The 115,343-nt window shown below is 64.9% G+C and carries 112 protein-coding genes and 2 pseudogenes (2 of these 114 cut by a window edge); 60 read left to right on the forward strand and 54 right to left on the reverse strand.

What is annotated here, in order from left to right:
• Both J1M81_RS05760 and J1M81_RS26620 read right to left on the reverse strand, forming a co-directional pair.
• A protein-coding gene (locus tag J1M81_RS05760; RefSeq protein WP_241257706.1) for a dynamin family protein crosses the window boundary here: on the reverse strand, positions 1–1,391 show its 5' portion. 418 nt of this gene lie to the left of the window's left edge; the window shows 1,391 of its 1,809 coding nt (coding positions 1–1,391); it begins with the start codon at positions 1,389–1,391; its stop codon lies off the left edge, out of view.
• 153 nt (positions 1,392–1,544) lie between these two features.
• Positions 1,545–4,133, reverse strand: coding sequence for an IniB N-terminal domain-containing protein (locus tag J1M81_RS26620; RefSeq protein WP_206497705.1), 2,589 nt, complete (start codon positions 4,131–4,133; stop codon positions 1,545–1,547).
• A 257-nt stretch (positions 4,134–4,390) separates the two neighbouring features.
• Between J1M81_RS26620 and J1M81_RS05770 the strand changes: the two genes are divergently transcribed.
• The 6 genes from J1M81_RS05770 (at position 4,391) to J1M81_RS05795 (ending at position 14,117) form a co-directional block, all read left to right on the forward strand.
• Positions 4,391–6,136 carry an Hsp70 family protein gene (locus J1M81_RS05770; RefSeq protein WP_206497706.1) on the forward strand — a complete coding sequence of 582 codons (1,746 nt, stop codon included), beginning with the start codon at positions 4,391–4,393 and terminating at the stop codon, positions 6,134–6,136.
• 7 nt (positions 6,137–6,143) lie between these two features.
• The gene (locus J1M81_RS05775; RefSeq protein WP_283348199.1) at positions 6,144–8,615 is read left to right on the forward strand and encodes a helix-turn-helix transcriptional regulator; all 2,472 of its coding nucleotides are present in this window, start codon (positions 6,144–6,146) and stop codon (positions 8,613–8,615) included.
• Between the two features lie 121 nt (positions 8,616–8,736).
• Positions 8,737–9,903: a hypothetical protein gene (locus J1M81_RS05780; RefSeq protein WP_206497707.1), complete on the forward strand. Its 1,167-nt coding sequence runs from the start codon at positions 8,737–8,739 to the stop codon at positions 9,901–9,903.
• Entirely contained in the window at positions 9,900–11,552 is a 1,653-nt protein-coding gene (locus tag J1M81_RS05785) for an Hsp70 family protein (RefSeq protein WP_206497708.1), read from the forward strand. Before J1M81_RS05780 ends, J1M81_RS05785 begins: the two co-directional genes overlap by 4 nt.
• Positions 11,553–11,627: 75 nt before the next feature.
• Entirely contained in the window at positions 11,628–12,926 is a 1,299-nt protein-coding gene (locus tag J1M81_RS05790) for a S1 family peptidase (RefSeq protein ID WP_032399218.1), read from the forward strand.
• Positions 12,927–13,073: 147 nt separating this feature from the next.
• Entirely contained in the window at positions 13,074–14,117 is a 1,044-nt protein-coding gene (locus J1M81_RS05795; RefSeq protein ID WP_206497709.1) for a S1 family peptidase, read from the forward strand.
• 12 nt (positions 14,118–14,129) lie between these two features.
• On the opposite strand, the gene J1M81_RS05800 is transcribed toward J1M81_RS05795, so the two are convergent.
• The 5 genes from J1M81_RS05800 to J1M81_RS05820 form a co-directional block, all read right to left on the reverse strand.
• On the reverse strand, positions 14,130–15,023 hold the full coding sequence (locus tag J1M81_RS05800) for a family 16 glycosylhydrolase (protein ID WP_206497710.1): 894 nt from the start codon (positions 15,021–15,023) through the stop codon (positions 14,130–14,132).
• Complete coding sequence (locus J1M81_RS05805) at positions 15,020–15,247, reverse strand: hypothetical protein (protein ID WP_027495644.1); 228 nt, start codon at positions 15,245–15,247, stop codon at positions 15,020–15,022. Before J1M81_RS05805 ends, J1M81_RS05800 begins: the two co-directional genes overlap by 4 nt.
• Positions 15,244–17,469 (reverse strand): serine/threonine protein kinase, encoded by a 2,226-nt coding sequence (locus tag J1M81_RS05810; protein WP_206497711.1) that lies wholly within the window; start codon positions 17,467–17,469, stop codon positions 15,244–15,246. Before J1M81_RS05810 ends, J1M81_RS05805 begins: the two co-directional genes overlap by 4 nt.
• The gene (locus tag J1M81_RS05815; RefSeq protein ID WP_206497712.1) at positions 17,466–18,608 is read right to left on the reverse strand and encodes a glycosyltransferase family 2 protein; all 1,143 of its coding nucleotides are present in this window, start codon (positions 18,606–18,608) and stop codon (positions 17,466–17,468) included. The genes J1M81_RS05810 and J1M81_RS05815 overlap by 4 nt, the downstream gene beginning before the upstream one ends.
• A 111-nt stretch (positions 18,609–18,719) precedes the next feature.
• Positions 18,720–19,904, reverse strand: coding sequence for a glycosyltransferase family 4 protein (locus J1M81_RS05820; protein WP_052061256.1), 1,185 nt, complete (start codon positions 19,902–19,904; stop codon positions 18,720–18,722).
• Between the two features lie 141 nt (positions 19,905–20,045).
• On the opposite strand from J1M81_RS05820, the gene J1M81_RS05825 reads away from it, so the two are divergent.
• Positions 20,046–21,389, forward strand: coding sequence for a hypothetical protein (locus tag J1M81_RS05825; protein WP_206497713.1), 1,344 nt, complete (start codon positions 20,046–20,048; stop codon positions 21,387–21,389).
• A gap of 61 nt (positions 21,390–21,450) precedes the next feature.
• Here the strand turns inward: J1M81_RS05825 and J1M81_RS05830 are convergent, their stop codons facing one another.
• Positions 21,451–22,104 (reverse strand): hypothetical protein, encoded by a 654-nt coding sequence (locus tag J1M81_RS05830; RefSeq protein ID WP_057473924.1) that lies wholly within the window; start codon positions 22,102–22,104, stop codon positions 21,451–21,453.
• 539 nt (positions 22,105–22,643) lie between these two features.
• Here J1M81_RS05830 and J1M81_RS05835 point away from each other — a divergent pair.
• Together J1M81_RS05835 and J1M81_RS05840 are read left to right on the forward strand one after the other, a co-directional pair.
• Entirely contained in the window at positions 22,644–26,033 is a 3,390-nt protein-coding gene (locus J1M81_RS05835; protein ID WP_206497714.1) for a heterodisulfide reductase-related iron-sulfur binding cluster, read from the forward strand.
• Between the two features lie 167 nt (positions 26,034–26,200).
• Entirely contained in the window at positions 26,201–26,470 is a 270-nt protein-coding gene (locus J1M81_RS05840; protein WP_032386491.1) for a hypothetical protein, read from the forward strand.
• Here J1M81_RS05840 and J1M81_RS05845 read toward each other — a convergent pair.
• Positions 26,463–28,376 (reverse strand): prolyl oligopeptidase family serine peptidase, encoded by a 1,914-nt coding sequence (locus J1M81_RS05845; protein ID WP_206497715.1) that lies wholly within the window; start codon positions 28,374–28,376, stop codon positions 26,463–26,465. The genes J1M81_RS05840 and J1M81_RS05845 overlap by 8 nt on opposite strands.
• 100 nt (positions 28,377–28,476) lie before the next feature.
• Here J1M81_RS05845 and J1M81_RS05850 point away from each other — a divergent pair, with 100 nt between their 5' ends.
• Positions 28,477–28,713, forward strand: coding sequence for a DUF3263 domain-containing protein (locus J1M81_RS05850; protein WP_027495637.1), 237 nt, complete (start codon positions 28,477–28,479; stop codon positions 28,711–28,713).
• Here J1M81_RS05850 and J1M81_RS05855 read toward each other — a convergent pair.
• Positions 28,710–29,414 carry an SOS response-associated peptidase gene (locus J1M81_RS05855; protein WP_206497716.1) on the reverse strand — a complete coding sequence of 235 codons (705 nt, stop codon included), beginning with the start codon at positions 29,412–29,414 and terminating at the stop codon, positions 28,710–28,712. The two genes, J1M81_RS05850 and J1M81_RS05855, sit on opposite strands and share 4 nt — an antisense overlap.
• A 105-nt stretch (positions 29,415–29,519) precedes the next feature.
• Here J1M81_RS05855 and J1M81_RS05860 point away from each other — a divergent pair, with 105 nt between their 5' ends.
• Positions 29,520–30,770, forward strand: a complete 1,251-nt coding sequence (locus J1M81_RS05860; RefSeq protein WP_206497717.1) for a pyridoxal phosphate-dependent aminotransferase — start codon at positions 29,520–29,522, stop codon at positions 30,768–30,770.
• Positions 30,771–31,015: 245 nt separating this feature from the next.
• The gene (locus J1M81_RS05865) at positions 31,016–32,368 is read left to right on the forward strand and encodes a YibE/F family protein (RefSeq protein ID WP_283348196.1); all 1,353 of its coding nucleotides are present in this window, start codon (positions 31,016–31,018) and stop codon (positions 32,366–32,368) included.
• 75 nt (positions 32,369–32,443) lie between these two features.
• Here J1M81_RS05865 and ald read toward each other — a convergent pair whose 3' ends face one another.
• Positions 32,444–33,526: an alanine dehydrogenase gene (gene ald, locus J1M81_RS05870; protein WP_032400372.1), complete on the reverse strand. Its 1,083-nt coding sequence runs from the start codon at positions 33,524–33,526 to the stop codon at positions 32,444–32,446.
• Positions 33,527–33,638: 112 nt separating this feature from the next.
• Between ald and J1M81_RS05875 the strand changes: the two genes are divergently transcribed.
• Entirely contained in the window at positions 33,639–34,163 is a 525-nt protein-coding gene (locus J1M81_RS05875) for an Lrp/AsnC family transcriptional regulator (RefSeq protein WP_027495632.1), read from the forward strand.
• 6 nt (positions 34,164–34,169) lie between these two features.
• Here the strand turns inward: J1M81_RS05875 and J1M81_RS05880 are convergent, their stop codons facing one another.
• Complete coding sequence (locus J1M81_RS05880; RefSeq protein WP_206497718.1) at positions 34,170–36,047, reverse strand: Hsp70 family protein; 1,878 nt, start codon at positions 36,045–36,047, stop codon at positions 34,170–34,172.
• 99 nt (positions 36,048–36,146) lie between these two features.
• Positions 36,147–37,493 carry a hypothetical protein gene (locus J1M81_RS05885; RefSeq protein WP_206497719.1) on the reverse strand — a complete coding sequence of 449 codons (1,347 nt, stop codon included), beginning with the start codon at positions 37,491–37,493 and terminating at the stop codon, positions 36,147–36,149.
• Between the two features lie 276 nt (positions 37,494–37,769).
• On the opposite strand from J1M81_RS05885, the gene J1M81_RS05890 reads away from it, so the two are divergent.
• The 7 genes from J1M81_RS05890 (at position 37,770) to J1M81_RS05920 (ending at position 45,600) form a co-directional block, all read left to right on the forward strand.
• On the forward strand, positions 37,770–38,027 hold the full coding sequence (locus J1M81_RS05890; protein WP_027495629.1) for an acyl carrier protein: 258 nt from the start codon (positions 37,770–37,772) through the stop codon (positions 38,025–38,027).
• 5 nt (positions 38,028–38,032) lie between these two features.
• A complete protein-coding gene (locus tag J1M81_RS05895) occupies positions 38,033–39,190 on the forward strand; it encodes an acyl-CoA dehydrogenase family protein (RefSeq protein ID WP_027495628.1) in 1,158 nt (385 codons plus the stop codon).
• Positions 39,187–40,125 (forward strand): amino acid--[acyl-carrier-protein] ligase, encoded by a 939-nt coding sequence (locus J1M81_RS05900; protein WP_057473569.1) that lies wholly within the window; start codon positions 39,187–39,189, stop codon positions 40,123–40,125. The genes J1M81_RS05895 and J1M81_RS05900 overlap by 4 nt, the downstream gene beginning before the upstream one ends.
• A gap of 46 nt (positions 40,126–40,171) precedes the next feature.
• Positions 40,172–41,980, forward strand: a complete 1,809-nt coding sequence (locus J1M81_RS05905; RefSeq protein ID WP_206497720.1) for an alpha/beta hydrolase — start codon at positions 40,172–40,174, stop codon at positions 41,978–41,980.
• Positions 41,977–43,551: a lipopolysaccharide biosynthesis protein gene (locus J1M81_RS05910; protein ID WP_052057068.1), complete on the forward strand. Its 1,575-nt coding sequence runs from the start codon at positions 41,977–41,979 to the stop codon at positions 43,549–43,551. The genes J1M81_RS05905 and J1M81_RS05910 overlap by 4 nt, the downstream gene beginning before the upstream one ends.
• 238 nt (positions 43,552–43,789) lie before the next feature.
• Complete coding sequence (locus J1M81_RS05915; protein ID WP_032372043.1) at positions 43,790–44,641, forward strand: glycosyltransferase family 2 protein; 852 nt, start codon at positions 43,790–43,792, stop codon at positions 44,639–44,641.
• Entirely contained in the window at positions 44,638–45,600 is a 963-nt protein-coding gene (locus J1M81_RS05920) for a glycosyltransferase family 2 protein (protein WP_206497721.1), read from the forward strand. The genes J1M81_RS05915 and J1M81_RS05920 overlap by 4 nt, the downstream gene beginning before the upstream one ends.
• Before the next feature lie 28 nt (positions 45,601–45,628).
• Here the strand turns inward: J1M81_RS05920 and J1M81_RS05925 are convergent, their stop codons facing one another.
• Together J1M81_RS05925 and J1M81_RS05930 are read right to left on the reverse strand one after the other, a co-directional pair.
• On the reverse strand, positions 45,629–48,046 hold the full coding sequence (locus J1M81_RS05925; RefSeq protein ID WP_206497722.1) for a glycoside hydrolase family 2 protein: 2,418 nt from the start codon (positions 48,044–48,046) through the stop codon (positions 45,629–45,631).
• Positions 48,043–49,047, reverse strand: coding sequence for a DUF1839 family protein (locus tag J1M81_RS05930; protein ID WP_206497723.1), 1,005 nt, complete (start codon positions 49,045–49,047; stop codon positions 48,043–48,045). The genes J1M81_RS05925 and J1M81_RS05930 overlap by 4 nt, the downstream gene beginning before the upstream one ends.
• 358 nt (positions 49,048–49,405) lie before the next feature.
• Between J1M81_RS05930 and J1M81_RS05935 the strand changes: the two genes are divergently transcribed.
• Entirely contained in the window at positions 49,406–50,344 is a 939-nt protein-coding gene (locus J1M81_RS05935; RefSeq protein WP_206497724.1) for an endonuclease/exonuclease/phosphatase family protein, read from the forward strand.
• A gap of 10 nt (positions 50,345–50,354) precedes the next feature.
• On the opposite strand, the gene J1M81_RS05940 is transcribed toward J1M81_RS05935, so the two are convergent.
• Positions 50,355–51,737, reverse strand: a complete 1,383-nt coding sequence (locus J1M81_RS05940) for an Hsp70 family protein (protein ID WP_206497725.1) — start codon at positions 51,735–51,737, stop codon at positions 50,355–50,357.
• Between the two features lie 164 nt (positions 51,738–51,901).
• Between J1M81_RS05940 and J1M81_RS05945 the strand changes: the two genes are divergently transcribed.
• Positions 51,902–52,411: a protein-tyrosine-phosphatase gene (locus tag J1M81_RS05945; protein WP_027495619.1), complete on the forward strand. Its 510-nt coding sequence runs from the start codon at positions 51,902–51,904 to the stop codon at positions 52,409–52,411.
• 90 nt (positions 52,412–52,501) lie between these two features.
• A complete protein-coding gene (locus J1M81_RS05950; protein ID WP_032400368.1) occupies positions 52,502–52,888 on the forward strand; it encodes a hypothetical protein in 387 nt (128 codons plus the stop codon).
• A 3-nt stretch (positions 52,889–52,891) separates the two neighbouring features.
• On the opposite strand, the gene J1M81_RS05955 is transcribed toward J1M81_RS05950, so the two are convergent.
• The 3 genes from J1M81_RS05955 to J1M81_RS05965 are packed head-to-tail and all read right to left on the reverse strand — an operon-like array spanning position 52,892 to position 55,531.
• Positions 52,892–54,688 carry an ABC transporter ATP-binding protein gene (locus J1M81_RS05955; RefSeq protein WP_206497726.1) on the reverse strand — a complete coding sequence of 599 codons (1,797 nt, stop codon included), beginning with the start codon at positions 54,686–54,688 and terminating at the stop codon, positions 52,892–52,894.
• 21 nt (positions 54,689–54,709) lie between these two features.
• Positions 54,710–55,174 carry an ATP-binding protein gene (locus J1M81_RS05960; protein ID WP_027495616.1) on the reverse strand — a complete coding sequence of 155 codons (465 nt, stop codon included), beginning with the start codon at positions 55,172–55,174 and terminating at the stop codon, positions 54,710–54,712.
• A gap of 21 nt (positions 55,175–55,195) precedes the next feature.
• A complete protein-coding gene (locus J1M81_RS05965; protein ID WP_027495615.1) occupies positions 55,196–55,531 on the reverse strand; it encodes an STAS domain-containing protein in 336 nt (111 codons plus the stop codon).
• A gap of 255 nt (positions 55,532–55,786) precedes the next feature.
• On the opposite strand from J1M81_RS05965, the gene J1M81_RS05970 reads away from it, so the two are divergent.
• Both J1M81_RS05970 and J1M81_RS05975 read left to right on the forward strand, forming a co-directional pair.
• Positions 55,787–56,206, forward strand: coding sequence for a CrcB family protein (locus J1M81_RS05970; protein ID WP_283549911.1), 420 nt, complete (start codon positions 55,787–55,789; stop codon positions 56,204–56,206).
• On the forward strand, positions 56,203–56,568 hold the full coding sequence (locus J1M81_RS05975; protein WP_032366900.1) for a CrcB family protein: 366 nt from the start codon (positions 56,203–56,205) through the stop codon (positions 56,566–56,568). Before J1M81_RS05970 ends, J1M81_RS05975 begins: the two co-directional genes overlap by 4 nt.
• 10 nt (positions 56,569–56,578) lie before the next feature.
• On the opposite strand, the gene J1M81_RS05980 is transcribed toward J1M81_RS05975, so the two are convergent.
• The 7 genes from J1M81_RS05980 to J1M81_RS06010 all read right to left on the reverse strand — a co-directional run bounded on the left by J1M81_RS05980 (position 56,579) and on the right by J1M81_RS06010 (position 62,659).
• Positions 56,579–57,154, reverse strand: coding sequence for a YdcF family protein (locus J1M81_RS05980; protein ID WP_206497727.1), 576 nt, complete (start codon positions 57,152–57,154; stop codon positions 56,579–56,581).
• Positions 57,155–57,204: 50 nt separating this feature from the next.
• Positions 57,205–57,411 (reverse strand): hypothetical protein, encoded by a 207-nt coding sequence (locus tag J1M81_RS05985; protein ID WP_027495611.1) that lies wholly within the window; start codon positions 57,409–57,411, stop codon positions 57,205–57,207.
• A gap of 79 nt (positions 57,412–57,490) precedes the next feature.
• The gene (locus tag J1M81_RS05990; protein WP_308051221.1) at positions 57,491–58,222 is read right to left on the reverse strand and encodes a MerR family transcriptional regulator; all 732 of its coding nucleotides are present in this window, start codon (positions 58,220–58,222) and stop codon (positions 57,491–57,493) included.
• A 112-nt stretch (positions 58,223–58,334) separates the two neighbouring features.
• Positions 58,335–59,858, reverse strand: coding sequence for an NAD(P)/FAD-dependent oxidoreductase (locus J1M81_RS05995; RefSeq protein WP_206497729.1), 1,524 nt, complete (start codon positions 59,856–59,858; stop codon positions 58,335–58,337).
• Positions 59,855–60,775: a hypothetical protein gene (locus tag J1M81_RS06000; protein WP_032366903.1), complete on the reverse strand. Its 921-nt coding sequence runs from the start codon at positions 60,773–60,775 to the stop codon at positions 59,855–59,857. The genes J1M81_RS05995 and J1M81_RS06000 overlap by 4 nt, the downstream gene beginning before the upstream one ends.
• A gap of 1 nt (position 60,776) precedes the next feature.
• Positions 60,777–61,655, reverse strand: a complete 879-nt coding sequence (locus tag J1M81_RS06005) for an SDR family NAD(P)-dependent oxidoreductase (protein ID WP_032400365.1) — start codon at positions 61,653–61,655, stop codon at positions 60,777–60,779.
• Positions 61,652–62,659 carry an alpha/beta hydrolase gene (locus J1M81_RS06010; protein WP_308051222.1) on the reverse strand — a complete coding sequence of 336 codons (1,008 nt, stop codon included), beginning with the start codon at positions 62,657–62,659 and terminating at the stop codon, positions 61,652–61,654. The genes J1M81_RS06005 and J1M81_RS06010 overlap by 4 nt, the downstream gene beginning before the upstream one ends.
• Positions 62,660–62,771: 112 nt before the next feature.
• Between J1M81_RS06010 and J1M81_RS06015 the strand changes: the two genes are divergently transcribed.
• The gene (locus J1M81_RS06015) at positions 62,772–63,860 is read left to right on the forward strand and encodes a ferredoxin--NADP reductase (protein WP_206497890.1); all 1,089 of its coding nucleotides are present in this window, start codon (positions 62,772–62,774) and stop codon (positions 63,858–63,860) included.
• Between the two features lie 16 nt (positions 63,861–63,876).
• On the opposite strand, the gene J1M81_RS06020 is transcribed toward J1M81_RS06015, so the two are convergent.
• Genes J1M81_RS06020 through J1M81_RS06030 form a run of 3 tightly spaced genes read right to left on the reverse strand, consistent with a single transcriptional unit; the run spans position 63,877 to position 66,925 of the window.
• Entirely contained in the window at positions 63,877–64,554 is a 678-nt protein-coding gene (locus J1M81_RS06020; protein WP_206497730.1) for a TetR/AcrR family transcriptional regulator, read from the reverse strand.
• Entirely contained in the window at positions 64,551–65,372 is an 822-nt protein-coding gene (locus J1M81_RS06025; protein ID WP_374223894.1) for an alpha/beta fold hydrolase, read from the reverse strand. Before J1M81_RS06025 ends, J1M81_RS06020 begins: the two co-directional genes overlap by 4 nt.
• A complete protein-coding gene (locus J1M81_RS06030) occupies positions 65,369–66,925 on the reverse strand; it encodes an NAD(P)/FAD-dependent oxidoreductase (RefSeq protein WP_206497731.1) in 1,557 nt (518 codons plus the stop codon). Before J1M81_RS06030 ends, J1M81_RS06025 begins: the two co-directional genes overlap by 4 nt.
• Positions 66,926–67,121: 196 nt before the next feature.
• On the opposite strand from J1M81_RS06030, the gene J1M81_RS06035 reads away from it, so the two are divergent.
• Positions 67,122–67,283 (forward strand): hypothetical protein, encoded by a 162-nt coding sequence (locus J1M81_RS06035; protein ID WP_155288534.1) that lies wholly within the window; start codon positions 67,122–67,124, stop codon positions 67,281–67,283.
• Positions 67,284–67,449: 166 nt separating this feature from the next.
• Positions 67,450–68,040, forward strand: a complete 591-nt coding sequence (locus J1M81_RS27000) for a CsbD family protein (protein WP_206497732.1) — start codon at positions 67,450–67,452, stop codon at positions 68,038–68,040.
• Between the two features lie 52 nt (positions 68,041–68,092).
• Here the strand turns inward: J1M81_RS27000 and J1M81_RS06045 are convergent, their stop codons facing one another.
• The 3 genes from J1M81_RS06045 to J1M81_RS06055 all read right to left on the reverse strand — a co-directional run bounded on the left by J1M81_RS06045 (position 68,093) and on the right by J1M81_RS06055 (position 70,916).
• Positions 68,093–68,389 (reverse strand): hypothetical protein, encoded by a 297-nt coding sequence (locus tag J1M81_RS06045; RefSeq protein WP_027495602.1) that lies wholly within the window; start codon positions 68,387–68,389, stop codon positions 68,093–68,095.
• A gap of 103 nt (positions 68,390–68,492) precedes the next feature.
• Positions 68,493–69,458: an alpha/beta hydrolase family protein gene (locus J1M81_RS06050; protein WP_205914390.1), complete on the reverse strand. Its 966-nt coding sequence runs from the start codon at positions 69,456–69,458 to the stop codon at positions 68,493–68,495.
• Between the two features lie 177 nt (positions 69,459–69,635).
• The gene (locus J1M81_RS06055; protein ID WP_206497733.1) at positions 69,636–70,916 is read right to left on the reverse strand and encodes a hypothetical protein; all 1,281 of its coding nucleotides are present in this window, start codon (positions 70,914–70,916) and stop codon (positions 69,636–69,638) included.
• 77 nt (positions 70,917–70,993) lie between these two features.
• Between J1M81_RS06055 and J1M81_RS06060 the strand changes: the two genes are divergently transcribed.
• Positions 70,994–71,392 carry a hypothetical protein gene (locus J1M81_RS06060; protein WP_032400384.1) on the forward strand — a complete coding sequence of 133 codons (399 nt, stop codon included), beginning with the start codon at positions 70,994–70,996 and terminating at the stop codon, positions 71,390–71,392.
• A gap of 93 nt (positions 71,393–71,485) precedes the next feature.
• Here the strand turns inward: J1M81_RS06060 and J1M81_RS06065 are convergent, their stop codons facing one another.
• The 3 genes from J1M81_RS06065 to J1M81_RS06075 form a co-directional block, all read right to left on the reverse strand.
• Entirely contained in the window at positions 71,486–72,793 is a 1,308-nt protein-coding gene (locus J1M81_RS06065) for an NAD(P)/FAD-dependent oxidoreductase (RefSeq protein WP_032400363.1), read from the reverse strand.
• A gap of 141 nt (positions 72,794–72,934) precedes the next feature.
• Complete coding sequence (locus J1M81_RS06070; RefSeq protein ID WP_206497734.1) at positions 72,935–73,552, reverse strand: DUF305 domain-containing protein; 618 nt, start codon at positions 73,550–73,552, stop codon at positions 72,935–72,937.
• Between the two features lie 82 nt (positions 73,553–73,634).
• Complete coding sequence (locus tag J1M81_RS06075) at positions 73,635–74,030, reverse strand: DUF6153 family protein (protein WP_027495587.1); 396 nt, start codon at positions 74,028–74,030, stop codon at positions 73,635–73,637.
• Between the two features lie 150 nt (positions 74,031–74,180).
• On the opposite strand from J1M81_RS06075, the gene J1M81_RS06080 reads away from it, so the two are divergent.
• Both J1M81_RS06080 and J1M81_RS06085 read left to right on the forward strand, forming a co-directional pair.
• Complete coding sequence (locus J1M81_RS06080) at positions 74,181–75,059, forward strand: universal stress protein (protein ID WP_206497735.1); 879 nt, start codon at positions 74,181–74,183, stop codon at positions 75,057–75,059.
• Positions 75,056–77,446 carry a phosphoketolase gene (locus J1M81_RS06085; RefSeq protein WP_206497736.1) on the forward strand — a complete coding sequence of 797 codons (2,391 nt, stop codon included), beginning with the start codon at positions 75,056–75,058 and terminating at the stop codon, positions 77,444–77,446. The genes J1M81_RS06080 and J1M81_RS06085 overlap by 4 nt, the downstream gene beginning before the upstream one ends.
• A gap of 11 nt (positions 77,447–77,457) precedes the next feature.
• On the opposite strand, the gene J1M81_RS06090 is transcribed toward J1M81_RS06085, so the two are convergent.
• From J1M81_RS06090 to J1M81_RS06105, 4 genes are all read right to left on the reverse strand, one after another.
• A complete protein-coding gene (locus J1M81_RS06090; protein ID WP_032374981.1) occupies positions 77,458–78,342 on the reverse strand; it encodes a universal stress protein in 885 nt (294 codons plus the stop codon).
• Complete coding sequence (locus J1M81_RS06095; RefSeq protein WP_139278416.1) at positions 78,339–79,181, reverse strand: universal stress protein; 843 nt, start codon at positions 79,179–79,181, stop codon at positions 78,339–78,341. Before J1M81_RS06095 ends, J1M81_RS06090 begins: the two co-directional genes overlap by 4 nt.
• A gap of 119 nt (positions 79,182–79,300) precedes the next feature.
• Complete coding sequence (locus tag J1M81_RS06100; protein WP_080733394.1) at positions 79,301–81,007, reverse strand: GAF domain-containing sensor histidine kinase; 1,707 nt, start codon at positions 81,005–81,007, stop codon at positions 79,301–79,303.
• Positions 81,000–81,671 (reverse strand): response regulator transcription factor, encoded by a 672-nt coding sequence (locus tag J1M81_RS06105; RefSeq protein ID WP_032374979.1) that lies wholly within the window; start codon positions 81,669–81,671, stop codon positions 81,000–81,002. The genes J1M81_RS06100 and J1M81_RS06105 overlap by 8 nt, the downstream gene beginning before the upstream one ends.
• 195 nt (positions 81,672–81,866) lie before the next feature.
• Here J1M81_RS06105 and J1M81_RS06110 point away from each other — a divergent pair, with 195 nt between their 5' ends.
• Entirely contained in the window at positions 81,867–82,778 is a 912-nt protein-coding gene (locus tag J1M81_RS06110) for a universal stress protein (RefSeq protein ID WP_032374978.1), read from the forward strand.
• 87 nt (positions 82,779–82,865) lie between these two features.
• The gene (locus tag J1M81_RS06115) at positions 82,866–83,312 is read left to right on the forward strand and encodes an ATP-binding cassette domain-containing protein (protein WP_080733408.1); all 447 of its coding nucleotides are present in this window, start codon (positions 82,866–82,868) and stop codon (positions 83,310–83,312) included.
• Between the two features lie 91 nt (positions 83,313–83,403).
• Here the strand turns inward: J1M81_RS06115 and adhP are convergent, their stop codons facing one another.
• Both adhP and J1M81_RS06125 read right to left on the reverse strand, forming a co-directional pair.
• The gene (gene adhP, locus J1M81_RS06120) at positions 83,404–84,414 is read right to left on the reverse strand and encodes an alcohol dehydrogenase AdhP (RefSeq protein ID WP_032374977.1); all 1,011 of its coding nucleotides are present in this window, start codon (positions 84,412–84,414) and stop codon (positions 83,404–83,406) included.
• 18 nt (positions 84,415–84,432) lie between these two features.
• Positions 84,433–84,579 (reverse strand): hypothetical protein, encoded by a 147-nt coding sequence (locus J1M81_RS06125; RefSeq protein WP_155289616.1) that lies wholly within the window; start codon positions 84,577–84,579, stop codon positions 84,433–84,435.
• Between the two features lie 90 nt (positions 84,580–84,669).
• On the opposite strand from J1M81_RS06125, the gene J1M81_RS06130 reads away from it, so the two are divergent.
• The gene (locus tag J1M81_RS06130) at positions 84,670–85,122 is read left to right on the forward strand and encodes a DUF1003 domain-containing protein (RefSeq protein ID WP_094663388.1); all 453 of its coding nucleotides are present in this window, start codon (positions 84,670–84,672) and stop codon (positions 85,120–85,122) included.
• Here J1M81_RS06130 and J1M81_RS06135 read toward each other — a convergent pair.
• Both J1M81_RS06135 and J1M81_RS06140 read right to left on the reverse strand, forming a co-directional pair.
• Positions 85,097–85,597, reverse strand: a complete 501-nt coding sequence (locus tag J1M81_RS06135) for a flavodoxin domain-containing protein (protein WP_176457124.1) — start codon at positions 85,595–85,597, stop codon at positions 85,097–85,099. The two genes, J1M81_RS06130 and J1M81_RS06135, sit on opposite strands and share 26 nt — an antisense overlap.
• Positions 85,594–86,025, reverse strand: coding sequence for a hypothetical protein (locus J1M81_RS06140; protein WP_176457125.1), 432 nt, complete (start codon positions 86,023–86,025; stop codon positions 85,594–85,596). Before J1M81_RS06140 ends, J1M81_RS06135 begins: the two co-directional genes overlap by 4 nt.
• Positions 86,026–86,266: 241 nt before the next feature.
• Here J1M81_RS06140 and J1M81_RS06145 point away from each other — a divergent pair, with 241 nt between their 5' ends.
• The 5 genes from J1M81_RS06145 (at position 86,267) to J1M81_RS26250 (ending at position 88,660) form a co-directional block, all read left to right on the forward strand.
• Entirely contained in the window at positions 86,267–86,863 is a 597-nt protein-coding gene (locus tag J1M81_RS06145) for a hypothetical protein (protein WP_206497737.1), read from the forward strand.
• A gap of 36 nt (positions 86,864–86,899) precedes the next feature.
• A complete protein-coding gene (locus tag J1M81_RS06150; RefSeq protein WP_057473546.1) occupies positions 86,900–87,100 on the forward strand; it encodes a hypothetical protein in 201 nt (66 codons plus the stop codon).
• 270 nt (positions 87,101–87,370) lie between these two features.
• Positions 87,371–87,880, forward strand: a complete 510-nt coding sequence (locus J1M81_RS26240) for a cation:proton antiporter (protein ID WP_308051223.1) — start codon at positions 87,371–87,373, stop codon at positions 87,878–87,880.
• Positions 87,881–88,010: 130 nt separating this feature from the next.
• The gene (locus J1M81_RS26245) at positions 88,011–88,319 is read left to right on the forward strand and encodes a WhiB family transcriptional regulator (protein ID WP_135043299.1); all 309 of its coding nucleotides are present in this window, start codon (positions 88,011–88,013) and stop codon (positions 88,317–88,319) included.
• Positions 88,320–88,438: 119 nt separating this feature from the next.
• Positions 88,439–88,660 carry an ANTAR domain-containing protein gene (locus J1M81_RS26250; RefSeq protein ID WP_241257707.1) on the forward strand — a complete coding sequence of 74 codons (222 nt, stop codon included), beginning with the start codon at positions 88,439–88,441 and terminating at the stop codon, positions 88,658–88,660.
• 144 nt (positions 88,661–88,804) lie between these two features.
• Here J1M81_RS26250 and J1M81_RS06165 read toward each other — a convergent pair whose 3' ends face one another.
• On the reverse strand, positions 88,805–90,034 hold the full coding sequence (locus J1M81_RS06165; protein ID WP_206497739.1) for an EAL domain-containing protein: 1,230 nt from the start codon (positions 90,032–90,034) through the stop codon (positions 88,805–88,807).
• 423 nt (positions 90,035–90,457) lie between these two features.
• Between J1M81_RS06165 and praA the strand changes: the two genes are divergently transcribed.
• Complete coding sequence (praA, locus tag J1M81_RS06170; RefSeq protein ID WP_032366927.1) at positions 90,458–90,967, forward strand: alkane oxidation protein activator PraA; 510 nt, start codon at positions 90,458–90,460, stop codon at positions 90,965–90,967.
• A 44-nt stretch (positions 90,968–91,011) separates the two neighbouring features.
• The gene (locus J1M81_RS06175; RefSeq protein ID WP_032374964.1) at positions 91,012–91,734 is read left to right on the forward strand and encodes a hypothetical protein; all 723 of its coding nucleotides are present in this window, start codon (positions 91,012–91,014) and stop codon (positions 91,732–91,734) included.
• 69 nt (positions 91,735–91,803) lie between these two features.
• Here the strand turns inward: J1M81_RS06175 and J1M81_RS06180 are convergent, their stop codons facing one another.
• Positions 91,804–92,913, reverse strand: a complete 1,110-nt coding sequence (locus J1M81_RS06180; RefSeq protein ID WP_206497740.1) for a GGDEF domain-containing protein — start codon at positions 92,911–92,913, stop codon at positions 91,804–91,806.
• Between the two features lie 98 nt (positions 92,914–93,011).
• Positions 93,012–93,230 carry a hypothetical protein gene (locus tag J1M81_RS06185; protein ID WP_027495561.1) on the reverse strand — a complete coding sequence of 73 codons (219 nt, stop codon included), beginning with the start codon at positions 93,228–93,230 and terminating at the stop codon, positions 93,012–93,014.
• Between the two features lie 772 nt (positions 93,231–94,002).
• Between J1M81_RS06185 and J1M81_RS06190 the strand changes: the two genes are divergently transcribed.
• The 12 genes from J1M81_RS06190 (at position 94,003) to J1M81_RS06245 (ending at position 102,297) form a co-directional block, all read left to right on the forward strand.
• Positions 94,003–95,226 (forward strand): alkane 1-monooxygenase, encoded by a 1,224-nt coding sequence (locus J1M81_RS06190; RefSeq protein ID WP_032381527.1) that lies wholly within the window; start codon positions 94,003–94,005, stop codon positions 95,224–95,226.
• The gene (locus tag J1M81_RS06195) at positions 95,226–95,390 is read left to right on the forward strand and encodes a rubredoxin (RefSeq protein ID WP_206497741.1); all 165 of its coding nucleotides are present in this window, start codon (positions 95,226–95,228) and stop codon (positions 95,388–95,390) included. Before J1M81_RS06190 ends, J1M81_RS06195 begins: the two co-directional genes overlap by 1 nt.
• Complete coding sequence (locus J1M81_RS06200) at positions 95,387–95,560, forward strand: rubredoxin (RefSeq protein WP_027495558.1); 174 nt, start codon at positions 95,387–95,389, stop codon at positions 95,558–95,560. The genes J1M81_RS06195 and J1M81_RS06200 overlap by 4 nt, the downstream gene beginning before the upstream one ends.
• Positions 95,557–96,771 (forward strand): NAD(P)/FAD-dependent oxidoreductase, encoded by a 1,215-nt coding sequence (locus J1M81_RS06205; RefSeq protein ID WP_206497742.1) that lies wholly within the window; start codon positions 95,557–95,559, stop codon positions 96,769–96,771. The genes J1M81_RS06200 and J1M81_RS06205 overlap by 4 nt, the downstream gene beginning before the upstream one ends.
• Before the next feature lie 10 nt (positions 96,772–96,781).
• Positions 96,782–97,402 carry a TetR/AcrR family transcriptional regulator gene (locus tag J1M81_RS06210; protein WP_032375138.1) on the forward strand — a complete coding sequence of 207 codons (621 nt, stop codon included), beginning with the start codon at positions 96,782–96,784 and terminating at the stop codon, positions 97,400–97,402.
• A gap of 165 nt (positions 97,403–97,567) precedes the next feature.
• Complete coding sequence (locus tag J1M81_RS06215) at positions 97,568–97,900, forward strand: hypothetical protein (protein WP_308051224.1); 333 nt, start codon at positions 97,568–97,570, stop codon at positions 97,898–97,900.
• An 8-nt stretch (positions 97,901–97,908) separates the two neighbouring features.
• Complete coding sequence (locus J1M81_RS06220; RefSeq protein ID WP_206497743.1) at positions 97,909–99,123, forward strand: hypothetical protein; 1,215 nt, start codon at positions 97,909–97,911, stop codon at positions 99,121–99,123.
• A 41-nt stretch (positions 99,124–99,164) separates the two neighbouring features.
• The gene (locus J1M81_RS06225) at positions 99,165–99,485 is read left to right on the forward strand and encodes a hypothetical protein (protein ID WP_228139338.1); all 321 of its coding nucleotides are present in this window, start codon (positions 99,165–99,167) and stop codon (positions 99,483–99,485) included.
• A gap of 162 nt (positions 99,486–99,647) precedes the next feature.
• Complete coding sequence (locus tag J1M81_RS06230; protein WP_206497908.1) at positions 99,648–99,836, forward strand: hypothetical protein; 189 nt, start codon at positions 99,648–99,650, stop codon at positions 99,834–99,836.
• Positions 99,837–100,013: 177 nt separating this feature from the next.
• Complete coding sequence (locus tag J1M81_RS06235) at positions 100,014–100,676, forward strand: TetR/AcrR family transcriptional regulator (RefSeq protein ID WP_206497744.1); 663 nt, start codon at positions 100,014–100,016, stop codon at positions 100,674–100,676.
• 91 nt (positions 100,677–100,767) lie between these two features.
• Positions 100,768–101,943 carry an NAD(P)/FAD-dependent oxidoreductase gene (locus J1M81_RS06240; RefSeq protein ID WP_206497745.1) on the forward strand — a complete coding sequence of 392 codons (1,176 nt, stop codon included), beginning with the start codon at positions 100,768–100,770 and terminating at the stop codon, positions 101,941–101,943.
• 45 nt (positions 101,944–101,988) lie between these two features.
• On the forward strand, positions 101,989–102,297 hold the full coding sequence (locus J1M81_RS06245) for a hypothetical protein (RefSeq protein ID WP_206497746.1): 309 nt from the start codon (positions 101,989–101,991) through the stop codon (positions 102,295–102,297).
• On the opposite strand, the gene J1M81_RS06250 is transcribed toward J1M81_RS06245, so the two are convergent.
• Genes J1M81_RS06250 through J1M81_RS06265 form a run of 4 tightly spaced genes read right to left on the reverse strand, consistent with a single transcriptional unit; the run spans position 102,258 to position 106,036 of the window.
• Positions 102,258–103,574 (reverse strand): hypothetical protein, encoded by a 1,317-nt coding sequence (locus J1M81_RS06250; RefSeq protein WP_206497747.1) that lies wholly within the window; start codon positions 103,572–103,574, stop codon positions 102,258–102,260. The two genes, J1M81_RS06245 and J1M81_RS06250, sit on opposite strands and share 40 nt — an antisense overlap.
• On the reverse strand, positions 103,571–103,990 hold the full coding sequence (locus J1M81_RS06255; protein ID WP_241257708.1) for a hypothetical protein: 420 nt from the start codon (positions 103,988–103,990) through the stop codon (positions 103,571–103,573). The genes J1M81_RS06250 and J1M81_RS06255 overlap by 4 nt, the downstream gene beginning before the upstream one ends.
• Before the next feature lies 1 nt (position 103,991).
• A complete protein-coding gene (locus J1M81_RS06260; protein WP_167326471.1) occupies positions 103,992–104,156 on the reverse strand; it encodes a hypothetical protein in 165 nt (54 codons plus the stop codon).
• On the reverse strand, positions 104,153–106,036 hold the full coding sequence (locus J1M81_RS06265; protein WP_206497748.1) for a hypothetical protein: 1,884 nt from the start codon (positions 106,034–106,036) through the stop codon (positions 104,153–104,155). The genes J1M81_RS06260 and J1M81_RS06265 overlap by 4 nt, the downstream gene beginning before the upstream one ends.
• Before the next feature lie 135 nt (positions 106,037–106,171).
• On the opposite strand from J1M81_RS06265, the gene J1M81_RS06270 reads away from it, so the two are divergent.
• Positions 106,172–106,972, forward strand: a complete 801-nt coding sequence (locus tag J1M81_RS06270) for a hypothetical protein (RefSeq protein ID WP_206497749.1) — start codon at positions 106,172–106,174, stop codon at positions 106,970–106,972.
• Here the strand turns inward: J1M81_RS06270 and J1M81_RS06275 are convergent, their stop codons facing one another.
• Positions 106,973–107,380 (reverse strand): hypothetical protein, encoded by a 408-nt coding sequence (locus J1M81_RS06275; protein ID WP_206497750.1) that lies wholly within the window; start codon positions 107,378–107,380, stop codon positions 106,973–106,975.
• A 184-nt stretch (positions 107,381–107,564) separates the two neighbouring features.
• On the opposite strand from J1M81_RS06275, the gene J1M81_RS06280 reads away from it, so the two are divergent.
• On the forward strand, positions 107,565–108,704 hold the full coding sequence (locus J1M81_RS06280) for an alpha/beta fold hydrolase (protein ID WP_206497751.1): 1,140 nt from the start codon (positions 107,565–107,567) through the stop codon (positions 108,702–108,704).
• Here the strand turns inward: J1M81_RS06280 and J1M81_RS06285 are convergent, their stop codons facing one another.
• Positions 108,705–110,519, reverse strand: a complete 1,815-nt coding sequence (locus J1M81_RS06285; RefSeq protein WP_241257709.1) for a 2-isopropylmalate synthase — start codon at positions 110,517–110,519, stop codon at positions 108,705–108,707.
• A 51-nt stretch (positions 110,520–110,570) separates the two neighbouring features.
• Here J1M81_RS06285 and J1M81_RS06290 point away from each other — a divergent pair, with 51 nt between their 5' ends.
• Both J1M81_RS06290 and J1M81_RS06295 read left to right on the forward strand, forming a co-directional pair.
• Positions 110,571–111,251, forward strand: a complete 681-nt coding sequence (locus J1M81_RS06290; protein WP_308051226.1) for a FadR/GntR family transcriptional regulator — start codon at positions 110,571–110,573, stop codon at positions 111,249–111,251.
• Positions 111,252–111,344: 93 nt separating this feature from the next.
• Positions 111,345–112,196: pseudogene (locus tag J1M81_RS06295) on the forward strand (bile acid:sodium symporter family protein); the annotation flags it as partial.
• A gap of 69 nt (positions 112,197–112,265) precedes the next feature.
• Here J1M81_RS06295 and J1M81_RS06300 read toward each other — a convergent pair.
• Together J1M81_RS06300 and J1M81_RS06305 are read right to left on the reverse strand one after the other, a co-directional pair.
• A pseudogene (locus J1M81_RS06300) lies at positions 112,266–112,544 on the reverse strand (VOC family protein); the annotation flags it as partial.
• A gap of 42 nt (positions 112,545–112,586) precedes the next feature.
• Positions 112,587–113,657 (reverse strand): NAD-dependent epimerase/dehydratase family protein, encoded by a 1,071-nt coding sequence (locus tag J1M81_RS06305; protein WP_206497755.1) that lies wholly within the window; start codon positions 113,655–113,657, stop codon positions 112,587–112,589.
• A gap of 107 nt (positions 113,658–113,764) precedes the next feature.
• Here J1M81_RS06305 and J1M81_RS06310 point away from each other — a divergent pair, with 107 nt between their 5' ends.
• The 3 genes from J1M81_RS06310 to J1M81_RS06320 all read left to right on the forward strand — a co-directional run.
• On the forward strand, positions 113,765–113,917 hold the full coding sequence (locus tag J1M81_RS06310; protein ID WP_206497756.1) for a hypothetical protein: 153 nt from the start codon (positions 113,765–113,767) through the stop codon (positions 113,915–113,917).
• A gap of 73 nt (positions 113,918–113,990) precedes the next feature.
• Positions 113,991–115,043 carry a YihY/virulence factor BrkB family protein gene (locus J1M81_RS06315; protein WP_206497757.1) on the forward strand — a complete coding sequence of 351 codons (1,053 nt, stop codon included), beginning with the start codon at positions 113,991–113,993 and terminating at the stop codon, positions 115,041–115,043.
• A gap of 215 nt (positions 115,044–115,258) precedes the next feature.
• Positions 115,259–115,343 carry the 5' end (the start) of a GAF and ANTAR domain-containing protein gene (locus tag J1M81_RS06320; protein ID WP_206497758.1) on the forward strand. The gene runs 560 nt beyond the window's last position, so the window shows 85 of its 645 coding nt (coding positions 1–85); its start codon is at positions 115,259–115,261; its stop codon lies off the right edge, out of view.

The raw sequence follows: 115,343 nt of genomic DNA on the forward strand, positions 1-115,343 counted from the left end.
AGTACGCCGCCGTAGGATCCACGCATTCCGACCAGAACCTTCTGCGTGATACCCACCCGTCCCGACTCCAGATCGGCCAGGGACGTCACGGGCTCGAGCACATTGTCGAGATCGCCGAGATCGAGATCGGGCAGGGCCGCCGCGCCGGACGACGCGAAGTGCTCGGCCACCAACTCCGACAACCACAGAGCCCGCTCGTGCGCCCACACGAAATTGTCGCCCACCGACGCAGCAATCTGCTCTTCGAGCCATTCGCCCAGTTGCGGCCAGTCCTTCCCCGGATCCCCCTCGTCGACGGTTTCCTCGGCCTCCCGGGTGACGCGTCGCAGTCGGTCGCGCAGGTCGTGATCGATGTCCGACGCGAGATCTGCGATTCCGTCACCGAGCGTCTGTTGCCACTGCGAGGACCTCTTGTGCAGTTCCTCGGCGGCGGACTTGGCGCGCTGGAGCCCGGCGACTGCGGCGGCCGCGCGCTCCGGATCCTTCAGCGCCGCAAGCTCACTGCCGAACGACAGTGTCAGGTGCTCGGTCACCGAGCGGACATCGAGGGATACCGATGCGCGAGCCAGCACGTCGGCTCGTGCCACCACGTCGTCGCGCAGAAACGCGTACAGCTGCTGGAAGCCGGATTCGGCATTGAGTTCCTCGTCGTTCAAACGCACTGCGTGCGAACGCAACAACGACGACACCGGCAGCATCTGCACGCTGATGCCCGCACGGTCCAGATGTCCACGGTTGGCCTCGACGATCTGCCGCCAATGGGGATACAGATCGATCTTGGTGATCAGCACCGCCACAGCCGGGCACAGACCCTGCACCTGCCGCAGGAACGCCAATTCCGGCTCGGTGAATTCACGAGAGGCATCGGACACGACGAGCACGGCATCGGCCGACGGAATCAGACCCAATGTCCCTGCCGCATGGGGGTTTCCGTGGCCACCGACTCCCGGCGTGTCGACCAGCACCAGGCCGTCGGCGAGCAGTGGGCTCGGTACCGCGATGTCCAGCCGCAGCACCTCCCGGCCCTGAGCCCGGGGACTCGCCGGAGTGACCGTGGTGATCTCTTCGAGCGGTACGTCGACCCGAATCGGTTCGTCACCGGGATTCGCGAGCACGAGCTGCGCGGAGAAGCTGTCCGCGTTGGACACCACCGTCGGAATCGCGGTGGTCTCGTCGTCGCCCACCGAGCACACCGTCAGATTCAGCAGCGAATTCACGAACTGGCTCTTGCCCTGTTTGAGGGGTCCGACCACGATGATGCGACGTCGAGGGTCGAGCACACGCGACTTCGCTGCCTCGACTCGATCGACCAGATCGGATCGTCCCGCCGATGTCGCTACCTCCGCGGTGCGATCGAGCAGCTCGGCCAGTTCCGTAGATTGCCCGTCCATACCTGTGTCTCCACAACCCATCTCGTCGACTCCCGCGAACCCAACCCGTTCCGCAGGCCGCATTCCCAAACTCTAGCGACGACTCGGGCCCCGAGTGTCGTTGAACACTCGGGGCCGACTCGTCACTTCGTCACCTGATCACAGGCAACGCGATCAGGGGTTCAGCGGGTCGAAGTCGTGGTCGACGGTCAGCGAGTGGCCCAGCGAATCTGCTGCCGAATCGACCGATCCGTGCAGGTTGCCGCCGGTCTCGCCGAACAGGTCCGTGCTGCTCTCGCTCTGTCCGAAGACGTCGGAGTCGACGCTCGACCAGCCCGTACCCGATGCGTTCGCGCTGGAATCGAAGGAGCTCCCGGACTCGAAAGATCCCTCGGCGCCCGACTGCACTGCACCGGTGACCTGGCCACCGAGCTGCGCGGCGGAGTCAAACCCGCCGGCCACGGAACCCGCAGCGTCCGCACCAGCATCCAAACCCCCGCTCACCGTGGAGGCCAGTCCGCCGCCGATCGAGCCGCCGGCATCCAGTCCGCCGCCGATGTTCGACGCGATCTCGCCGCCCACCGAGGTTCCCGCGTCGACGACGCCGCCCACGGTGCCCTCGAGTCCTCCGGTGACGTTTCCGGCCAGGTCACCCGCGGCGGAACCGGCGAGGTCACCTGCCGATTCGAGTCCTGCACCGACCTGCGTACCGGCGTCGATTCCGCCGTTCACAGCGCCGGTCAGAGTGCCTTCCAGTCCGGCGCCGGCCTGCGCGGCCGCGTCGATTCCGCCGTCGACGGCACCGGTGAGGGTGCCTTCCAGTCCTGCACCGGCCTGCGCGGCTGCGTCGATGCCGGTCGAGACACCGCCTTCGACTCCACCTGCAACACCGCCTGCGATTCCGCCGCCGAGGCTGCCGAGCCCGGCCAGTCCGCCGGTCAGGCTCGTGCCCGCGTCGACGAGCCCGTTCAGTCCACCGGCCACGTCGCCGCCGACGTTGCCGACCGCCGCCAGGCCGCCGGTCACATCTGCTCCTGCGCTGCCGACGGCCGCGAGGCCACCGGTGATACCTGCGCCGACGCTGCCGACTCCGGCGAGGCCACCCGTCAGGCCGCCGCCGAGGCCACCGAGTCCGGCCAGGCCGCCGGTGAGGTCTCCGCCGACGTTGCCGAGTCCGGCGAGGCCGCCGGTCAAGCCGCCGCCGAGGCCACCGAGTCCGGAGAGGGTGCCTTCCACGGTGCCGGTGAGATCGGCACCTGCGGACACGGCCGTGTCGACCGCACCGGCCAGCTGAGCACTGAGATCTGCACTCGCGCCGAGTGCTGCTCCGAGGTCGAGTGTGGCTCCGGCGTCGACGATTGCTTCGACGGCCGTGCCGAGCTGTGCGCCTGCAGCGCCGCCCACACCGAACGCGGTTCCGAGAATTACTTCGAGGCTGCCCGTGACTCCGCCGGTCAGCGCGCCGGTGATTCCGCCGGTCAGCTCACCCGTCAGCTCACCCGCCAGTTCGCCGGTGATGCTGCCACCGATGCCCAGCCCGGCACCGAGGGTTCCCTCGATCGCGGTGTCGATGGCCGTGGCCAGGTTTCCGACGACTCCGGCGTCGAGATCGAGGACGCCGCCCAGGGCGCCGCTGACGACCGTGCCGATGTTGCCGCCGGCTGCGAGGAGTGCGTCGACGTCGATGTCAGCGAGGGCACCGGCGTCGAGTACTGCACCGAGTGCGGTTCCGATGGATCCTGCGATGGCACCGTCGACGGCGAAGAGTCCGCCGAGGCTGCCACCGATGCCACCGGCGATGTCGCCGACCAGCGCGGCTCCGGCTTCAGCGGATCCGCTGAGGGCTGCTGCGATGTCTGCGGTGAGGTCCGCACCGACCGTTCCGAGTCCGGCGAGAGCGCCGCCGATGCCTGCGGTCAGCGCGGTGCCGAGGCCGCCGACGATGTCCAGGCCGGCTCCGGCGTCGAGCACGGATTCGAAGACGCCACCGACGGCAGCGCCCAGTTCGGCTCCGACGGTTCCGCCGACTGCGAAGAGGGCACCGAGTGCGCCGGACAGTCCGCCCTGGATGTCGGCCAGCGCGGCGAGGTCGACTGCGCCGGTGGCGCCGATCGCGGCGTCGAGGGCTGCCTGCAGCTGCGCTGCCAGGTCGGCGCTGATCTCGCCGCCGATGTCTGCGCCTGCTCCGATGAGTCCGGTGAGCGCAGCGCCGAGTCCGACCGTGCCGCCGAGAAGACCGTCGAGGTCCAGATCGATTCCGCCACCGAGTCCGCCGCCGATGCCCGCACCGGCACCGATGAGTGCGTCGAGAGCGCCACCGAATGCGGTGCCGAGTTCGAGGCCGATCTGGCCACCGACGGCCAGAGCTGCAGCGAGAGCTGCCTGGAGCGACGCTTCGATCTCGCCCGCCACGTCGATTCCACCGGTCAGCGCGCCACCTGCGGCGAGCCCGCCGCCGGCTACCGCTCCTGCGGCAATGCCGAGTCCGGCCGACAGTCCGCCGCCGAGGCTCGCGCCTCCGGCGAGTGCGCCGTCGAGGCCTGCGGATCCGCCTGCACCCAGAATCGCCGAGAGCTGGCTGCCTGCACCGGCGAACAGTCCCGACTCGGCGACCAACGGGGCCACCGCGACGATGTCCGCGTGGGTGACGCCGCCGAGGCCGGCAGCGGCCAACGTCGTCTCGGGGTTGGCGCAGTAGGCAGCAGCGGCGTTGTCGTCGCGCAGCAGGCCGAGAATGAAATCGAGTACGGCGTTGGTAGCCATGTGAGTCTCCTTGACGAGTGATGCTTCGTGGTTGATCACAAAGCTATGGTCCGCAGAGCCCCCGCCCAACGGGGACGATCCCCCTACTCCCCCGGGGGGTCGCCAGGGGACTTGCATTAGGGGATCTGAGCGCTTTAGGGGATTTACCTCGTTGCACGCTCTAACCTGCTGTGAGACGTAACGAATCGGGGCACCGAGCCGACAGTGCGGGTAACGGCGGTGGGAACCAGGGCAGTGCGACAAGAAGGTGGCGGCAGATGAACGCAGGGCTCGGCATACGGATCGGAACTGTGACGGCTGTTGCCGCCCTGGATACCGACCCGGTGACCTCGGTGGTCAAGCGTTCGGCCCTCGATCTTCGTCCCGGTGCGGCCCCCAGTCTCGCCGACCTGTGGGACCGCTCGACGCGCCATCTCATCAGTGGGTTCGCCGATCGCGTCGGTGACCCTGTCGAACTGATCGACGACGACGGCCGCAGTCACCGCGCCGAGGACCTGTACGCCACCGCCACTCGTGCCCTCGTCGCCGACGTCTCCGCCGGTGTCGACTCCTCCCCCTCCGTGGTGGTCACCCACCCCACACGCTGGACCGCCTACACCGTCGAGGTGCTCGGCGAAGCGCTCGATCGCGCAGGCCTGACCGACGTCACGCTCGTTCCCGAGTCGGTCGCCACGATGCGCTGGCTCGAAGTCACCCGTGGAACCCAGTCCGACGGTCTCGCGGTCGTCTACGACCTCGGCGCGACGGCTCTCGACGTCACGCTGATGCGGACCGGGTCCGACGCAGGCGTCGTCGGAACCGGCGTTCATTCGCAGGAGTTCGGCGGCGCACAGTTCGACCACGAGATCATGCAGTACGTACTCGACACCGTCTCGGGCAGTCAGTCGTTCGAGTTCGATCCCTTCGATCCCGACACCGTCGGTGCACTGGTCGAATTGCGCGCCCGCTGCGGCGAGGCCAAAGAACAGCTGTCCTACGACACCTCCACGTCGCTGACGGTGGACCTGCCGGGGCTGCACACCGAAGTACGACTGGTCCGCTCGGAAGTCGAAGACCTCGTTCGCGCATCGCTGCTGGCCTCCATCGGCGTCGTGCGTGACGCCGTCACGGCCGCAGGCCTCGAGGTCACCGACATCGATCAGGTGGTGCTGACCGGCGGCAGCTCGGCCATCCCGCTCGTCGCCGAGCTCGTCTCGACCGAACTGCGAGTACCGGTCGTGGCCGGGCCTCGCCCCGAACTGACCGTCGCGATCGGAGCCGCGATCCTCGGCAGCGACATCGCCGACGCCACCGCCGCGGACGATGCAGCAGCATTGGCTGCGGTTCCCGCCGCGACCGCCGTTGCCGCGCCGATGCCCCGTCCCACCCCGCGGCCCGCCCCGACCCCGACGGCAGTGGCGTCGGAATCGGGGATGTCCGGACGGAAAAAGGCAGGCCTGGTCGCCGGATCCGTCGTCGTGCTGGCCCTTCTCGCGGGCGGCGGACTGTCGGTCGGAACGGCCCTCACCTCGGACAACACCACTCCGGCCGAATCCAACGCCGAGATCTCGAGCAGCGAGACTCCCGGCAGCACGGCCGCGGTGGCAGAAGTCGGGTCCACGACCGGGCCGACCGGTTCTGCAGCAGTCGGCTCCACGGGTGCACCCACCACGGTGGTCAACGCCGACGGCAGTGTCACCCAGATCGATCCGGCCACCGGGGCTCCTGTTGCCGGGGCACCCGTCGCCGGAGCGCCCGCCGCGGTCCCCGGCCAGAACGGGGCCGCCACCGTGCCGACCATCCCGTCGATCGCCGCACCGACGGTGCCCAACTACCAGCCTCCGGCCGTGCAGGTCCCGCAAGCACCGCAGTTCACGCCACAACCGCTACCGACGTACCAGGGCCCGACCCTCGGCGACGTCGGTCAGGGCGTCGGGCAGGGCCTCGGCGGTGTTGTCGGAGGTGTGGGTCAGGGCCTGGGTGACGGACTCGGCGGGGTCGTCGGCGGCCTGACCGGTCGATAGACCGACCGTGGCCAACAGCCCATCCGCTCTCGTCGGCGTCGAGCGCGCCGATCGATTCGTTCGTGACGCGTCGTCGAGCACCGGTGTGCATGTTGTCGTCGGGGTGAACGGCTCCGGTCGATCCGCGGTGCTCGGTGCGGTCGCGGCCGCCGCGACGACGGTGCATGCAGGCAGTGTCACCGACGCGCCGTCGGGTGCGACGGTTCTGGTCGACGACGCCCATCTGTTGCCGGATCACCGCGTGGACGAGATCGCCGCTGCAGCAACCCGTTCGGACATCACGCTGGTTCTCGCCACGGCCCCGCGCCGATACGATTCCCGGATCGAGAAGCTCGTCGCATCCGCCGGTGCCGCTCGCCTGACGCTGTTGCCGTTGGACAAGACGTCGATCGCAACGCGGGCAGCCGCAGTCGCTCGGCCGATCTCGGCGTCGCTGGCGAGCGCGATCGCAAAGTCCACCGGAGGGCTTCTCGTCGCCGTCGACGCGGCACTGGCCGCGCTCGGGGGCGAACGGTCCGACCCCACTCCGCTGCGCGCGGTCACCGAATCGGTTGCCGAGCAGCATCGCCGGATACTTGTCGACACCACCGACGACACCCGCGCCGTGCTGCTCGCGGCTCGCTTCGGCGTCGTCCCGGACCCGGTCACGGCGGCGCAGCTCGTAACACGGGCGGCCGACGCGGAGACGGTCGTCGATATCGCCTGCAGCTCCGGTCTTCTCGACGCCACGGGCGCGTTGGTCCCGTCCGCCGAAGGTCCCCTGACCGAGATGATCGGGGAGCGTCGATGCCGGGTGCTGCTCGACCGCATCACCGAGGTTGCGGCGAAATCCGGTCTGCTCGACGCCTCGGCAGCGCGAGTGTTGGCGGCGCACGGGGTCGTACGCGCAGACCTCGCTGATTTCCTTGCTGGACAGGGTGATTCGACTTCCATAGAGTCCGCTGGCCAGCTGTACGACGCGGCAGCAGCGGCGGGATTCGACCCATCTGCGCTCGCGGCCCGGCGGGCAGAGGTGGCCGCCGCGACCGGACACCTCGACGAGGCAGGCCGTCGTGCCGACGAGATTCTCGATGCGGCCACCGATCACACGCAGGTCGATCTACGCACTGCGGTCAGGGTCTCGGCGTCGGTCGCCGCGCAGCGCGGAATGGTCTCGCGCAGTGCGCAATTGTTCGCCTGGCTCGGGACGGATCGACTCGGGACCGATGCGGTGTGGGCTGCCTTGTCGGCCGCTGCCGCAGGCGACCGCCCTGCTGCCGACCGCGCACTGAGTGTCGTGGCATCGCTGGCACCGACGTCGAGCACGGCGTCGGGCGCGTTGCTCGTCGACGGGGTCCTCGGTTCGATCGACTCACGCAGCGCTGCGGCGTCGAGTGCGGCGACGAACGCGCTGATGCGCGCGGTCACGTTGACGGCCGCGCCGTCCGATCGTTGGTGCGCTCCGGATTCGGCAGCCGCGGTGGCCGCCCTGCATGCCATGCACTGCGGTGATCTCGCCCGCGTCGACTCCGTCATCGCTCGTGCCCTACCCGAGCTGCGGCCGGGATCCGAGGCCCACACGCGGCTCGTTCTCATCGGCGGCTGGGCGGCCATGCTGCGAGGAGACGCCGCGCAGGCCTGCCACCTGGTCGACCCGCTCGAGATCCCCGACTCGCACGTGCGCAATCACCTGTTCCTGCACGGCATTCGAGTGGGGTTGGCCCGCAGGTCCGGGGACGCCGGGTCTCTCGTCACGGCGTGGACCCAGGCGCAGAACGTCGTCGCCGCGTACTCGATCGATCTGTTCTCTCTCTTGCCCCTCGGCGAATTGGTGCTGGCCGCAACACGAGTGGGCCAGTTCGATCGCGTCGAGCACCTCGTGTCGCAGGCCACGACGCTGCTCGCCGCGTTGGGGGATCCGCCGGTGTGGGCGTCGGCGCTGCATTGGTATCAGGTGCAGGCCGCCATCGTGGCGCAGACGCCCGAAGCCCTGGTGCCGCACGCGAAGGCCCTCGCGTCCGCCGCTTCGACGCACCCGTACAGTTCCGCACTCGCCGCGGCGGGGCGGGCGTGGCTCGGCGTTCTACAGGGCAGGCCCGACGCCGCCGAGGTCGAACTCTCGGCGCGCACCCTCACCGCGTTCGGCCTGCCGTGGGACGGTGCCCGGTTGGCGAGCGAGGCCGCGCTGACCGTCGCCGACACCGCCACGGCCACCTCGTTACTGCACATCGCCCGGTCGTTGCGTCAGCCCAGCTCGCATCAGCGGGAGACCGACGGGACGACGCCGCAGCCGTCGGGATCTCTGAGCGAACGCGAGGCCGAGGTGGCCGAGCTACTGGTTCTCGGCGTCACGTACCGCGAGGTGGGCAGCCGGCTCTACATCTCCCCGAAAACCGTCGAACATCATGTGGCTCGCATTCGCCGCAGGCTCGGAGCCGGGTCGCGCTCGGAACTGATCTCGATGCTGCGGGCGATGGGCTACGGAACATCGACCACCTGACTGCGGCACGCTGATGCCCCCTCCTGCGGGTGTAACTGTGTGAGGATCCGAAGCGACATAACGACCGAACATCGACTCCGAGCCCAGGACAGGTAGATATCCCCATGACCGAGCAGCCCGCATGACCGAGCAGCCCGGCGGGGCGAGTATCGGCGCACCGGACGTCGGCCTCTATCTGGACGACGAGCAGGCCGTCGCGGCCGTGTCGCACCCCATCGCGCCCGGCCCCTCCCTGCATCTGGCGTCCCTGCACTCGACCGTGCTCAACACTCACCCCGACGGCACCGTCTCACTCGGTGACGCCACCGACAACGACTCCGAGGCGTACACGCACTTCCTCGACGCGCTCGGCGACGGCGTCACCGGGAGCCGGGGCACCGTCTTTCCCGCCGAACAGCTGACGTCGATGGCGCTGCTGTGCCTGCTCACCGAGGTGGCGTCGTCGATCGATCTGCGCCCCGGCGATCTCGCTGCGGCCGCCACCTACCCGGCCCGCTGGACCGCCGAGCAGGTGTTCGCCCTGCGTGCGGCCATGAACGGGCACGGGTTGGCGCACGTTGCGCTCGTATCGGAAGAGGAGGCGCTGGCCGCCTGGAACTCGTCGATGCGAGCAACCATGGAGAAGAAGGACACTGCCGTCGCCGCGGCTCGTGGTGCAGCGCTTCTGGCTGCCCGGTACCCGGTCGACGCCGTCACCGAACGCCTCGCCGTCGTCGGCGCACCGACCCGCGCCGACCGTCGTCCCCTGTTCACCGCCCCACTGTTCGCCGCCGCGGCGTTCGCAGCGGCGCTGACGGTCGGTGCCGGTGTGATCGCATTGCAGCTCGGCACATCCGCCGACACCCCGGTGCCCACCATCGAGAACGCTCAGGTCGCGCCCCCGACGACGACGTCGGGAATCCGGCCGGGTGGGCCGATCGACTTCCCCACTGCCGTCGTCGAACCGGCAGCCGAACTCGTGCCCGCCGTCTCGCCTGCACCGATCATCACGCCGGATACCACCACCACGGCTACGGATCCGACCCGAGAGCGACGCTCCGAACGCGACGCGGCCGAGGTCGACACGCGACCCGCCGTCGACCTTCCGGAGGCCACCGAGACCGAGGACCCCACCACGACGCCGCCGACCGACGACGAACCAGTCGGACCCGAGCTGCCCGAAGACGACACCGCCGAGGACCCGCCGAAGCCCACCCCCGACGAGAACGCCGACGACAACACCCAGGCCGGACGTCTCGCTCCGCAGGACCGAGCTCCGGCCGGAGCCACGACGGGCGGCACTCCATGAGCGGTGCCGGGCATCTCGGAATCACAATCGGCAACACCAGGTCCGTTGCGGTGTATCGCGACTCGACCGCGTTCGAACCCACCGTCGTCGTACTGCCGACGACACTGAGGTTCGACGACGACGGCCGCGCCCATCTCGGAGAGTCCGTCGACACCGCGCCGTTCACTCGCTTCGTCGATCTGGTCGGCAAGCAAGAAGATCTCGAACCCGATGCCGACGCGTATCGCGCCGAGGATCTGATGGCCAACGCCGCCAACTGCCTCGTGAGCATGTTCTCCGAGACGTCCGAATCAGCGTCCACGCCCGTCACGACGATGACGTACCCGACGCGATGGCCACGCGAGAACATCGCTCTGCTGCGCGACGCCCTCGATCACACCGGTCTCACCGACGTCGCACTGGTTCCCGAGGCCAAGGCCGCGAGCGCGTTCGCTCAGCCGAGCCCGGGGGCTGCCGTCACGGTCATCGACATCGGGGCCACCGGCACCGACATCTCGACGTATCCGGGCGGCGGCACCGAGCGCACCACCGCGGTCAGCGGTGACGTGTTCACCGATGCCCTGTTCGATCACGTGGTGACCGATCGCGAACACCTCGACCTGTCCGACGCCGCAGTTCTGGCTTCTCTCACCGGTGTCGTCGCGTCCTGCGAGCAGGCGAAACACACGTTGAGCACCGCGGACGTGGCCACGATCGCGGTGGAGCTGCCCGGCGTCTCGGATACGACGACGGTCACCCGCGCCGAGTTCGCAGACCTGATCGCGCCGACGTTGGGCTTGCTCGACGTGCCGTCGACCGGCACGGTCGTGCTCACCGGCGGCAGTGCCGCCCTACCTTCGGTGGTCGCCGACATCGGCGAGCGCACCGCAGGCGCGCTGCTCGTCGAGCCGCTCGCTGCGGCTCGCGGCGCACTGAACATCGCCGAGATCGAGGACGTCGACGGCAACTCGATGGTGACCGGCGCAGCGCCGGTGGTCACGCGCAACGACGGCACGGACTCTCTCGATACCGACGCGATCCCGGTGGTCGCTCCGCCGCCGCCCCTCGCGTTCTCCGAGGCGATACCGGCGGTGGCACCGGTGTTCGGCCCGTCCCAGCTGCGCTCGGAGCCCATCGTTCCGGCCGGAGATCCCGACGGTTCCGGCCCGGCAACCCAGCAGTACGCCGCAACCGCATTCTCCGGTGCGACGACCGAGAACAAGAAGGAACGCAGCGAGCGCTCGCGTACCGTCACCACGATCATCGCCGGTGCCGGTGCGGGCGTGGTCATCGTTCTCGTCATCGCAGCCCTGAGCGGCGTGTTCAGCAGCGGACCCGCGACGACACCGCCCACCGTCACCGACGCCGGATCACCGGTCACCACCTCCGCGCGGGTGCCCTCGACCGCACCGACCACGACGACCGCACCCGCGGCTGCTCCCGAGGTGGTGCGGGAGCCGACGGCCGAGGAGTACACCCCGCCCCAACCGGCTCCCCTGCCTGCGCCGCCGCCCGCGCCGGAACCGACACCGGCACCACCTCCGGTGGTCACGACACCACCCGTCGCGGTGACCACCACTCCGCAAGCAACGACGCCGACGGAAACGACGACGACCACCACCACCACCACGACTACGACGACCACCTCAGCGACAGTCCCAGCGTCCTGACCAGGGCGAACACTGGTTCAGTTGTGCATGCCCTAGGGTGGGGCGCTGATGCCAAGCACCCGATGAAGGGATTTCATGCGTAACACCGGGGCTCTGCGTACTGCAGTGCTGTGCTCGACGGCTTTCGTACTTCTTGCTTCGTTCTCCGGAACAGCGGCAGCCGAACCTGTGGTTCAGTCGCCCGCCGATCAGCTTCCGCGGGAGCTCGTCGAAGCCGTGCAGCGAGATCTGAAGATCTCACCGCAGGAATACCTCGATCGTGCGGCACGCGCACAGGAGCTGTCGGCCTACGCCTCGGATTTCCGCGCGAGCCGACCCGCCGATTTCGCCGGTGCCTGGATCGGACCCGACGGCAATGCCGTCGTCGCCGTCACGTCTCCGGCTGCGGCGCAGGCCGTCGCCAAGGACGGCTATGCCACCGCGCAGTCGCCGGTGTCCGCGGACGGTCTGGAGAAGTCGCTGGCAGATCTGAACTCGTGGATCGCCGGCCTACCCCGTGAGATCTCGGAGCAGATCAACGGCACAGCCATCGACTTCATCGACAACCAGATCGTGCTGGACGTGGCGAACAGTCCGATCGGCCGGGCGTTGAACCTGCCGACACTGCTCGCCAACATCAAGGTGACGCTCGCGCCCGGTGGCGACAAGCCGGCCGACCCGGCGCCGATGGGCGGCGACACCTACGTCACCACTGCCGGGCCGATCGCCGACGCATCGCCGACCGAGATCAGCATCTGCTCGTTCGGCTTCAACGCCGTCGACGCCGACGGTAGTCCCGTCAATCTGACTGCAGGACACTGCAATCCGAACAAGGCGACCGGGTCCGGTGGAGCGCCGGTGTACCTGCCCGATCCGGCCGACATCGCGCGCAGCTCCCAGATCGGCTCGTTCGATCGCTCGAGCCTGGGAGCACCGGACGGTCTCGACTGGTCGGTCATCGGCCTCGACGCCGCCGGGCAGAAGGCCGGGCTGGACCGCCCCACCGTTCGCGGGGCCAACGGCAGCACCGTCACCGTCACCGGAACGGCATCCCCCGTCATCGGCGCACCCGTCTGCAAATCCGGGCAGTCGTCGTCGTTCACGTGCGGTGTAGTGGCTGCCGATCGCGTCGAGACCCAACTGTTCATGGAGGACGGCACGTCGCGCACCGTACGCGGCTTCGCCAGTACCGCATGCACTTTGGCCGGTGACAGCGGCGGGGCCATCGTCACCGGCACGCTGGCACTCGGCATCACCAGCGGATCCAACAGCGGTGGAGCACCCGACTGCACCGAGGCGAACCTCGCGCTGGCGCAGTTCGGCGGCACCGCCAGCTTGGGCATTCCCATCGATCAGGTCACGCGTGCGACCGGAGCTACCGTCCGAACCGGGTAAGCAGGTACGGCGGAGGCCGCCGACCCCCTATAGTCGTATGCGGAGTGAACGGCATCACATCGTTCGATGCCCGGGGGGAAGGTCGTTATGCGTCGCCGTGCGTGTGCACTATCGGTCACTGCTGTCTCGTTGCTCGTGGCGACGGTGGTGTCTGCACCCACTGCCGTTGCGGCGCCGCCCGAACCGGCGTCACTGGCCGACGCTGTGGCACGCGATCTCGGGCTCAGCCCTCAGCAGTTTCTCGACCGCGCCGACGCAGCGCGCCGCTTGGCCGAGTTCACCGCCGCCGTCGGCCCGGCGGTCCGTGGCAATCTCGACGCGGCCGGGCTGCCGGTCGTCGCGGTCGCCGACGGACCGTCCCACGCGGATATGGTCGAGGCGGCGACGGCGGCCGGATTCGTGATCGACCCGGCTGTATTCGACATCCCGGCCCCCGTCATCGATGCAATCGGTCCGCTCCTCGACCGGGTGCCGTTCGATCCCTCGCTCACCGCTGGGCCCATTCGCGCCAGTTCGTACCTCGGCGGCGACAGCTTTCTCGCCGGTACCCCGGCCGGGGCCGGTCTGCGTTGCTCGTTGGGCTTCAATGCCGTCGATCCGACGCGTGGTGCCGTCAACATCACTGCAGGACACTGTGATCCGGGCGAGTCGAGCACCGGTTCCGCCGTCACGACGGGCGCGTACCCCATGTACGGCAGCCTCGTCGGCTCCAAGTTCGGCTCGTTCTATCGAACCAGCCGGGCGCACAACGACTATGCGCTCATCGACATCGACGACGGCAACACCGGGGAATTCGAGAGCAACGCGATGCGAGTTCCCGGGTCCGGCCCATTGCTGATCACCGGCACGGTGGATCCGGTCGTCGGCGCGCCGGTCTGCAAATCCGGAGCTACCACCGGATTCAGTTGCGGCACAATCCTGTCGACGGGCCAGCACGTCACCATGGGCGGCAATGTCCTGGACCGCAGCTTCTCCACGTCGATCTGCGCGCTGCGCGGCGACAGCGGTGGCCCCATCGTCAGTGGCACGCTCGCCGTGGGCATCGCGAACGCGTCGAACGTGGGCGATCAACCCTCGTGCGAGATCGCGACCGTCGTCAGCATGCTGCAGGGTCAGCGTCCGGAACTGTTCGCGACGCCGATCAACGACATTCTCGCCGAGAACCCGGGCCTGACGGTTCGTACGTCATAGGTCGGCTTCGGGTCAGTTCTGTTGTTCCAGCAGAACCGATCCCGACGGCGTGTCCTCCACGACGGACGGTGTCCCGTCCGATTCGTACACCGCCACCCAGTCCACGTCCACGTTCGCGACGTCGGGTGTTCCCGCCCGGCCGCATTCTCCGACACCCCAGGATTCGAGCTTGGTGCAGGCGCCCGCCTGGGCCTGGATGCCCAACCACATCGGCTTGTCCGGGATGGATGCTCCCAGTGGTGTTCGCGCCCAGACCTTTCCGTTGACCAGATACCTGATCTGCTCGGGGTCCCATTCCACTCCGACGGTCTGCCAGTCGTTGGTGTCCAACTGCAGATTCGCCTGTGAGAAGTGACGGTCTCCTTCTGCACCGCTCCAGTGCAGGAACGACGACATCGTCTGTCTGGTCCCGTCGGCGCTCTCGGCGATGTCGATCTCCGGCGGCCACACCTCGTCGGCGGGCCACAGCAGAATGTGGTAGCTGATCTCGTCGGAGCGGTCCGCACGCAGCCGCACGTCCCACTTGCCGTACCTCTGCGACACAGGCGAATTCGAGACGCCGCCGGTCACCCAGCGGCCGTCCTTCTGCTCGGCGCGCAGCCGCAGTGCGCCACCGGTGACCGAGGCCTGTTCGTACTCCCACCAACTGGCCGGGTCGCCTCCGGGTTGGCCGTAGTACGCACCCCAGTCGTCACCGAGATCGCACCGGTCGAAATCGTCGACGAAGGTCTGCCGCCACCCCGGTAGGTCCTCCCGGGGCACGGCTTCACCCGACATGACGTCGTCGGCCATGGGGTCGCACCGTTCGCTGCTGACCAGCTCGGGTTGGGGTCCGGTCGTCTGCGCACAGGACACCGTCGTCGCCACGACCAGTAGGGCCACCGACAGGCCGCGTCCGATTCTCACTCCCAGATCGCGATCTGTTGGAACCGCACGATCACGACGACTGCGGCCAGGAGCAACAGCACGATCAGTGTCGCGGAGAGCACCACTGCGCGGTTGATGCGTCCGCTGCCGCCGCGCCCGATCGCACCGTCGGAGGGCACCTCGCGTTCGCGCAGTACCGACGAGACGATCAGTGCCGCGAACAGGGCACCGAATGCGAGGAAGCCGAGCCACAGATCTGTCATTTGAGCACCACCGGTGGGGTGGACGCATTCTGCAGAATGGTCAGGTCGGCGGTTTCGACAACCACGCGATACTCATCGGATCCGACCAGCATGCCCAGCTGTTGGTCGACGACCGATTGCGAATATCCGTACTGCAGGTAGATCTGCGCCGACGATTGTCGAGTGGTGAACACGAAGTCGGGGTTCTCCTTTCGGACGCACCCGCTGAGATCGTCGAGGCACTCGAACGATTCCATGGTCGCCACTCTGACGTCGTCGAAGTAGCGTGCGGACACGAGCCCGGCCGCCGTTCCGATGACCATGATTTCCGAGCCCTGCGGAACCGACCGCATCAATGCGTCTCCGTATCGGATCTGGTCCTCGTCGGTGTGCTCGAACGAGGTGTTCAACCCGCGAGTTGCCGTCAGTATCAAGGCAATTCCGAGGATTGCGGCGGTCGCGGCGACGGTGCGCGACCAGTGCCGCGGCTGGGCCGATCGACCCGTGAACCGTCGAATGATCGCGAAGGTGCGCACCAAGGCGTCCGCGGCGTAGGGCGCGATGAACGGCGACGCCAGCACGAAGCACCGGATCACCACCTCACCGCCGTAGCTCTGCACCAGCACCAAACCGAAAGGCACCATGCAGAGCAAGCCGCCGATGAGCCACGTCTTGCGTCGGCGGTAGGTCAGCCAACCGGCGAACGCGAACATCAGCAGCGCGCCCGACGCCGCCAACCGCAGATACTGCATCTTCTGATACAGCGGATCGGCACCGATCCGGTCGCTGACGCCGCCCTGTACCGCGCCCGACACCTGTCCCACATCGCCGAGCACGTACGCGAGGTGGCCCTTCCAGTAGTCGACGGCTCCGTAACTGAACCAGGCCACGAACAGCGCGACTGCGAACAGCCACAGCAGTCGGTATCGCGTGGTTCCGGTGAGTGAGAACAGGAACAGCGCCGCGATCAACACGATGGGCGTCAGCTGGTGAGTGATGACGATCGCCGCGATCAGGACGATCATCAGCGCCTCGATCGCGAGGGTGCGGCCGGCACCGACACCGGGGACCGTGCCCAGAGTTCGCCGCGGCACCGTGACGATCCACCGACGCCACGACCGCGGGGCCGACGGCAGGGGCGCACTGCGCAACTGCCACAGCAGCAAGGCGCAGATGGTCAGGTACAGCATGGTCGCCGTCGGCTGTGGCGCGAAGTAGTCCTGCTGGTACCAGTTGAACGACAGGTAGAGGATCACCGCGATCCACGCCACGCGCCTGCGCCCGGTCAGCGACAACGCGATCGAGTACAGCGGCAACATGGTCACGCCGCCGTAGAAGAGCGGAGCCCACAGCAGCATCGGGGACAGGTCCGACAGCGCGCCGGCACCCGACATATGAGCTCCGGCAGAGAAGAATCCGGCCCAACTGAATCGCGCGTCCGACGGCGGTGGCAGACCCTGCAATGACGCGATGATGTCGATCAGCCCGCGATGGGTGTACGCCGTCGGGATCGACGTGACGCCGTCGGCCAACGACACGTACATCGTGGTGAACATGATCAGAGCGAGACCGGCCGCGCCGAGTACCACCGGGTCGAGTCGGGCCCGCGACAGCGCCACGGCGATCACGGCCGCCACGATCACCAACGCGACGAGGTAGCTGAAGCCGATGTGGGTGATGACACCCAATGCCCCGGACGCCTGCGGCCTGAGCACCTTCGTGGCGTGAGCGAACAGCACGACGGCGACGGCCACCGCGCCGAGCAGTGCGTACCGGGTCACCACCGCAGTCCGGTCCGGGCGCGGTCGAGGCACCGCAGGCACCAACGTTCGCGACGCCCACAGTATGAGCGCGGCGGACACCGCACAGATGTAGAGCTGCACCGTCACCGGACGCAGATTCCCGGTGACGACCTCGGCCTGCGCGATGATCAGCATCGTCGCGAACGAAATCGAGACAGTCACCGAACCGACCAGTGCCGGCTGTCGGAGGCGCAGCAGCACCGCGATGGGTGCCCCGGGCAACAGCGTCACGGCGGCGACGACCACGGCTACCCGGAGCCCGTTGGGTACCGCACCCGCGTGATCGGATCCGGCGAGGATGGCCAGCACCGTCGACGCGATGGCGACCGCTGCGGCAGCGAACAGCAGCGCTTGCGCCCCGCGGTAGCTCGAGTCGGGTCGCGTCGGATCGGCTCGACCTACTGCGTCCTCGGGTGCGTCGGTGGTGTCGGTGATCGTCACGAATTGATCCCGGTGCCGCGAACCGTGATGGCCTTGACGTACAGGAACGGCCCGCACAGGTAGCCGTAGAGCTCGGTGAGCTTGAGGTCGCGAGGCATCGGCGGAGCCCCGTCCGCGAAGCGGTTCTCCTCGGGTGCGAGAAGCATGCGGAATGCGGTCGGGAGCCGGCCGAGCAGTGCGCGGGCCGGAGCTCCGCCGTCGAGGAAGAGTTTGGTGACGATGGCGGCCATTCCGCTTCCGTACCCGAACATCTGCTCGCGCAACGCTTCGTGATCGGCTCGATGATGATGGCCGACGACGGCCGTCGGGTCGTAGACGATCGTTCCCCCGCGCAGCACTGCACGTCGGAACAGCTCGAGGTCCTCACCGCCTTTGGTGGGCGTGCCCGGGCCGATCCTCTCGTCGAATCCCGCGAGCGAGTCGAAGGCAGTCTTTCGGAACGACATGTTGTTGCCGCTGCCCATCTCCCCGGCCGTGTAGGGGAACAGTGCTGCGGTGCCGCGTGCACCCAGTTCTTCGTCGATCGATCCGGTCGGCGCGAGGGTCCAGACCGTGCGCGTCGATCCCTTCTCGAACAACCCGGATTCCTCGAACCACTGCTGCTGATCGGTCTCGACCTCGAGTCCGACGACCCGTCCGGTCACCCCGGCCACGACACCGGCTCGATCTGCCGAGTACACCTGCGCCACGGAAGCGAGCCACTGCGAATCCGGTTCGGCGTCGTCGTCGGTGAAAGCGATCACGCGGCCCGACGCGTGCCGGGCACCTGTGTTTCTGGCTCGCGAGACCCCGCGGCGCGGCTCACGCACGACGATGCAGCGGGGATCGTCGATCGACCTCAACGCGTCGTCCACCCGTCCCGACGTGGGTGCGTTGTCCACCACCACGATCTCCACGGCCGGGTAGGACTGCGCGAGCACGGCCTCGACCGTGCCCGACAGCGACGGCCTGCCCACGGTTCCCACGACGACGGTGATGAGGTCGCCGTCGACGAACCGCTCTGCTGCGCGCAGCGGTTCCGGCGACCGCCTGGGTGCGAGGACCCAGCCGGCCCCGGCCAGGGTCGCGGTCGCAGTCGCGGCAAGAACGGCAACTCCGACCCGCTGCGGGGTGCGGCGGCGCGGGACGCCGGGGGCCATGTGGTCGAGCATCAAGAACTCCGATTCGGTACGAGCGTGTGCGTGCGGATGCCCCGACATCCGCACGGCTGGGTTGCGTCGTCGGCTCCGCTGCAGAGCCGATGCGTCACGTCATGTGATGCGCTTCTTCCCGATTGCTGAACTGTAGATGTCGGCGAAACGCTTCGCGCGATGTCGGGAATCGAACTGTCCGACGGCTTGCCCTCGCGCGGCCTCGGTGAGGGTGGCGGCCAGGCCGCGATCGGTCAGCATCCTGCACAACTGCGTGGCCAGCGAGTCGACGTCGCCGGTTCGGGCAACGAGGCCGGTGCGCTCGTGCGAGACGAAATCGACCAGGCCCCCGGTGTCGCTCACCACGACCGGCACCGCACAGGCCTGTGCCTCGAGGGCAATGAGCCCGAACGGCTCGTCCTGTGACGGGCAGGCCAACACGTCCACGGCACGCAGTGTCGACGCCACCGCGTCGGTGCGGCCGAGGAAACGATGCTTACCGGGCAGCAACCGTTCCGCGGCCTGCTGCAACTCGACGAGATAGCCACCGTCGTCCTCACTGGGCGCGCCGACGATCGCCAGATGCGCGTCGACTCCGGACCGACGCACCCGTGCCACGGCGTCGATCAGCACGTCGAGCTTCTTCTCGCGATCGATCCGGCCGACGGCTGCGATCAGTGGTGCATCGGGGTCGGCAGTCATGCCGGCCCGCAGAGCCGGGTCACCGGCACCCGGCGCGAAGGCCGTGGTGTCGATTCCTTGGTGCACCACGCTCACCCGTCCACGGGCACACGACGGGAGTTGCTGCGCTGCGGCCGTGCTGACGGCCACAGTGTGGGTTGCCGTCGCCGCGATCGCGGCGAGCAGTGCGCGCCCCGGTCCGGCGGGGACGATGTCGTGAAATTCGACGACGACCGGGGTGCGTGCGAGTCGGGACGCGAGCACCGCGTCGGGGTGCAGCAGCAGATGGTTGGAATGCACGACGTCGAAGTCGCGGGCAGCTCGCCGAAGTATCGACACCGTGCGTGCGCTCTTCGGCACCTGCGCCGCGAGCCCGCCGAGGGGATGCAGAGACTTCTCGCCCTGACGATGGATTCCGATGCGTTGCGGCAGGTCGAGTGGAAGGAACGACAGGCCGGCGGCACGCCACCACTGTTCGGTGTCGCTGCCACCGGGCGCACCCAGAGTGACGGTCACGCCCAGGGGCCGCAATGCCAGCGCCACGTTTCGCAGACTGTGATCGGTTCCGCCCACCGATGTCGACAGCGAGACCGCGAGTACCTGCACTTCGCTGACTCCGTCCACAACTCCGGTTTCCTGTCCAATAGTTTGTTTGACTCCACTACATCGTACTCAGAGTTGGCTGGAATACCCATTTGAGTTCATACTGCTTCTGAGGCTTTCATAAACAAGAAGTAAAGCCGTCTATCGGAAGGGACCTACGCGATGAACGTGGTCTTTCCCTCGCACGTCACGGTTCACGAGACCGATGTCGCGCTTGCGGGTAACTGGACCGTGGTGGCTTTCGGTCCTGTCGATCATGGTGGCGTCGACGGCATCCGCCGGGCGCTACGCACGACGATGAGCATCGGCCCGGCCGCGCGAGTGGGCCTACGTCCAGATTCCGGCACCCGTCGCTGGCGATACGATCCCGATGCTCCACTGCACGCCGTCCGGGAAGACTCCGCGATCACCGAGGGCGACTACGACACCGCGATGTCGCAGCTACTGGCCACGCACGACCCCGCCGAGCCACTGTCCATCACGGTGCGCGGCGACCACGTGGTGTTCTACATGGATCACGGGCTCGGCGACGGTCAGATGATCATCAACCTCTCCCACACACTCGCTGATGCCGACGCTCGCAACGGCATCGTGCCCGGCTGGGCAACGGCAGCGCAGACGCGTCACCCGCTCGCCGTAGCAGCGATGCGCTGTTTCGGAACCGATCCCGGGCGAGTTGCGCAGCTACTGCGCTCGCGCGTTCTCCCGGGTATCAGCGTGTGCGGGCGCAAGCATGCAGGCGGCGGGTCGGCCGGTCACGGGTCGGCACAGACGGCATCTACACAGGCGGCACCGACCGCAGCAGGCTCACCCGTCGAGGTAGTGGCCGCGGCCGCCACGATCGAGTGCACCCGAGAACTGGCGAGGTGGCGAGACGAACACCGACCCGGCCAGTCGATCTCGATCCTGTTCTTCGCCGCCCTCGATGCCGCACTGCGCGCCGAAGGACTGGCCGTCGACGATGTCGCCAAAGTGCTGTTCGACGTCCGCCGGTACCTACCACCCGAGCTGACCACCCTTGCGAACCTGTCGGCCGGTATCGACGTCTACCTTCCCGACACGACCGACACCGTTCTCCTGTCCCGCCAATGGCGACGAATCATCGACTGCGGGCACCCGATCGCAAACCTGATGCTGGTCGCACTTCGCTCGAAACTGGCCAGGTTGCGCTCCGCCCGCGCGACCGACACCCTGCCGCCCACCGCACCCGACACCATCCGTCTGGCCTTGTCCGACATGGGCCGGCATGCCCGATTGAACGACATCGCCTTCGTCGGCGAGACACAGGGTTCGTACCGAGTCATGGTGGCACCCGCGAGCCACGGACACATCACCCTGACGACCGCACGGCTACGCGACTCCATTCGCGTCGCCGCGTCGTTCCACTCGCACGTCGTCGATGCCGACACCATCCGACGGGCACTACGCGCCGCCTGCTCGACGCCCATCGCATTCCTCGAAGACGACGCATCGACCGCAGCCGTCGCCACGAATCCTGCTGCCTGACAACACAAAAGAACCCACGACCTCGACGGGATCGTGGGTTCTTTCGAAGAATGCGCTGTGACTACTTGGCCCAGACCGAAGTTCCGGGAGCAGCGTTCAACGTGTTGAGCAGATCGATTCCGGCAACGACCAAGCCGGGCCCGCCGACAGCGATGGTGCCGATGATTCCACCTGCTCCCGCACCGGTCACCAAGCCGGGGATGCAGCCTGCGGGGAGAGTCACAATGCAACCGATCACCGCACCGATTGCGGAACCGGTCAGGGTTCCAATCGCGGTAGCAATTCCGAGCTGCGACGAGAAGTTCTGCTGCGCCTTGAGGTTTTCCTCGGGCGAGGCGACCGTCGTCGCGCCGATGCTGCGCGAGTTGGCCGAGGCCTTGGAGAGGTCGAGCTGCGGCACCAGACGCAGGGTCTTACCGTTGTCGTCGACGTTCTGCTCGTACGGGAAGTTCAGTCCGCCGAGGTTGAACGACAGCGGGAGGGTGACGAGTGTGTTGTCGGCGGCGTCGAGCACGTCGACGGTCTTGCCGTCGTCGGCAACCTTGAAGACGCCCGCATCGATGGTGGTGACGATGGTGCGGTCTTCGAGCTCGACGGAGTAGTTCGTGTCGGGGGTCGTGGCGCTGGTGTCGGGCTGCGCGTAGGCGGTTCCGCTGGCCAGACCCGTAGCAACTGCTACGAGAGCCGAGGTGACGACCAGTTTGCTGAGTTTCATGTGGTGTTGTGTTCCGTTTCTGTGCATGTGCTGCAGTGCTTTTGGCGGCAAACCGTCGAACGCGACATCACCCCGAATGACGTCCTCGCACCTCTGGTCCACAGGCAGTGTAAACCATCAATCAGACCGGTCGTTGTGCTACCGACCCTTTACCGTGTCCGAAAAGTTATGAACAATCACAACGCCCAAATCGGACAGAAAGACCGCATTTTTGTTCGGTTTCGCGGGACTTGTCTTCCACGGCGCAGCCGGCGGCAAACCTCGGACATCGGGCCGATTCGGCCGGGTTAGGTCTGCCTTCTCGCAGGAGTCACAAGCCCGTACGCCTAACGTGATGCGGGCGACAACCTACTGACGAGTTCAGCCCACCCGTCGGACGGTCTCGTGCGCACAACCACCAGCGTCGCTCCATGCGATTCTGACCTAAGTTACCCGTCGGTAGATTTCGCAATCTACTGGTAGGTAACATCGCTGTATTCCTCTCGACGGGCTGGACCCGCGGTAGCTGCTCCAGCTGCCACTGAACGAAAGGCCGCGACATGAATGCCGTAACGCTCTCATTCGGCTTCGTAGGTGCCGTCATCAGCATCTACTGCTGGTACATCTTCATCCGCGGCGCGCTGAGGATGTTCGGAATCGTTCGGTTGGGCCAGCCCGCACCTGATCGCTGGCGACCGATAGTGCCTCGCTTCAAGCAGATGGTGATCGAGTTCGCTGCTCACACCAAGATGGTCAAGTTCCGCACCGTCGGCTGGGCGCACTGGTTGGTGATGTTCGGCTTCTTGGGCGGCGCAGTTGTGGCCATGGAAGCGAACATCCAGACGTTCAACCCCGAAGGTCACTGGCCGATCTTCGGCGACTGGGCCGTCTACCACCTCATGGACGAGGTTCTTGGCATCGGAACCGTTATCGGGATCGTTGCCCTGATCGCAATTCGGCAGCTGAACCACCCACGCAACCCCGATCGACAGTCTCGCTTCGCCGGATCCAACTTCAAGGCCGCGTACTTCGTCGAAGCCATCGTCCTTGTCGAGGGCCTGGGCATGATCCTGGTCAAGGCCGGCAAGATCGCCACGTACGGCCACGCGAACCAGTACACCGACTTCTTCACCATGCAGGTCGCCAAACTGCTGCCCGCAAGCCCGGAGATGGTGTCCGCATTCGCGTTCGTCAAGCTGATGTCGGCAATGGTGTGGCTTTACGTCGTTGGCAGCAAAATCAATTGGGGTGTCGCGTGGCACCGTTTCACGGCGTTCCCCAATATCTACTTCAAGCGCATGGACGACGGCACCGTCGCCCTCGGCCCGGCCAAGCCGATGATGTCCGGCGGCAAGGTCCTCGAGATGGAAGAGGCCGACCCCGACGTCGACGCCTTCGGCGCAGGCAAGATCGAGGACTTCAGCTGGAAGGGCTGGCTCGACTTCACCACCTGCACCGAATGCGGTCGCTGCCAGTCGCAGTGCCCCGCCTGGAACACCGGCAAGCCCCTCTCCCCCAAGCTGCTGATCATGTCGCTGCGCGATCACAGCCACGCCAAGGCCCCGTACCTGCTGGCCGGCGGCAAGAAGGACATGGCGGGCGACGAGGTCGGACTCATCGATGCCGAGGGCAACGTCGACCAGAAGGCCCTCGACGCCATTCCGCAGAATGCGCGTGACGAAGCCGATCGCAAGCTCGTCGCCGACGCCATCGAAGGCGGCATCATCGATCCCGAGGTGCTGTGGAGCTGCACCACCTGCGGTGCGTGCGTCGAGCAGTGCCCGGTGGACATCGAACACGTCGACCACATCATCGACATGCGTCGCTACCAGGTGCTGATCGAGTCCGAGTTCCCGTCCGAGCTCGCCGGCTTGTTCAAGAACCTGGAGAACAAGGGCAACCCGTGGGGCCAGAACTCCAAGGACCGCCTCAACTGGATCAACGAGATGGACTTCGACATCCCGGTCTTCGGCCAGGACACCGATTCGTTCCAGGACTACGAGTACCTCTTCTGGGTCGGCTGCGCCGGTGCCTACGAGGACCGCGCCAAGAAGACCACCAAGGCCGTCGCCGAACTGCTCGCCACCGCAGGCGTGAAGTTCATGGTGCTGGGCGCGGACGAGACCTGCACCGGCGACTCCGCCCGCCGCGCAGGCAACGAGTTCCTGTTCCAGCAGCTCGCGATGCAGAACATCGAAACACTGAACAACGTGTTCGACGGCGTCGAGCAGAGCAAGCGCAAGATCGTCGTCACCTGCGCCCACTGCTTCAACGCACTCGGCAACGAGTACCCGCAGGTCGGCGGTGACTACGAGGTGGTCCACCACACGCAGCTGCTCAACCGTCTCGTGCGGCAGAAGAAGCTGATCCCGGTGGCCTCGGTCAGCCAGGACATCACCTACCACGATCCGTGCTACCTCGGCCGGCACAACAAGGTGTACGACGCCCCGCGTGAGCTCATGGCCGCGTCGGGCTCCAACCTCAAGGAGATGCCCCGTCACGGTGAGCGGTCCATGTGCTGTGGCGCCGGTGGCGCTCGTATGTGGATGGAAGAGAACATCGGCAAGCGCATCAACATCGACCGGGTCGACGAGGCACTTGCCACCAACCCCAAGAAGATCGCCACGGGTTGCCCGTTCTGCCGCGTCATGCTCACCGACGGTGTCACCGCACGGCAGGAAGGCGGCGCACACGAGGGCGTCGAGGTTGTCGACGTCGCGCAGCTGATGCTCGAGTCGATCACCCGAGTCGAGTCCTCGGTGCTGGCCGAGAACATCAAGGTCATCCCCCGCGAGCAGACTCCCGAAGAGAAGCTGGCCACCGAAAAGGTCGCAGCCGTCGAGGAGAAGGGGCGCGTCGAGGAGATCGAGGTCGCAGCCGAAGGCGGCGATCCCGAAGCCGAGACGAAGAAGGCGCAGCCGGCCAAGGCTGCTGGTGGCCTGAAGATGAAGGGACTTGCGAAAGCTCCCGGAGCCAAGGCACCCGGTTCTGCGCCCGCCAACGCCGAAGCCGACAAGACGTCGGGGCACTCGGCCGATACTGCCGCGGACGCATCGAAGCCCAAGGGCCTCGGTTTGGCCGGCGGCAAGGCACCCGGTGGCAAGGGTCTGCAGATGAAGGGCAAGGCACCCGGCGCGAAGGCGGCTGCCCCGGCACCTGCCGACGCTCCCTCGGCAACCGAAGCACCTGCTCCCGCAGAGGCCACCGAGTCGACTCCAACCGTCAAGCCCAAGGGCCTGGCCGTGAAGTCCGGATTCAAGAAGCCCGGCGCGAAGGCACCCGGCAAGCCCGCCGATGCTGCTCCTGCGGCGTCGACACCCGCCCCGGAAGCGGCCGATGATGCAGCGGAATCACCTTCTGCTGCAACTGAATCCGTAGCCACAGAATCCAAGCCGACCGTCCAGCCCAAGGGTCTGGCCGTGAAGTCCGGATTCAAGAAGCCGGGAGCCAAGGCACCGGGCAAGCCTGCTACCGAAGCCCCTGCGTCCGAGGCTCCTACTGCTGAGGCACCTACTGCTGAAGCACCGGCTGCCGAGGCAACGGCGTCCGAGGCACCCGCCACCGAAGCTGCTGCAACCGAATCCGTAGCAGCAGAGTCCAAGCCGACCGTCCAGCCCAAGGGTCTGGCCGTGAAGTCCGGATTCAAGAAGCCGGGCGCGCGGACACCGGGTGCGACCGCCGCTGCACCTGCGGCGACACCAGCCGAGCCGGCTGCAGCAGAGCCCGAAAAGGCCGAGCCGACACCGGAAGCAGAGGCACCGGTCACCGAAGCACCTGTCACCGAAGCCCCAGAGGCCGAGGTACCGGAAACAGAGGCTCCGAAGGCAGAAGCGTCGGACACTGCGGCCGAGACCACATCCAACGGTTCGGATGATCGCACTCCGCCCAAGCCGAAGGCCGGTGGACTCGGATTCGCTCCGGGTGCAAAGGTTCCGGGTCGCCGGAAGTAACCTCACACCCTTTTTACCGACTGCGCGCCCCTGCTCACTTCAGAGCAGGGGCGCGCAGTCGTCGGTAGGGGTCTGAAGTCCCCGCTGGACCCCCGCGGCGGTGGACGAATCGGACATCGTGAGTATGGTCGGAACCGAACTGCATACCCGAAGAAGTAGGAGCAGGCATGACCGACGACGCGGACAAGCTCTTTCGCCGCTACGACGAGTGGTGGACGGCGCTCTCGCCCGACGATCGAGCGCATGTCGAAAAGTGCTGCGAGTCCGGCCGCACCGACGAGCGCCTCTGTGCACTCATTCTCGAGCACAACGGCCCGTCGAAGGCGGCGTTCGAGGCGGGCAGCAAACTGTCCGTCGGCAACAGCAAGTACTGCGCGATCCCCAGCGCGCTGCTCGAATTTCTCGAGGCGAAGCGCGCACACCCACCACTCAGCTAGACGGTCGCCACAGCTCCAGTTCGGGGATTCCGGGTGGGGTGAATCCCATGACCTGCCCGTAGAACGACAGCTCCGATTCTCGGGCGTTCACCTGTGTTTCGAGTTTGCGGAATCCGTGGGACTCACCGGCGTACGTGAGGTAGGCGTGCGGTATCCCCTTCTCCACCATGGCGTCTCGGAATCGTTCGGCCTGCGAGGGCGGCACGATGGGATCGTCGAGACCCTGCAGCAGCAGTACCGGGCACGAGAGTCCGTCGACGTTGTTCACCGGCGCGCGGGTGCGATACAGATCGAGGGCCTCGGGCAGCGGCCCGATGAGCCCGTCGATGTAGCGGGACTCGAAATCGTGCGTCTCGGCGACGAACATCTCCAGTTCGGCGACGCCGAAGTACGAGGCACCGCAGGCGAATACGTCGGACGACGTGAGCGCGGCCAACACAGTCCAGCCACCTGCCGAACCACCTTCGACGGCCAGCCGGTTCGGGTCGGCGAGGCCGGCGTCGGCCAATCCACGGACCGCGGCGATGGTGTCTTCGACGTCGACCACGCCCCACTGCCCACGCAACCGGTTACGGTATTCGCGCCCGTACCCACTGGATCCGCCGTAGTTCACATCGACGACGCCGATGCCGCGGCTGGTGAAGTATGCGAACACCGGGTTCAACGCCGGCGCCACGTGTGCCGTAGGACCGCCGTGCACGAACGCGACGTACGGCGGTAGTTCGCCGTCGAGCCCCTCGTAGGACGGGTTACGTGGCGCGTACGCGATGGCATGCACTTCGCGATCCGGCCCCTGGAAGGTGACCTGACGCCCCGCGGGCAGGTATTCGACATCCGGTATCGACTCGAAACTCGAACGCACACTGCGTAATTCGCGGGTGTTCAGGTCGACTGCGAAAAGTCCCGACGGCACCTGAGCGCCGCCGCCCCGGAGCAGAACCGTCGATCCGAGCCGTCCCCCGAGCCCCACCGATGTCACTCCGTCGAGTTCGATGTCGTCGAGGGTGCCGGTGGCGGGGTCGAGAACGGCGAGCATATCCGTCCCGACGGTGCGAACGGTCAGCAGCCTGCCGTCGTCGAGGACGTCGTACCAGCGGGCTCCGAGTTGCCAGAGCGGGGCGCCGAAGTCTGCATCGAGGGTCGACATCGGCGTCGCTTTGCCGTCCAGCGTGACCGAATACAGGTTCCACCAACCACTTCGGTCGCTGATGACGTACAGCGACTCGTCGTCGATCCATTCCGGCTGCAACACCGATTCCTCGGTCGAACCCGCCAACACCGTCCACGACGACGGATCCGCCAGCGATGCGACCCGCAGTTCTGTTCCGTCCCAGGGCATCTGCGGGTGGTTCCAGGCGATCCACGCGATGCGGCTGCCATCGGGCGAAAGCCTGGGATAGGCAAGGAAGTTCGATCCCGAGACCAGCGAGCGCACTCCGCCGCCGCCGAGGTCGATCGCGACGATGTCTCGGGTGACAGCTCCGGCGTCGTGCGTCTCACGGACGGCGATCACGTCGGTCCCGACCACCCACAGCTCCCCGTACCGAATGCTCGACGCCACAGCCGGGGCCGGGGTGAGCGGTAGTGGTGCGTCGCCGGGGGTGAGTCGGTAGATGCGTTGATCGGAGAATTCCGCGAACACCAGATCGCCGTTCGGCGTTGCCGTCCATGCGCCGCCGCCGTATTCGTGAACGCGGGTGCGGGCATTGAACGGTGCCGGCAGGATCGCCTCGACCTGTCCATCGACGTGGCGGCAGATCGCGGTTCGGCCCTGTTCGGTGGGCCGGACCTCGGACCACCAGATTTCATGTCCGACGAATCGTCCACCCTCGACGGGGTGGCCGGCCGACGACAGGTCGGCTGCGGTGATGGGCGAGGGCCAGGATCCGTACGCGAGAGCGGTCACCTGCTCCACCCTAGTGAACTCCACACGCACGTAACGCGCTGTTCATCGCACCTTCAACCGCGACACAGATGATGGTGGGACGCAGCACGACGGAGAGATCATGCGCCGGACCACCACCCACTCCGTCGACCACGAGATTCTGACGTTCGGTCGTACCTGGCATGGGTACGGCGGCGGCAGTGCCGAGGACATCTACGTGGCGTTCGGGGTCGATGCGTCCACCTACTTCCGGCGACTCGAGCGCATCCTCGAATCCCCGGTGGCCGACGACCTGACTGCGAGCGAGCGAGCCGCGATGCTCGATATCTGCCGGCACCGCACCGACGGTCAGGGCTAGACCGGAGTCAGCAGCTCGGGGCTGTTGTTCTTCACACTGTTCACCGCGGTACTCACCTCGTAGGGCTCGAGCCGTGGCTCCGGTATCGCGGCCAGCAGCTCGGACACCTCGCCCAGGTCCGTCAGCGTCGGATCGAGCCAGCTCGCCCGTAGCTCCGGGGGCAGCACAACCGGTGAGCGATCGTGGATGTGCCCGAGGGCGTCCGCAGCAGGCGAGGTGAGCACGGTGGCCGACCAGACCCAGCGGTCCTCGTCGTCGTCGGCCTTGGTGGGGTCTCGCCACAGTTCGTACAGACCCGCCATCGCCAGCACGCCCTGCTCGTGCAGGAAATACGGCACTTTGGCACCGTCGCGCTTCTCCCACTCGTAGTACCCGTCGGCCGGAATGATGCAGCGCCGACGGCTTGCGGCCTTCTTGAACGACGGCTTCTCGGTGATCGTCTCGGACCTGGCGTTGATGAGCCGGGACCCGATCTTCGCGTCCTTCGCCCACGACGGAATCAATCCCCATCGCACCGAACGCAATTGGCGCACGGCGTCGGACTCGGGTTCGTCCTTGGGCGCGCGTTCGAGCACCGTCCTGATCGTCTGGGTCGGGGCCACGTTGTACGACGGCGGCACCTCGTCGCCCACTGTCTCGGCGATCTCGAAGACCGCCTGCAGGTCGCTGTCACTCCGGGTACTGGCATACCGTCCGCACATGGAACGAGATTGTTCCACCTGCCACCGACACGGCCCAGTGAAACAGCGGTGCCCGAACGATAACCTCGTGGATTCCCACGGCACTCACCTGGCACGATGTGACGGGTGAGCACTCCGCAGATCCACCCACAGCCGCGTTATCGCACGTTGCAGCAGTCGACCAAGCTGCAGAACGTGCTGTACGAGATCCGCGGACCGGTACACGCGCATGCGGCCCGGCTCGAGGCCGAGGGCCATCGCATCCTGAAGCTCAACATCGGCAATCCGGCTCCGTTCGGCTTCGAGGCTCCGGACGTGATCGTGCGAGACATGATCGCGGCGCTCCCGGTGGCTCAGGGCTACTCGGAGTCGAAGGGAATCCTGTCGGCTCGACGTGCCATCGTGACGCGCTACGAGCTCGAACCGGGCTTCCCCGATCTCGACGTCGACGACATCTACCTCGGTAACGGCGTCTCCGAGCTCATCACGATGACGATGCAGGCGCTGCTGGACGACGGCGACGAGGTCCTGATTCCGGCCCCGGACTACCCGTTGTGGACGGCGATGACGACGCTGTCCGGCGGCAAGGCGGTGCACTACATGTGTGACGAGGAGAACGGGTGGAATCCCGATCTCGCCGACATCGAGTCGAAGATCACTCCGAAGACCGTCGCGCTGCTGGTGATCAATCCCAACAATCCGACGGGTGCGGTGTACTCCAACAAGGTCCTGCAGGGCATCGTCGATCTGGCGCGCAAGCATCAGCTGCTGTTGCTCGCCGACGAGATCTACGACCGGATTCTCTACGACGACGCCGAGCACACCTCACTGGCGAGCCTGGCTCCGGATCTGCTGTGCCTGACGTACAACGGTCTGTCCAAGGCGTATCGCGTGGCCGGCTACCGTGCCGGATGGCTCGCGATCACCGGCCCGAAGAAGCACGCCGCGGGGTTCATCGAGGGTATCGACCTGCTCGCGTCGACGCGCCTGTGTCCCAATGTGCCTGCCCAACACGCCATTCAGGTTGCTCTGGGTGGGTATCAGAGCATCGAAGATCTGATCCTGCCCGGCGGGCGGCTGCTCGAGCAGCGAGATGTCGCGTGGGAGAAGCTCAACGCCATTCACGGGGTCTCGTGCGTCAAGCCGCGCGGTGCGCTGTACGCATTCCCGCGACTCGATCCCGAGGTGCACGAGATCTACGACGACGAGAAGCTCGTACAGGACTTGCTGTTGCAGGAGAAGATCCTGGTTGTGCAGGGCACCGGATTCAACTGGCCCGGGCACGATCACGTGCGGATCGTGACGCTGCCGTGGGCCCGCGATCTGGCCGTCGCGATCGAGAGGTTCGGCAACTTCCTGTCCTCGTACAAACAGTGAGGCTCGAAGTTACCGACAAGTAGTTGAAAGTGATGGACAAAACACCGGGGTGATCCCGCCTCCGCCGCGAATCATCTGTACATTGGCGGACGGCACTTCGGTGCCCGCGAGCCCTGGTCGTACCCATCCCCCCCGGGTCGATCAGGTGGTGGCGGGGGACGCCCCCCCTGCTCCCCGCCACCGAGCTCCTCGCATCGGCCGAGTACCCGGCCGGTAACGATCCGGCCCCGTACTAGCCTTGCACCGTGGAACCACACGGCACGCAACCCTCAGACGGCATCTCGCCGGGCTCCACTTCTCATGTGGGTCACGGTCACGGTCACGGCCACAGCGACTCCCCCGTGCCGTTGGGACCGGTGGCAGCCAAGGTCGTCGTCGGATTGCTGATCGCTATTGCCATAGCCGTCATCGCCGGGGCCTTCGCGCTCTGGCCCAGCAAACAGAGCATCGACATCCCGCTGCCGTTCCAGACCTCGGGTGGCGGTGCGGTGTCCACCGAGGCGGGCACCATCACCTCGCAGAGCATCGGGCCCTGCGGGAGTCCCGACGCAGGTCGAGCATTCACCGGCAACCCGACCCCTGCGGTCAACGACTCGTACGAATGTCAGCGCAGCATCGTCGACATCACCACCGGTGAGGACGCAGGCAAAAGGACGGTACTCGAGATCGCGCCGGGTCCCGGCCAACCGACTCTGAGCGCCGGTGAGGACATCCGGCTGGTTCTGCAGACAGACCCCTCCGGTGGAGTCCGATACTCCTTCAACGACTATTCCCGCGGGCTTCCGCTCGGGTTGATCGTCGGTGTGTTCGCCGTGGTCATCTGTGTCGTGGCCCGCTGGCGAGGATTCCGCGCGCTGGTGGGCCTGCTCATCGCGTTCGCCGTCCTCGTGGTGTTCATGCTGCCCGCGCTGCTCGACGGCGCTCCGGCCATTCCGGTCGCGCTGGTCGCCGGCGCGATCATTCTCTACGCCGTGCTGTATCTGGCGCACGGCGTGAATCTGCGCACCAGCTCGGCACTACTGGGCACGCTGACCTCGATGGGCCTGGCCGCAGTGCTGTCCTACGTCGCGATTCGGATGACGCACCTCACCGGGTTGTCGGAGGAACAGAACACCGCGGTGCAGACGTACATCGGCAATGTCAGCGTCACCGGTCTGCTGTTGGCCGGCTTCATCATCGGCTCGCTCGGTGTGCTCAACGACGTGACGATCACCCAGGCCTCGGCGGCCTTCGAGTTGGCATCGGTGGACGAGACGGCGTCGCGGCGCGAGATCTTCACCGCCGCGATGCGGGTGGGGCGCGATCACATCGCCAGTACCGTCTACACCCTGGTACTCGCGTACGCCGGTGGTGCGCTGCCGCTGCTACTGCTCTTCAGCGTCGCCGACCGGTCGATCCAAGACGTGTTGACCGGCGACGCGGTGGCGATCGAAATCGTGCGGTCATCCGTCGGTGGCGTCGCGCTGGCCCTGTCGGTACCGCTCACCACTGCCATCGCCGTCCTGCTGGCCCGGCCGCTCACCTCGTCGCGGATGCCCTCTTCGCCGCGGCAGGCCAAGCCCACGCGATCGCGGGGCTCGGGCCGCCACAGCGCGTAGAGCGGCTTCGCCGCATGTGAGTGGAAACTCGTAGCAGGCACCGATCTTTCGTGCACGTGCGGCGAAGCCGCTCGGTCAGGCGAACGCAGCCGCAACGGTCGCGGACAGCAGCTCACCCTCATGGGTGCTCAGGCCCGCTTTCAGACCGGGGTCCGCGGCGCAGGCGGCTTCCCAACCCTTGTCGGCCAGGGCAACCACGTAGGGCAGGGTGGCGTTGGTTAGCGCGTACGTCGAGGTACGGGGCACGGCTCCGGGCATGTTGGCCACGCAGTAGAAAACGGATTCGTGCACCTTGTAGGTGGGATCGGCGTGGGTGGTGGCCAACGAGTCCTCGAAGCAGCCGCCCTGATCGATGGCGATGTCGACCAGAACCGATCCCGGCTTCATGCGCTGAACCAGGCTGTTCGACACCAGCTTCGGCGCTTTCGCTCCGGGGACGAGTACGGCTCCGATGACCAGATCGGCGGCCAGCACGGCCTGTTCGAGTTCGTAAGCGTTCGACACCACTGTCTTGACGGCACCGCGGTACTGATCGTCGATCGCGCGCAGCGCTCGGACATCGAGATCCAGTACGGTGACGTCGGCGTGCATACCGAAAGCGATTGCGGTGGCGTTCTTTCCGGAGACGCCGGCTCCGATCACGACGACGTTGGCGGGACGCACTCCCGGTACGCCACCCATCAGTACGCCGCGGCCACCTTCACTCGACATCAGGTGGTAGGCACCGGCCTGCGGTGCCAAACGGCCGGCAACTTCGCTCATCGGCGCGAGCAGGGGCAGCGATCCGTCTGCGGCCGTGACGGTTTCGTAGGCAATGGACGTGGTGCCCGACGCCAGCAACGCGTCGGTGCAGGCCTTTGACGCCGCAAGATGCAGGTAGGTGAACAGCACCTGACCCTTGCGCAGGCGTGAATACTCCTCGGCGATGGGTTCTTTGACCTTGAGCAAGAGATCGGCCGCGTCCCAGACGGCAACCGCGTCGGTGAAAATTTGCGCGCCTGCGGCTTTGTAATCGGTATCGGTGAACGACGAACCGGCGCCGGCTTCGGTTTCGATGATCACTTCGTGTCCTCGCGAGACAAGTTCGTGCACGCCTGCCGGGGTGATGGCCACCCGGTATTCGTGGTTCTTGATCTCGCGTGGAATTCCGATTTTCATGACGTCCTCCTGCAGTGGCGGTGACCGAAGCGACGCTCCGTGGGTACGCCAACTATGAATTATGTGCGGAATTGCTACAATGGATGTGAACAAAATTCTGTATCGTCGGGCCATGGATGCAGATAGTTCATTTCAGCCGGTCGATGAGGGGGCTCGATCGAATGATGTTCGGTCCGTCGCCCTGGACCGAATCGACCACATTCTGCTCGACGAACTGCGTCGAGACGCACGCACACCGAACAATGCGCTGGCGGCCGCAGCAGGGATCGCGCCGTCCACTGCCCTCACCCGAGTTCGGGCGCTCGTCGAACGCGGCGTCATCCGCGGCTTCCACGCCGACATCGACCCCGAGGCCCTCGGGCAGGGCATTCAGGCCATGATCTCGGTTCGACTGCAAGCGGATGCTCGACGGCGGATCAGCGAATTCGGTTCGAAGATCGCGTCCCGCAAGGAGACGCTGAACATCTACTTCATTGCCGGGGCCGACGACTTCCTGGTGCATGTGGCGACGGTCGACACGGCCACCCTGCGCGATTTCGTCGTCGAGAATCTCAGTGCCGACCCTGCCGTCGCAGCGACCGAGACCATCTTGATCTTCGAGCACATCAGGCCGCGAAACACGAACGCGGACAAATAGAACCGATCAGGGTGCCGGCGGCACGATCGGGGGGAAGCCCGGCAACGTGAAGTCCGGGAAGCCCGGAATCAGCGGCGGCGGCTGCTGCGTCGTAACGGGCGGAACGGACTCGACCGGTGCCGGTGGCGGCTCGACCGTCGTGGTCTCGGTGGTCGTGACCGGCTGTTCCCACGTGGTTTCCGGCTGCTCGGTCGTCGGCTCCACAGTGGTGGTCGGTTCCGGCGCAGGCGGTGGCGGCAACAGAACGGGAGCAGGCGTCGTCGTCGGCACCGTCGTGACCACCGGAGTATCGGTTTGGTCGCGACTGACCGAGGTGTCCACTACCTGCGGAGAGTTCTGGTGGGTGAACATGAAGCCGGACACGGCGACCACCGCTGCCGCGCAGAACGCGAGCACTCCGCCGGTCCGCAGCCTGCGCCGTGCGCGAGTGCGATCGTCTTCACCGTCGTCGTCGTCGTAATCGGCGTCGAGCCAGTAGATGTTCTTCAGCTGGAACGGAACGGGCTTACCGTCCTCGACGGTGTCGACGGCGGCATCAGTGGCAGCATCGGTGGCGGATGCATGCAACACCGGCTGTACTGCAGGCGCTTCCACCGCGAGAGCAGAGACGTCACCCACGCCGTTCTCGGAAAACTCGTGCACCGCTATCGATTCCGACGAAGGCTGAGCCTCCACGGTCGACGGCTCAGGAATATCGGCGGGCGCGTCGGCGAACTTCGAGGATTCGAAACTGGTTGCTGCAGAAGCAGATTCGGTAATCGATGCGGCAGCGATCCACGGACGTGCGGGCACGGGACGAGTCGAGCTCGGCGTCGCCACCGGCGGTGCGGCATGCTGCGACTCCGAACGCGCGGGCATCATCGGCTCGGGCGCAGGTGGCACCACAGGCACAGGCGGTGCCACCGGAGCCGGCGGGACAACAGCGGCGCTGTCCGTGTGTCGACGTCTCGGCACGCTTGCCTGCGCGTCGCGCGCAGTACGGTCCGGAGCGGTTCTGGTGCGCGAATTCGGCCGCGCGGCCAATGCTGCTCCGCGTGCGGCCACCGTCTCGGGCTCGGTCGGGACAATCGAGGGCAGTTCGAGCAGTGGGCCCACGCGCTGCTGGACGATGGGCATGCGGGCACCACCACCGATCAACACGACCGCGTCGATCGGCACGTTGGCACCGATCATGACCTCGCGGGCGAACTCGATCGCCTCGTCGAGCAGGTCTGTGATCAGCAGTTCGAAATTCTCCCGAGACAGCAGGATCATCCCGCTCGCGTCGGGCAGGCACACGGCGTCCTGGGTGGACAGGCGTTCCTTGGCGATGCGGCAGCGCTTCTCGAACAGCGCAATGTCGGGGTCGGTCGCCGGCTTACCGAGGCGCTGGAGCTGATTGTTGCGCACGTAGGCGTCGATCAGATCACCGCTGTAGGAGCCGGAGCGCTGGGATGCCGTCACCGTGCGCGCCGTCAGGTCGACGACGCTGACCGTCAATCCGGAACTACCGAGGTCGAACAGGGCGACAGAGCCGGCACCTCGCGCCTCACCGGTGACGGCGAGGTATTCGATGACGGCCTCGACCTCGGGGACCAGGTGGTAGTTGTTCAGGTGAGCACCGGCGAAGGCGGCGCGCAGCGCATCGGCCTGACGCGGATCCCGGTAGGCGATGCCGGTGGACAGTTCGGGTTCGACCTCGGCAGCGGCACCGATCGATTCGGCGGCCAGGTGCGGGAGGTCCCCGGTGGCACTGTCGATCAGTTCGTTGCGGAAGAACAGTGGCCGCTCGACGTCGGTGACCAGGGCGGACGAGGTGTCGCCGGAGGCTCCGAACTGGTCGGCTCTGGGCTGCGCCGTGCGCACGGCTCGGGTCCCCATGGACACCCCAAGCAGCACAGTCACGATCGTCGGCCTCACTTCGTTCGGCGGTTTCGGTGAACGCCCCATCGGGAGTCCACCCGCACACGGTACCGTCTCGCGGCGAGCTGCACTAAAGGGTGCCTACGGGCCTGCTTGTTCGGCTTCGGTGTCGGTGAAGCCGAAACCGATGTCGGACGCCTCGCCGGGAGGCTGGTACATCTCACCGGTGTACGAATATTGCTCGACGTAGAGCTGCTCGTACGTCAGAGTGGTCGGTCCCGCCGCAGCCGGTTGGTCCGGTGGAGGCGTGTCGGTGACCGGGGGTGCGATCTCGGCGAGAGTCGCCTCGAAACCGGGGTCGGTATTGATCACGGATCTGGGCGCATTGTCGAAATCGGCGAAGAGCGCGAACATCAGCGCGACAACCACGACTCCGACCGACACCGCCACGGCACCGATCTTGAGTACCGCCTGCCGAGTCCACTGGCGGTCCGACAGGTAAGACATAGGAATCGCAGCGACCCCGCGACGGCCGACACCACGGACTCTGTGTGGCGATGGGTCTTCCCGAGCGAGTTCCGGTTCCGCTTCGGGTTGCGTCGTCGACTCGACCTCGGACGGCGACTCCGATTCCACTGCCTCCGCTACAGGCGACGGTTCCACTACCGGATCGGGGGCCTGCTTCGAGCCGATTTCGGCCCTGATCAGCGCGCCCTCGGCAACCGCCGACACCGAGTCGTGGACGGTGAGCGGCACCGGCCAGGTGGCGCGAACTCGCCGCTGGACGAGGGGGCTGTTGGCAACTCCTCCCAGCAACACGATCGCGTCGGGGGTCTGGGGACCGACCCACTCGATCATGTCGTCGATCAGTGGGGTGGCGACCGCCTCGAACTCGTCGCGTTCGAGGATCATCGGGCCGTTGTTGGGTGCGCGCACACCGGCCGACGTGGTCAGTAGCTCCCGAAGCTCTCGGAAGAACGTGCGATAGGACGCGACACCCTCGGGCCCTTCCGGTTCCGGCAGGATCCCCTTGGTCATCACCAGGCCCTGCACCACGTCGTCGAGGCGTTCGCCGCCGAACGACTCCGTTCGGTCGTGCCATTCGACGGTTTCTTCGGCGGTGTTCAGAACCAAGGCCGACGTTCCGCGTCTCCCGAGGTCGAGCACCAGCACGGTCGTCGCGTCGGCGAGGGTGTCGAGCGAACGCACGAACGCGAGCAGCGCGTAGTGCTCGTCGACCGTCTCGACGGATGCAGCCAGGCCTGCTGACGTCGGGAAATCCGTGTAGCGCAGGGTGCGAGCCTCGCGCCCGGTGATGACGACGGAGTCGAAGGGGCCGCGCGCTCCGATTCGGTCGGACAGGTCGTGCATCGCGCGGTCCGGATCGGTGAGCTCGAGATCGACGGACTCGACGACGCGGCGGTCACCATCGGTGTAGGCGATGCGCAGGGCGTCCGACTCCACGGCCACGCCGCAGACTGGTCCCATCGAGTGTTGTCCTTCGATTGCTTGCCGTATGAACAGACGATCGGAACCTATCGTACGCACGCTCGGTGTGGCCGAAACGAGCAAACGGGCCGAAAACCGACGTGCGGGACGTAGGTCACGAAACTTGCACTCGGTATGCGGTATCGGCTTCAAACAATCTGAGATATTGTTTACCCGGGTCTGGGGAGACTGCGGGTCGAAATATTTTCCGTCGGCCCGTACGACTTGCGAGGCCGCCCGGTCTCGCACCCAAGCGATCGGTGGAGGTCCGTCACGATGGAAACACTCAGTACGCAGTTCGACGCACGCATTCGGGACGTGCTGGACAAGCTCGGCAAGATGCCGGTCGCCGCGTCGGACATCGACTCTGCTTCCGACCTCTACGACAGTGGCTTGACCTCGCACGCGAGTGTCAACGTCATGATCGGCCTCGAGGACGAATTCGACATCGAATTCCCGGACTCGATGCTGCAGAAGTCCACGTTCGCGAGCATCGACGCGATCGCAGCTGCTGTCGCACAACTCGCAGGCTGACGACCATGACGGTCTCGTCCGACAGTCGCCCCGCGCAACTGCCCCTCACCGACGTCCTCAAGACCCTCCGCACGTTCGCGGCCGAGGTCGACCGCGAGGGCAGGTTTCCCGCCGAGTCCGTCGACGCTCTGCGCTCGGCAAATCTGTTCGCCGCCGCGATACCGACGGCGCTCGGCGGCGGTGGCCTGTCCCTCACCGAGCTCGCCCGGGTCGCACGCGATCTCGGTGCCGAATGTGCATCGACGGCAATGATTTTCGTCATGCACCAGTCTCAGATCCTGAGCATCGTCAGGCACGGCGGCACCCCCACATCCGACGCGTTGCTGCGCCGCATCGCAGCCGACCAACCGCTCGTCGCGTCGGCGACGACGGAGATCAACATCGGCGGCGACGTGCGTTCGAGCAGCTGCGCGGTCGAGTACGACGGAGACCGCATCCACCTGGCCAAGACCGCACCGGTGATTTCGTACGGCGAATACGCCGAGATCGTTCTCGCGACGGCGCGGCGCACGGTGGACAGCCCGCCGAGCGATCAGGTTCTGGTGGTGTGCCAGAAGCCCGACGTCACCCTCGAACGCACCAGCAACTGGGACACTCTCGGGTTTCGTGGCACCTGCAGCCCGGGCTTCCAGCTCGACGCCGTTGCCGACCGCTCGAGCATTCTGCGCGACAACTACGGCGAGATTTCCTCGCAGACAATGCTTCCGGTGGCCCATGTGCTGTGGGCCTCGGCCTGGCTCGGCATCGCCGACGCAGCCGTGTCCAAGTCCCGCAAGTTCGTCCGCAAGGCGGCGAGCAAGAGCCCCGGTGTCACTCCTCCCTCCGCCCTGCGGCTGGCCGAATTGTTCGTGGCCCACGAACAACTCGTCGACACCGTGTTCGGCGCAGCGGCGAAGTTCGAGGCCATCGCAGATTCCCCCGAGGAGCTCGGTTCCATCGGTTTCGCCGTCAAGATCAACAACGTCAAGGTGACGGCGTCGACTCTCGTCATCGACATCGTCGGCAAGGCGATGCAGATCTGCGGCATCTCCGGGTATCGAGAAGACGGCGACTTCAGCATCGGACGGCACCTCCGCGACGCGCACGGCTCGGCGATCATGGTCAGCAACGAACGCATCCTCGCGCACAACTCTCAACTCGCGCTTCTCTACAAAGGCAAATGATGACCCAGACACAGGACAAGACCTCCGAACTGGATTCGGCACGAAGCGAATTCAGGCAAGAGCTCGTCGACGCCGGCCTGCTGATCCCGTCGTCGGTACTCGGTCTGTACGGCCGGTCCGGCGAGTTCGAGGACATCATCGAATCGATCGACCGTCGGGTCGTGGCCGCGAGCGCGTCGGAACACGGAACGACTGTGCCCAGGTTCCGATTCCCGCCGGTCTTCCCGCGGGAAGCATTCGAGAAGACCGACTACATCGCGTCGTTCCCCAATCTCACCGGTGCCATCAACACGTTCGACGGCGACAACAAGGCCCATGCCGCGCTGCTCGCCGATCGGTCCGAGGGCAAGGACTGGGATCACCACCTCGAGTCGGCCGGGACGATGCTGGTGTCCGCGGCATGTCACCCGTCGTACTCGATGTTGCCGTCCGTACTCCCGTCCGGTGGGACGACGTACGACATCTACGGGTACTGCTTTCGGCACGAGCCTGCCGTCGACCCTGCTCGCATGCAGGCCTTCCGCATGCACGAGATCGTGCGGGTGGGCACTCCGGACGACGCCGTCGCCCACCGGGAGAGGTGGGTGCAGCGCGGCCTGGAGGTACTGGCCGATCTGGGTCTCGAGGCGGAAGCGGTGATCGCCAACGATCCGTTCTTCGGTCGGGCAGGTCGCATGCTCGCGGCCAATCAACGCAACGAGAACCTCAAGACCGAGCTGGTCGTGCGGCTGTACGGAGACCTGGACGACGGCACGGCCGTGGTCTCGTGCAACTGCCATCGCGATCACTTCGGCCACACCTTCGACATCAGCACCGCCGACGGCGAACCTGCACACAGTGCGTGCGTCGGCTTCGGCATGGAGCGTATTGCGCTGGCGCTGTTGCGGACCCACGGTATCGACCGCGACAAGTGGCCGAGGTCGCTTCGTTCGTGACGTCGGTAGCCGACGTCGATATCCCTACCAGCGATCGGAGCGCGCTGTGAACACCACGAATACGGCGACATCCGAGTCCGCCGACAACCGTACCGACGAGCTCGAACAGCTACTGATCACCGAGGCAGGCGTACCGGGCAGACAGTCCACCTGGTTCGGGTCGGCAACATCGCCGCTTCTCGGTGCCGTGCACGTTCCCGAGGGATCGGTTGCCCGCGGTGCCGTCGTACTGGCACCGCCGCTGGGCAAGGAGCAGGTCGACTCGTACCGCGGTCTGGTCCTCCTGGCTCAGCGCCTCTGCGCTCGAGGCCTGCTCGTACTGCGCTTCGACTACCCGGGAACGGGCGACTCGTCCGGTGCACAGGACGACGACGGCATCGTCGAGCAGTGGCAACGCAGCGTCGTCACGGCGGTCGATTTCGTTCGGCAGTGCGGTGTTCGCGATGTTGCGGTCGTGGGTCTGCGAGCCGGCTCGCTGCTCGCCGCATCCGTGGCGGATCGGTGCGGCCCTCTGACGGGAATGGTGTTCTGGGATCCGGTCGTCAGTGGCCGCTCGTATCTTCGGGAACAGCGCGCCCTGTATTCGATGACCGTCGCGCGAGACGACGAGTCGGACCCGCGAGTGTCCATCGTCGGCGCAGTCCTGCATGCCGGAGTGGCGGCAGAATTCTCGACCCTGGATTCGTCGAAGCTGGAACGGCTCGACTGCCCGGTACTGGTTGCCACCCGCAGTGAACGTGCCGACGCCACGCCTGTTCGCAGACTCGTGTCCGCGCAGCAGGCGGACGAGCATACACTCCGCAATCACGACGCATTCCTCGAGCCACCCGCCTGGGACGTGGTCATTCCGCGTCCGGACATCGACGTGATCGCGCGCTGGGTACAGGCAACGTTCGCGTCGACGACCACGCCGGTCACCGTTCCGATTCGACGTTCAGCCGTGGTCTCGACTCCCCGGGGCGACGTCGTCGAAACCATCGAGCGGCTCGGTGACGACGAGCTGTTCTCCATCCGCACCACCGCGGTGGCCACGACGGCCGGCGGTCCTGCTGTGGTCATGTACGGCACCGCGTACGAGCACCGGGTCGGACCGGTACGGCTGTGGGTCGAGTTGGCCCGCACCCTCGCGACGGCGGGCATCACCTCGGTCCGTTTCGACCGTCGCGGTACCGGAGAGAGTGGAGACGTCGGTGCCGACGACGCACCCACGCTCTACAGCGAACTCGGCGACGACGACGCACTGTGCGCCGTCCGATCCGTGGGAACAGCGCCCGACAAGATCGTCTCGGCAGGTCTGTGCTCGGGTGCGTGGTACGCCGGTTACGCCGCCCACCGCGAGGGCCTGAACACCGCAATCCTGATCAATATGCGCGAATGGACAACGCGGCGTGTCGATTTCACCAAGAGATCCACGATCGCCCAGAAGCAGGGATTGACCGCGATCGCACTCGACCGCGCACACACGGCCGCCGTTCGCTTCAAGAACTGGTCGCAACCCCGGATGCCGTACCGACTGTGGCTCGCGCTCGGCCGTCGTGGCTGGATCCAGGTTCCCGAAATCTCGTTGGGAGAACTGCAGCGCAAGGGAGTCGACGCGTCCGTGCTGCTCGTCCCGGACGACAAGCAGTGGTTCCTCGACAACCGCGGCCCCGAGAGCCTGCATCGGTTGCGCCGCCGGGCCGAGCCCGCGCACCCACCCGTGGTGAAGGCGTTCACGGACGGAGATCACACCCTCTTCGGACGCGATGTTCGCGACACGGTCAGGGCCGAGATGCTGCAGACGATCGGTGCTGCGCTCGGAGTCCACATCGAACCGCAGGACCCACCTGTGAAGGTGAACTGGACGCCGTTGTGAAACATCGCGCTCGCCGGGTACCCCCGCCCGATCACGGCCGACTCGACAAGATCACCTACTACCCCGTCGAGCAGGTCCGATGGGACATGGGCTTCAACAGCCGCACCGTGCCTTTTCACGCGGTGCCGCCCGAGTTCGCGGTCGCGGCGTCGCAACCCCCCGGACAGCTGTCTGCGGCCGATTCGATCCCCGACGGGGACCCGATGTTCACCGCGGCCGAGGCGTCGGGCACGGCGGTTGCAGGCTCCAAGCCCGCCGGCCGCAATCTCGCACTGAACTCGTTCGCGATGATGTTCTCCACCATTGCCACCGGCGCGCTCGGTCTGGCCTTCTGGGCCGTGGCGGGCCGGCTGTTCCCCGTCGAAGAAGTCGGCAGTGCATCGGCGGTGATCGCGTCGGCGGTGATGATCGCGACGCTGTCCAACCTGAGCCTCGGCTCGATGTACGAGCGGTTCCTGCCGACCGCGGGTGTGAAGGCCAAGTCCTACGTGCTTCGCGGCTACGCCGCCGTGCTGTCGCTGGCACTGGTCCTGGGATGCGCGTTCTTGGTCGTGGCCCCGGTGGACGAGTTGTTCACCACCACGACCGAGATCGCGACGTTCCCGATTTTCGTCGGCGTACTGGCCGTGTTCGCGCTGCAGGATCAGACGTCGTCCGGGCTGGGCTTCGCGCGGTGGGCGGCGGCCAAGAATGTCTTCCACGCGGTCGTGAAGTTGGCGGTCCTGGCCGTCACGTACGAAACCGGCCGTAGTTTCACCATCATCGCGGCGTGGGCGGTACCGGCGGCCATCGCGGCGATAGTGCTGTTTCGCGCGTTCGGGAAGAAGCTCGGCACCGATCCGCGTTACCAGCTCACACCGAACCTGCCGCCCCGTAAAGAGCTGTGGTCGTACTTCGGGTCGGCGTACGGCATCACTGCCCTGGGAACCTTGGCACCCCTGATGATCCCGATCATCGTGGTGAGCACGCTCGGTGCCGAACAGAATGCCTACTTCTCGCTCACCTGGTCCATCGTGAGCGCCATCTACGTGTTGATCGGGGTACTGGTCGGCCCGTTCGTGGCGGAGGCGGCTGCACATCCCGAACAGTTCTCCAAGCTCGCCAAACGCTTCATCGGCCTGCTGTGCATCGTCGCCGTGGGCGGATCGTTCTTTCTGGCGGTCGTCGCACCGTTCGGACTCGGTATCGTCGGCCCCGACTACCGCGAGAACGGGACCATCATCGTCCATCTCGCTGCCGTCACCATCCCGCTGTCCGTCGTCGGGGCCCTGTACGACGGTCTGGCCAGGGTCCGTCGTCGTATGCGGCTTGCGGTGCTCGTCCAGATCGCGGCCACCATCATCATCGTCACCGGGTCGCTGACGTTGTCACCGAGCTTGGGCATCGCGGGCATCGGCTGGTCTTATCTGGCGGCTGAAGCCTTCGGTGCCGTGGTTCTGTTGGTGCCCCTCATCAGGTGGATCGGGGACCTGTCCGGCGGCGCTGGTGCCGAGCATGCCGCGCCGGCTCTCGATCCGCGCGACGAATCCACGTCGCAGGCGACGGGTCGTGAGCACAGCGTACGAGCGTAACCGACATCACTCTCGTTAGCTGGCACCGCAAACATTCTTCGAGTACGTTTATACGCAGCTTGACAATCTCATGGCTTCTTTTAAGCTTCTAGTCAGGAAAAGACAGTGGGTTCGACGGGTAGATCAATCCCGCCGAAACCTACGTGCGAACTCGGCGGGGGTCGTGTCGCATCGGTCAGATACAGCTGCAGTAGCTCGATCAGCTAGTGCCCACCGAACTCGAACATCTGGAATGGATATGTTGAATCGTCAGAATCCCCGCGTCAGTGTCGTCATCCCGACTCTCAACGAGGCCGCGAACCTTCGCCATGTCCTCCCCTTGCTGTCCCACGAATTCGAGCTCGTACTGGTCGACGGCGGATCCACCGACGGAACCATCGAAGCCGCACGCGAGATTCGCAGCGACATCCGCGTCATTCAACAGACCCGCAAGGGTAAGGGCAACGCGCTCGCTTGCGGCTTCGAAGCTGCCACCGGCGACATCATCGTCATGTTCGACGCGGACGGCTCTGCCGACGCGGCCGAGATCCCCCGGTTCGTCGATGCCCTGATCGCCGGTGCCGACTTCGCCAAGGGCAGCCGGTTCTGCGAGGGCGGCGGCAGCCACGACATCACGCCGCTGCGCCGCGCCGGCAACGGTGGTCTGCACCTGGTGGCCAACACGCTCTTCGGCACCCGTTTCTCGGATCTGTGCTACGGCTACAACGCCTTCTGGCGAGACCTGGTGCCGGTCCTGGATCTGCCCGTGGTCGATCAGCCGGGCAGCGAGGGAATGATGCTGTGGGGTGACGGATTCGAGATCGAGACCATCATCAACTGCCGCTTCGCCGAGGCGTCCGTACGGATCGAAGAAGTGCCGAGTGTCGAGCTGGCGCGCATCTACGGCCAGAGCAACCTACGCACCTTCTCCGACGGCTTCCGGGTGCTGCGCACCTTGATGACCGAGCGCATGCGTGCCCGCAGAATCTCCCGCAAGCACATCGCTCGCCCGTCGCGTGAGTCGATCGATGCCCGCACCGACATGGACCTCGAGTTCGAGGTCATGGAGTCGTTCGGCGAGGTCATCGAGCTCCGCGAGAGAACGGCGTGAGTCTGCCGACTTCCTCGGTCGTCATCTGCGCGTACACGTTGGCTCGATGGTCCGAACTGTGCACTGCCGTGCGTGCCGTTCTCGATCAGAGCGTCGCTGCCGACGAGCTGATTCTCGTCGTCGACAACAATCAGCAGTTGGCCGAGCGCGCTCGAGCGGAATTCCTGCCGCTGAGCGAGACCGTGAACGTGGTCGAGAACAGCCACCCACGAGGACTGTCGGGGGCACGGAACACCTCCCTCGACCTCGCCACGGGTGACATCGTCGTCTTCTTGGACGACGACGCGTCCCCACGCACGACCGAATGGCTCGACGCCATTCTGTCCCATTACTCGGATGATGCCGTGTACGCCGTTGGGGGCTCTGCATACCCGGTATGGCCGGACAAGCGTCCGGCCTTCTTACCGGCCGAGGTAGTGGGTGAACCCGGCGAACTCGATTGGGTCGTCGGGTGCACCTACCGCGGGCAGCCGACGGAAACCGCTCAGGTCCGTAATCTCATGGGCGCGAACATGTCTTTCCGCCGCGCGCCGGTCGTCGAACTCGGCGGCTTCGTCTCCGGAATCGGCCGGATCGGACGCGTTCCGCTCGGGTGCGAGGAGACGGAACTGTGTATTCGCCTGCGCCAGACGCATCCCGACGCGCAGATCGTGTTCGATCCCTCGATCGTCGTCGATCACACCGTCAGTGCCGATCGGACGCGACCCCGCTACCTCATCACCCGCAGCTACGCCGAGGGCGTGTCCAAGGCAGCGATCGCCCGACTGATCGGTGCGGGCGACGCACTCTCGTCCGAGCGTGCGTACACCGCCAAGGTTCTCCCGCGTGCCGTCGGCCGTGAGACGAGCGCGGCTGCTCGCGGCAACCCGGCGCGGGCGTGGGGCGCAATGGCTGTGGTGGCCAGCGTCGGTGCTGCGGGAGTCGGTTATGTCCGAGGCAAATTCAGCGTGAGCCGCTAGCGGCACGTGCACGAAACTTCGTAGCCCACTACGAACTTCCACTCACGACCCTCGGTGCCACCGACGCCCGTTCCACGGAATTCAAGGCCCGAACGTGTCCCCTGGGCTGCCCGGTGCCTCGGTTGACGAGTGTGATGGTGCGCGGTTCGTTCGGCGCGAGATGGAACCACGAATCGGACGCGTCGAAGCCGTCGACATCGACGCAGACGTACTGCGCTGCCCACTCCGAGGACACTGTGAGCTCGCACGTCCCGGCTCCGGTATCGACGACACTCGCGCTCAGGCCCACGGTGTTCTGCCGACTCTGCGCGCCGACGAGCGCGGTGTTCCGGGCTATCTCGACTCCGTCGTCGCCCGCGAACACCACTGTGATCGCCGAATACGTCCGACTCCCGAAACGGTAGGCGTGGTTGGCATCGGTGAACGACCCCACGATGGAGTCCACCGTCAGTTCGGTCGAGCCGTTCGAGTCGACCGATACCGCCCGCTCGAACTGTTGCACGCCGCGCGCGGTGTGCAGTGCCACGCGCAGTGTGCCCGATCTGGCCGGGCCGTCGTTGACGAGCTCCACCGAATAACCGTCGAGACCGTTGTCGCACAACAGCACTGAGGTCGGTGCGCCGGCCCTCGCGAGCGCGTAGAACGGTGCCTTCGGTGCACCGGTGGCGTCGGTGATACCCCACCCGGCACCGGGCACGGTGTCTCGTAACGTCAACACGAGCGCGCCCGCACATCCGGAAGACGCCCGACGCCACCGACCGAACGCTTCCTCGAAAGCCTCGACGAGCACCGCCCTGCCGTAGTCCAGGTAGAGCTCGGCGTCGTCCCGCCGAATAAGGTGCGGGTCGACACCGAAGACAGTGCGTACATAGTGATCGCGGACGTCCTCGAAATCCCACGACGAACCGCGATCGCGAGGGACCGCGAATTTCCACTCGGGGTGATGCCCGGCCACCGCGGCAGATCCGAAGAACCTGTCGACCTGCGCACGTTCGGGAGGAACGGAGAAGGCCAGGCATTCCGCTGCGAATCGCACACCCGCGGTACGAATATCGGACAGTGGCCGAAGGTAGCCACCCACCCCGAAGTAATGGGCGATACCGTCTCCTACGTGGGTGTGCAACTCGCCGGTCGAGCTGGACGGGGACGACGTCACGTACGCGACGTCCGGCAGACGATCGGCGAGAAAAGCAGGAACGACGGTGTCCAGCATGTCCATTCGCTGATCCTCGGCCGCGAGACCCAGCATCGTCGGTTGCTGCTGCGTTTCGCTTCCGCCGCTGACGACCATCAGTGCCGGATTGGCGCAGACGATGTCCGCGAACGCGTGCAGCTCTCGGGTGACCGCCGCCGTGTACACCTCGTCGGTGGGCGGGTCGACGGTTCCCAGCATGACGTCCTGCCACACCATGATGCCGAGTTCCGCGCACAGAGACCAGAATTCGGCCTGCTCGTACACCAGCGTGCCGACCACGCGCACCATGTTCACGCCCGCCGACTGCAGCTGCACCATCGCTGTACGCAGGTCCTGCTCCGACGACCACAGTCGCACCGGATCGAGTGGAGTCCACGTACCGCCGCGACAGAAGATCGGGCTACCGTTGACCACCAACTGCGCGCCGCCTCCGGAGCGATCGAGTACGACGGTGCGAAAGCCGATGTTGCCCAACGGGTATTCCACCCCGTTCACGTCCAACGCCACGCGGTAGGTCCTGGGCCGTCCGTGCGTGTGCGGCCACCACAGCTCGACGTCCGGCAGCGTCAGAGTCGTATCGATACGGTCGACCGTTCCGAGTTCGAACACTATGTCCCCGATCAGGATTCGCGTCGACGACGGGGAATCCAGCTCGGCGTGGACCATGACGATACCGTCGGTGCCGCGGACCGTCGTCGACAGACCGACGCCACGGGGGCTCGACATCGGCACCATCGACACCGGCCGCCACGGACCCACCGGAACAGGCACGGGCCCGTACACCGGTGCCCGGCCCAGCATCGTCGTACGCTCGTGCCGCAGACCCTGCGCAGCGATCATCGAGGATCGCCACCGACCACGTGGCCGTCGGGTCTTCAGATGTGCGGCAAGAGATTCGATATGAACTGCAATGGTGACGGTCGGCCCGCAACCGGTCAGATCGACAGTCTCGGGCACGAACATGGACGTGACCGTTCGCCGATGAACACCGTCCACCCAGATCTGGGCCCGAGTCGCGATTCCGCCGAAGGTCAGCCGCATCTCGGGGTGATCGCCGGTCTTGACTGTGGTCGCGTACCACCAATCGTGTTCGTCCGGAGCACAATCGGTGTCACCGAGCGCGCTCGCCACCGTGCCGGGCACGACGGCGTCGAGCCACTCGAGGTCGGCAGGCAGATCAGCGGGGTCGAGGATGGATCCGGCGTCGGTTCGGACCAGCCGCCACGGCACGCCGTCGAGCAGATCGATCACGCGCTCAATGCACCCACGACGATATCCATCGCTGCCGCCCAGTTCTTGCTCATGTCGTTCAGCGGTTCGTCGAGCACTACGGCGCGGCCACGCGCTGCTCGCGCCATCCGGAACTGCACGGCCTTCGCGCCGGACGCAGCGTCGAGGAAATGCTGCGCCGCGTCGCCGGCTCCACGTATCCCGCGGCTCTCGAGGTACTGCACGTAGTTGGCGGCAAGCTCCGCGGTGGCACCGAATTGCCGGAGCAATCCGAACGACCACAGATGAAAGGCGTCGGGCCCGGCCGTCTGGACGAGCGGGATGTCGGCCACAATGCGCCGCGCGAGGGCATCGACGGGATTGCCCGGTGCCCTTCTGGACAGATGTGCCCGGGCGACGTCGAGGTCGCGGTCACCGACCCCCGCGTCGAGCACTGCCGCGTCGACTCGAACCTGTTCGACGTACGGCAGCAACACCTCGGCGTGAGGCTCGGGCGCGAGATTGAACACCCCGTCGAAGTCCGCCCCGGTCAGCTCGAAGTAACCCCGGTTGTGGAAGTAGCCCATCACCTTGTCGTCTCGGTTGACGAGATTCGGCACGATGGTGGTCTTGGTGTGCTGATTCCGGTAGCTGGTGCCTGCGGTGTCGGGAAGCCAGAAGCCGTCGACCTCCACCGTGACGTGGGTGCCGTCGAGCAGCCCTTCGACGACGTGCTCGAGAACGGGTCGCCATACGTTCATCTCGGCCACGCCGATGCCGTAGAGCGCGCGCAGATCCTCGGGCAGAATTTTCACGAAGTCCCACTGCCGTCCGTCACAGCCGGCGCTGAGCACGAATGCGAGCGCCGGGGTGGGATCGGCACCGAGCGAGTGCAGTACCTCGATCCACAGATCGACGTAGCAGTTGGTCTCGGTCCAGATGCGGTCGTGGTTGTGGATGGGATGAGGCCGGTAGCTGATGGGGTCGAGTTCGAGAACCCGGAGGCCGGTACCGAGCCTCTCCAGCACTGCATCGTTCGACATGACGCGCCTCTCCTACCGGAACAATGTCGGACGGTCCCCGAGCCGCATTTGTCCATATTGCCTGCATCCAGGCCACTCATCGTAGCGAATCGGTTTGTTCTACGCTTCCGATCCGGCGGTAGGATTGTTTTCGACGCAATTGCTACTTACTGATCCACCGTTTGAGCGTCTGCACGACAGGAACCCGAAAACGCGGGCAATCACACACCGAACAGTTGGTTCCGCGGCGGTAATGCTGATGCGCAGCTTGTTCGTGTCGACACTTGCATATCCGCTCTGAGCTGGGCACATGCCGAGTGTAGACAACACCTGCAACATCCATGCCCATCTCGGGCGGACACGAGGAGGCACGAGCGCGATGCGCCGTTTCGTTCGCAGCGCAGCGCTGGTCGCGGGGTGGTGCCTCGTCGCCGTAGCTCTCGGAATGTTTGCCGTCCGACAGGTCGGCGTGACCGAGATCACTTTCGTTGCTTTGGTGGTCGGAACTCCGTACCTCGGAGTCGCCACCGTCGCGGCGCTTCTGCTCTTCGCCGCCGCCCGCTCACGTATCGGATCGGCGGTCGCAGCCGTCGTCACCGTCGCCGTCGTGGGCGTCCAGGTGCCGATGTTCATGGCCGACGGGCCGGACAACTCCGGACCGGACCTGTCCGTGTTGACGGTCAACGTGGCGCACGGGGACGCCGATGCCGGCGCAATCGTCGACGCGGTCCGTGATCACGACGTCGACGTGCTCGCCGTCCAGGAACTCACGCCCGAGGAAGTCACCGACCTGAGGGGTGCCGGTCTGGACGACCTGCTGCCGTTCTCCTTCACCGCCGCACTGCCCGTGGCCGACGGCACCGGATTGTGGAGCCGAACACCCTTGACCGACGGCACCCGCCTGAACGACTTCGGCTTCGTACCGGTGCAGGCGAACACCGTCGTCGACGGCACGACGCTGACCCTCGTCTCGTTCCATTCGATGTCTCCTGCGACGCCGCGCCACACCACCCAGTGGGACGCAGACCTGGCCAGGATGCGGGCCATCATGGATACCTACGGCAACACTGCCATCGTCGCCGGCGACTTCAATGCCACCAACGATCACCGGCAATTCCGCAGGTTGGCATCGGCTCCGTTCTCCGATGCGGCCGACGCTGCAGGGGCAGGACTGTTCCGCACCTTCCCGTCCGAACGTCCGTTGGCGCGATTGGACCATGTCGTGACCAGTGACAGCGTCCGCGCACAGTCGGTGCAGCCGCTACCGATCCCGGAGAGCGATCATCTGGCGGTACTCGCAACGGTGCAGTTGCCGTGACCGTCCCCGGCTAGAAGCGCGGAAGCTGAATGACCGGAGGCGGCGGCAGCTGAATCTGTGGGAGCTGGATCTGCGGCAGACCGGGGATCAGCGGTGCCGGGGCAGGCGCAGGAGCCGGTGCCGCGGGTGGCACGTACTCGGGCTCGGAATACGTCTGAGCCGGAGCCTGAACGGGCTCGGAGGTGGGCGGCGGCGTTGTGGTCGGCGGTGGCGTCGTCGGTGTCGGGGTGACCCGGGTCGTCGTGGGACCTGCGGTGATCGGCACCGGTGAATCTGCCGGTGCACTGGTCGGGGCCGGCGACCCACCCCCGTATCCGAGAGACAGGCCGAGGGCGGCGACCGCGACAAGACCACCCGCGACCAGCACGGCACCGCGCACCTTGCGCTTCGAATCCGCAGGCTTGTCGGAGTGGGGTTCCGGAGTCAACCAATCGGGTGCACCGGTCAGCGACGCCGGGTCGGCTGCGGGCTGTCGCCCGCCCGACTGCGGATTCGACTGCGCATTCGGTTGGGGAACCGGCTGACGCGGAGCCTCGGCGACCGGTGTGGCGAGCAGTGCCGCTCCACGGGCCGCAACCGATTCGGGGTCTACCGGAGTGACGACGGGTAACCCGACCCAGGCATCGAGTATCGCTCCGACCAGCGGTATTCGGGCGCCGCCGCCGATCAGGAACAGTGCGTCGACATGCTTGGGAGAACGCCCGATGACGTCTCGAACCAGGCGAGCGGAGTACTCGATCGGGACGGTCACCAGTGATTCGAATGCCTCGCGGGAGATCAGGATGACGCCGCCGTCGCCCGGAAGACATACTGCGCCGCTGGTCGACAATTGTTCCTTGGCGACCCGGCACCGCGCGGTGAACGCGCTCAGTTGTTGGTTGTCGGCAATGTCGACGCCCTGCTTGGCCAACTGGTTGTCGGCGATCAGGCGATCGAAGTCGTCGCCGCTGATGTCGATGGTGCGTTCTGCCAGCAGAACTTGGCCTGTACCGCGGTCGATCACGCTGATCGTCAGACCCGAACTGCCCAGGTCGTACAACGCGATGGTGCCGAAATGACCCAGCTCGCCCGACGCTTCGAGGTACTGCAGCGCAGCCCGAGCCTCGGGAACGAGTCGATAGTTGTACAGACGCTGACCGGCCATGGCCTGCTGGATCTCACCGAACTGCTGCTGGTCGCGATACGCCACGCCGGTTGCCTGCACTGGGCCGCCGTTGCCCGGTTGCGAGAGCACCACGCCGATGGACTCGGCGGCCAGTTCCTCGGCCCGGTCCCAGTAGGCGTCGACGGTGTCGTGGTGGAAGTCGAGGCGTCCCGAATCCTGAGGGCGCAGGTCGGGTCGAGCCACGCGCACCGCGCTGGCCCCCACCGACACACCGAGAACTTCGGTCATTACCTGCCTCTTGTCGATTTCCCCGTCAACACACGCCGAGACTTCATGTCACGAACCAGTCTCGATCCCCCCGATTGATCACTGTAGCGCGTCGGTGCGGCTGCGCCGCAGTGGTGCGTTCAGGTGCCCCCTGGGGCACCCGGCCACACCACTACAGTTGCGGCATGCGAGTTCTGTTCGTCTGCACCGGCAACATCTGCCGATCTCCGACTGCCGAGCGCCTTGCGGTCGCCTTCGCCCGTGAGGGCGGATTCGAGCTGACCGCCGGCAGCGCCGGGACACAGGGCCTGACCGGGCACGCGATGGACCCGACGGCAGCGTTGGTGTTGTCACAACTCGGCGGCGATCCCGAGGGCTTCGTGGCTCGACGCCTCACTCCGGCGATCACCGCCGACGCCGAACTCGTTCTGACGATGACCGCGTCGCATCGCGACGCCGTCCTCGCACTGTCGCCGAGGCACATGCGTCGCACCTTCACCTTGCTCGAGGCGTCGAGCCTGGCCGCGGCGTCGGGCGCACGATCGGTTGCTGCCCTCGCCGACGCGCGGGCCGTCCACAGCGTCGAGACGCTGGATATCGGCGACCCGTACCGCCGCGACCCGTCCGTGTACGAGGAAGCCGGCGAGCTGATCGCAGCATCGTTGCCGAATGTTCTCCGACTGGCGCAGCCGTAACCTTCGACCCACCACGAATTCGCACGCTGCGGTAACGTTCTCGCATCATTGCCGACCACCCGGGTGCGGCCACGGCGTTAGGGTCTGTTCATGCGCGACAAGGTCATCGCGTTGGCAGCAGTGGCGAGTGCCGGAGTAGCCGTCACCGTGGGTCTGGTCATCGGTGCCCTCGGCGGCGCGTTCGACGATTCGAGCCAGGATGTCAGGCCGCCTGCGCTGAAGTCGGATTCCCTCAGTTCGGTCCAGGCGTCTCCGACGTCCGCGATCGTCGTGGTTCCGCCGTCGCCCACCTGGCAGGTCGCGGTGCCCACCACCGCCAAGCCGCCGACGACGACGCCGGAGCGGCCTCAGACGACGACGCGGACGCCCCGAACAACCACCAAGCGGTCGGACCGAACTACCACGACCACCACCGACGAGGACTCGACCGACGAGCCGACGACCGACGAGCCCACGACCACCGAGTCGGGCCAGTAGATCTCAGGGACGGCCCGCTGTCAGATCGGGCGCGCTGTCTCCGATTCTCAACGCGGCCACCAGTTCTCGATACAGCGCGTCCGACGCCATGAGCTCCGCATGCGTTCCGCGTGCGCGCACCACCCCATCGTCCATCACCAGGATTGTGTCGGCGTCGAGCACGGTGGACAACCGATGCGCGATGGTGACGACGGCAGCGTCCTCGGCGATGGAACGGATCACCTCGTGGATCGCCGCCTCGGTGCGTCCGTCGACCTGAGCCGTCGCCTCGTCGAGCAGCAGGATCTGTGGGCGTCGAACGATGGCTCGCGCCAACGCGATTCGTTGCCGCTGCCCACCGGACACCGTCGAGCCGATCAGGTCGGTGTCCAATCCCTCGTCCAGAGCGCGGATGGTCGAGTCCAGGTGCACCGACTCGAGCGCCGCCCAGATGTCACCCTCACTGGCGTCCGGGTGACTGAACAACAGGTTGTCCCGCACAGAACCGGGGATCACCGGCGTCTCCTGCTCCACGTAGGACAGTCGAGAGCGCACCTCGTCGATCGTGAGCTCGCTGTACGGCGTTCCGCCGAGCCGTATCTCGCCGCTCTCGGGCGTCAGGAACCGCAGGATCAGAGAGAACACGCTGGTCTTGCCTGCACCGGAGGGACCGACGATCGCTGTGTGGCCACGCGCGGGGACGTCCAGGTCGATTCCTCGCACGGCCGGCTCTCGTCCCGGACCGTAACGTGCAGTCACACTTCGGAATTCGAGTGCGGGAGCAGCCTCGACAACGGAACGGGTCGGCGCGGGGGTACCTTCCTCTCCCACTTCGACGACGAGGTCGTCGATCTGACGTATCCGCGCCGCCGCGGCCATACCCGCCTGCAGCGCGGTGATGTTGGTGGCGAGGGTGGAGACCGGGCTCATGACCTGAAATGCGTAGAGCAGAAACGCGATCAAGCTGGATACCGCCAGATCCCCGGTGCTGACGCGGTAGCCACCGAGGCCGAGAATGCCGATGATGGCCAATTGCACGCCGCCGCCCGCGAAGGTCCACGCCAGTGCCGAGATCTTGACGGCGTGCACGCTGTGCCGAGCGGAGGTCCGCGCCTCCGCGATGACGCGTTCGGATTCGCGAGTCTCGGCTCTGCTGGACTTGACTGTTCGGATGGCCCGCAGGGTGCCGTCGAGAATGCCGCCGAGTCGTCCGATCGCTTCCTGTGATTGCCTCTGCGCGATGGCGATCGGAGGCATCAGCCGGGCGAACAACACTGCGACCGCCACGATGGCCACCGCGATCGCGCCCAGCAACACCAGATCCAGAACCGCCATCAGGATCAACGCGCCCACCAGACCCACGACGCTGTTGACTATGGCCACCAGCGCATTCGATGTCGCCTCACGCAGCAGCACGGTATCCGAGGTGACGCGGGTGACCAACTCACCGGTGGGCCGAGTGTTCAGGCTGCCGACCGTGGCACCGAAATACTTCCGCACGATCGACTTGCGTGCGTCGAGCACGATCCGCTCTGCCAACACCCCGAGCACGATCCATTGCAGATACAGAACGGCCGAGCCGACGACCAACAGGGCCACCAGAACGACGACGGGAACGATCAGCGACGCGTCGGTGCCGAGTCCGTCGAGCACACCCTTGGCGACCATCGGCGTAGCCAACGCCGTTCCGGTACCGATCAGGCCGAGCATCATGCCCAGAATCAGGGTGCGCCGATGAGGCCGCACGAACTGCCACAACACCCGTAGGTTGGGTACCGTTATTTTCTTCTTCTCGGCTGTCGCGATCTGCACACCGACCATGTAGTCAGTGTGCAGCAACGATCAGCTGGTACCGATCGCGTCCCAGATCATGTGGACCGTGGTGCCGTTCTGATCCGACGTCACCGCCGCGGTATCGGCCAGCGCCCGCATCAGTGGGACGCCTCGACCTCGGTTGGGATCGGAATTACGCGTCGCCCAATCGCCGCGGTCGGTCACCTTCACATCGATCCGGCCCTGCGCACCGCACAACACTCGAATATCGAGGGTTCCTCGGTCGGTGTGATCGCGATACGCATGTTCGACACTGTTCGCTATCGCCTCGTACGTCGCCAACACGACGTCGTACGCACGATCCGGGTCGACGCCCAACTCGTTCAACCAGTCACCGAGTTCACGCCGAAGCTCCGACGCTCGATCCGCATCGGCAGGCTCGTCGGTGAACAGCAGTTCTTCCATTCGCGCACCTGCCGTCGAGATCGAACTGTCGGTACGTGAGTCGTCACCTCCGAAGAGAGTCGCCATCATGAATCCCGTCTACCCAAAACTTCAGGATCTACCCGCATGAATCGCAACGAGCGCCTCGTCGACCGTCGCATAGATGCCGAAGACCTCGTCGAGCCCGACCAAAGTCAATGGACGCCCCGTCGCCGGACCGTCCGCCACCACGGCAAACCCGGCAGTACCGCCCAGTTGCTGATGCGTCGACGCCAGCAGCGACATGCCTGCCGATGCGAGGAAACCCACATCGCTGAGATCGATGACCACAGCCGACGGCGACTTCTCGAGCACCAGAGCCACGGACTCGGACAGATCGGGAGCCGTCACCAAATCCAACTCACCCGACACCGACAGAACAACATCCTGATCACGCCATTCAACAATCACATCGAAATGCTGGGGTCCGAGCCCCGATTCGTCCGCAGTCACACGAAGACTTTACCTCGCTCCCCCGCCCCGCCACCGCCGCCGAAGTCCACTCGACGTGACATCGACCCCCGAAAAGTCCACTCAACGTGACATTGACCCCCGAAAAGTCCACCGAACGTGACATTGAGTCCCCTCGGGGTGGCCTTCGGGTTGTTTTGCCGCCGTCGGCTCACTCAGCCGAGGGGTATCGATCGCATTAGGCTTGTCCAGGTGATCGAGGGCCTGCATTCCATGGACGGTCGCGGTCTGCGTCGTCGCTCGCTCGGGCAGTACGTCGCGGTCGTTGTGGGCGGCGCGGTCGGTGCGGCGTTTCGGTACGAGGTGTGGACGTGGCGGGCGACGCCGCGGTGGCAGTTGTTGTCCACGTTCGGCGTGAATGTGTTCGGCTGTCTGCTCGTCGGCGCTGCGTTGGGGTATCTGTCCGGTCGTCGGGCTCCGGTGACTCGGGCCGGGCTGTTCGGTCTTGCGTGCGGTCTGACGACGTTCGGTCTCTATGCGTTTCAGGCGGTCACCCATCGCGGGGCGTGGAATTCGGTGATCTATCTGGTGGCGACGCCGGTGTTCGCGTTGATCGCGATGGCCGTCGGGGCTGCGATCACGAGACCGGCACGAACGAGCCCGACGCTGTGACGACGTTGATCCTGGTGGCGGCCGGCGGCGGACTCGCGGCTCTGTGCCAGTTCGTGTTCTCGTTCGCCCTCCGGTCGAGGCGACGGGCGACGGCACTGAATCTGGTGGCGTGTGCCGCGCTGGGGTTGGTGTTCGCACTCGATCCGCCGAATGCTGTTCGCTCCGTGGTGGCGGTCGGGTTTCTGGCGTCGGTGGCTCCGCTGGCGGGGACAACGCTGGCGACGATCGGGCTTGCGCGAGATCGTCGGTACCGCTCGGCAGCACTGTTCTTCGGCGCGAACGTGGTGGGTGGAATTGCCGCGGTGATGTTCGGGTTCCTGGCGTGGAAGTCCGGTGTGACGCTCTATCACAAGATTCTGTGACCGAATCCGGTCAGTCGCTTTCCGAATCCTGGCAGGAGCCCTGCACTCCGGCCTTGACGAACCCTGTGATTTGGTACAGGTACGTGAACTCCCATTCGACGAGTGAGAAGTCGTACGCGCGAGGCGTCGGACGCATCGTGACGGTTCCGTCGAAGCACTGATCGAAGATGTAGCGAGCCCGCGGGAGGTGGTATCGCCACGTCACGACGATCACGTGGTTCCAGCCGCGTTCGCGGGCAAGGGTTTCGGTGAACATGGCTTCGCCACGGGTGGTCGAGGGCGACGGCGGAATGCACAACACCTCGAACTGCGACGTGGACGCCGCGCAGGCCTTCTTCATCGTCGGATCGCTGGATCCGTAGGGATCGGACAGCACCACTGTCGTGGCCAGGCCTTGTTGGGCGAGCGAAATGCCGTAGGCCTCACGTCCGTCGTGTTCGCCGCCGAGCACCACGATTGCGTCGGCGGCAACGAGCGAATCCACCCGAGCTTTCGTAAACGCGAGGTAGCCGCCGACACCTACCGACGACACCAGGACAACTGGGATCGCCAGGGCGAGAAACAGCAACCAGCGTCCGCGGAACACCTCACCAGGTTAGGGAAGGCGCTCCGCGAGCGCGCGGTCAGCGACTCATATCACTCGCTAGGCTGCGGCACGGTGACGTTGCAGTCCGTGACCTCGGGGTTGATTCCGAAGTAGTTGAGCGGACCGGCAACGACGGTGAGGGCGATTGTGCCCGCACCTGCACAGTTCTCGGGCGCATTCTCGAAGTCTCCGCGCTGGTACGACGCGAATGCGCCGATGATCAGCCAAACCAGAACGATCAACGTTACGAACCTCATTGGTGCCCCCTTAGGCGGTCAGCCGCCGTTCGGCTGTCGAAGGGCAGGTATGTCCGATTGTGGCAGGCTTCAAACCACGTCACGTGCGCTTCGACAGAGTCTCCGACAGATAATCGTCGAGGGCGCGTTCCTGTACCCGGTCCAGTGCGCGCGCCAGTTCTGCCTGTGCCGATTTAATGGCAAGGCTGCGCATCTTCTCGAACATCTCGGTGGTCTCGGCTACCTCTCCGGACTTGGGCAGCCAACCTGGACCGTGTTTCGCGGCCAGATGGTCGGTCACGCTCCCGACCATCGACTCGGCGATTTCGTTCATTTTCGACGCGGTCCGCTCGTGCTGGTCGAGCAGACGTTCCAACGTGAAGCCGTACTGACTCAGGTCGACGAACACCTCGAGGAGGGTCGGATCGAGAATCTCGCACTGGTCACCGTCGATTCTGATCAGTTTCGCTTCGATCAGTCGGGCAACGATGTCGTCGTTGTCCTCACCGAGAAATTGCGCAATCAGTTCGACGGGAATGACCGTGGTCTCGGCCGACGACCACTTGCGAGTCACGATTTCCTGCAGGCCCAGGATTTCTTCCAGGTCTTTGCCCTGCTCCCAGCCCGACAGGAAATCGGCTATGTGCGCCGAGGTGAACCCCCGCTGAAGCAGCGAGTCGATCACCTTCAATCGAGTCAGGTGATCGTCGTTGTAAATACCTACTCGTCCTCGGAGCGTGGGCGGCGGCAGCAGCCCGCGTTCCTGGTACGCCCGCACGTTGCGAGTGGTCGTCTTGGCCTCTCGGGCCAAGTCGTCGATTCGATACTCCACCGAGCTCCCTACCTCCGCCGCGCGTCGACCTTCAGGATATACGTCGACCACGCGGCGGAAGGAAGAGCCGAATCCGACCGTCATCGAAACGACAAGCGTGCTCTCGAGCGATTCAGGAGTGGGCGACGACCTGTGCCGGTTCCTGCGGCAGGTCGACGCGGCGCGGAACCATGGTGAAATCGCCCTGTTCGACACCTCTGAGTTGGTTGACGTACTGGGTGGCGAAACCCGGGAACATGGTCGCGTTCAAGCCGTCCTCGGTGAGATACCAACTGCTGCAACCGGAATTCCAGGTCGTCTTCGCCAGTTTGCGCTGCATGTCCTCGTTGTAGGCATCCTGGACGTCCTGGCGCACATCGGCGCTGTGCAGATCTCCTTCGAGTACCAGAGAGATCGCCTCGACGATGTAGTCGATCTGCGCCTCCATGTACACCAATGCCGAACTGTGTCCCGGGCCGGAATTCGGCCCGAAGGTGAAATACATGTTCGGATAGCCCGATACTGCAATGCTCTTGTACGCCTTGGCTCCCGCGCTCCATTCGTCGGCCAGCACGCGGCTGTCGCGTCCGGTGATCGGAATGGGTGTTCCGGTGTTGGACACGTCGAACCCGGTCGCGAAGACGATGGCGTCGAACTGATGCTCGACGCCTTCCACGGTTCGAATGCCCTTGGGTGAGAGCGTCGCGATCGGCCAGGTCACCAACGTGCAGTTCGGCTTCTGCAGGGCCGGGTAGTAGTCGCTGGTCATCAGCAATCGCTTGCAGCCGGCCCGGAATCGGGGTGTCAGCTGTCGCCGCAGCCACGGATCGCGAACCTGCTGACGCAGATGCGCGCGCCCGACCAGTTCGACGATGCGCGTCAACGGGGTCTTCCACACGACACCGAGGGCAACGGACTCGTGCCCCCAGAACCACAGCGACCGCGCCAGGGCCTGCGTCTGCGGGTACCGGGCGTATCGATGCTTGGTGCCTGCCTGCACCTTTCGATTGATCCTGGGCAGCGTCCAACCCGGGGTGCGTTGGAACACCTTGACCGTATCGGCGATCTTCACCAGTTCGGGCACGATCTGTACCGCGCTCGCCCCGGTTCCCACGACCGCGACCTTCTTACCCTCGAAGTCGTAGTCGTGATCCCACCGTGCACTGTGGATCTTGTGTCCCTCGTAGGTATCGATGCCTCGAATGTTCGGCAGGCTGGCATTGGCGAGCGGCCCCGACGCCATCACCACCGTGCGCGCCCGAACATCGGGGTGCCCGTCGATGCTCACGTGCCAATGCCCGGCCGCCTCGTTCCAGATGATGTCGACTACGTTGTGTCCGAATCGAATACGCGATCCGATGTCGAACTCACGCACCATTGTGTGGATGTAATCGAGAATATCACCACTACCGGAATAGGTGTGCGACCAGTTGGGATTGGGCGCGAAACTGTACGAATACAGCCTCGACGGTATGTCGCAGGCTGCGCCCGGGTAAGTGTTGTCGCGCCAGGTTCCACCGACGGCGCTGCCGCGTTCGAGGATCGCGACATTCTCGATTCCACTGTTGCGCAGTCGGATAGCGGTACCGATTCCGGCGAATCCCGCACCGACGATCACGGCGTCGAGTACACCTTCGCGCACATCGAAATCGCTCATGCGACGGGCTCGTAGGTCAGTTCCTTGGCCCAGGTGGGCTCGGAATTGAGAGTCTTGGTCGGGTACCGGCGAGTGAGCTTCACCAGGCCATCCGCAACGCGGTGGTATGGATGCTTGCGGTTGATGACAATGCTGCTGTGCCACTGCACGAATCGATACATCGGCACGCGGAGCGCCTCGGGGCTACGCTCCCCCACACTGCGGAATCGCTTCATCGCGGTGTAGAGCCGCTCCTCGTCGACACCCATCTCGACGATGTTGTCGCGCATCTTGTTCAGCAGTGGGATGTAGCGCAGCAATCCGACGATGAGGGCCGGGTTCATCCAAGCACCGATGGTCTCGACCACCAGCTTGCGCATCCGGGAATGCCCGAGCAATTCGATGACCGCGAAATCGACCGCCAGATGCCGAGATTCGTCGGAGTTGATCTTCTTGAACACGGCCTGACACACCGGATCGTCGATCTCGTCCATGATGAACTTCACCAGCGCGCCGTCCAGGGCCACCTCGAGCATCGGTATGACGGTGCCCAGCACGGTCAGAGACAGCCCGTCGGAATGCTTGTCGAGCCAGTCGATGACGAGCTTGACGTTGACGTTCGGCTCGGGCATCCGGTCACCGTCGAGCATGCCCCAACGACGCATGAGAGCGAGCTCGGCGTTGGCGTGCTTCTGCTCTTCCGCGTGGAAGTAGCGATAGATCTCCGCGAGAGTCTCGTTCGGTGCCTTGAGCGCCATCGCCGCGAAGCCGCGAGCGCCCACGTTCTCGATCCACATCAGATCGGACATGAAGGGCTTGAGTTTGGCGTGCAGTTCGGGGCTGATGGTCTCGGCTCCCGGGCCGTCCCAGTCGATGTCCGCCAATGCCCACTGACGGTCCTTGATCTTGGTCAACATGTCTTCGAAGTCCATTGCCATGTCAGGCTCCTGTGGTTGTCGAGGTGAGGGATTCGTTCTTCGCCGGCTGCTGCTCGGCGGGCAGCACACGATTGAGCAAGCCGAGAAAGCGCACGTACACGGCGGGCAGCAATCTCTTGAACCGCCAGACGGTTTTGGCGTCGAACTGGGGCACGACGTAGAGCCGGCCCCGGTCGAATGCATCGAGCGTTCTGGCAGCGATCTTGTCGGGAGACCGTCCGGTCCAGCGCATCGCGAACTCGGCCAGTCGGGACGAACTCGCGGTGATCCGGCCGTCGACGGCAACGTTGGTCTTGACGAAGGTGGGACACAGAACCGACACCCGCACACCGGTACCCGAGAATTCCGCCGCCATCGTTTCCGACAGGCTCATCACTGCGGCCTTGCCGACGTTGTACGGACCCATCAGCGGCGCAGCGGCGAAGCCGGCGGCGGACGCGACGTTGATGATCCCGCCCTCACCCGCGGCCCGAAGCCCGGGCGTGAACACCTCGCAGCCGTGGATCACGCCCCAGAGGTTGATTCCCAAGGCCCAGTTCCAGTCCTCGAAACCGATGTTGCCGACGGGCTTTCCGCCGATTCCGACGCCTGCGTTGTTGATGAGCACCGTGGTGGGTCCGTCGAACTCGATACTTGCACGCAGGGCCAGTTCCTCGACGTTCTCGCGGATCGACACATCGCACTCGACGGCGTATCCGGTGCCGCCGAGGGCGTTCACCATCGCGACGGCCTCCTGCGCTCGCGGCAACGAGATGTCGGCGCACATGACGGCTCCTCCACGTCGAGCCAGTTCCAATGCGAACGCCCGGCCGATGCCGCTGCCTGCGCCGGTCACTACCGCTCTCGACCCGTACGAGGGTCTTCCGGTCTTGCTTCTCATCGACATACCTGTTCCTTCGAATTATGTTGTAGGGCTTGATTATCGAGCGCATACGCGATGAATGCGGATGCATGCTCTAGTGCTCGGTCGGCCTCGGGGATCAACCTCGGGAGAGCTTGGAACACGTGCATCTGATCGGGCCAGATTTCGAGTTCGCTCTCTCCGCCGGCCGCGTCGATCATGGAGTGCAGGTGTCGCGCATCGCCCCTGAGCATCTCGGCTCCGCCCACCTGGATCAGCGTCGGTGGCAGCTCTCGCACACGTCCGAGATCGAGCCGGAGACGCGGGAGATCCGCATCGTGGCCGTCGGTGTACAGCGCCACGAGTCCTCGCGCTGCCTTCGCCGAAATCATCGGGTCCTTGCGCGTGCGTTCCATGCGCGCCGATAGCTCGAAGTCGAGATCGATCAACGGCGAGAACAACACCAATGCTCCCGGCTGCGGCGTCCCGGTTCGGTCGTTCTCGATGATCAGGTCAGCGGCCAGGTGTCCGCCGGCAGAGTCCCCGGCGATGACGATGTTCGATGCGTCGTACCCCTGGCCCAGCAGCCAGCGGTACGCGGCTTCGAGGTCGTCGGCTGCGGCGGGAAATGGGTGTTCCGGGGCGAGCCGGTAGTCGACCGTGAACACCGGCAGGCTCGTCGCCCTGGACAATCGTGCGGTGAGACCACGGTGCGTCCGCGCCGAGCAGATGACGTATGCACTGCCGTGGATGTAGAGGATCACGCGTGGCCCCGGCGACAGGCCGGGTGCTCGCACCCACTCACCGCGAACCGGGCCTTCGGCCACGAGGTCCACTGCCGTTCCTTTCGGGACCGGACCGCACAGGTTCATCGAGGTGGCGACGAGGCGTCGAGAGAACTCGATGCCGCCGCCTGAGGTCGGCAGCAGGTTCGTCATCGGACGCAGAATCAGCCGAGTCATCAAGGCAGCCAGACGGGTTCGCCGAGACCCGGCCCTGAACGCGCCGCGAGGCAGGTAGTCGTCGTCGGTGGTCGGAGTCACGTCATCACCCTCACCCGCTATTCGCCATTTGTCAATGGCCTATTATTTAGTGGCGAAGTGTGCGACAGTGGCGTCCAACACCGAAAGCGCAAGGGAGCGAGCACACGTGACGATGTTCAGGAGTAATCCACCGGCGGAACTGGATGCGTCTGCCATCGGTCCCGAGGACAGGATCTTCGAGTTGGAGATCGCCGAGGTGACCCTCGAGACCGAAGATGCGATCTCCCTCGGCTTTCTGGTTCCCGAGCATCGGGAAGCGCAGTTTCGGTACGAGCCGGGACAATTCCTCACCCTGGAGATTCCGTGCACGGACGGCGGATCGGTGGCCCGGTGCTACTCCTTCTCCAGCTCTCCGGTCCGGGACCCGTTCCCCACTGTGACCGTCAAGCGCATTCAGGACGGTCTGGCATCACACTGGTTGCACGACAACGCTGTTCGTGGGATGCGACTCAAGGCGCTGAAGCCGTCGGGCATGTTCGGACCCAAGAGCTGGGACGACCATTTCGTCCTGCTGGCCGCCGGCAGCGGCATCACCCCGATCATGTCGATACTCGAGACCGCCCTGGTGCAGCACGAGAATCGGATCACCCTCGTCTACGCCAACCAGAATCGCGACTCGGTGATCTTCGCAGAGCGACTGACCGAACTGCGGTCTCGCTTTCCCGAACGACTGAACGTTCACCATTGGTACACCTCGGAATCGGGGTTGCCCACCGCTGCGGGACTGGCTTCGCTGGGTGCGAACATTCCGGCCGAGTGCGAGGTCTTCCTCTGCGGCCCAGCGCAGTACATGAACGTCGCCGAGGAGTGGCTCGCCCGGACCGGCACGGTGGCGCACAGAACCCATCGCGAGGTGTTCTCCTCCTTCGACTCGAATCCGTTTCGGCCCGGCGACGCGACGATTTCCGACGAACCGGGCGCGAACTCCATCACCGCTCAGGTCGAGATCGACGGAATGGAGACCGAGTCCACCTGGAATACAGACACGAAGCTGCTCGACCGACTCCTCGAGTTGGGTCTCGACCCGCCGTACGTATGCCGCGAAGGAACCTGCGGCGGTTGTGCGTACACCCTCACCGAGGGCACGGTGAACATGCTCGCCAACGAGACGCTCGACGAACACGAACTGCAGCACGGCGTCCGACTGGCCTGCCAGTCCGTGCCCGATTCCACGAGCGTTCGTGCGGTGTTCGACCGCTGATCCCGGAGGAGGGCGCTCAGCCCTCGAGCGTCAACGAATGCGGCTTCGAGGCGAACGCCGCGGCGGAGCCGGAGGCTCGTGCAATCCCCGCGATACCGCCCCAGACCATCATGGTGAGGTAGTCGATGAGCTCGTCGACCGTCATGGTCCGGTCGAACATCCACCAGTGCGACGCCAACCGGACCGCACCGATCATGGCGAAAGCGAAGGGCGTCGAGCCGGCCGTCGAGAACTCCCGCTCTCGAAATCTGTCGGCGATGACGGTCGTCAGCAACTCTGCGATCAGTTCTTCCGATGCGGTGACGATGTCCTGGTTGCCACCGACCGCATTGTTCGCGTGCACGTAGATGTAGATCTCGGGATCGGTGGCGACCGTCGTGACATAGGCAGTGATCACGGCACGGGTGAGGTGATATTCGTCGAGATCCTCGGAGATCGCGTCCCGGATCCGAGGCACCAGTGCAGTCTCGACGTATCGCGCCATCGCGGCGTTCGCGAGCCCCTTCTTGTCGGCGAAGTGTTTGTACAGAACAGTTTTCGAGACGTGGTTCGCCGCGGCGATCTCGTCCATCCCGATGTCGTGCCCATGCCGACGAATGGCGGCCAGTGTGCAATCGAGTAGTTCACGGCGCCGAGTGATCCGGTGATCGTGCCACCGATGGCTTCGCCCGTCGACCTTCTCCGGCACGGTCACGCCGAGCGCGAGACGGTTCGTGATCCCCTCAACAGAATCGAGGCGACCAACTCCGGATCGTCCGACATCGGAACGTGCCCGAGCCCCGAGTACGTGCAGACGTCTGCCTGCGGAAACGTTCGACGCACCAGCGGTGCCTGATACACCGGCAACACCAGGTCCCGGCGTCCCCACGCGACGGTGACAGGAACGGACTCGTCGACCGGAACGCTGAAGCGCGGCACTGCGTTACCGGCCGCGTCGATCGCACGATTGGTAGTGATGCTGAGCGCGTCGATCGTGGCCGTTGCCGCGGGAACTCGCCACGGCTTGGCGTAGAAGACAGCGTTGGCGATCGTGCGTCCCACGACCGAACGCATGACGGTCGGTGCGATCGGGCTCATCACTCGAGACAACGCCCGCAACAGACGGAACACGAAGAGCGCCCGAGTCTGATCCCAGTGTCCGCGAAAGAAACCGGCCGGTGACAGGGCGGTCGCCGAGGCGACCGACCCGCGGGCAGCAAGTTCCATCGCGAAGTATCCACCCAACGAATTACCGGCCACGTGCGGCTTCTCGCCGTCCACCGCAACGTAGTCGAGAAATCGCTCCAACTCGGCCACGATCCACGGACCCAGGTCGAATTCCTCGGTGGGCAAGTCCGGTGACGCGCCGTGACCGGGCAGGTCCACCGTCACCACTCGTCGATGCCGCGCCAGTATGTCGACGACACTGTCCCACGCATGTTGTCTGTGCACGATGCCGTGAATGAGCACCAATGTAGGGCCCTCACCCCGGATGGTGTGCGCGAGGGTCAGACCGTCGATGTCGGAAGTCACTGCGTGCCGACCTTTCTCGGCCAGATGCGGTATACGGGCGCGATATCCGCCCCCGCCACACGGGCGTTGTCCGCTCGGCCGAACGTCATCGATTCCGTCAGATCGTCGAATCGTGCGTCGATCCTGTCGAGAATGTAGTTCTGCCGCACCGACCAGGGACGTTCGGTCCCCGATTTGGGTAGCTCGTTCAAGGAACGCGTGACGTATCCGCAGGCGAGGTCGACGACCGGACGAGAGTCCACGGCCTTGCCCTGTCGGTCCGGGATCGCATGGGTGTAGCCGTGAGACCGCATGTACACCAACAGTTTGGCTACTGCCTGCGCCGTCATGTCGGCCTTGAGCGTCCACGATGCATTCGTGTACCCGATGGACCATGCAACGTTGGGTACGTCCTCGAGCATGTGACCCTTGTAGACGAACTTGTCGTGCACCTCGAGCCGCTCACCGTCCAGAGACAATTCGATACCCCCGAACGCCTGGAGCTTCAATCCGGTTGCGGTGACGATGATGTCGGCGGGGATCTCGTCACCAGATTCCAACCGGATCCCGTCGGCGGTGATCTCGGCTATCCGGTCGGTCACCACAGTCGCGCGGCCGGTGCGAATGGCCTTGAAGAGATCGCCGTCCGGCACGACGCACAGCCGCTGGTCCCACGGGGCATACGTCGGCTTGAAGTGCTTGTCGACGTCGTATCCACGCGGAAGCTGCGCCTTCGTCATCGCCCGGAACACCCTGCGGGCCGTCTTCGGCGCACGTCGACACAGCTGATACGAGCCGACCATCAACAGTGCATTGCGCCACCGCAGTGCACTGTGCGCGAGGGAGTCCGGCAGTACACGCTGAGTGAGGGTGGTGAACGGATCGGTCATCGGCAACGACGCGATGTAGGTCGGCGAGCGCTGCAGCATCGTCACCGACGCAGCATCGACCGCGAGCGAAGGCACCAAAGTGATTGCGGTCGCGCCACTTCCGATGACAACGACCCGCTTACCGGTGTGGTCGAGACCTTCCGGCCACTGCTGGGGATGCACCACCTGCCCGGTGAACTTCTCCATCCCGGGAAGATCCGGGGTGTACCCACCCGAGTAGTCGAAGTAGCCGGTACACAAGAACACGAATCGACTTCGATACGTCCGCGGCACGCCGTCGGACAGTGTGTCGACGGTCCACAGGTCCGTCGACGAATCCCAGTTCGCCGCAACGACCGAGGTCGAGAAGTGCGTGTGCTCGTCTATGCCGTTGGCGTGGGCGGTTTCGACGATGTAGTTGCGAATGTCTTCGCCATGAGCAAGGAGGGTGTCTCCCTGCCATGGCGTGTGCGGGAACGAGAACGTGAAGATGTCGCTGTCCGAACGAATACCTGGGTACCGGAACAGATCCCAGGTACCGCCTGCTCGCTCGCGCCCTTCTAGGATCGCGTAGCTGAGCTCCGGTGCCATCTCCTGCAAGCGATACGCGGCTCCGACTCCCGAAATACCCGCACCGACGATGAGCACATCCCTGAAGTTGTCGTGGATCGAACCGTCGACCTCGGGCCAAGTATCTGCATTCATCGACGCGCCTCGCTGTCTCACCGAACACCATCGCCCGGACGCCGACCGAGCAGCGACACCGCGACTAACATCACATAATGTGCCATTGACTGGTGGCGGTGTCAATGGCAGCCTTCGTGACAACACAGACAGGAGCTGTCATGGACCGCACTCTCTTCGCTGGGTGTACACCCAACGCAACCGGAACCAGTAGCCGATGACTCCCGTGGCGGTCGGGGCTGCGGGAGTCATCGCGCTGATCCTGCTCACGTCGAGAGGATCGGGACTGGACTTCGACCGGCGCTCGTTGTCGACGGCCTACTCAGCGCGTGCGGCGCGCGCACGCCGTAGAACGTGGTGGCCGCGTTCGACGAAGTAGTCGCAGCCCGCCGAGCAGCACAAATACGGCTACTCGTCGTAGTGACCCGAAACACCGTAGTCGGACGTATGTTTCGGACCGTCGAGTTCGACTCATACTTACCGGCGTCGTCCGCGACGTCACCGCTCCGGATTCCGGAGACGACCTACACGAAAGAGGGATACCGATGGCCGACTTCATCGACAAGGCTCAGCACAAGGCAGAAGAACTGGCCGGGACTGCGAAGGAGAAGGCCGGTGAGGCCACCGGTGACGACAGCCTTCGCGCCGAAGGGGCCACCGACCAGGCCAAGGCCAACACTCAGCAGGCTGCCGACAAGGTTTCCGACGCCGCCGAGAGCGTTGCCGACTCCGCGGCCGGCGCTGCCAAGCAGGCCAAGCACGCAGCTGCAGACGTTGCCGACAAGGCAGCCGACACCGCCGCAGACGTCAAGAGCGCCGTCCAGGACAAGGTCGAGAACGTCGACGTCGACGACGTGAAGGAGAAGGCCTCCCAGGTCGCCGACAAGGCAGCCGAGAAGGCCTCCGCCGTCACCGACGACGTGAAGACCACGGTCCGCAACATCGACAGCGAGGATGTGGCCGAGGCCGCGAAGGTCGGCACTCCGATCGTCGCCGCCATCGCAGCCGCCGCCGGTGCCGTCGCATTCGTGCTGATCCGTCGCCGCAACCGTCGACGCAGCGCTGCACACCTGTTCGTTCCGTCGAAGCGCACCACCCGCAAGCTCGCCAAGAAGGCGCGTAAGCACAGCTTCTGAAGGTGATCACCCGAAAGCCCCGCCTCGTTTTCAGGCGGGGCTTTCGCTCGTTCTACAGCGGTTTCAGCGCCCGGCTGGGCACCCAATGTGTGACGGTTTCGCTCCGGTCTCGCGACATCAGTTCGTAGGTGACGCGACCCAACCAATCGCCGTCGACGGTGATGGACCATTCGACCAGATCCCCCGGGACCACGCGTCGAACATCGAAGCCTTCCGGATTGAACTTCGACGCGTGATGTGGCGGTAGCGGGTAGAGGACGTTCAGATCGATCCACACCTTGAGCGGAGGTCTGAGCATCTTGAACGGACGCACGGCAGACGCGGGTCGAGGTTGAGCGCGTCGTGCCATCGTTCGATCATACGTTCGATTCGGACGCAGTCACACCTGTCCCCGCAACGAGAAACGGCCACCCGCACGCGAGGTGCGGGTGGCCGTCTTCGATCAGAAGGAATCAGATGCCGAGCGATCCTGCCAGGAACGGCCAGGACTTGTGCAGGTCGTCCTGCCAGTAGCCCCAGGAGTGGTTGCCGACCGGACGGAAGTCGACAGTTGCCGGGATTCCCAGCTGGTCGAGACGCTTGGCCAGGTTGGACGTGCAGAAGTTGGTGGCCAGCTCGATGCCGCCGCCGACGATGACCTGGTTGGCGAGCGTCGCCGGGTCGTTCTTCAGTCGCGGGTTGGCGAAGGTGTCGTTCGGGATGCCGGGCAGTCCGCTGCCGGTGCTCATGTAGATCTGGGTGCCGCGCAGCTTCTCGGCGTTGAGCAGCGGATCGTTCTCGCGCCACACGGGGCCGTCGAGCGGGCCCCACATGTTCTCGACGTTTCCGCCGCCGTACGTCTCGACGACGAGCTTGACGAACTGCTGACCGATCGGGTCCGAGGTCTGCGCGCAACCGCTGTATGCCGCGACACCGGTGAACTTGCCGGGGTACTTGATTGCGATGTTGAGAACCGACGTGCCCGTCATGGACAACGCTGCCAGCGACTGGCGACCGTTGGTGTCGAACTGCGCATCGATCAGCGGAGGCAGTTCTTCACCGAGGAAGGTGCTCCACTTGTTGCTGCCGAGCTTCGGATCGTCCTGCAGCCAGTCGGTGTAGTAGGACCACTTGCCCTTCTGCGGAGTCACGATGTAGGCGTTCTTGTCCGACAGGAAGGCCTCGGCGTCGGTCTGCGACTGCCACGATGCCGCATCCTCGCCGCCACCTGCACCGTTGAGCAGGTACAGCACCGGACGCGACACGCTCTCGTCGGCGGGGCGCTGCACCGTCACCGGAATGGTGCGGTTCATCGACGCGGAGTACACCTGGAGCTGAACCTGGCGGCCGTCGAGGGTGTTCACCGATTCGATTCGCGAGCCGTTGCTCGACTGAGTCGTTGCGGCGGGCAGTTCGTCCGCGGACGCGACGGGCGTCATCAGCGCGGTCGGAAGAATCGCCACTGCGAGGGCGACGGCCGCAGCCGAACCGAATCGCTGGAAGCCGTGTCGTCGAGATCGTGGCACGCTGTTTCACCTTTTCGTCGAGTTACACCGGTCGAGTTTCTACATCGGCCGAAGATGAGGTGACGTTACCTCGAGCAAACGTCCCGAGCGTTATGGACCGGACGAATCCGAGACGCGATCGTGATGCTCGCGCTCGGCCCTCGAACCGAGGACGAGACACACCAGGATGACGATCATCGCTACGACAACGCCGACGGGAAGTGGCGAATACAACCAGACAATGGGCGGCACATAGTCGTCGGATGTCCCATCCGTCCAACCGAACACCCGCGGCGGCACCGGTGCCGACACCGAGAACAGCGTCAGTGCGAACGGTACGAGCGGACCGATGGTCGACGCCACCGTGCGCGTCGCTCGTGCCGATCCGACGAGCAATCCGACAGCGATGGGATGCAGCACGCAATAGCACACAGCCCCAACGGTATTGATCGAGTCGTCTCCGATGGGCAGTAGACCGGTGGCCGTCACAACGGTCAGCAGTGCACACGCGGCCGTGGTGAGATCGCGTCGCAGGCCCACTCCCACCGCTCCGGCGAACAACACCGCGGCCACGACGAGTACCCACCACGACGCGTCGCCCCACCCGAGCGCATTGACTCCCGACGCCGCTATCGCCAAGCCCGACATCACGTATCGGCCGTCGAGGCCACCGAGGTCGAACGCAACACCGTATGCCACCAAGACGGCGATCGCGACGGCGAAAATCCACGTGCTCGCCGTCGACGTCGTATTGCCCAGATAGATGTAGACCACCAGACAGACGAATCCCAGCACGAGAGCGGCTACTGCGTCGGAGGTTTCGAATCGGCCCACGGATGCCCGCCGGACGGCCACGAGCAGCACGATAGTGGTTGCGAGAAGGAGGAGTAGCGGGACCGTGGATTCCACCAGATACGGCCCCAGCCCGTCCATCCACCGACCCTCACGCGGTCCGCGTAGCCGGGAGATCGCGCTGTAGAACAACATCGAGCCCAGCAGTCCTACTGCAAGGCCGCCCGACGGGAGCCTGCGTCCACCGGCGATGGATCCGCAGATGCCGACCAGAGCGCCGGCACCGAGCGCATTGGTCGTCACCGCTTGATTGGCCGCGATCGGCACGAAGGACGGCAGCGCCACCAGCAGGGAGCCGAGAACGGTTGCTACGGCTGCCGATATCCGGGGCCGGCGGCGATGGACCATCACGAGCACGAGCACCGCCATCAGAACCGTGAGAGAACCAGCCCACTGCGCGGTGACGAACGCTCCGTACCACTTCCCCGTCGACTCGATGTGGAACACATCCTGGCCGAGGGATTCACGAATCGAATATCCGGCCACGAATCCGCCGATGGCCGTGGCCACTACGGGCAATACGCGATCCGCTGCAATCACGCGTTCAATGTAGAGGGCTTCCCAATCGACGGCCGTGTGTGGTCTATTCAACGCGAACCCAACGTCAGGAGTACGCCATGTTTCGTCGTATCGCCGTCACGGTTGCTGTCGTCGCAGGTGCCGCCGCACTCGGAGTCGGTACCGCCGACGCCGACGAATGGCCCGTCGCGCCGCCGTACCCGAGCCCGACTGCTCCGCAGGACGTCACCGGAGTGTTCCTCACTCCTCAGGACCCGGACTACTGGAATCCCTTCGTCAGCGAGAATCGACTGACCTCGCCCTACGGCAACAGCACTCGCATCGTGTGCACCGGATTCCATGGCGTACTGCTGGAGTGCTGGCAGGCCGACTCGAACGGCAACCCGCACAAGCTCATTCCGCTGAGTATGGACTACCCGGGTTCGACTGGCCACTTGCTCCCCGGCGGCGGTCCACGGCACTTCGTCTACCCCGGCTACATCCCCGGCATCGGCTGACCCTGTCGACACCGCCGGCAACTGATCTGAGTGTCCACAATTCGCCCTGGTAAGCGGGATTCCGTACGAGGGTGAAAATAGTGGGCGCTCAGGTCAGTTGTACGGTTTGCGCGCCGTTTCCGGGTCGCCGTAGGTGATTGCCCGTTCACGTCGTGTTCCGCTGAGAAGTGTTGCGCCCCAGTTGATCAGCGTCCCGGCTCGGTTGCGTTTACCGGCCAGGAATGCGATGTGGATGACGCCCCACGACACCCAGCCCAGGAATCCCGACATCTTCAGCGGCCCGGCCTGCACCAGTGCGTGCCCGCGGGCGATGTAGGCGGCAGTGCCCAGGTCTCGATATTTGAAATCCGAACGTGCAGAACCAGATACGTCGGCCGCGATTGCCGCACCCGCAGCTTTACCGCCCTGCATCGCCACTTCGGCGACACCGGCGAGACCGTTCAACGCCATGATGTCGCCGACGACGAACACGTTGCGGTGACCCGGCACGGACAGGTCGGGCTGCACGGCGATCCGTCCGGACCTGTCCTGCTCGACGCCCAGGGCGTCGGCCAGATTCTTCACGAACGGAACCGCTTCGACGCCTGCGGTCCACAGCACGGTGCGAGTGTCGTGGCGTGTGACGGTCTTCGGTTCGGCCTTGGCCGTCACCTCGACGTCGGTGGCCGTGACGTCGGTGACGTGAACGCCGAGATGCGTTTCGACTCCGACCGTGTCGAGGGTGCGCTGAGCCTTCTTCGTCAGGGAGTCGGGGAACGATTCGAGCACTCGGTCACCGCCGTGGAACAGCAGAACGCGCGCTTCGGACGGGTGGATCGAATCGAATTCCTTCGCCAGCGCCCGGGTGGCGAGTTCCCGTATCTGCCCGGCCAATTCGACTCCGGTGGGCCCTCCACCGGCGACGGCGAAGGTGAGCCAGGGGCGACGCTCTTCGGGGGTGGGCAGGGACTCGGCCATCTCGAATGCCGAGATCAGTTTTCGCCTGATCGCCAAGGCGTCGTCGAGGGTCTTCATGCCCGGTGCCCACTGCACGTATTCGTCGTGGCCGTGATACGCCTGCTGCATTCCGACGGCAACCACGAGGTAGTCGTACGGCAACTCGAACGTCGACCCGTCGAAGCGGCTCGCCGTCACCACTCCGCCATCGCCCACGGTTGTCACCGAGGTCGCTTCACCGAGAGCCACCTTCACGTTCTTCTGCTTGCGCAACAGGTGACGCAACGGGCTGGCGATCGAGCCTTCGGAGAGAAGGCCGGTTGCGCACTGATAGAGCAGCGGCTGAAAGACATGAGAGGTGCCTCGTTCGAGAACGGTGATGTCGACATCCGAACCGTGCAGCCGGCGGGTTGCATACAACCCGCCGAAGCCGCCGCCGAGGACCAGGACCCGTGGACGTGACATCGTCGATACTCTCCCTCGATCCGACCCGCAGAACACAATTCCTCGCGCGTCACAGCGTACTCGAGGGCAACGGCGTGTAGTCGTCCCCCGCCGGGCCGCGCCCCGGTCTGGGGTGCGGCCCGGCAACGTTCCGACAACGGATCAGCCGAGCATCCGCTGCATCGTGTCGATTTCCTGCTGTTGCGTGGCCACGATCGTGCGAGCCATCTCCTGCGCGTCGGGGTTCGAGCCGTCCGCAATCTCGTTGTTCGCCATCTCGATCGCGCCCTCGTGATGCTCGATCATCATCGTCAGCCACTGACGGTCGAACTCCGGGCCCGACAGACCGGTCAGGGCGTCCATGTCCTGCTGGGACATCATGCCCATACCCGAGCTGTGGTCCATTCCGCTCATCTCACCCATGTCCGACTGGGGTGCGGGCTGACCCCATTCGGCGAGCCAGGCCGTCATCCGGTCCATTTCCGGTTGCTGCGCGGCTTGGATCGCCGACGCCAGTGCCACGACGTCCGGATTGTCGGTGCGACCTTGAACCATGTCAGCCATGTCGACGGCCTGCGCGTGGTGCGGGTACATCATCCGCGCGAACATGACGTCGGCGTCGTTGAACTCCGCCGATGCCGATGCCGATGCCGAATCCTGAACGGAAGCCGATGAGGTAGTCGACGTCGACGAATCCGACGTGGTGTCGCTGCTGCAGCCGGCGACGAGGAATGCGCTCACGGTGGCGGCAGCCACCGAAGCGACGAGTGTTGTACGCATGTGAAACTCCTTGAACGAGTGTGCAATACAGGGCTCTAGGTATGCCGATCCGCCGGTGGTCGTGCGTCCACCGGGCTCCCTGTCACACTCGCAAGGTCACCGATCTGTCCAACTCCCACAGAGTCCACGGCGGCGCACGCTCCGATATGGAATGGACGCGCCCACCGATCCCGTCCTCCGACATGACCGGGTGGGCGACATCGACGCTCGTCGCCGGGACCGACAGCGCAGCCCACGACACGGTGGTTCCCGCGCACGGATGCATCATCTGATGTCCCGACGGGCAGTCGTGCTCACCGACTGCCACCTGAACCGGGTCCTCGTGGTGGGTCGCCGACGCCATGGCCGCATGCTCGCTTCTTGCCGACGTGGTCGGTGTCACCGAATGCATCAGCAGTACCCCGAGGATCGTCAGCGCGATCAGCAATCCGGTCGCCGAAGCAAAGCCCGGGCGACGGCGTCGGATCACTGAATGCATGTCACCGACGATAGCAAGACATACCCCCCAGGGGTAGCAGTGAGGGCATTCCGGCTCGAGCCGAGGGACTTCCGACTCTGTCTGCTCTCCAGCGAAGGGGCCATGCTCGAGGTGTACCTGAACACGACAGTCAACGAACGGGAATACAACATGAATGCATCGAGTCGGGTCGTCGTCGGAGTCGACGGATCTGCCACATCGCTCGACGCGGTCCGTTGGGCAACGCGTGAGGCGATACGACGCCACGCCCCGCTCGAGTTGGTCACGTCGTCACTGTTCGCACCGGGAACCTACGGCGATGCCATCAGCCTCCGGATCGGCGCGTTCGCAGATCCGGACGTCGAGGCCAAGCGGGTCCTGACCGCTGCGGTCGACGTTGCGCACAAGACCGCGGCAGGCAATTCACTGATTCTCGACACTCGTCTCGAACATGGCTCGGCTGCACGCAATCTGACGCACTTCGACGTCGCGCCTGCCTTGATCGTCGTCGGTTCGAGAGGCCTCGGTGAGTTCACCGGCGGATTGGTCGGGTCGGTCAGTACCGCCGTCGTGTCACACGCCAAGTGCCCTGTTGCAGTGATCAAGTCGAACACGGTCAGCGACGGGCCGGTGGTCGTGGGTGTGGATTGCACGTCCAACAGCCAGCCGGCCATCGGATTCGCGTTGCGCGAGGCGTCGATGCGAGGTGTCGACCTCGTTGCCGTACACGCGTGGAGCGACCTCGAGCTCGGGAGCGTGCTGACCCGCGACGAAGAAGGTCCGTGGGCCGATTCCGAACTGGCAGAGAAGACTTCGCTGGCGGAGAGCCTGGCCGGGTGGTCGGAGGACTACCCCGACGTCACCATCCGCCGGGTGGTGGTTCAGGACAGACCCGTTCGCGAACTGGTCCGCGCCTCCGAGAGCGCGCAGCTGATCGTGGTCGGCAGCCGCGGCCGGGGCGGCTTCGCCTCGATGCTGCTCGGATCGACCTCCCGCGCACTGCTGCATTCGGTCGATGTCCCCGTCGTTGTCGTACCCACGAACCGATGACCGCGTCCACCACCGAGACCACCTACAGCTCCGATGAACTCGACGCCGATCTGCGCTACTGGGCTGCCGCGAACTACCTGACGGTTGCCCAGATCTACCTGCAGGACAACGTATTGCTACGGCAACCACTGACGGTGGAACACATCAAGCCCCGACTGCTCGGGCACTGGGGCACCAGCCCCGGTCTGTCGATGATCTACACGCTGCTCAATCGCCTCATCTGCCGAACCGGTTCGGATTGGCTGTATGTCACCGGTCCCGGTCACGGTGGCCCGGCGTTGGTCGCGAACACCTATCTCGAAGGCACGTACAGCGAGATCTATCCCGACATCTCGCTCGACAGCGACGGTGTGCGTCGTCTGTGTCGCCAATTCTCCACTCCCGGTGGCATTCCGAGCCATGTGAGCGTGCAGACCCCCGGCAGTATCCACGAGGGTGGCGAGCTGGGGTATGCCCTGATCCACGCAGCGGGCGCGGCGTTCGACAACCCCGATCTGGTGGTCGCCTGTGTCGTCGGCGACGGGGAGGCCGAAACCGGTCCGCTGTCGGGTTCATGGAAGATCCCGGCGTTCCTGAACCCGGTTCGTGACGGCGCAGTGCTGCCCATTCTGCATCTCAACGACGCCAAGATCTCCGGCCCGACAGTGCTCGGGCGCAGCACCGATCAAGCGATTGCCGACTACCTCGGCGGTCAGGGTTGGGCACCGATCTTCGTCGAGGGCGACGATCCGCGAGAGGTGTTCCCGGCCTTGCAGTTCGCTCTCACCCGCGCCCACGACGATATTCGGAGAATCCAGCGTGCGGCCCGCGGCGGCGAGTCGCACCACGGAAGTGCATGGCCTGCAATCGTCTTGCGTACCCCGAAGGGCTGGACCGGGCCACACGAGGTCGACGGCAAGCTGATCGAGGGAACGCACTGGGCCCACCAGGTCCCGCTGTCCGGCGTCCGCGAGAACCCGTCGCATCTGGCGCAGCTCGAGCAGTGGTTGCTCTCCTACGATCCCGGATCACTCTTCGACGACAACGGCGTACCCGCGGCGCACATCAGTGAACTCACTCCGACGGGCGACAAGAGGCTCGGGGCCACTCCCCACGCCAACGGCGGTGTGCTGTTGCAGCCCTTGGTCATTCGCGAGCTCGAGAACTACGCTCTGACGATCGACTCCCCGGGACGCGTCTCACACGAGACGACCACCGTACTCGGGGAGATGATGCGGGATATCTACCTCGACAACGCACGACCCGACGGCGGTGGCACATTCCGCCTGTTCTGCCCCGACGAGACCGCCAGCAACCGTCTGCAGGCCGTGTTCGAGGCCACCGACCGATGCTGGCAGCTGCCGACCACCGAGTTCGACGACAACCTGGCCGCCGACGGCCGCGTCATGGAGGTGCTCAGCGAGCATCTGTGTGAGGGCTGGCTCGAGGCGTACCTGTTGTCGGGCCGACACGGATTGTTCGCGAGCTACGAGGCTTTCGCGATGGTGAGCGTGTCGATGCTGATCCAGCACACCAAGTGGCTGCAGCATGCGGCCACTCTGGCCTGGCGCGCACCCGTCGCCTCGTTGAACGTACTGCTCACCAGTACGTGCTGGCGCAACGACCACAACGGGTTCAGTCATCAGGGGCCCGGACTGATCGACGCGGTGATCCCTCTGGCACCCGATGTGGTGCGTGTGTGGCTGCCACCGGACTCAAATACTCTTCTCGCCGTTGCCGACCACTGCTTTCGGAGCCGCGGACACGTCAACGTGCTGGTGGTCGACAAACAGAGCCATCCCCAGTATCTGACGCTCACTGAGGCTCGCGCACACGCAGCAGCCGGTGCCTCGCGGTGGGACTGGGCCGGTACCGAGAACACCGCTACTCCGCGCGATCCTGAGATCGTGCTGGCCTGCGCCGGCGACGTTCCGACCGAGGAGACTCTCGCTGCAGCGGACCTGTTGCGTAACTGGACTCCCGAGTTGCAGGTGCGCGTGGTCAACGTCATCGACCTGATGGCGCTACTACCCGTCGCCGATCATCCACACGGGTTCTCGGAGGATCAGTTCGCCGATCTGTTCACCGACTCGGTCGATGTCGTCTTCGCTTTCCACGGCTACCCCCGGGCGGTGCACCAGCTGCTGCACGGCCGTCCGAACGCGCAGAGATTCCACGTCCGCGGCTTCATCGAACAAGGCACCACGACAACACCGTTCGACATGGTGGTGCTCAACAAGATCAGTCGCTACCACCTGGCGATCGAAGCACTCGACCGAGCACACACGGTGCCGGCCGGTGCCGAGGAACTGCGGCAGCACTGCCGGGACCAACTGACCCGGCACGACGCCTACATCCGGAAACACTTCGAGGATCTACCCGAGATTCGCGAATGGCGGTGGTCGTGACGGATCGGTTGCTATCCGCGAGCGATGATCAGCGGACAGTCGACGCGGTGGGCCAGTGACCGAACGGTGGATCCGAGCAGTTGGCCACTGAAACCGGTGCGTCCGCTCGAACCGACCACCACGGCCTCTGCGCGCACCGCCGCGCCCAGGATGCGTTCGACGACGTCGCCGCGCAGCACTGTCTGCTTCACCACCACGTCGGGATACAGCTCGCTCCACCCGGACAGGTTCTCGGCCAACACGGTTCGGCCGGTGGACACAATTGCCTCGGACTTGTCCGACGTCGACGCGTCGGGTGACGAGACGAGTCGGTCCGTCGACACGTGGACTGCAACAAGGCCAGTGCCCCGAAGCGAGGCCTCCTCGAAGGCCAGCCGGACGGCCTCCTGGTTGTGCGCCGAGGCGTCGACTCCGAGGACGACCGGTCCCCGTGCCGAATGTAATTCCACGCTGCGCGGCACGATGACTACCGGACAGCGCGCCTGCACAGCCACCGCCGTGCTCACAGAGCCGAGCAGCTCGGCGAAGTACTCGCCGTTGCCGCGTGAGCCGACCACCATCATCGACGCGGTGGCGGACTCGTCGATCAGCGCCTGAACAGTCGGTCCGACAATCGGTTCGATCATGATCGTCAGCGCGTCGGGTTTCTCGACCGACCGCCGCGCGACGAGGGATGCCGACGTCAGAATCGAATCAGCACGTGCATTCTCCTCGGAGCCGAGGTGCGACGGGAGTGCGACGAAACTGGTGTAGAGGGCCCTGATTTGGTACGCAGACACCAGCTTCAACGGTGCTCCGCGTAATTCGGCTTCGCGTGCGGCCCAGCCGACCGCGTCGAGTGACGAACCGGATCCGTCGACGCCGACGACGATCGCCTTCGAGTTCACGGTACTCATGCGTGCGGCACAACGAGGACGGGGCATTCGGCGTGCCGCAAGACTTTCGTCAACGTGCTTCCCGGCACGCGATCGCGCTCGTGCCCCACCACCAGCAGCTGTGCAGTGTCGGACACCGCGATCAGTTCCGAACCCGCATCGGCCTCGGCGTAGACCGACGCGACCCGCACCGAAGGATAATCGGCGCTGAAGGGTTCCAACCGGACGTCCATTGCCGACTCGGGGTGCAGATGGTCGACCGGACCGCCGATGGCGCTGGCCAGAATGGTCGAGACAGTCTGGGTGTGCACGGCCAACACGCTGGCCCCGCGCATCGACGCTTCGTGGAATGCCTGCGCCACAACGAGGTCCGATGCCGAAACCTTCGCGTCTCCCAGAGCGGCGACGACCGCGCCGTCGCGCTCGGAATCGAAGGTGTGCACGATCGCCACGGGGTTCGGTGAGCATTCGACCACCGTGCGCACCATGGATCCGAGAACCCGTGCAGCGATCGAATTCTCGGTCTTGGCACCCAATACGATCAGGCACGCAGACGCTGCTTCGGACAGCATCACCGTTTCCGGGACACCCTGTAGAACAACAGCTTCCACGATGACGGTCGGGTCGCTCGCCCTCGCTATGATCGCGGCCTGGTCCAAGACGGTGCGCGCATAGTCACCGTCCACGTCGGGTGCCCCGTATACCGTTTCACGCTGAATCTGGGGTTCGATCACATGTACCAGTCGCAGTGATGTTCCTCGGCCTCGCGCCTCACGCACTGCGAAGCGCACTGCATCGAGCGCGGCCGTCGATCCGTCGATTCCGACCAGAACGGGTCCGGTGGTGTGTGAGATGTTCATCGGGGTCCTCTCGGTGGTGCGACGCAGGATCAGCACCGTCACCGAAAACGCTACGAGCTCATCGCCACTCGCGGTAACGGCCGGAGGTCATCGAAAGAGGTGACCAACGACTGGAGCCGTCAGGGCAGCGGTACCGCCCACGTCACATCGGTGCCGCTGCCGGAGGCACCGGGGCAAACGGTCATGGTCCCGCCGCACTCGGCCGCACGGGCCCCCAGGTTGGACAACCCACTGGTGGTGGTGTTGTCAGGCATACCGACCCCGTTGTCGGACACCACGATTTCGAGCTCGTTCCCCACCGACAGAGTAACGGTCACAGTGTCGCCCTGGGCGTGATGAACGACGTTGCTGACAGTCTCGCGGACAACGGCAACGGCATGATCGGCGAGTTTGGTGTCGACGACCGACAGTGGTCCGAACATCCGCACGACGGCACGGATATCGACGTTCTCGGTGAGTTCGAGTACCGCGCTGTTGATACGTTGCCGCAACCGTGTTGCGGAGTGGGATGTGCTCTGCAGGTCGAAAATGGTCGTCCTGATGTCCTGCACCGTGTCCTGCAGGTCGTCGATAGTTCTGGACAGACGCTGCCGTAGGTCCGGGGACTCGGTGCGCTGCAGGGTGCTCTGCAGCGCCAATCCTGCAGCGAAGATCCTCTGAATCACGTGATCGTGCAGGTCACGGGCAATACGATCCCGGTCGGACAACACGTCGAGTTGATGCATCCGCCGACTGGCGTCCGCGATCTGCATCACCAGCGCGGCCTGGTTGGCGAAGTTCGAGACCAGTTCGAGTTGGGTCTCGTCGAACGGTCCCCGCCCCGCGGCGCGCAGAACCACCAGGACTCCACTGACGCCCTCTGCCACGCGGAAGGGTGAAATCATTGCGGGTCCGAAAGCAGAGCCCAGTTCCTTGACCCCGTAGTCGAGTCGCTCCTTCCGCAACGCTGTTCGACGCCGAAAGGCTACTCCCGAGCTCGAGCCCTCGATCGGAACGACTGCCCCGATCATTCGATCGGCCCCGAGCCCGTCGCTGACCGTGACGACGAGTTGCGTGACATCCCCGAAGGCTTGGTCTGTGTCCTCGGGTACCGCGATGAACGCCGCATCGGACCCGGTCAGGTGCAACGACTTACGCGCCACCATCTGCAGTACTTCGTCGATGTCCGTCCCGGAAAGGAGCTCGGTGCCGATGTCCCGCGTTGCCTCCATCCACGCCTGACGCACCCGCGAGTCCTCGTACAGTCTCGAGTTGTCGATGGCGATGCCGGCGGCGGACGCCAACGCCTTGGTGACGACTTCGTCGTCCTCGGTGAACTGCTTGCCGCCCTTCTTCTCGGTGAGATAGAGATTGCCGAAGATCTCGTCGCGAACCCGAATCGGCACTCCGAGAAAGGTTTTCATCGGAGGATGGTTGCGCGGGAACCCCACCGATTCCGGGTGCGATGTCAGATCGTCCAGACGTAGCACTTTCGGTTGGTCGATCAATAGTCCGAGTACCCCGCGTCCGGTGGGGAGCGGGCCGATGGCCACCCGGGTGTCCTCGTCCATGCCGTAGTTGATGAACGCACTCAATCCGTGGCCTTCTCCGCGCACGCCGAGCGCACCGTACTGGGCGTCGACGAGCTTGACGGCCGATTCCACGATCGAACGCAGCGTCACCTCCAAATCGAGTCCCGAGGTGATGACGAGCATCGCGTCGAGCAGACCGTCGGCTTGAATCCTCGCATCGGCGATGCGACCGATACGATCCTGCACCTCGGCAAGCAGCTCCCCGAGCCGGAGTTGCGGTAGCGAAGACCGGGTTTCCCCGTGCTGGTCATCCATCCCGGGACCCCGGTTTCCGGTGGGCAGGCGGATCGCCGTCGGCGAGCTTCGACGCATACACCGCAGCTTGGGTGCGGCGTTCCATCCCGAGCTTGGCGAGCAGCCGAGACACGTAGTTCTTCACCGTCTTCTCCGCCAGGAACATCCTGGCCGCGATCTGTCGGTTGGTCAGGCCCTCTCCCAGCAGATCCAGCAGGGTGCGCTCCTGGGGCGTGAGGTGATCGATAGGGCCCGATGACGCCGTCCCGGCTCGCAATTTGTCCATCAACGCCGCGGCTGCACGGTTGTCGAGCAGCGACCGGCCGGAACCGACGTCCTTGATCGCTCGGGTCAGTTCCATGCCGGTGATGTCCTTGACGACATAGCCGCTCGCGCCCGCGAGTATCGCGTCGAGCATGGCCTGGTCCTCGGTGAACGAGGTCAGCATCATGGTCTTGAGGTTCGGCAGTCGATCGAGAAGCTCACGGCACAGTTCGATGCCGTTGCCGTCGGGTAGCCGCACGTCGAGCACCGCGACGTCGGGCTGCAGGGCCGGAATTCGGGCCAGCGCCTGCGCAAAACTACCTGCCTCGCCGATGACCTCGAGATCGGGATCGGAGTCGATGAGGTCGATCAGACCGCGCCGCACGATTTCGTGATCGTCCACCAAGAACACCGTGACCACGTCGACACCCCTCTACCTGCGTCCATGTCGAACGCCTCGACTTCTGAGCCTACGGGGGACGGGCGGCGGTGGTCCGACCTTTCGTCACCGAAACAGAGGACCAAAGTCCTCGGTCCAGGTGTTGTTGTCCTGCCGCGCCCGAGGCTGTGCGCGGCGTCTGATGGATGTTCGACACCACGACCGAGGAGGAAATCGATGGGTCCACTTCCGACCATCGTCGGGGTCGACGGTTCGGCGGCGGCTCTGGACGCGGTGCGCTGGGCCGCTCTCGACGCACGATTGCACCTGTCCGATCTGCTTGTCGTCTCGGCGACGTCGCTGCCCAAGGTCTTGACCGGGTTGGGCGTCCTCCCCGATACCGTGGTGCACCAGGCCAGATCGGAAACCGACCGAATTCTCAGCGAGGCCCGGGAGACTGCGTCTCGTGGGACGGCGACAGTCACCGTCGATACCGTCTCGTCCGAAGCCTCTGCGGTGTCCACATTGCTCGAACTGTCCGAGACGGCCCGCATGGTGGTCATTGCCACGCGGGGGCTCGGTGGCACCGAGCAGCGGTCACTCGGCTCGATCGGATTCGCCGTCACCACTCATGCTCGCTGCCCGGTCACCGTGGTGCGTGGCTGGACCGACGGCAGTATCGACCACGCGATCCAACCGGTGGTCGTGGGCGTGGACGGCACCAAGGCGAGCGCTGCCGCAATGACGTCGGCGTTCGAGGAGGCGGATGTTCGATCGGCACCACTGACTGCGGTGCACTCCTGGTCGGACACGGATCTGTCGATCGGCTTCCCGATTCGAGGAATGGAGTGGCCGGACAACCGACGCGCGGCTGCAGATCACTTGGCGCGGCTGCTCGAACCGCACACTCGACTCCATCCGACGGTGTCGGTGCGGTCCGTGGTGGTCAAGGACAAACCGGTGCAGGCACTTCTCGATCACGCCCAAGGTGCTCAGCTGGTGGTGATCGGTAGTCACGGACGCGGCGGCTACGCGGAGATGATGCTCGGCTCGACCAGCCGGTCGGTGCTGACGCGAGCGCACTGCCCGGTCACCGTCGTGCCGTCGCCCGGTCGCCTCGCCGCTGTTACCCACCGGCCCATCATGTGACTGTCCCCGACCGGACAATGCCGTTCGTCGACCTACGAGGGTCCTAATGCCCTACGACGGCCGGGCCGAGCCGAGCACGCTGTGTTCATGAGCCGACCGGACACCGCCGCCTACGCCATCGAAGTACGCGCACTGAGCAAGAGCTACGGCGGGAAGCTCGTCATCGACGACCTGTCGTTCGTCGTCGAACCCGGCACCGTCACAGGCTTTCTCGGCCCCAACGGATCGGGTAAGTCCACCACGATGCGATTGATCGTCGGATTGGATCGCCCCAGCGCGGGCACCGCACTGATCGGGGGCGTCGAGTACGCGCAGCTGCACCGCCCACTACTCACGGTCGGCACCTTGCTGGATTCCGAGGCCGTCCACCCGGGCCGGACCGCATACGACCACTTGTTGTATCTGGCTCAAACTCAACGTATCCCGGTCACACGCATCATCGACGTACTGAAGCTGGTCGGTCTACGCGACGTCAGTGGCGGCGCGCATTCTGCACCTGAATCGCTGCATTCATCACTGCTCGATTCCTTGTGAGCACACGCGCTGGTCCAGCGCGTGTCTGCCCTCGAGCAACCCTACGGCGAATCGAGCCCATGGGGAACACTCGTCGAGATCGGAGAGCCCCTCAGAACTCGAAAACCTGACGAGCGGTGACGCGTCCGGCCATCAGGTCGTCGAAGCAGTCGTTGACCTCGTCGAGTTTGCGCGACACCGCCGATACCGTCGTTCGTCCGGCCTCGTGCAGTGCGAACACTTCACGCAGATCTGTCCTGGTGCCGACGATCGAGCCGAGTACCGAGATTCCGCCGACCACCGTCTCGAAGATCGGGATCGGGAACACGCCGTGCGCCGGCATCGACACGCACACCAGACGTCCACCGCGGCGTAGCGACCGGAAGGCCTGATCGAACACACTCGGGATGACGGCCAGGACGATCGCGACATCGGCTCCACCGAGCGCCTGAATTGCCTCCACCGGATCGGTCGTCGCCGAGTTGACGGTGTGGTCTGCGCCGAGTTCTTGTGCGAGGTCGAGTTTTTCGTCCTCGATATCGACCGCGGTGACGAAGCCGCCGGCGATCTTGGCGTACTGCACCGCCATATGACCGAGCCCGCCGACACCGAAGATGGCCACGCGCTGCGCCGGGGTGACGCCACCGACCTTGACAGCCTTGTACGTGGTCACGCCGGCACAGGTCAGTGGGGCAGCGTCGAACGAGGAGATCCCGTCGGGAACATGGACGACATACTTCGCATGGGCGACAGCGTATTCGGCGTACGCACCGTCGATCGAGTAGCCGCTGTTCTGTTGCGTGTCGCACAGCGTCTCCCAACCCGAGACACAGTGATCGCATTCGCCACATGCCGAACCGAGCCACGCGATGGCGACTCGCTCACCGATTCTGTCCTTCGACACCTGCGACCCGACCGCCTCGATCACTCCGATGCCCTCGTGCCCGGGGACGAAGGGCAAGGTCGGCTTGGCCGGCCAATCCCCCTGCGCAGCATGGATATCGGTGTGACACACACCGCACGTCTCTATCTTCACCAGCACCTGTTCGGGCGCGGGCTGCGGTATCGGGATGTCCTTGACTATTAGGGGCCCGCCGAACTCGGTGACAACAGCTGCTTTCATCGTGAACTTCCTCCAACATCAGAAACCGGTGCCGTTCTCGACCGTCGAGCAATGCACACCGTCGATGATCGGCGCTGCGGCGGTCGGCGCGTAGGGCCGGAAGTCATCGACCGGTCGGGACGTCTCCCGAGGTGCGCGTGGGGAGGCAAAAGGCACAGCAGTCATGGACTTTCGTCCCTGGTGACTCTGGCGATCAGGGGCCACACTAGGCACCATGGACACTTCTGCACCCTCCGATTCGAAGACTTGCGAACGATGAACCTGTGGAGAAGACATCCGGGCGTCCGAACCGGTGATGCACTGACCACGGGTGAGCGTGCGGCGGATTACGTCCGAAACGGAATGGGCTCCTGGCCGTTCGTCTTCCTGTTCCTGGGCGTGATGGCGCTGTGGGCCGCGTACAACCAGAACGACGGGTTCGATCCGTACCCTTTCATCCTGCTCAACCTGTTCCTGTCGATGATGGCAGGACTGCAGGGTGCCATTCTGCTGATCTCGGCCAAGCGCGCGGACTCGGTGAGCAGTGAGGTTGCCGTACATACACTTTCGAATACCGCACTGCTGCAGGACATGATCGAAGCGAATACCGTCTTGACCGAATCGGTGGCACAGTTGGCGGCAGAGATTCACGAGCACGTCTGCCCGTCCGCTCGGCGTGTCGGTGCAGGCACGTTCACGAAGGTTACGAGCCCGGTGTCCCAGCCGTGAGACAGGCAAGGATCTCTCGGGCCCAGTTGCACACACGAACCCAGTCTCGGAAGTCTCCGGCAACCGCGCCGGAGTTGTCGAAGATCTGACGTTCGCCCACCGAGAGCCGTTCCGCGTCGAGCCGACCGGGAAATGTTCGATGCGAGGACGCATCCAACATCGATACCGCGCGTGCGGCGTCGGCGGTGTCGTTGACCGGTCGGTCGCTCGAATGCAATGGCCCGCAGGAGAACAGCCACACGGGTGGGTGCGCAGACCCGGAGACCCGCTCGACGAGCCGCTTGGCGGTGGGGACCCACCGATCGGAATAGACAGCACTTCCGATGACCAGGGCGTCGTAGCCACTGATGTCGACGACGGAATCCGGAGCGCAGACATCGACCTCGGCTCCCCCGTGCCGGAACACGCGGGCCATCTCCTGCCCGAGCGAGTTCGTCGCTCCGTGCCGTCCGGCGGTCGAGACCAGGATTCTCATGCGGTGCGACTTGCGAGGCGGTTCGTGTACGCCGTGATCCGCCACCCTCGGAGGGCTACGAGAACTCCCAGTACGCCGAACATGCCCTGCAGCCAACTCGTTTCGCCGATCACAAGCGGTTGGACCACTATCCAGGCAGCGAGCAGTACGCCCGCCGTGTGGGCGATGGGGCCGGTCTTGCCGCCACCCGCCAGAGCCGATGCCGCCGCCAGTCCCATCGGCACTCCGACGACCAGAACCAACGCGAGGCCGGCGAGCGCCGTATTCGACAGCGGCAGGCGTGCGTGCGCCTCGGTGCCCAGATCGATGGCACCCGAGGCCAACCCGATCGCGCCACCGAAGGCGTTGATGGAAATTCCGGCGCACACTGCGCCCAGCCACGGCCATCGTCGGTCCCTCGTGGTGAGTGCTCGCGTTGTCGACATCATGAGCTCAGCGTGGCTGCCGAACAATCCGCGAGCTAGGGCACAAGGTCCGCCGCCACGAGGACTTCTCTCCACTTCGCGATGAAACCACGCCCGAACATCACGCGCTTGCGCGCTACCCACGTTCGCATTCACGGTCCACCGCCCTCGCCGTATCGGGACCTTGTGCCCTTACTTACGAGTGCACGGCGTCGGAGACTCGTAATCGACGCCGAACACACGGCGGTGAGGGGTAGGTGACCGCATGCTCGCAGAACTCGCGCACCGGTGGTGGCGCCGAACTCCTTGGTGTTCCAATCCGCTGATGCGACTGCCCGACAGGATCGAACGAACGGCGTACGTCGTCGGTGTCGCGGTCCTTCTGTTGCTGATACCCGTCGCCGCGACGATCGGTTCGGTGACCTACAGCGACCTGTCGACGCGGTCGCGTCAGCAACGGGCACAATACGTTCAGGTCGACGCCCGAGTGATCGACACCGCGCAGTCCACGAGTACCGGCAGCGACAGCACCACGCTCGCCACCGGTGTCGCAACGGTGCAATGGAGTGCACCGGACGGGTCGATTCGCTCGGAATCGACCGAGGTTCCCTCGGACGTCCACATCGGTGAGACCACTCCGATTTGGTGCGACGCGAACGGAACCCTCGCGCGTGCGCCCGTCAGCGAAGTCGGTGCCGTCGTCAACGGGGCCTCCACAGCCGTGTTCGTGTGGGTTCTCGGCGCGGTCTTGGTCGGATTCCTGGTCTATCTCACCACCGTGGCCGGTGATCGAGTTCGCATGCGGCGTTGGGACAGCGACTGGAAAGACTTCCTGCAGGCGCGAAACCACCCCTCGCGGTAGAGCCGTCGAGCATCCACCGTTCGAGGAGACAATGACATGAGCGATCTCGACACCGAATATCGGTCCGCCCGCATCGACTACGAGCGCAAACTCATGCGCAGCCCTCTGGCGGCGCAGCTGCGTGTTGTCGAGCAGCTGACGAGACTGATGATGGCCGAGCAAGGCGTGCTGCACCCTCGTGATCTCGTTGCGTCGGCGCTGCCGCCGAACATGCACCCGACGCTGAACTCTGCCTGACGTCGGCGGGGTCGTACAGGTACCGATTCGCGATCCTCGACTGCGGGTCGGCCTCCGGGTGGGCGCTGCGCGGGCTGTGGCCGTCGGGCTGCTGGCTACCGCACTCGGCTGGGCCGTTTCCACTGCGTTCGATCCACCGCACCCCGGTCTCTACGCGGTGTTGATGGCATCGTCCTCGGCCGCGGTCATCATGCCGATAGTCGAATCCAGCAAGACGGCCACATCCGGCGACACTTCGACCTCACCGGACTGCGCCGCCGAATCCACCATGTGTCTGCCCAGCGTAAGTTCGCTCTCGAATTGCGACTCAACCTGGTTCTGCTGTTCGGCCTCGCGGCCCTCGCGGTCCACACTCATGCGTCGGTGATGCTGGCCGGCTTCGGCTTCGGACTGGCCATCGCTGCGATCGGAGAACCGCGACGTCTGGCGAAACAGCTGTTCGCCATCACCGAAGGTTTCCTGGGTCCGCTGTACTTCGTCTGGCTCGGCGCGTCACTCGACCTGCGTGCACTGGGTGGCCACGCGAGCATTATCGTGCTGGGGCTCGTGTTGGGCCTGGGTGCAATCGCGGTGCACGGTGCGATGCGCGCGACAGGCCAGCCCGTCGGGCTTGGGATACTCGCGGCCGCCCAACTGGGCGTTCCGGTTTCGGCCGTGACTCTCGGGGAGCAGAGCAGCGTGCTGGCACCCGGTGAAGGCCCCGCCATCGTGCTCGGCGCACTGGTGACCATCGCGGCGGCGGCCGTCATATCTCGGTCTGCTGCTCGTCGTCCTGCCTGAGCGGTGGGCCAGAACTGCGCGGCTCAACGGCGGGTCTTCGGCGCCGCAAGGCATTTGGTTGTTTCGAGTCTCCAGGGATGGGGAATAAGCGTTGTGGAACGATCGGCACGACGCGAAACGGATCACGACGATGACGGATGACCAGGTCTGGCGCCTCAAGGGTGCGTGCATCGAAGACATGGATGCATACGACTCGCAACAACTTCCTCGGCACGGACGCAAACGCGCAGAGAAGGCATGGCGGCTGTGCGCCGACTGCCCGGTGTTGCGGAACTGCGCCGAGCAAACGGCTCGCGATATCGAGTCGGGTCGCATTCCGGTCGGCGTGGTCGTCGCCGGCGCGGCGTATCACGACAATGCCAGCAACGGTCGGCGAACGGATGCCTACCGCACCCTCGAACTTCTGATCGGGAGACCTCTGGCCAACCCGGCTGCCTGATAACGAGGCGGTTACGGAACGCTACGCCACCGGTAACGGCTACGGCACGGTCTGTCGCTTTCACCGCGTGTCTTTCGGTCTCTGACCTGCATGGACGTCAGGTGCGCAACAATGACTGCATGAGCACAGCGCACGTGACGAGGATCGAGGGCCCGCTCGATCTCCAGGACGCGTTGGCGCGTCGCGCGCGTATCGAACAGGCAAAGGGAATCCTGATGGCGGTGCACCGCATCACTGCCGACGAGGCGTTCGCTTTGTTGGTCGAGAGGTCACAACGTGCCAATCGCAAAGTGCACGACATCGCTATGGAGTTCGTGCACGAGATGTCCGAGTTGCCCTGACCGACAAGTCGACCCCGCACGCTGTGTTTTCAACGTACGGGGTCTGAGCAATGTGGCAGTCCGGACTACTTCATCACCTGTTGTGCCGTATGCCCTGCCGTGGCTGCCCGAAACATCCAGTACGCACACCGTCGACTCGACGGTTCAGAAGCGCGCGAGAATTGCACGGGCGCAACGGACTACGGTGGCGCGGTCGTACGACATCACATAGTCGAATTCACGATCCGCATCGGCTTCGCCCCGGTGTAGGTCGATGGCAGCGAGCACTCCGCAGAAATGCGGGCCGAGCACTACCACATTCCACTCCTCGACGAGTGAGTCCGTCGGGTCGAGCGGGGCGTGCACGATGCCGCCTTCTTGCACGTAACCCATCCCCACGCCGTAGACGCCGGCATACGAGATCTGCTCCGCCATCGACACCCACCGCGCACGGCTGGTCGGTGTGAAATGTTCGGCCCGCTGAAAGGTGCCGAGTACCAATGTTTCCGGGCCCGATGCCGATGCCTGCATCTCCAGGGACGTGCTCATGGCCACCAACAGACGCTTGGTGCTCCGCGTCGCGACCTTGCCTGCGGCGGCAATTGCGTACGGCGACTCGAGCGCGGTGGCGGGGGTGCTCCAGGTGGGGAACGGCGGCATGATCTCCGCGGCGTCGGCCGGCAACTCTTCGGTCGTCTGAGCAGCCGGGTACAGCTCGCCCACTCCGTAGGTGGCACCGAGACCGAGTGCCCGGCTGCGGTGCACGGCGGTGTCGACTCCGCTGGCCACGACCACGGCACCGGTTCGCTCCACCTGAGCCGACACCGCGTGCGCCGTACGGGCGGTGGCCAGATCCGGCCGGGTGGAGACCATGGAGGAAGACAGAATGATGACATCGGGTTCGATGAGCGGCAGCAGCGTCAGGGATTGTGGTCGGCGACCGACGTCGTCGACGGCAACCACTTTTCCGTCGCGACGTGCTTTGTCGATCGCGGCCAGAGTGCGCGCCGGGCTGTCCACGAGTGCCGCCTCGGTGACGACGACGATGTCGCGACGCAACTGTTCTTCGGTGGTTTCATCGAGTGCCGCGAGCGAGTCGACATCCATCGAGACCAGCATCGGTAGCCGAACAGCGCTTTCGAGCCGGGCCACTCCCCATGCGAGAACATCGAGTTCACGCTTGGCGTCCATGGCGCGAGCGGCACGCTTGAGTGCATCGGCGGAGGCGAGTGGACCGTCCTTCGGGCCGCGCAGTTGTACTTCGATTGCCGCTAGCGCACCGTTGTCCAGTCGACAGACCGGGGCGAAATACGGCTGCACCGTCAACTCTCCCGTGTCCGTGTCGACTGTTGAACCTGCTTCGGCCAGCGCGAACGTCACACCACAGTTTGACATGAAAAAACCACCCCCGTCGCGCAGGGGTTGCTATCTGTTTCAAACCTCTTCGGGTCGTCTTTCCTCGCTGACGCCAGCCTGAACGACTCAGGTGTCACCGAAGAACTACGGCGCGTCTCGTTTCGGTAACGAACAATAACGGTTCGATAACGCCACAGACGGGTGTTCGACGCGCCCATCATGCCGACTCCCCCAGGGAAAACGGGCCGAAAACCCATGAAGCGCATACCTTCCGAGGTGTCCACCGAAATCAATACCAAGACTTACAACAAACATACCGACCGGATTGTGACTTGTCACTGTCTTGCAAAAGAACATATCCGACATCCATTTCGTCGTCCTAATGTTCGTTTCGGCTGCCGGAGCACCGGAGCCACCGGATGCCCGTCTGGGAGCCGGAAGCTGCTCGGACTTGGAGGATCGATGACGCTCAACCTGCCGTCCCGTACCCGAACGTTCACCACTGTCGCTGCTGCAGTCGCGATTGCCGGGGCCACCCTCGGTGCCGGAAGTGCCGCTGCCGCCACCATCTCACCGGCGAATACCGCCTTCACCGCACCCGGCACGATCGTCGTCACCACACCGGCCTCGTTCGGGGTACCCGTCAGCTGCTCGATCACCCTGTCCGGATCCACCAGCGCGGACGGCTCGTCGGCGTCGATCACCGACGCGAAGATCAGCGGATCGAACCGTCTTTGCGGCCTGCCGCAGCTGAAGAACCTGCCCTGGACCCTCACTCCCACCAGCTCCACCACCGGTGAGGTCTCGAACGTCGGCTTCTCGCTTCTGGGCTACAACTGCGGACCCGCAACGCTCGCAGGTTCGTTCGACAACATGACCAACACTCTGACGTCGAGCAACCAGCCGATGTCGGGCAACTGCACGGTGAACAGCCTGTCGGTGCAGCCGAACCCGGCATTCACCTTGTCCTGATCGCCAATTCCTTTCCAGCACAACGACAATATTCAGGAGAGCACGTGAAGATCCGTAACAAAGCCGTCGTCACCGCGACGGCCTTGGCGTCGAGTGTCGCTCTGGCGACCTTGGTCGCCGGCCCGGCCAACGCTGCCGACACCCTTCCCATCACGTTCCAGGCCGACACCACGACCTTGATCGCCAAGACCGGCCAGCCGGTGGTCTTCCCGACCACCGCTCTGGCCACCGACGTCGACCTCGTCGGCGGAACGGTGACCGGCACTCTTGCCTTGCCGCAGGCGTCGGCCGATCTGAAGCTCGGTCCGGCGACGCTCGCCAACTTCACCATCTCGATCGTCGACGCCACTCCGGTCTCCGGCACCATTGCAGCCGGCGGTCCCGCCGAGGCACCGCAGCTGGAGCTGAATGTCGCGCAGAGCTTCAAGATTCGCATCGACTCCGTCAAGCCCCTCGGCATCGGCGGCACCGGATCGTCCGGGTCGGCGGCACTCGACCTGATTCCCCCAGGTAGCAACTGCGTCACCAGCGAGACCACCGCCAATCTGACCGGTGCCCTCGACGCGATCGATCTGATTCAGAACAACGAGGCCGACACCCATGTGAAGGGCACGTACACGATTCCGCAGTTCCAGAACTGCGGCACGTACACCTCGTTGCTCAACGGTCTCATCGCCGGCCCCAACAACACCCTCGACGTGCACCTGACCAACCCGGTCTTCGACGTCGGAACGCAGCAGGCCATCGCGTCCAAGGTTGCTCTGTAGCAACATATTTCGACTTCGTTGACGGCGTCGACCGGTTCCAGTAGCGGGATCGGTCGACGCCGTCGCTCGTCAGTGCGGCTCGCCGGCCGGCCGCGGCGATCGAGGCTCGCCTTCCGACAGGGCGACGCGGTCGCCGCCGAGCCCCTTGGCCCGGTACATCGCCCGGTCCGCGCGACCCAGCAACTCTTCCACTGCGGTGCCGATCTCCCGCCCATCGACAACCGCATGCGCGACGCCTATCGAGGCGGTCAGCGGGGACCGATCGGTGGCGTTGCACAGTCGGATTCGTAGTACCTCAGCGCTGGCGACAACCGAGTCACGGTCATCGAGGGCAACAATGGCGAACTCTTCGCCGCCGAGCCGGACGGTGATGGCGGGTGCCGGAAACACGTCGAGGATGCGGGAGGCCGCCAGCCGGATCACGGCGTCTCCCTGCAGATGGCCGTATCGGTCGTTGACGGCCTTGAAGTTGTCGATGTCCATCACCACGGCCGTCATTCCGGTTGCCGATCCCGGCCGTAGTCGCAGGTTCCCGATCGCAGCGTCGAATCCCCGCCTGTTCTGCAATCCGGTGAGGGGGTCGTAGAACGCGCCGGTGGCATCGCGTCGCAGCATCATCATGAACGTGTGCACGATCAGCGGCGCCGAGAACATCACCAGTATCAAGATCACCAGGTAGACCGTGGCCAGTAACCGTAGTTCGGGTTCGGCCACCAAGGCCGAGCCGTACAGCACCGCGGTCGTGACCAAAGCGAAACCGTAGTGGGCAGTGAGCAGCTTGGGACCGTGGAACCCCACGACGTAACTGCCGATGACGGTGAACAGGGCGGCGGTCGGCAGAACCGTCGTGGGAACACCGATGGTGAGCACCACGGCCGCGAGGACGACGTCGGCGTAGAAGACGAAGGCGATCGACATCTGCCAGCTCGGCCAGCCACCGACCCACCAGGCGACCCCGACCGGGATTGTCGTAGCGACGGTGAACCACAGTGCAGCCGTACCCTGACTGCCTTCGGCGAGGCCCGGCACCACCAATCCGATGGCCGCCGCCGCGCCGAACAGCCAACACCAGAGGCCGATGAGGATCTTCGTGATCTCGAGCGCCTGCTGCGAGCGCGCGAAGGCAACGTTCCATCCGTAGTCGACTGGAAGTGCCCACCATTCGCGCAGACTGTTCACGTATCTCGAGCGGCTTTCCTCGTGTCCCGACTTGGATGAACCAGTGAACCACAGAAGATACCGCCTGGTACGCGAACGGCAGATGTCTTCGGCAGGCGTCAGCCGCGCATGCCGTCCGCCAATTCGAGCACTCGGCCGGCATAGGTGCCGACGAACGCGTCGAGTGCCTGCTGCGACAACTCGGGGCAACCCGCTCGGCGAAAGTAGTGTTCGAGATCGACCAGCCGGTCACCCATCCCGACGCGTTGGCGGTCGAGTGCCTCGAGCTCGGCGACCAGTGCTTTGAGCTCCGCTACCTTGCGCAACACGTCGTCCATCGCCGTCACCGTCCACTCGCTCGGGTGTCATATGTAGGAGCGGTGGAGCAAGGCTTCCCTCCTCGCTCCACCGACTCGAACTCTACTCTTGATCGAACAGGTGTGCGAATCATATCGTCACATTCGCCGGTTTGTACCATCCAACTTGTGCACAAACCCGAAAAGTGACCTACAGTCTGTGCCATGCTCCAGAAAAGGGGTCCGAACGGCGTTCGGCCGCCAGGCTCGACCAGCCCAATCCAGTTGGCACTCTTAGCAATACTCATTATCGCGGCGATCGCTCTTGTCGTACTCGCCATCGCCGAGGGCCGCTTCTAGCTGTTCGCCATCGAGCGTGTGCGGCGATGCCCCGCGTTCACTCCTACCGCTTCGCCACTGACGCTCCGCGGGCTGCGCCGGCATTCTCGCCGACGCAGCCCCTTCGGGTCAGGATCCGAGGATTGCGCTCACTGCGGTGCTGCCGCTCTCGGCACTTCCGCTGCCGATGAGCCCGAGAATGACGTCGACGATGATCTTGGCGATGAATGCGTCCATAACTACTCCTGATGTGAAGTACCCCCGACGGGATACAGACGGACCTGCGAGTGCCGTGACCATTCGTGACCGATCACAACGAGTCGGAAGGTAGCAGGCCGATTCGTCCAAACGGTGACGCTGTGACTGCCGCAACAATCCATCCGCCTGATGTACAAATATGTTGATTTGTACACACGGGATACAAATTGCGCGTATTGTCCACAGCACAGTGATCCGCCCTACACGAGGAGTGACGATGACGGCATCGAATGTCGACGATCAGGCACAGGCGCCCGTCGACGAGTGGCACGACCGCAAGCGATACCTCTGGCTCATGGGCCTGATCCCGCCGACGGCGGTGTTTCTGGCAACCGGCCTGGTGTGGGCTTTCAACCAGCTCGGCTGGAACGCCGTGGCACCGGTCTGGTGGTGGATCGGCGCGCTGCTCGTCTACGGGTTGCTCCCGATCCTCGATAGGTTCTTCGGACCGGACGGCGACAACCCGCCCGACGAGGTGATGAAGGCGCTCGAGGAAGACAAGTACTACCGCTACTGCACGTACGCCTACATTCCGTTCCAGCTCGCCAGCCTGGTGTTCGCCTGCTACCTCTGGTCCGCCGACAACCTCTCGTGGCTCGGCATCGACGGCGGCCTGGGGCTGCTCTCGAAGATCGGCCTGGCCATCAGCATCGGCGTCATGGGCGGCGTGGGCATCAACACCGCGCACGAGCTCGGTCACAAGAAGGACGACCTCGAGCGCTGGCTGTCGAAAATCACACTGGCACAGACGTTCTACGGCCACTTCTACATCGAACACAACCGCGGTCACCATGTGCGCGTCGCTACTCCCGAGGATCCGGCGAGCTCCAAGTTCGGTGAGAGCTTCTGGGCCTTCCTCCCCCGCAGCGTGTGGGGAAGCCTGCGGTCGTCCTGGGAACTCGAGAAGACTCGCATGGAGCGACTGGGCAAGAGCACGTGGAGTATTCACAACGATGTACTCAACGCGTGGCTGATGTCCGTCGTCCTCTACACGGTCCTTGCCGTTGTGTTCGGCCCGATCGTGTTGCCGTTCTTGGTCGTTCAGGCAATCTACGGCTTTTCGCTGCTCGAAACGGTCAACTACCTCGAGCACTACGGCCTGCAGCGCCAGAAGAAGGACAACGGCCGTTACGAGCGATGCACCCCCGAGCACAGCTGGAACTCCGATCACATCGTGACCAACATCTTCCTGTATCACCTTCAGCGACACAGTGATCACCATGCCAACCCCACCCGGCGCTACCAGACTCTGCGCAGCATGGACGGAGCACCCAACCTGCCGAGCGGTTACGCAAGCATGATCTCGCTGGCCTACTTCCCGCCCGTGTGGCGCAAGGTGATGGACCACCGCGTTCTCGATCACTACGACGGCGACATCACTCGCGTCAACATTCAGCCGTCCAAGCGGGAGAAGATCCTCGCCACCTACGGAGCGAAGTGATGGCCGCCTACGAGTGCCCGGTGTGCGAGTTCGTATACGACGAGTCCAACGGCGCACCGCGCGAGGGCTTTCCGGCGGGCACCGCATGGTCCGACGTACCGGACGAGTGGCCGTGCCCCGACTGTGGTGTCCGCGAAAAAATCGACTTCAGGAGTAAAGCATGAAGCTCTACCGCTGCGTTCAGTGTGGGTTCGAGTACGACGAGGAACTGGGCTGGCCCGAGGACGGCATCGAACCGGGCACGCGCTGGGACGATATCCCCGACGACTGGTCGTGCCCCGACTGCGGTGCGGCCAAGGCCGATTTCGAGATGGTCGAGGTCGAGCGCGGGTGACCGCTCGCCAACCCGGCAACGTCGTGATCGTCGGCACCGGGGCCGCCGGATACACCGCCGCCAAAGTGCTTCGCGCCGAGGGCTTCACCGGATCCATCACGATCGTCGGTAGCGAACCGGAGACCACGTACCGTCGACCGACTGTCTCCAAGGAACTGCTGCTGGGTACGAAATCGGTCGATCAGGTTCAGCTCGGTGCAGCCGTCGACGGGGTCGATGTACGCACAGGCGTCACGGCCACCGCCGTCACCGATTCCGAGGTGCACCTGGACGAGGGAGCTCCGGTCCCGTACGACGCCCTGCTGCTGGCAACGGGTTCTCGTGCACGACAACTCGACCTACCGGGTGCCGCGCACGTGTTCACCCTTCGCACCGCAGCCGATGTCGCCCCGCTGCAGGCCGAGATCGTCCGAACGAGATCACTGTTGGTGATCGGCGGCGGCCTGATCGGGTGCGAGGCGGCGGCAGCGGCACGATCGCTCGGTGCCGAGGTCACGGTGTTGGAGGCGGCATCGGCTCCGCTGAATCGGATCGCACCGGCCGCGATCTCGCAGATGTACCGAGACCTGCATGCCGACAACGGCGTCACGATGCACACCGACGTCGCCGTGACCGGCCTGGAGAAGCTGGCCGACGGCACCGTTCTCGCAACCTCCGCGGACGGTCGTTCATGGTCCGCCGGCACCGTGCTGATGTCCGTCGGCTCGGTCGCGAACACCGAGCTCGGGGCGGACCTGGGCCTCGAGACCGCGTCGGGAATCCTGGTGGACGCCGGCATGCGTACGTCGAGACCGAACGTCTACGCCGCGGGCGACGTCGCCGAAGTTCCCAACTCGGTACTCGGCGGGACGTATCGGAGTGAGCACTGGAACGGAGCAATCGACCAAGCCACCCGGGCGGCGCGATCCATCCTCGGTCTCGACGTCGGTGCTCTCGATGTCCCGTGGGGATGGTCCATGCAGCACGGCGTCAACCTGCAATTCGCGGGGTGGACCGATGCACACGACGAGTACGTCGTGGTGCGCGGCTCCATCGAAAGCCGTCGGTTCACGGCCTGCGCGGTGCGCGACGACAGGCTCGTCGGGGCAATCGGGGTAGGTCATCCCAAGGACATCCGGCAGGTCCGCACCCTCATCGCGAGCGCGGACCCCGTCGATCGGAACAGTCTCGAAGAAGGTTGGCTGGACAGGCCACATGCGGTCGTTCGATAGAGTCGTGTTCATGCCCGCCGCCGAACAGACGTCGACTCCCGGTCGATACCGTGAAGCCGCGTCCACTCTGGCGCGCGATGTGGCGCTCGATGCGCTGCGCGAGTTGTTGCACGAGCGCAACTGGCGCAACGTCACGATGAGCCACATCGCCAAGGCCGCGGGATTGAGCAGGCAGAGTCTGTACAACGAGTTCGGTTCGCGACGCGGCGTCGCGCAGGGGTATGCCATCAGATTGACGGACGCGTTCGTCGCGATGTGCGAGACCGCGCTGTACCAACACGAGAACGATGCGTCGGCCGCTCTGAGACAGGGCTTTTCGTCGTTCTTCGAGCTGAGCGGTCTGGATCCACTCGTCCGGTCCCTGCACAGCGGCGACGCGCCGGAGGATCTTCTGCGCCTGATCACCACCGACAGTGAGGTGCTGATCGATCGTGCGGGCGAGCGTCTGGCGGAGACATTTCAGCGTGGATGGGTGGGCGCAAGTCCACGACAGGCCGACGTCATCAGCAAGTCCATCGTGCGCCTGGCCCTGAGCTACATTCCCGAGCCGCCCGACGATGTCGCCTCTGCCGCAGACGATCTCGCCCTGCTGCTGACGCCGTTCATCGACTCCATCGCCGACGGCAACTGACCTCAGCGCCCGTAGTTCGCACCCACCCCCAGTTCTCGCAGGGAAAACGACGAGGAGTCACTGCGCTTCGGCGACTTCGCGGAGTTCCAATACGACTACTGTCCCGAGTTTCGGGACGGAGTCTCGAAGGCAAGCACCGGAATCACCGGCCGTAGCGGAGTGGACGTGCAGACTGCGGCGTTGGAAGTGAGTCGTCGAACTGACATCATTTTTCGGCAGGCCCCCGACGACGACGCCGTTATTCAGCACTCGGAGCCCATCAACCTGCAGATCAATGGCGCGCCGGCGGTTCGGTACACCGTCACTGCATCGAACCTCCTGCAAGAGTACGACTGCGATCCACCAGCGGCATCCATCGACATTGTTGCAATGCAGGGCTTTTCGAATGCGACCATCGCCGTGTTCATGGTCTTGGCCGAACAACAGACAGACCGGTCGATCTCGCGCGGCACGATCGACGACATCATTGCCAGCCTTTGTCGAACGCCAGGGGATTGAGGATTCGCATGGACGAGAAATTCAGGGCCTTCCCTGAGGAGATTTCCGGCCTCGGACGTCTGGTGTCCGAGATCAGCAGTCAGACGATGAAGTCGTACAAGTACTTCAACGAGAATGCCGTTCCCGATGCGGCCGAGGCGGGAGCACTCCTCGGGACGCTCGTTGCACCCCTGGAGGGCATGAAAGACATCTGGCTCGGCAGGCACGTTCACCTGGCGGTCAATTGCGGAGAACTCGGCAACAATCTCAACACCGCGGCATGGCTGTACTCGGATCAGGACCAAAGAAACTACGAAGCGCTCAATCGACACACCCACGGCCTTCCGGTCGGTATGCCCGGATACGACCCCGGCGACGCGAATCGCGCCGCGACCGGCAGCGTCGACGACTACTCCGACGTCGTCCACTACGGCCGGCCTGAAGGAATCGACTACCCGGCCCCCGCGACCTTCCCCGACGACTTGGCGGCCGCCATCGCCGATGCAGCCGGGTGGCTCGGTGATATCGACAACGCCATCGAGCACCTGATCGGACACAGCCCATTGCAAGAATTGGTCCGCCCGGTCGGCGGAAACTGGAATGACCTCAGGCGACTTGGGGGTGCCTACCGCATAGCCGGCGAGGCGATGGAACACGGCGGCGAAGCACTGGCTGGTGGGACCTCGCGGGTGGATCCGAAATGGAACGGATTGGCAGCCGTGGCCTACAAGGGCTACGCCGCCAAGCAAGTCGAGGCCATGAAGTGGGAGGGTGCGTGCGGGCGCGTAGTCGAAGCCGTCGCAGAACGCGCGTCCGAGGAGATCAGGGAGTCTGCCCACGCGTTGGTCAGGACAGTCCGTGAGATGGTCGAGAAAGAACTGGATCTGACCACCGGCGAGAAAGTCGCAGAATTCTTGGTCAAGAAAGCCGGGATTGCTGGAATCACTTATCAGCTCTATCGCGTCTACGACATTCTCCGCACCGGATACGAACTGGCGATGACGCTCTACGAGTCGATCCGGACGGGCATCGCGGCGCTGAAGGAGTTTCTCACAATCGTCGCCAGCCCCAGCGGCTACTTGAACGAGCAGTTCGAGCAGAAGCTCGCACCGGTTACCAAGTGGCTCAACCGAGCAGATCTCGCCAAGGATATCTTCACCACCGCCGATGCGGGCCCGATGTACCACGTACCGCAGGACCCGTACTCGTTGGGCACCGATAAGCAACCCTGGGCAGATGCATGATGGAGTCCGACGATCCCGTTCTGCGCCAAGCACTTCGGAAGATGACCGACATCTTCGACACTATGGCCGAGACCCGCGCCCGCGTCCAGCGCACCCCGCTGCCCTCGTTCGACCAGCCACGCATGGTCGACAGTTCGATGATGTACGACATCGCTTCACTGCCAGGGGCGTCCGCGGAACTGAAGGCCTATGCGGAGCGGGTGGGTGCGGGCGAATGCCGTTGGAACGAAATCGAAACCCTTTCCGTCCCAGTGCCACCGGAAGTCGCCGAGTTGAAGCTCGACCCCATGCTCATCTGGTTCCCCGCATCTGCTCCGTCCACACCCGACGACGAACTGCCCTACAGAATTCCGTGGCAGTAGTTCCTCCTACTCGGCGCTCGGGAACACGCTCCGGTACTCCCACATCCGCTGTCCCAGTTCCCGTTACCCCTCGCCGTAGTAGTGGATCTCGGTCTCGCTGTTGTATAGATTCCTCGACCCGGGGACGTAGACCACCGATGCCCGACGCCGCGGGGTATCGGCGTGCACCGCGTCGATTACGGGGTGACTGTGCTCAGCGACGGGTTGCCCACCATCATGGATTTCGGGCCGGTCTTCGTGCACTCGCTGCGTGACTCCGGAACCGACCCCGCCGACTCCGAACAGAACTTCGGACTGCTGCGGGCGGACTTCACCCACAAGCCGGCATTCGACGTGGTGCGCGGGTCGTAGCGCTGCAACTGTCGCTCCACTCTGGGCCCTATGTGGCGGAATCCCCGCTGCTGAACCGTCGAATGGAGCATGAATTGCCTCGTGCGGGAATTCGAGATCGCCCCAAGTTGGTCATTGCGGCACCGGCTACCCGCATTCAGGCATGGAACACCGTTCCAGTTGTGGCAGGATTTGCGCATGCCTGAGAAGAAGCCGACACCCGCGCGACGTTCCGATGCACTGTCCAAAGTGCGCATCGTGCAGGCAGCGATCGAGATGCTCGACGAGGGTGGCACCGACGCTTTGACGTTTCGCACCCTCGCCGCACACCTGTCCACTGGTGCCGGGGCGCTCTATCACCACGTCGGGAACAGGGAAGATCTACTTGCGGCAGCGGCCAAAGCCGTCATGGCGTCGGTCTTGGAATCCTCGCCCGAGAACGAGCCGACAGAACAGGACATTCGGGGCGTGATGATGAGGGTGTTCGACATGATCACCACGCGGCCATGGGTGGCGACGCAACTCGCCGGCGCACCGTGGCAGCCGGCCGTCATGCATCTGTTCGACCGCATCGGAACCGAACTGGACGTCCGCGGAATTCCGGAGAATGAGCAGTTCGATGCCGCGTCCGTGCTCATGTACCACGCTCTCGGGGCTGCGAGCCAGCGCAATGCCGGGAGGCAATTGGCCGCCACGGTGACGGACCGCGCGACATTTCTCGACTCCACACGCTCCGCGGTGACGGATACCGGCGACTATCCGTTCCTCACCCGAATCGCGTCGCAATTCGCCGAGCATGACGACAGAGAACAGTTTCAGGCCGGTGTCGACATCATCCTGGCCGGTATCGACCGCAGTTGAGTCAGTCGCTAGCGCTTACCCCGCTTGACAGCTTTGGAACAGTGTTCCATTCCTAGTTGGAACAGTGTTCCAACTAGGAGCGGAGACAGTCATGGGTTCATCCATCTCGATCATCGGTGCGGGGCTCGGCGGCCTGGTGCTGGCACGGGTACTGCACGTGCACGGAATCGCCGCGACGGTCTACGAGGCCGACGCCGCGCCTGACGTGCGTACCCAGGGCGGGCAGCTCGACATCCACGAGGACGACGGGCAGGTCGCCCTCGCCGCGGCCGGACTCACAGAACAGTTCCGCGCCATCATTCACGAGGGAGGCGAAGCGACTCGCGTCCTACGCCCCGACGGCGAGGCTCTACTCGACGAACCCGACGACGGCACCGGAGGTCGACCGGAAGTACTGCGCGGCGACCTGCGACGCATTCTGCTCGACTCACTGCCGGCCGGCACCGTTCAGTGGGGGCACAAGCTCACCTCCGTCCGCCCCTTGGGCAATGGACAACACGCACTCGAGTTCGCGAACGGAACCACGGCGGTCAGCGATCTGCTCGTCGGGGCCGACGGCGCGTGGTCACGAGTCCGATCCCTGCTCTCGGCTGCCCAACCCGAATACGTGGGTACCGTCTTCGTCGAGACCTACCTGCACGACGTCGACGCACGTCACCCCGCGACGGCACGCGCAGTCGGCGGCGGTGCGATGTTCGCCCTCACCCCGGGTAAGGGAATCTCCGTGCACCGCGAGGCCGGCGACATCCTGCACACGTACGTTCAGCTCAATCGCAGCGTCGACTGGATCGACGCGATCGACTTCACCGACGCCGCCTCGGCCAAAGCGACGGTCGCAGCCGAATTCGATGGGTGGGCACCGGAATTGACTGCGTTGATCACCGATGGCGAGACCGCGCTAGTTCCCCGAAAGATTTTCACGCTCCCCAACGACCACCGCTGGGATCCCGCGCCGGGAGTGACCCTCGTGGGCGATGCCGCACACCTGATGCCTCCCTCCGGGGACGGCGCCAATCTGGCGATGTTCGACGGCGCAGAACTCGCTCGCGCGATCTCCGATCACCGCGGCAACATCGATGCAGCCGTGTCCGTCTACGAGAAGGCCATGTTCATCCGAAGCGTAGTGGTGGCCATCCAGTCACACGAGACGCTCGACCTCTGCCTCGGGGAACGCTCCCCGTTCGGGATGATCGACCTGATCACCGGAGTCACCCCCGTCATCTCGGCAAATCCCGAAGCGCGGGTGTTCTGTCGCGGTGAACGCTGAGCTCAGGATGTCGTCGTCTGTCACGCACTCCGTCATGATGTACCGGTGCCATCTATCGATCCGTTCCATGCCCTCGTTCTGATGAACGCCGTATTCGCCTCAGCAGCATGGTCTCTGGCCAGGCCGTCGTGGCCCGCGGCGATATCACTGGGTGTCGTCTCGGTGCTGTGGCTGTTCTTCAACGCCCCTATCGAAGGCCGAACGTTGTACGTGCTCGACGCAGAACGGGGTCTCACCGAGTCCGACTTCATGACACTCGCCGGGTTGGTGTTGGCAGCGGTGACGATTGTCAGGGTCCGGCGCGGGCGGCCCGATCACGCACCGAACAGCAGGAACAATCCACCGAATGTGTAGAGCACCATCACGACCATCATGGCGAGTTGACCGGTGGCCGCGTGTTCTTTCGGCAGAGTTTGCAGCGACGCGTCGTGGGCGAGGATGATGCCCACCAGGTGCCCCACCACGACCGCCAGGACGGCGATACCGGCGACAACCGGCGGGTGGTTGGACAGGACGTAGGAGACCGATGCATCCCGCAGCCCCAGTACATTCGCACCATTACCGAGTGGATCCGACAGCGAAATGATTGTCTGCTGGCCCTTTTCGACGAAGTACGTGAGGTAGTGAGCCGTCATGTAACCCACCACGATCGGGATCAGGGAATGGGCGAGCAGGCCGGGTAGCGCGGAGCGACGACTACGTGACACTCCTCCGGTGGCACGGGCCGCACTCCAGAACGCCGCGCCGACAACGCAGATCACGGCAATCAACCCCAGAGTTCTCGTCGGCACCGATCCGAGAGCGGATTCGTCGACCAACGAACGCCATGCCGGTATCTGCCCGATACTGTCGAAGGCGGTGGACCCGAGAAGAACGGCGAGCACTGCCACCGTGCCCCGCTGCACCGGCAGGCTCACCGCACCGTCGAGCGGTGACCGCAGCGCCAGAAGGCCGGACGCGGCATCTCGGGTGAGTGGAGACAACCGGGACAAGGTGTCGCTGTATACCTCGAAAGGGTCTGCACAAGAGAACCATTCGTCGCCGAAGATCGCCGCACCGACCGCCATCGACACGACGTACACCGCGCACCACAGACGAACAGCCGGTACCGAGCCCGAGTCGGGTGAGGCCAGTTCGAGCCAGACGAACGCGAAGAGACCGACAACTGCTGGTACGCAGCCCCATTCGCGACGGTAGGCGACTATCGCCGACGACGTCGGACGACGCAACAGGCCGCACACGACCCGGTGTAGTGCCCGCATCGGAGACACGATCCGCCAGAACGGCCCGAACACCAGCGACGCCGGAACGATGCCCACCCACACCAGAACGTAAAAGGTGCCGAGCAACGCGTTGCTGGAATCCTGTGGCCCCCAGACCGATGCTAGGGCGACAGTGCCCGCCAGCAGCACCGACAAGGTCCAGACGAGCCCCCGGACCACCGCCGAATCGGCCACCACCGTCGTCCGCGGCAACGCCACGACGACACGCGCGGGGTCGAGCCTGGGGCGACGCCACGCGAACAACAACAGCACGAACGACGCCGCCAGCGCCCACGCCCCTCCGATCAGGGCGTAGGTGACCGGGATCGGCAGATCGGTCGACCCGCCGAGGCCGTGGGCGAGAATCACGGACGAACGACGAGCGTGGCGACAGTGCGATCGCTATGGTGCAGTTCGATATCCACCTGTCCGGGCACGTCGACGGTGAACGTGAACAGCTGATCTTTACCCGGCTCGATCTCGTAGGTGTGCTCGGGAACCGAATGCACGTGCAGTTCGTCCGTGACATCACTGGTGATGGACATCGAAATCGTCTGCCCCACAGAGGCGTCGAGGCGCTGATTGGTCGGCTCGACCGTGCCGCCGTCGATCGACAGATTCATCCGCAGGATATCGGGCTGCGCGGACACCGACGCGGTGGAGTCGGTGCTGGGCACCGGTTCTGCCGCGGTGGGCGAGGTACCGCCGGACGACGATCCGCAGCCGGCCACCAACGCCACCGCTGCACATCCGATGATCGCTGCCCGCAGTGGCGACAGTCCCATGTCAGTGCTCTCCTTCTTGTTCGAGTTTCTCTGCGCGCTCCGCCCGGCGGTCCTTCCTGACGACGTACAGCACCGCGGCCACGATGATCAACGCGGGCGCGACTGCCGGAATGGCCAACACCACAGAGTGATCGGCGAGATAGACGACGTCGGATGCTGCCGTCATACGGAGCTCGAATCCAGCGTCCTGCGGGATACCGATGCTCCCGGGGTCTCGGTACTGATGCGCACTGCGCCCCACGACAGAGCCCAGATCAATGCCAGAGTGCAGACGAGCACAACCAGTGATGCGGCACCGAACAGCCACGCCGGGTGATCGAAGCTCCGCTCACGCTGCAGCAGCGCGGTCTCGCTCTGCAGCTGCCGTGTGAACTGGGCGTCGGCCGAGACCTCGGATGCGCCGATGCCGGGATCGGCCGCCATGAAGATCGGCGTTCCGGTCAACGTTCGACCGTCCTGGATACGCAGGAACGTCTTCCACGTTCCGTGCGCCGGAACCGGACGGGTCGACTGATACATCCCGGGCCCGGTTCGTTCGAGACGATCGACGACCAGACCACGCAGAGTGTCACCGGCTCCCTGCCATGCCAGGATCGCCACCCATTCGGGGTCGTCGGACACCAGATCGGCTGGATCGAGACGGACCGTCGCCGTCACCATGCGGCCACCGTCCTGCGGCGCGGCATCGGCGAGAGTGACCGTCGCCGTTGCGTTTTCCGGTACATCGATCATCAAACCGTTGGCTGTCGCGCCGCCGAGTACGAGTACCAACGCGACGACGATCGTGCGCCGGACAGCAGGTGCCGGCAGCCCGTCACCGCTGAGCAGTTGCGCGAACAGTCCCGCCGTCAGCCCACACATGACGCCGACGGGTATTGCCATCGCAAGCGTCTCGACCCACATCGACGTCGGCCACGGGTAGACGAATACCGCGTCAATCCACAATGATTCGAGCCACAGGCCCACGGTTGCGGCAGCGAATCCTGCGAGCATTCCGAATCGAAGTCTGTGCACCACGAGCGGAGTGAGACCGACGAGTTCGACCACCACCGCGATCCCGAGGAACAGCGCGAAGACGTTGTGCGGTTCACCCAGAACTGGACCGACGACGAATGCCGTCAGCTCGCGAATGACCGCGGCAAATGCGACGACGAACAGAGTCGCGCCCCGTCCCACGACAAGTCGTGCGGCGACGAGTGCGAACGCGCCGGCACCGACGATGAGCATCGGTTGGAACACCAACCGGAACTGCTCGACTCCGAAGTCGAATTCGATCTGGAACACCGACAGTCCGATGAGGAGGCCACCGAAGGCGCTGGCCTTGAGAATCCAGGACAACACCGAGCGCCTGGGGCCCTGCGCAGTTTCGTCCACCTCGTCGGGGGAGGTCTGCCGTGCTGCGGCGAGCGCCAGTCTGCCTTCGTGCTCGAGCAGCAGGACGCCGATCAGAGACAGTCCGGCACCGCCGATCAGCATCAGGTGCGTCGGCCCCCACAGCGTGACGTCCTGGCCGAAGATGCGGTGCCAGATGTCGTCCAACGGAAAACCGATGAGCGCATACAGACCACTGCCCGCGATCAGCAGACCGCCCGTGGGCGCGTACCAGGTGCGGGTGATCTTGACGGCCGCACGACCGGGCTTCTCGTCGAGCGGCAGGATGATCGCCAGCGCGCCCGCGATGAACAGGAAGAACAAGCCGACCAGGATGAAGTAGTGGGCCGGGTTGGCCAGTGGTCCCTCGTCGCGCCCTCGTCCGATGTGCAGGCTCACGTCCCAGATGAACCCGAAGAATGCCGTCAGGATCGTCGAGACGAACAGGACCAGCGGAAGCGCAGCCCAGCCGGGCAAGTTCAGTTTCGATCCCGCGTAGTCCGCCAGCCTCGCCAGCCACGTGATGCGGCGAGTGCGGTGCATGAATGCCAGGTACAGCAGAAACAACGACACGACGGCCGCGGCTGCCGTCATACCGAAGACCTGGTCCAGCGCCGCGCCTCCGCTTTCCGACTGAGCAATGACGTTACCCGTCGTCACACTTACATTGACCATAGCCAGAGTATGGACCACAGGCCGCCGTTTCGGTGAAGTTCGGGACAATCGGTGGCGCGCTGCTCCTCGACCTAGTCCTACAGAGTGATGTGCGCCCGAGCTCTCGGTGATTGACTCTCGTCCGTGAGTCACCCAATGAGTAAGCCCATCCACCGCGGCCGCTGGTCGATCGTTCTGTTGGCATGTGCAGGGGCATTATTGGTAGCCGCGTTCATTCTCGGACCGGCCGCTCTGCTGCGCGGAAGTTATCCCCAGTTCCAGGATCAGTCCGCCATGAGCGAGCTGCTTGGCCGTGGATTGGTCGAGTACTGGGGCAGCGGTGTTCGCACCTTTCCTCCCGGGTTGGCGGAGATGGTGGACTACTGGTTCGCGTGGCACGCCATCAAGATCGTCATCTCGGTACTGCTGGCCGCCGTTCTGGGCCTGCTGGCAGCGACGCTGTGGAGGCGATCCCTGACTGCCGGAATGGGTTACGTGATCGCTGCGACCAGCGCGACCGTGCTGACACTGTTTTCGGTGTTCGTGGCCGTGATCAACATCCAGTCGACGGTCGCTCCCGTCGTCGCCCTGCTTCCGATGCTCTCCGACGACGACGACGACGCGGACGGGAAGACGGCGCAGTCACTGATCGACAACGGTGTGCGGAGCGGAGATACGAGGCCGCCTCTGCTCGAGCTGCTCACGCAGGTCGAGCATTACAACTGGGCGGTGATCGTCGCGACGGGTGTGGTGATCGCCGTTGTCGGTACCGGAACCGTGATCACCTTCCGAGGCTACAGATCGGCGGACACGACAGACGCTGCTCACCGTCGAATGTTCGTCACCCTCGGGTCACTCGGCGCGCTGATGACGATCGGGATGGCGCTGCTCTTCGTCGCTGCCGTCGTGGCGGTCGTCGATCCGGGCGAAGCACTCCTCGGATCAGCCGGCTTGTAACTACTGCCGGCTGCGGTCGCGGGCACGCGCGCGGAACTGTCCGATTGCGAGGACGGTCAACGCGACCCCCAACAGGGTGAGGGGGATTTGGGCGCGGGGCGCGTCGATATCGAGTACCAGGATCTGCCACACCACCCACCCGATGGTCACCAACCCCACGAACACGACACACGTCGGAGCGTCGTATGCATCGACGAGCACAGCAGCAACCGAGATCAACGATCCGAGTCCGAGAAAAATCAGCACGAACAGCCCGGAGATGCGGTAGTCCCAGGTATGCCACGCAGGGAGCATGTCGACATCCAAGCCCAGCGACCGCCCGGTGGGGTCGGAGGTCAACGACATTCCGTTGAACGTTCCGGCTGCACCCAACAGGATCAGCAGTGCCACCGTCGATAGCTTGTTCACGGTGACGTCATGTGTTCGTCGTCCTTCGGTTGCGGCCGCACCCCGGCGTAGTTGTCGATTCTGCCAGAACAAGTCCGATTGGTCTCGTTCTATTCAGACCAGTTTCAGCTGCGCCCCTGTGTACTCTGCCTGCGGGGCGGGTTCGGGCAGAACGTCGCCATGGACGGTCGAACCGAAGGAAGCCATGAAGATTCGCACCATCTTGATTCTGCCTGCAGCGGTGGCAGTGTTCGGCGGCGCGGGACTTCTCACCCCCATCGCCGACGCGGCACCGGCAACGTCCATCGATGTGCTTCCGCGGCTGATCGACGGTGCCGCAGCGGGTTACGCACTGTCCTACGCAACCACCGACGAGCACGGGCGCGGCGCGATTGCCCGCGGACAGGTCTACCTCCCCTCCGGCACACCACCACCGGGAGGATGGCCGGTCGTGTCGTGGGCCAAAGGGACCGTCGGCGTGGGTGATTCATGCGCCCTGAGCACAGCACTCGACGACGGTGCCGCCGAGGACCCCATGGCCGTCGAGCTGTCCAAGCCCCTGCTCACCCAGCTGCTACGAAGCGGCACGGCCGTTGTCTCGACGGACTACATCGGACTCGGAACCACCGACGCCCACCACTACCTGAACAGCATCTCGGAGGCCAACGCCGTCACTGACATCGTCAGCGCTGCCGCAGACGAACTTCCCGAGCTGTCGCGCACCTGGGTTGCCGCCGGACACTCTCAGGGCGGCGCAGCAGCACTCACCACCGGGGCTCGCGCCGACATCTACGGAGAACGGTCGGATTTTCGCGGGGTGATGTCGTTCGCACCGTCGTCGAACCTCGAAGCCGTCCTTCCGCTGCTCTCACCCACCACTCCCCGAATCGCACCTCTCGACAACATCACGGCCACCCTGATCTACGTCCTGTACGGGCTCAGGGATTCTCGGCCGGATCTCGACGTGAACAGCTATCTCAGCGAACTGGGGCGCGACTACCTGGCGCATGCAGAGGACAATTGCATCAGCGACCTACGACAGAAGGCCAGTGGCGTTGCACCACAACAGCTCCTGGCTCGATCGCTCTCCGACCCCGCCATGACCTCGGCTATCCGCGACTACTTATCCGTACCGACCACCGGTTACACACGGCCGGTGACCATCGAGCAGGGGCTTGCCGATACCGTCGTGCCGCCGGCTCTGACGACCGCCCTCGCTGCGGAACTGGCGGCACAGGGCATCCGCGACGTGACCTACCTGCCTGTACCCGGTGCCACTCATTACGACGTCATTGCCGCAACCGTCGACGACGCCCTGCCCCGCATACTCGACATGTTGCGCTGATCAGCCACCGACATGCGGTGGACGACGATCACTGCCGAGCACGTAGTCCCGCTGGGTCGCCGAGCCGGCGGCACGAAGGACTGCGTCGAGGGTGGAGGACAGAACGGAGCGATCGATCCCTGCCGCCCATCGAGGCCCAGTGGCAGTGCGATATTCGAGCATCGAGACCGCATCACTGTCGTTGCCGGCTCGCACACTGGTCTGCGTCAGACCGAGGATGTCCACGTGCCGGCCATGGGCGGACAACGCGTCGACAAGTGCCTCGACCGGGCCGACTCCCGTGTGTGATGTCTCGAAGGACGTGCAGTCGATCTTCAACGTGATGCAGGTGTCGGCGGACCCGTCGTCGTCGTGAGAGTCGAAACCGATCAGGGCTACGTCGGGTTCGGCGACACCGATGTACACCTCCTGGAAGACGTCCCAGAGTTGCTCTGCCGACAGTTCGGTGCCGATCGAATCCGTCCGGGCCTGCACGTGCCGGGCCAGGTCGATCTGCAGGCGACGCGGAAGTTCGATGCCGTAGTTGGTTTCGAGGAGGTACGCGATTCCTCCCTTGCCCGACTGCGAATTCACGCGAATGACCGCGTCGTACGAGCGACCGATGTCGTCGGGGTCGATCGGCAGGTACGGCACGCGCCATTCGATGTCCCGCTCGGAACGGCCTTCGCTCAGCGCCCGAGTGCGATGCTCGACGAAACCCTTCCTGATGGCGTCCTGGTGCGTACCGCTGAAGGCGGTGTGTACGAGGTCGCCGACATACGGATGCCGCGGGTGAATCTCGAGCTGGTTGCAGTATTCGACGGTGCGTCGAATCTGATCGATGTCGGAGAAGTCGATCATGGGATCGACACCCTGTGCGTGCAAATTCAATGCGAGAGTGGCGATGTCGACGTTTCCGGTGCGCTCGCCGTTGCCGAATACGCAGCCCTCCACCCGCTGCGCTCCGGCCAGGACGGCCAGCTCGGCGCAGGCAATGCCGGTCCCGCGGTCGTTGTGTGGATGCACCGACAGGATTACGCTGTCTCGTCGCGCAAGGTTGTCGTTCATGTACTCGATCTGGTCCGCATAGACATTCGGCGTCGTGACCTCCACTGTGGCAGGCAAATTCAGGATGACCGGCCGCTGCTGCGTCGCGTCCCACAGAGTCGTCACCGCATCGCAGACATCGAGGACGTAGTCGGGTTCGGTGAGATTGAAGACCTCGGGTGAGAACTCGAATCGCACGTTGGGCAGGTCGCCGGCAAGTTCGAGAACGTCGGCTGCGCCCGAAAGTATCAGTGAGCGAAGCTCGTTGGCCTCCCGGCCGAGCACGACCTCGCGCCACGTAGGAGCCGTGGCGGTGTACATGTGGATCACGACGTCGTTGGTGATTCCGCGGATCGACTCCACGGTTCGCTCGATCAGGTCGCGTCGAGCCGGGGTGAAGACGACCACGGTGACGTCGTCGGGTGCCAGATCGGTGTGTGCCAGCAGCCGCACGAAATCGAAATCGGTCTGCGATGCCGAGGGATACCCGACTTCGATTTCCTTGTAGCCCATCGCAACCATCAACTCGAAGAACTGTTTTTTGCGGGCAGGATCCATCGGCTCGGGCAACGCTTGGTTGCCGTCGCGCAGATCGACCGGCACCCACAGCGGCGCCTCGGTCAACCGTCGCTCCGGCCAGCGACGCCGGGTCAGCGGAATGTCGACCTTGGCGTAGACGTCACGGTAACGATGCGACGGCATCTGGGAGTGCCGTTGCCGATTCCAGGTGGGCGCGCCGGCAGGAACGGGTCCGGCGGGAGTGGACAGAGTGGGGAAATCTGTGCGCATACGAGCAATGTAGCACCACTCCTCAGACAAGCTGAGGAGTATTCTTCGACTGTGACCGCGATACGCCGAACCTCGTTGGCCGATCAGGCCGCCGAACTGTTGCATGCCAAAATTCAGTCCGGTGAGTGGCCGGTCGGCACCAAACTGCCAGGTGAAACCACCCTTGCCCCCATGTTCGACGTCGGCCGATCGACGATGCGCGAGGCCATCAGACAACTGGCGGGGCGCGGAATTCTCGTCACCCGGCAGGGATCCGGAGTCTTTGTCGAATCGATCGACGAGGCGCGGACGGACTGGGACAGAGTTCTCCAGCGCGCACACATCACCGCGGTCCTCGAAGCCCGCCTCGCCATCGAAGGTGAGGCAGCAGCTCTCGCCGCAGCCCGACGCACTCCCGCCGACCTCGACGCGATCCGTAGCTCACTCGAGCTACGCAACACCGCCCGCGCCGACGCGGTCGATCTGGTCGAGGCGGACATGGCTTTTCACCGCTCCATCGTGGTCGCATCACACAACGACATCCTGCTCGAACTCTTCGACTCCATGGCTCCACGGCTACGGACCGCCATGATCGACATGCTGAAGATCAAGGGCGTGTTCGGAGAGGACACAGACCACGACGCCCACACACACGTCGTCGAGGCTATCGCCGCACGCGACGAGCACCGCGCACACACGCTCACCCGCACACATCTGCGGGAGTTGTCGACGACCATCGCTCCACCGACGTGAGCAAAGGCCAGTTAAGGCCAGCTACTAACACCGTCCGAGTACAGAATCCGGCTAGACTTCCGACGCCTCGACCACCACCTTTGGAGTCTCCACATGCCCCAGCTGAAGACCGTCAGCGAATTCACCGGCAAATGGTTTGCCCTGATCGTCGTCGCGGCGGGTGCTCTGGCCTTGATCACCCCCGACACGTTCAGCGGCGGGACACCCGCGGTTCCGTGGTTGTTGTCGATCATCATGCTCGGCATGGGAATGACGTTGCGGCTCTCCGACTTCGCCGTGGTGGCGCGTCGCCCATGGGCACTGTTGCTCGGCGTCGCAGCGCAGTTCATCGCAATGCCGCTCCTCGGTCTCGGTATCGCGAATGTGCTCGGTCTGTCCGCAGCGCTCACTGCCGGGATGGTGCTCGTCGGATCCGCACCGGGCGGCACCGCGTCCAACGTGATGGTCTACCTCGCCAAGGGTGACACCGCACTGTCGGTGGCGATGACGTCGGTGTCCACACTCCTCGCGCCCATACTCACACCACTGCTGGTTCTATGGCTCGCAGGCGAATACCTGCCGGTCGATGCAGGCGGATTGTTCGTCTCGATCCTGCAGATCGTGCTGGTACCCGTCGTACTGGGAGTTGTACTGCGGCTGCTGTTCCCGAGGATCATCGATCGCATGCTCGACGCCTTGCCGCTCGTCTCGGTCGCCGGAATCACCGCTGTGGTTGTCCTCGTGGTGTCCGCCAGCGCGCCGACCCTGCTGTCGATCGGTGCCCTCATCGTCGTTGCCGTCGTGCTGCACAACTCGCTGGGGCTCGCGGTGGGCTACGGAATCGGTAGGGCATGCGGACTCGATGTCGCCAGCCGTCGTGCGATCAGCATCGAAGTCGGTATGCAGAACTCGGGCTTGGCAGCGGCACTGGCCTCGGTACACTTCTCACCCGCTGCAGCACTCCCCGCGGCGATCTTCTCGGTGTGGCACAACGTATCCGGATCGCTGCTGGCCAGCTACTGGTCCAGACGGTCGACGGGTGCCGAGAGTGAGCAGTCGTTCGAGCTCGGCGTCCTGATCTCGATCGGTTGCATTGACGTCGATGTGCAGTCGAGGTTTCGCCGGCTCGGGATTCTCACTGGGGATGAAGATGATGGTCGGCTGCGAGCCGCCGAAACCGTCGCGCGCACCGATCTCGACGGAACCGTCACCCTCCCTGTCCAATACGACGAAGTCCAACACCTCACACCAGAACGATGCCAAGGCCTCGGGATCGCGACCTCCGAGTACGAGTTCACTGATTCGACATGCCATGGGCGGGAATTTACACCTGCCCCGGCGCCGAACATGTCGTGTTCACGGCCTTTTCGCGCGAGAAATGAATCCCCGTCGACCGAATGCTCGCAGGCGGTCCTTCGCAGTACGCGAGCGCAGGGACGTGGTGGACGCACCCGCGTTGTCGCGCATACCCCGAATGACCTCTCGGACCACGTCCGGACCATCGATTCGCGGAGTCCAGTCCAGGTCCCGTCGAGCGCGGTCGGTGTTCAACATCGGGGTGGCGAACGCGAGATCGACCCAACCGTGATGGACTGCGGACACGTGGGTCTCGAAGCCGAGGCGCGCAGCAGCGGACAACACCCGAGAGGGCACAGGCACGATGCGGGCACCGAACGCGTCGGCCACGTCGTGGGCTCGTACGGGCGTCGGGCCGCCGAGGTTGTAGGGCCCGGTTGCACGCCTATCCAGCACTCGCACGATGGCATCGGCGACATCGTCGCTGTGTGCGGCCGGAACAGCGAACGACCTGTCGATGGGCAGGATCGGAAGATGATCGACGATTGCCGACGGCACGAGATCGGGTAGGGCGTAACGCAACAGCGCGCTTCCGAACTCGTACTGCCCGATCAGGCCCGGCCTGATTCGAGCGACCGCGACATCAGGATGCGCTGCCTCGAACTCATCGAGCACATCCTCGGCGGCAGCCTTGTCCATGCTGTACGTCGACGAAGACACCCCCGTTCTCGGCCACGACTCGTCGACCTTCTCGCCGTACGACCCCGGTGCGTACACCCCGCCGGAAGACATGTGCACCAGATGAGGAACTCCGGCGTCCGCACAGGCAGTTGCCACCGTGCGCACTGCGTCGACATTGACTGCCCGCAGATAATCGCGATCACGCATCGGCTGGAAGGCGATGGCCAAGTGGACGACTGCATCTGCATCACGCATCACCGCGCGCAGGCGATCCGCGGCGTCGGCGGCCGTCACGTCCAGCGATACCCACTCCTTTGTCGGGAACGGGGATTCAGTTTCCGGTGGACGCCGCGCGACCCCGACAACCGAATCGTTCGGACGATCCCGTGCCAACGCTCGCAGCAGGGCCGTACCGGCATTTCCGGTTGCTCCGACGACGACTGTTCGCATCTTCTACCTCCGGTGATCGCCCCCAGTCGAAGTGCCCTCGTGTGCGTCGATCGAAACCGACGTGATTCACGAGTTTGAGCCGCCAACCTCCCGGGCATCGAATAACCATGACTGAAAACAACGAACCGACCCTCGACGACGTCATGATCCCCACCGAGGATGCTCACCCCGACCACAAAGAGCACGCCAAGACGCCGAAGCATCTCGACGACAGCGACCTCGAGTCGCGTACCGAGCACGAGCGCAACGAAGTGAACTGACGACGCATCGAACCACCGCCATGGCGGTCGCATTTCCCGGTTTCCACCGAACAACCCCGGGTATGCGACCGCCATGGCCGATTCAGCAGCATCACCCGCACCCACCGAGGCAGATCCGGACGACCCGCGCAAAGCGGACTCTCCCGCCGATCTGACCAAGCCGTCGTGGATCTATGTTCTGAAGAAGACTGCCCGTGAGTTCTCCCGGGATCAGTGCACCGACCTTGCAGCCGCGTTGACCTATTACGCCGTGCTCTCGCTCTTCCCCGCCATCCTGGCCATCGTGTCGTTGCTGGGCGTGTTCGGCCAAGGACAGGCCACGGTCGACGGCGTCCTGCAGGTCGTCGGCGATCTCGGCCCGCAATCCGCTGTCGACACGTTGCGTCCGACCATCGAACAGCTCGTCCAAGCGCCCACTGCCGGGTTCGCGTTGATCATCGGTATCGCAGGCGCACTGTGGTCGGCGTCCGGTTACGTCGGCGCATTCGGCCGCGCGATGAACCGCATGTACGAGGTGGACGAGGGACGGCCCATCTGGAAGCTGCGCCCTGTGATGCTTCTGGTCACGCTCATCGCCCTGGTCCTCATCGCGCTCGCCGCCGTCATGCTGGCGATCAGTGGCCCCGTGGCCAAAGCTGTGGGCGACGCCGTCGGACTGGGCGACACCGCGCTGACGATCTGGAACATCGCACGGTGGCCGCTCGTCCTGATCGTGGTGGTACTCGCCGTCGCCATTCTGTACTACGCAACGCCGAATGTGCAGCAGCCCAAGTTCAAATGGATCAGTTCCGGTGCCGCGGTCGGCATCATCGTATGGATTCTCGCCACCGTCGCGTTCGGCTTCTACGTTGCCAACTTCTCCAGCTACAACAAGACCTACGGCTCCCTCGCCGGAGCCATCGTGTTCCTGCTGTGGCTGTGGATCACCAACTTGGCCTTGCTGTTCGGTGCCGAACTGGACTCCGAACTCGAACGCGGCCGCCAACTCCAGGCCGGAATCGTCGCCGAAGAACGCCTGCAACTGCCGCCCCGCGACACCCGGGTATCGGACAAGAACGACGAAAAGGATGCGCAGGCTGTCGAGGAGGGTCGCAAATTGCGGGAGGAACACAACCGGACTCCGTGAATCATGCCGTACGCCACCGACCGATCGATGAAACAGTTCCGCGTGGTGCGCTGATCGGGTGTCGAGGTTCGGATAACACAGAGAGGCAGGGCAAAGTGGCGGAGGAAGAAAATACGGAACAGTCCCGACGCGTGCACGCCCCGGACTCGGATAGCTTCGGCGCGCCGATGTACGGACACCACTTGGAGGGGGTCGTACGAGTCAGCAAGAGGTGTGTGACCGACGCCGGCGCGGACGGGGCCGCGGTCGCCATCCTCACCGACGATGCCGATGCTCGGGATCTGCTGTACGCCACGAACT

Source organism: Rhodococcus sp. KRD175, assembly GCF_017168275.1.
Classification (GTDB): domain Bacteria; phylum Actinomycetota; class Actinomycetes; order Mycobacteriales; family Mycobacteriaceae; genus Rhodococcoides; species Rhodococcoides fascians.

Bases quoted from the DNA above. Each gene is read 5' to 3' on its own strand.
- J1M81_RS26620 (WP_206497705.1), bottom strand. From the start codon at position 4,133: ATGGCTACCAACGCCGTACTCGATTTCATTCTCGGCCTGCTGCGCGAC.
- J1M81_RS05770 (WP_206497706.1), top strand. From the start codon at position 4,391: ATGAACGCAGGGCTCGGCATACGGATCGGAACTGTGACGGCTGTTGCC.
- J1M81_RS05780 (WP_206497707.1), top strand. From the start codon at position 8,737: ATGACCGAGCAGCCCGGCGGGGCGAGTATCGGCGCACCGGACGTCGGC.
- J1M81_RS05785 (WP_206497708.1), top strand. From the start codon at position 9,900: ATGAGCGGTGCCGGGCATCTCGGAATCACAATCGGCAACACCAGGTCC.
- J1M81_RS05790 (WP_032399218.1), top strand. From the start codon at position 11,628: ATGCGTAACACCGGGGCTCTGCGTACTGCAGTGCTGTGCTCGACGGCT.
- J1M81_RS05805 (WP_027495644.1), bottom strand. From the start codon at position 15,247: ATGACAGATCTGTGGCTCGGCTTCCTCGCATTCGGTGCCCTGTTCGCG.
- J1M81_RS05815 (WP_206497712.1), bottom strand. From the start codon at position 18,608: ATGGCCCCCGGCGTCCCGCGCCGCCGCACCCCGCAGCGGGTCGGAGTT.
- J1M81_RS05825 (WP_206497713.1), top strand. From the start codon at position 20,046: ATGAACGTGGTCTTTCCCTCGCACGTCACGGTTCACGAGACCGATGTC.
- J1M81_RS05830 (WP_057473924.1), bottom strand. From the start codon at position 22,104: ATGAAACTCAGCAAACTGGTCGTCACCTCGGCTCTCGTAGCAGTTGCT.
- J1M81_RS05835 (WP_206497714.1), top strand. From the start codon at position 22,644: ATGAATGCCGTAACGCTCTCATTCGGCTTCGTAGGTGCCGTCATCAGC.
- J1M81_RS05840 (WP_032386491.1), top strand. From the start codon at position 26,201: ATGACCGACGACGCGGACAAGCTCTTTCGCCGCTACGACGAGTGGTGG.
- J1M81_RS05850 (WP_027495637.1), top strand. From the start codon at position 28,477: ATGCGCCGGACCACCACCCACTCCGTCGACCACGAGATTCTGACGTTC.
- J1M81_RS05855 (WP_206497716.1), bottom strand. From the start codon at position 29,414: ATGTGCGGACGGTATGCCAGTACCCGGAGTGACAGCGACCTGCAGGCG.
- ald (WP_032400372.1), bottom strand. From the start codon at position 33,526: ATGAAAATCGGAATTCCACGCGAGATCAAGAACCACGAATACCGGGTG.
- J1M81_RS05875 (WP_027495632.1), top strand. From the start codon at position 33,639: ATGGATGCAGATAGTTCATTTCAGCCGGTCGATGAGGGGGCTCGATCG.
- J1M81_RS05885 (WP_206497719.1), bottom strand. From the start codon at position 37,493: ATGGGACCAGTCTGCGGCGTGGCCGTGGAGTCGGACGCCCTGCGCATC.
- J1M81_RS05890 (WP_027495629.1), top strand. From the start codon at position 37,770: ATGGAAACACTCAGTACGCAGTTCGACGCACGCATTCGGGACGTGCTG.
- J1M81_RS05895 (WP_027495628.1), top strand. From the start codon at position 38,033: ATGACGGTCTCGTCCGACAGTCGCCCCGCGCAACTGCCCCTCACCGAC.
- J1M81_RS05900 (WP_057473569.1), top strand. From the start codon at position 39,187: ATGATGACCCAGACACAGGACAAGACCTCCGAACTGGATTCGGCACGA.
- J1M81_RS05915 (WP_032372043.1), top strand. From the start codon at position 43,790: ATGTTGAATCGTCAGAATCCCCGCGTCAGTGTCGTCATCCCGACTCTC.
- J1M81_RS05930 (WP_206497723.1), bottom strand. From the start codon at position 49,047: ATGTCGAACGATGCAGTGCTGGAGAGGCTCGGTACCGGCCTCCGGGTT.
- J1M81_RS05935 (WP_206497724.1), top strand. From the start codon at position 49,406: ATGCGCCGTTTCGTTCGCAGCGCAGCGCTGGTCGCGGGGTGGTGCCTC.
- J1M81_RS05940 (WP_206497725.1), bottom strand. From the start codon at position 51,737: ATGACCGAAGTTCTCGGTGTGTCGGTGGGGGCCAGCGCGGTGCGCGTG.
- J1M81_RS05945 (WP_027495619.1), top strand. From the start codon at position 51,902: ATGCGAGTTCTGTTCGTCTGCACCGGCAACATCTGCCGATCTCCGACT.
- J1M81_RS05950 (WP_032400368.1), top strand. From the start codon at position 52,502: ATGCGCGACAAGGTCATCGCGTTGGCAGCAGTGGCGAGTGCCGGAGTA.
- J1M81_RS05955 (WP_206497726.1), bottom strand. From the start codon at position 54,688: ATGGTCGGTGTGCAGATCGCGACAGCCGAGAAGAAGAAAATAACGGTA.
- J1M81_RS05960 (WP_027495616.1), bottom strand. From the start codon at position 55,174: ATGATGGCGACTCTCTTCGGAGGTGACGACTCACGTACCGACAGTTCG.
- J1M81_RS05985 (WP_027495611.1), bottom strand. From the start codon at position 57,411: ATGAGGTTCGTAACGTTGATCGTTCTGGTTTGGCTGATCATCGGCGCA.
- J1M81_RS05995 (WP_206497729.1), bottom strand. From the start codon at position 59,858: ATGAGCGATTTCGATGTGCGCGAAGGTGTACTCGACGCCGTGATCGTC.
- J1M81_RS06000 (WP_032366903.1), bottom strand. From the start codon at position 60,775: ATGGCAATGGACTTCGAAGACATGTTGACCAAGATCAAGGACCGTCAG.
- J1M81_RS06005 (WP_032400365.1), bottom strand. From the start codon at position 61,655: ATGAGAAGCAAGACCGGAAGACCCTCGTACGGGTCGAGAGCGGTAGTG.
- J1M81_RS06015 (WP_206497890.1), top strand. From the start codon at position 62,772: ATGTTCAGGAGTAATCCACCGGCGGAACTGGATGCGTCTGCCATCGGT.
- J1M81_RS06030 (WP_206497731.1), bottom strand. From the start codon at position 66,925: ATGAATGCAGATACTTGGCCCGAGGTCGACGGTTCGATCCACGACAAC.
- J1M81_RS06035 (WP_155288534.1), top strand. From the start codon at position 67,122: ATGACTCCCGTGGCGGTCGGGGCTGCGGGAGTCATCGCGCTGATCCTG.
- J1M81_RS27000 (WP_206497732.1), top strand. From the start codon at position 67,450: ATGGCCGACTTCATCGACAAGGCTCAGCACAAGGCAGAAGAACTGGCC.
- J1M81_RS06045 (WP_027495602.1), bottom strand. From the start codon at position 68,389: ATGGCACGACGCGCTCAACCTCGACCCGCGTCTGCCGTGCGTCCGTTC.
- J1M81_RS06050 (WP_205914390.1), bottom strand. From the start codon at position 69,458: ATGACGCCCGTCGCGTCCGCGGACGAACTGCCCGCCGCAACGACTCAG.
- J1M81_RS06060 (WP_032400384.1), top strand. From the start codon at position 70,994: ATGTTTCGTCGTATCGCCGTCACGGTTGCTGTCGTCGCAGGTGCCGCC.
- J1M81_RS06065 (WP_032400363.1), bottom strand. From the start codon at position 72,793: ATGTCACGTCCACGGGTCCTGGTCCTCGGCGGCGGCTTCGGCGGGTTG.
- J1M81_RS06070 (WP_206497734.1), bottom strand. From the start codon at position 73,552: ATGCGTACAACACTCGTCGCTTCGGTGGCTGCCGCCACCGTGAGCGCA.
- J1M81_RS06075 (WP_027495587.1), bottom strand. From the start codon at position 74,030: ATGCATTCAGTGATCCGACGCCGTCGCCCGGGCTTTGCTTCGGCGACC.
- J1M81_RS06080 (WP_206497735.1), top strand. From the start codon at position 74,181: ATGAATGCATCGAGTCGGGTCGTCGTCGGAGTCGACGGATCTGCCACA.
- J1M81_RS06085 (WP_206497736.1), top strand. From the start codon at position 75,056: ATGACCGCGTCCACCACCGAGACCACCTACAGCTCCGATGAACTCGAC.
- J1M81_RS06090 (WP_032374981.1), bottom strand. From the start codon at position 78,342: ATGAGTACCGTGAACTCGAAGGCGATCGTCGTCGGCGTCGACGGATCC.
- J1M81_RS06095 (WP_139278416.1), bottom strand. From the start codon at position 79,181: ATGAACATCTCACACACCACCGGACCCGTTCTGGTCGGAATCGACGGA.
- J1M81_RS06100 (WP_080733394.1), bottom strand. From the start codon at position 81,007: ATGGATGACCAGCACGGGGAAACCCGGTCTTCGCTACCGCAACTCCGG.
- J1M81_RS06110 (WP_032374978.1), top strand. From the start codon at position 81,867: ATGGGTCCACTTCCGACCATCGTCGGGGTCGACGGTTCGGCGGCGGCT.
- J1M81_RS06115 (WP_080733408.1), top strand. From the start codon at position 82,866: ATGAGCCGACCGGACACCGCCGCCTACGCCATCGAAGTACGCGCACTG.
- adhP (WP_032374977.1), bottom strand. From the start codon at position 84,414: ATGAAAGCAGCTGTTGTCACCGAGTTCGGCGGGCCCCTAATAGTCAAG.
- J1M81_RS06125 (WP_155289616.1), bottom strand. From the start codon at position 84,579: ATGACTGCTGTGCCTTTTGCCTCCCCACGCGCACCTCGGGAGACGTCC.
- J1M81_RS06130 (WP_094663388.1), top strand. From the start codon at position 84,670: ATGAACCTGTGGAGAAGACATCCGGGCGTCCGAACCGGTGATGCACTG.
- J1M81_RS06135 (WP_176457124.1), bottom strand. From the start codon at position 85,597: ATGAGAATCCTGGTCTCGACCGCCGGACGGCACGGAGCGACGAACTCG.
- J1M81_RS06140 (WP_176457125.1), bottom strand. From the start codon at position 86,025: ATGATGTCGACAACGCGAGCACTCACCACGAGGGACCGACGATGGCCG.
- J1M81_RS06145 (WP_206497737.1), top strand. From the start codon at position 86,267: ATGCTCGCAGAACTCGCGCACCGGTGGTGGCGCCGAACTCCTTGGTGT.
- J1M81_RS06150 (WP_057473546.1), top strand. From the start codon at position 86,900: ATGAGCGATCTCGACACCGAATATCGGTCCGCCCGCATCGACTACGAG.
- J1M81_RS26245 (WP_135043299.1), top strand. From the start codon at position 88,011: ATGACGGATGACCAGGTCTGGCGCCTCAAGGGTGCGTGCATCGAAGAC.
- J1M81_RS26250 (WP_241257707.1), top strand. From the start codon at position 88,439: ATGAGCACAGCGCACGTGACGAGGATCGAGGGCCCGCTCGATCTCCAG.
- J1M81_RS06165 (WP_206497739.1), bottom strand. From the start codon at position 90,034: ATGTCAAACTGTGGTGTGACGTTCGCGCTGGCCGAAGCAGGTTCAACA.
- praA (WP_032366927.1), top strand. From the start codon at position 90,458: ATGACGCTCAACCTGCCGTCCCGTACCCGAACGTTCACCACTGTCGCT.
- J1M81_RS06185 (WP_027495561.1), bottom strand. From the start codon at position 93,230: ATGGACGACGTGTTGCGCAAGGTAGCGGAGCTCAAAGCACTGGTCGCC.
- J1M81_RS06190 (WP_032381527.1), top strand. From the start codon at position 94,003: ATGACGGCATCGAATGTCGACGATCAGGCACAGGCGCCCGTCGACGAG.
- J1M81_RS06195 (WP_206497741.1), top strand. From the start codon at position 95,226: ATGGCCGCCTACGAGTGCCCGGTGTGCGAGTTCGTATACGACGAGTCC.
- J1M81_RS06200 (WP_027495558.1), top strand. From the start codon at position 95,387: ATGAAGCTCTACCGCTGCGTTCAGTGTGGGTTCGAGTACGACGAGGAA.
- J1M81_RS06210 (WP_032375138.1), top strand. From the start codon at position 96,782: ATGCCCGCCGCCGAACAGACGTCGACTCCCGGTCGATACCGTGAAGCC.
- J1M81_RS06220 (WP_206497743.1), top strand. From the start codon at position 97,909: ATGGACGAGAAATTCAGGGCCTTCCCTGAGGAGATTTCCGGCCTCGGA.
- J1M81_RS06225 (WP_228139338.1), top strand. From the start codon at position 99,165: ATGACCGACATCTTCGACACTATGGCCGAGACCCGCGCCCGCGTCCAG.
- J1M81_RS06235 (WP_206497744.1), top strand. From the start codon at position 100,014: ATGCCTGAGAAGAAGCCGACACCCGCGCGACGTTCCGATGCACTGTCC.
- J1M81_RS06240 (WP_206497745.1), top strand. From the start codon at position 100,768: ATGGGTTCATCCATCTCGATCATCGGTGCGGGGCTCGGCGGCCTGGTG.
- J1M81_RS06255 (WP_241257708.1), bottom strand. From the start codon at position 103,990: ATGGGACTGTCGCCACTGCGGGCAGCGATCATCGGATGTGCAGCGGTG.
- J1M81_RS06260 (WP_167326471.1), bottom strand. From the start codon at position 104,156: ATGACGGCAGCATCCGACGTCGTCTATCTCGCCGATCACTCTGTGGTG.
- J1M81_RS06265 (WP_206497748.1), bottom strand. From the start codon at position 106,036: ATGGTCAATGTAAGTGTGACGACGGGTAACGTCATTGCTCAGTCGGAA.
- J1M81_RS06270 (WP_206497749.1), top strand. From the start codon at position 106,172: ATGAGTAAGCCCATCCACCGCGGCCGCTGGTCGATCGTTCTGTTGGCA.
- J1M81_RS06280 (WP_206497751.1), top strand. From the start codon at position 107,565: ATGAAGATTCGCACCATCTTGATTCTGCCTGCAGCGGTGGCAGTGTTC.
- J1M81_RS06285 (WP_241257709.1), bottom strand. From the start codon at position 110,519: ATGCGCACAGATTTCCCCACTCTGTCCACTCCCGCCGGACCCGTTCCT.
- J1M81_RS06305 (WP_206497755.1), bottom strand. From the start codon at position 113,657: ATGCGAACAGTCGTCGTCGGAGCAACCGGAAATGCCGGTACGGCCCTG.
- J1M81_RS06310 (WP_206497756.1), top strand. From the start codon at position 113,765: ATGACTGAAAACAACGAACCGACCCTCGACGACGTCATGATCCCCACC.
- J1M81_RS06315 (WP_206497757.1), top strand. From the start codon at position 113,991: ATGGCCGATTCAGCAGCATCACCCGCACCCACCGAGGCAGATCCGGAC.